Origin of the sequence: Gottfriedia acidiceleris (assembly GCF_023115465.1) — a bacterium.
In the GTDB taxonomy this organism is placed as follows: domain Bacteria; phylum Bacillota; class Bacilli; order Bacillales; family Bacillaceae_G; genus Gottfriedia; species Gottfriedia acidiceleris_B.
On sequence record NZ_CP096034.1, the window covers coordinates 4439797 to 4555139 of the forward strand.

Here is a 115343-nt window from a genome sequence, read left to right on the forward strand (position 1 = left end):
ACTAATACAACAAATGCCAACGTTTTATTCGGTTTTATATAGACTGATGATAAAGTAGCGGTGCTAGATATGCTGGCCCTTGAGGCTACTCGCGCCATAAATGAAAAAACAAATACAATTGCTAAATTGAACCAAAATATAGTCATACTAATATCCTTCCAAAAAACAAAACCTCATTTTAGGCAGCTTTTGTTTTTGTCGTAATATAAATATATAAAGTTATCCCAAATGGAATCGCTAAGATAGTTAAACCTTTTTTTGGCGTCTCGTCTAAAAAACTCCAGTTTCTACTCATAATACTACTTGAAACATAATGAATGGCTTGTCTGAATTTAAACAATTGACTTGCAAAGGGCAATTTCATCATTTCTTTTCGATAGAAAGCAAACCCATTCGGATTTTTAATATATTGACTTAACATATTTAACGATGATCCATCTGCAAGGTACTCTACATAGCATAAAATTTCATTCATTAACAGCATTTCGTATTGTTTATCAAGCATATGATATTTGTATGCTAGACCAACATACCGTTCATTATTAAATAGTGGATATGGAAATTCTTTTGTTAACTCTGTCCGATAGACAAGCTTTTTATCACCAGTTACGCCAAATTTATTATATAAATCAAATAATCTAGACTGTTTTCTATTAACCGGCAACTTTGTACCAATAATTTTTCCATCGGAATATGCATCTAGCCCAATAATTCCACTCACATTATCGTTACCAAATTGATTCCAGTACTCAATAATTTTTTCAACCGCTTCTAAAGGCATATAATCATCTGAATCAATACAGACATTAAGTTCTGTGATAATTTTCTGGTAAGCGGTATTATGGGCACCATGCATTCCTTGGTTTTTCTGCCAATAATACATAATTTCAATTTTGTTTTCTTCGATCCAACCTTCAACTAATTCTTTAGTATTGTCAGTTGAACCATCGTCAATAATTAACCAGATAAATTCTTTACATGTTTGATTCTTTAAACTCTCGTAACATTTGTGAAGGCAGTATGCTCGATTAAATGTTGGAGTAAATACAGTTAACTTCTTCATATCCTACCTCCCTAACGAGATATATGTCTTTTGGGTATTCTCCGCTGTTTTGCGAATATCATATCCATTTTGGCTCAATGTACTCTCTGCATTTCCTCTATTAAAGTTTCTTTTTGCTTCTTTTAAGATTTTCTCAACCCATTTTTCACTGTCATTTAAAGAACAGTATTTAATTAGTCCCATCTCCATATCCACTTCTGTTGTAATCGCATCTGAAATAATACAAGGTAAACCTGCACCTTGTGCTTCTATTAACGTTACAGGTAAACCTTCATGCAAAGATGGGAAAACAAATACATCCATTGCCTGTAAAAGTTTATGAATATCATCTCTAATACCAAGTAACTTTACATTTTTCTCTATTTGAAGTTCTTTTATTTTCGATTCTATTTTTGCTTGAAGTGAACCTCCTCCAACTAAGATTAGAACTGCATTCGGCAATTTTTTTAATAGTGAAGCAAAAATATCTAGTAAAAAAAGATGATTTTTTTGTTGATTAAATCTTCCAACATGGCCAAGTACGAATGCTTTGTCTGAGATATTTAACTGATTCCTAATTTGTTTTCTTAAAATTAATGAAAATTGAAACCTCTCACTTTCAATTCCATTTTTTAGGATTAGTGATTCATTTGAACGTTTAGTAAATAACCACCTACTTGCTGATTCCGAACAAGCAAAAAAATGGGTAGCATTAGGCTCAATGTATTTACCTGCATACCATTTATAAACCTGGGAAGCCAATCCACCTTCACTTTTTGTATTATGACTGTGGGCAATTCTCGTTGGTACATTCGCTTTTTTTGCTGCTCTTAAAACTAATCCACTCATTTTATCCATATGAGAATGGACGATTTTATAAGTAGGATTTAGTCTAAAAAACTTATCTAGTTTTCTTATATAACCTAAATGACCAACGTCCGTTACATATGGAATTCTATGAATCTTTCCACCCATGGCAATTATTTCAGAGTCATATGCTCCCTCTTTACATGTTAAAAAATCGAACTGTATTTTCGATCGATCAACATTACGATATAAATTCATTATGAATGTTTCCGCGCCACCTCTGTTCATATTAACAACGGTATGTAAGATTCTTAAAGGGTCGCCCACATTGTATCCTCCGTTTCGTTCATATAGCTCTTATATACCTCACTTTTTTCCAATATTACTTTATCAATGCTATATTTTCTCATAATGATCTTTCTACTATTAGACCCCAGCCTCTCTTTGAGACCCTTTCTTTCGGCAAGATCTTTTATAGCACTTGAGAAACCAGTGAAGTCATTACTCTTAACAAGCCATCCGTTTTTGTTATTAGTTACAAGCTCTCTATGCCCCCGGTTATCTACCGCTATTATTGGTAAGCCACAAGACATTGCCTCCATTATATTGACCGGCAAACCTTCACGTAGACTAGATCCAACTGCAACGTCACATATAGGTAGAATGTCTTTAATATCTTTTCTAAAACCTAAAAAGTATACCATATGGGAAATTCCGAGTTGATTTGCTAACTGTTTACATTCATTAAGTAATGCACCATCACCAGCAAGTAGAAGTTTTACATTCGACAATTCATCTTTTATTAAGGCCAATGAATTTAGTAGAAATTGTTGATTTTTATTTTTATTAAATTCTGCTGCATAAAAAAGTAAAAAGTCATCTGGTTGATATCCAAATGACTCTCTTGCTACTTTTTTGTTTAATTCATCAATTGGCTTAAAATCCTCTGTATCTATTCCAACTCCATGAATATGTACGATTTTTTTAACATTAAAACTTCTATTTGATAGCTCATAATCTTCCTTATTAATTGTAATTAAACAATCTGATAGGGGAGCCATGAATTTTTCAATTGGATAATATAATAGCCAGTTTAATATAGGGGCACCCTTACAAAAATGAAACCCGTGCGCAGTATAGATTAATTTTGTTGTGCCTCTAACCCTGGACTTACGAGCCGCAAGGCGAGTAAGTATTCCCCCCATAGGTGTATGACAATGTATGATCTCATAATTATTTTCATTTATTATATTTTTAAGGTCTTTTAGTGCCCTTACATTTTTAAAATTAAAAGGCGATCTTTGGATAGGTAAATTAAACTTTTTGTCCACATAATAAATATTGTTTTCGCCATGAGCAGCTATATGTACTTCCCAGCCATTATCCTTGAACCACTTTATATATGGCATATGAAATGCCGTAAAATGATAATCCACAGTTGCACAAAAGAGCACCTTTTTTTTCATTTTTTTCACCTATCAACATTATTTTCTAATCATTCGATCCGCTAATTAATTCTTTTTTCATTAGTTCCGTTAAATAATCTAGAATATTATTTCTCAGGTCCTCTCTTTTAAGAGCAAACTCAAGAGTAGTTTTAATAAAACCTAATTTTTCGCCTACATCGTATCGTGTTCCTTCAAAATCATAAGCATAGACTGCTTCTTGTTTGTTAAGTTCAGCAATTGCATCAGTCAGTTGAATTTCATTTCCAGCCCCTGGCTTCTGATTACTTAAAATATCAAATATTCTCGGCGTTAGTATATAACGGCCTAAAATCGCTAAATTTGAAGGAGCTTCCTCTTGCTTTGGTTTTTCTACCAAACTTTGAACATTATAAAAATGGTTATCTATTAAACTCCCGTCAACAATTCCGTATCTAGAAACATCGGCTTCATTCACAGTTTGTACACCTAATATAGAAGCATTATATCGATTAAATTGCCCAATCATCTGCTTTAAACATGGTGTATCAGCTTGAACAATATCGTCACCCAATAACACTGCAAATGGCTCATCACCTATAAATTTGCGTGCACACCAAATTGCATGACCTAGGCCCCTTGGTTCCTTTTGACGTATATAATGAATATCTACCATCTTTGATGATTTCTGAACTTCTGATAATAAATCAAATTTACCTTTTTCTAATAGGTTTTGTTCTAATTCAAATGAATTATCAAAATGATCTTCAATCGCTCTTTTTCCTTTTCCGGTTACAATAATAATATCCTCTATTCCTGATTCAATAGCCTCTTCAACTATATACTGAATAGTAGGTTTATCTACAATTGGCAACATCTCTTTTGGCATTGCTTTTGTTGCTGGAAGAAATCTAGTTCCCAATCCAGCAGCAGGTATTATAGCTTTTTTTATTTTCATTTTTTTCTCCCTTAATTTAAAATTGGCATTGTAGCATTCGTTTGAGAATTAACCCTATTATTAGCCAAATTCAATAATCTTTCTCTAAGCTCATCCTTCTCTAAGTCTGAAAAGTTATCAATTATTTCATGTATTTCACTTATGCACAGATCTGTCGTTTTTCCAATATAAATTTTCGGATAAATTTGTTCTTCATGAATTTCTTCTTCTTTTAACAATTCCTCAAATAGCTTCTCTCCCGGTCTCATTCCTGAGAATTCAATCTCTATATCATCAAGTGAATTACCTGATAATAAAATTAAATTTCTAGCAAGATCTACTATTTTTACCGGCTCACCCATGTCTAATACGAAGATTTCGCCACCTTTTGCTAATGCCCCTGCTTGTATTACTAGCCTAGATGCTTCAGGAATTGTCATAAAATAACGAACCATATCTGGGTGAGTAACAGTGACAGGTCCTCCATTTTCTATTTGCTTTTTAAATAGTGGGATAACACTCCCTCTACTACCTAGCACATTTCCAAATCGAACTGCTACAAATTTTGTATCACTATTTTTATCCAAATCTTGAATAATCATCTCTGCAAGTTTTTTTGTTGAACCCATTACACTTGTTGGATTGACAGCTTTATCAGTTGAAATCATGACAAATGTTTTTACACAATGCCAGCTAGCTGCTTTTGCGACATTCATAGTACCAATTATATTATTTTTAATTGCTGCCTCCGGATTTCGCTCCATTAAAGGTACGTGCTTGTGTGCTGCTGCATGGTAGACAACATCCGGACTATATTGTTCCATAATTAACATCATTTTCTTTTCGTCTTGTAAATCTGCAATCTCTGTAATAAATTCAATACTAGAATCCTTAAAACTATTCTTTAATTCCATTTCAATTGAATAAATACTATTTTCACCATGACCAAGTAAAATTAATTGTTTCGGATTAAAGTTAGAAATTTGTCGCGATATTTCCGAACCGATTGATCCTCCCGCCCCTGTAACTAATACAACATTATTTGTAATCGATTCAGAAATACTGCCCATATCCATTACAACAGGATCCCTTCCTAATAAGTCCTCTACTTGAACATCACGGAATTGATTGACTGAAACTTTACCAGTAATTAAATCTTCTAACATAGGTAGTATTTTAGTACTAGCATTTGTTTTAGAGCATTCTTGAAAAATAATATTTAACTCCTTTTTACGTAAAGAAGGAATTGCAATAATAATATTTTCAATTGAATACTTATTTACAACACTTTCAATTTTTTCAACCCCTCCTAAGACGGGAATACCCAATATATCTAAATGATGTTTTTTTACATTATCATCTATAAAAGCAACAGGATGGAGATGACTATTATTGTCGTTACTCTTTAAAAGTTGTCTCGCAACCATAGTGCCAGCTGCGCCAGCACCAATAATTAAAGTTCTCTTCTTAATAATATTTCTTCTAACAAATGAATCTCGATATAACCTCCAAGTAAACCTTGAACCACCTATTAATAACATATGAAGTAACCAAGCGACCGCAAATAATCTGAAATACGTTTTTTGCATAATCATTTGCTGAATAATTAATGATGTGAGTATTGAAGACGTTACAATATTAAAGATAATAATGATTTCACCTATACTTGCATATTCCCATGCCTTTTTATAAAGTTTAAAAATGAATGAAAAAATATGATGGCTTAATAAAAGAAAAAGTGAACTTATAAAAACGGGTTTAATAAATATATCAATTGTTGCGTTTACCAAAAATTGACTAATAAAAATGGATGTGAGTACAATACATGAATCAATAATTATAAATAGAGATAATCTTTGCCTAAAAGTCACTTGAATGCTCCTCTCATAAACCATCTTACGTTATATAATTCAAGCCTTTTTCTTCCATCGTCTTTTATTTTATTATTTGGTAACCAATTAGCTTCACTTAGCCGTTCAAATTGTTGAATGAATCTAATTTTATTCTTTAGTGTTTTAGGTGGCCTATCCTTATTTTTCATATTCACATCTCCATCTGTAGTAATAAAGTGCTTATTTTTGCACTCTATATAAAAAGCACATAAATAAACACTTTATATAAAAAAAGGGCATTCAACCCACCCTCACATCACACTCTTGACGACTTGCGTCTAAGGTATATTTCAACCCACAGCATGATCGAGTGCCTACATTGATAAAGGAAAGTAGACATCACCTAAACTATTCTATTACCTATTGTTCTTAATTAAGAACCAAATAGTAAAATTTTACTTACTTTTCATTTAAAATTGCTCCAATTAATCTTCCATGTGATAGCTCAATTACTCTACTAGCCTCACTCGTTTTCTCTATTTCAGTTTTTCCACGGTTAAGCACTAGAACTACACCATCACATTGATTTGCAAGCACCCTTGTCTCTGTATAATCTAATATTGATGGCGAATCAATTAGTACAATATCATAAGAGGTAATCAATTTTTTAAATAACTCTTTAACTGCTGAATTCGCCAAAAGTTCTACAGGATTAAAATTAATTGTGCCACTAGTCAATACATCCAAATTTTCAAAGTCAGTGCTTGTTACTACATCTTTAAGCTCCAAACGGTTTGTTAACAAATCTGTTAATCCAACATTGTTTTGTAGTTTAAAAATTTTATGGATTGAAGCTTCCCTTAAATTAGCATCTATCAATAAGATTTTTTCTTTCTGCTGAGCCATCGATACAGCTAAATTAGCGCTAATTGTTGAATTTCCTTCACCTTTACCAGTTGAAGTAATTAAGAGGATCTTATTCTTTGTTTCCTCAGTTAAAAAATGTAAATTTGTACGTATTGTTCGAAATTGGTCAGATATAATTGAATTTGGATTTGTAAACGTCACTAGATTTCTATTTTTAAAGGCTGTGTTTTGTGTTCTTTTATTAAATATCAACATTCTCACCTTCATTTTTTAATAATTTATATTTCTTTTTCTCACTTAGTAACTTTTTCTTATTCATATTTGGAACAATGCCAATTACAGGTACCCCTAAGATTTCTTCCACTTCGCTTCGTCTTTTAATTGTTTGATCTAATGAGTCTAGTAAAAATATTAATGCGATACTAATTACAATTCCCATCACAAATGCCAAAATAATAACCTTATTACTCTGTTGATTAATTGGCATTGAAGCTACCTCTGCTGGAGTTAATAATTGTACATTTTTAAAATTTAATAGATTACTAACTTCATCTTTAAATGACTTCGCAGTTTCATTCGCAATATTTGTAGCAATAGTTGGATCGGTATCTTGCACTGTAATACTAAAAATAGTTGAATCGCCTATTCTTGCCACATTTAATTTTTTTGCTAAAGTATCTTTAGAAATATTAAGTTGTAAATTATTAATTACTTTTTTCAAAACAGTTGGATCATTAATCATAACCGCTAACGTACTTAAGTCATCCTTTGTATTAAGCATTATTCTCGTAGATGACTCATACATAGGAACATAATTGTTATAAAATTTCTGATATAGGTAACCTGCTGATGTAGTTAAAATAGTAAAAACAATAATAATCCAAAATCTGCTTTTAATTACATCAAAATATTCTTTTATATCAATTTCCTTAGGCCTTACACTATTCATCCATTCACCTTCATTTTTTAGTATTTTTTACTGATATAAAACATGACTAAACATTCTATATAACGAACAACATTTTAATAAATTATCAAAATATTATGTACACATATAATTATGCATAATAAGTACTGTTATGATTAAATAAAGTCTGAAAATTAGGGTAATTATGAACTTAATTTTAATTCTTTATAATGAACTAGTCAATAATATTTTCGCTCCAATTTATACCTATTTTACTATACTATAATGATAGTAGATTCTAGTAAATTAATTATAAACTCCTAGTAAATTTATTGTTAATAAAGTATATTCTGTACTAAACATAAGAACTAAGCTGTTCTTTTAAACGAACGATTTCAATACTTAATTACTAGGAAAAATTTTTTAAATAATCTTTCTTTACTTACTAGATAGTTTCACCATCTTTTATACTTTATCTTAATTAGTACAAGCAATTTGGACTGAAATAAATATACTACTCCTATAAATATACTAATTTAGAAGGAGTGTCATGTTATTTGGCAATTAGTAGTCCAAAGATTAATAGTTTACCTGTTGTAACAAGTATAAATGCAAACTCCTATACCGTAAGTGGTAGCGGGATTGCAAATGCTACTATTTATTTAACGTTTAAAGATCCGAATAAAAATACGATTTCTACTTCCGTCAAAGCAAATTTAAGCGGTACCTTTTCTACAAAATTAAATCTCACAACTCTAAAAGATGGCCAGTTAAACTTGGAAGCTTACCAAAAGGACACAAAAGGTAATACAAGTGGAAAGGTTAATAAGACTGTTTTAAAAGACACCATTGGACCAACGATTCTTTTAAGTGTCTCGAATGTTACATTACAAAATCAAAGTGCGTACCCAGTAGCTGGAAAAGTGGAAGCAAACCAAAAAGTAACAGTAACTGTTAGTGATGGTATTCATAGTCCACTATCTATAGTAACTACATCTGATACAATTGGCAATTTTTCAGTGATATTTAATATGAGTTCTTTGAATAATGGAAGTATTACAATCACAGCTGTCTCGAATGACCAATATGGCAATCAATCTACAAGTTCCTCAGTTGTCACAAAAGATACTACGGTTATTTCTCCTCCGGGAGGAGTATATGAACTTACTTCCCAAGAAAGAACTAAATGGGGTATTTATAATGATAATTCTCATCCTATTGAAACAACGAATGGGTTTAACCAGGCACTACAGTGGGCAACTAGCAACGGGTACACTACCTTTCATGTATTAGGTGGAACGTACTTAATAGCTAAGGGCGTAGAAGATAGAGATAAAAATGCTCAAATTAATATGGTAAGTAATATGACATTTTTAATGGATAACGATACAGTACTTCAAAAGGAAACAAATAAATGGGAACAATACGCTATTATTTCGCTCAGTAAAGACATTGTGAATGTGACTATAAAAGGTGGTACCTTGAAGGGTGACCGATATACTCACGATTACACTTATGTTGGTCCATATACTTCAGGTACACATGAGTGGGGATTTGGAATCATAACAGAGGGGGCAAGTAATGTCACTATTGATGGTGTTAATTTTACAGATTTTACCGGTGATGGTGTTCAAGCTGGTGGTACAACAGTCACAGGCGAGTGGATTGATTCAGCTAACCTAGAATTAGGTGGATTAGATGCAAATGGAAATCCTATTAGTCAATCAGGTAAAATTCGCACTAAACCTTATACCCTAAGTGATCCATCGTATCAAAATCCTCATTTTAGAAATATTATGATGTGGAATCCTGATGGAGTAACCGGAAAATACGATTTATATTATTACCGCTCAGATGGAAGTTTAGTTAAAACTGATAAAGATCAAGATTTCAATTCATCTTTTGGATATTCTAAGATTCCAGATGACGCAGTTAAATGGCGTGCTGTTTTTAATGCTACTAGTACAGCGAATGTTGGTGTTCAAATGATGTCTGTTGCAGTTACGGAAAACTTACTGATACAAAATTGCAATATAGGCTATAACCGTAGACAAGGCATCAGTTTAGTAGGCACAGATGGCGTCAAAATATTAAATAATAAAATTCACGATATAGGTGGAGTCGCTCCTGGAAGTGGAGTTGATTTAGAGCCTGGATTTTACCCGGGTATAAATACTGAGATAAGTGGAAATGAATTTTTAAATAATAAAATTCATATGGTACTCTCTTATGGGGGGCATGCAATAGCAAATAATAACTACTTTGGTCCTGATGCTGCTTTTGCTTCAACTAGCTGGGGTGGCGTTTCTGCTTCTAATAATACCTTTGACAATTCTTCATTTGTAAGTTCTGACGGTTCTTCTAATATTACTTTTACAAATAACAAACTAACAAAAAGTGGAGCAGTTTTTGACGGTGGAGAAAATATAATTGTAGATGGTCTTGTTGGTGTAGATTCAGATATCAGCTTTACTCAGACTGTTGAAAACGGCATAAACGCATCCAATATTTCTCTTACATCCTCTGGACAGGATTCAGAATTGCATGGTTTTGCAATATGGGGAGACAAGCCAATAACGTTGAATACTATTTATCTAGAAGGAAACAATGGTCTAAGTGGAAATGGACTCGCTTCAAATGTATACTCGAATGTTACATTTAATAATACTACTGAATCTCGATTAGCTTCTGGAAACTATACCAATCTAATTGTTACAAATGGAAAGATAAATTTCTATCCTGGAAAAGTAACTATTAACCAGGGGCAGTTTAAAAATAGTACTGTTATCCTTGATAACGACAATGGATATCCAAATGTTACTATATCAAGTTCAACATTCAACTTTGATAAATCCGTATCTGGTAACATTATTTTAGTAAATAATGCAACAAGTTTTGCTTTTCTTAACAATACAATAAATGATAGTATTACAACTTCTGCGGATCATCCAATAATTCAGATCGGCCGTGATGCATGGAAAGATTCTCCTACTCAAGTTAAAGGAGCAGTAATTAAAGGAAACAAAATAACATCCAAAATAAAAAGGGTTGGAATTGACACAACTAACGGTGGCATCGGTGCGCCTACTTATGATATTGAAGACAACACATTAATTAATAATACACTTGCATTAACATCTAAAGATATTAATAAAAACAATACAGTCACTTAAAAGAAACAGTTGAAAGAGTACGAGCTAAGCCACGCAATAAGTTCGTTAATAATTTAGTAAAATCCAACTACCATTCATTTAAGTTATATAAATATACAAAAATATTCATTCTATCGATTACACATATTACTTCGTACACATTTTAAAACTTCTTATAAGTAAGTTCCAGTTATGCATAGGTTGTTGAATCTATAATGGTCTAATCAATTTGTTTATACGGATTGATTAGGCTACATATAAAATCTATTATTAGAAACATAATTATTTAACAAATGTATTTGCATTTCATGACCTAATCGTTAAATAGTCTGTTATAAACTGTTATAATTCCTAGTACTTTAGGGGATTCTACTTATATCTTATTTTGAAAGGAAGCTACTAAATGGAACAAACTCTTTATGAAAAATATGGTGGAGAAGAAACAGTTGGAAAAGTAGTTGATTATTTTTACGATAAATTAGTACTAAAAGATGAAACAGTTAATCATTTCTTTGAAAAAACGGATATGGACAAGCAACGCCGTCATCAAACAAAATTTATTAGTTTCGCTTTAGGTGGACCTAACCAGTATACTGGTAAATCCATGTCAAAAGCTCATGAAGGAATGAATCTTCAACCTGAACATTTTAATGCAATTGCTACCCATCTCCATGATGCATTAGCTCACTTTGGGGTTAGCGAGTCAGACATTGATCAAGCCTTAACGAAGGTAGAATCACTAAGAGATGACATACAATATAAATAAATAAATTTAAAAAGCTATTACCAATAATAAGGGTAGTAGCTTTTTAAAATTTTCTCTATATTATTTCCAAAAAGCACCCTCAAACTCAACCAAATCGTGATATGGGTACAAAGGTTTCAATAATCTTGCTTTTGTCCATAAATCTGTTGTTTTTTCTAAAGCAGTTAAAGACGTTTTATAATTCTCATCAACTGTAATATATTTTACATTACCGAGATGCTTGAGTGAGTACCCAGTTATTTGTTTAAAGAAGGTTTTATTAGCATAGTCTAATGGATCACCATTTACAATATAATTTGTGAATAGCGGTTTAAAAGTTGTTTGGACTTTTTGTGACTTTGCATGAAGTTTTTTCGAACCATCATCTAATAGTACACCTAATGAGTTAAATGTAACGCCCTGTACAAATAGATGATTTTTCAATTTTTTATCATTTTTAAGCTGATAACCTACAAATTGAGCCAAATAACCCCCAAAGGAATGACCAGTAACATATACACTTGAATGCTTGTTCTCTTTTTTATTTAATATTGAAGTAACCCAGTCATATGCTTGCTGAGCTTGTTGATCTACGACAACTGGTGAACCATTCTCAGGAGTTTCAAATTCAACTAATCTTTGATAAATATCTTGCAAATTTATTTTTTTTAATCCACTGAAAGCAAATAGTAAACTATTATTTTTATTGTTTTTTAATGCTATTGCAGAAAATCCAATATTACCAGATGTAATGGAAACAAGCCTATAATCACTAAGATTCTTATGAACTTGAGTAAGTAATGGATTAGCAATTCCTTTATGTTCTCTTAAGCTTTTGCCTATTTCTTTACTTAGAAAAGCTTCATAAGAAAGCTCAGATGCTGCTAATAATACGCCAACGGGAAGCTTCTCTAGCTCTCTTTGCTCTTGTTGGCTACATCCGGTGGTCGTTGTAAAAAAAGTAAGTACTGTAACGATAAAAATAACTACACGAAAATTCATTAGTAACCTAACCTCCTTTCGACAGTCTCTTTCTTCATATTATGTCCACGACCATATGACATGTTCATCTTTTCCCCAAAAAAGTAAAAAAATATACATAAAATTATTGACAATTTTATTTTACAAATGTTATCATATAAATTTTGTTATTTCATTTATTAATGTTATACTTAAGTTATAAGAATTTTCGGAGGTGGGTACATTGTTCAAAATTGGCGATCAAATTATTTACCCAATGCAGGGAGCTGCAGTAATTGATTCCATCGAAGAGAAAGTTATACAAGGTGTAACACAACAGTATTACATTATCAACATACCATCCAGCAATTTAAAATTGATGGTCCCTCAAGGGAATGTGTCAAACACGAAAATTCGTTTAGTCGAAGACAATGAACATTTAAGTAATGTATTAGATGACTTTTCAAATGGTCTTCCTGACGATTCCTTATCTTGGAAACAAAAGTATGATTTAAACATGAAAAAATTAAAGTCTGGCGAATTACTCGCTGGTGCTCAAGTTGTACGTGATCTAACACTTCAAAGTAGGGAGAAACCTTTAAATCCTAGTGAAAGAGAAATGCTAGACATGGCAAAACGCATGTTTGTTGGTGAACTTAGCTTAATTAAAGGCATATCGCAGCTTGAAGCAACCGAATTAATTGATTCTGCATTAAAATAAAGATTTGTTTAAGAAAAGGAGCTTACTTAAGCTCTTTTTTTTGTTGATTTTGAACTTATTAGTTACTTTCATGAATACCTAGGTGGACCAATTGATTAAAATAAGGTATGAATAAAAGATACACTCACCTTTTGTTTTGTTTGGTAAAACTTATTATTGTATTTACTCCGTTTTTAAACCACCATTTTTAGTTGATTTAATAAAATTATAATAGAAAAACTGGCAGGTGTTTGCAGTTTTAGTAATTTTTTTAGGCTTGCTTTATTTAAATTTTTTATTTAGGTCACTTTTCCAAATAAAATAAAAAAAGACTGCTAACAAAAATGCTAGCAGCCTTTTATTCACTCATAAGTGAAAATTATAATTTAACTACGTTTTCAGCTTGAGCGCCACGGTTACCTTGAGTGATCTCAAAGCTTACTTTTTGGCCTTCTTCAAGAGATTTGAAACCATCACCTTGGATAGCTGAGAAATGTACGAATACATCGTCTCCACCTTCAACTGCGATAAATCCGAAACCTTTTTCTGCGTTAAACCATTTAACTGTACCTGTGTTCATTGTACGAACCTCCATTTATTCCTGTTTTTTTACACTTAATGAGTATTGTTAAGAGAAAATACACACATTAGAACAGGATGAAAATTCGTCCCTTTTAACACATGAATTGAATTAACCAATATATTAAGTATATATTTATAATAACACAAAATGAATTAAAAAACAAATTGCGCATGAAGAATAATTAAATTTAGTAATTTAAATGTAAAATAAAACCTTTTTTACTTTTCGTTAGCAAGTATTAAACCAACTGGTAAGTTCTTCTTCATAATACTACTAAAGTAACTATTTGGTACTGGTTTGTTCCCTACATAAGGAGAAATTTCAATTGTAAATCCAGGTCGTTTTTTTGCAGCAACATACCAGTCTTTATATCCACCGCCTCCACCTTTTGCGGGAGCGACTAAACTATAGCCTGTTTGTTTAGATAATTTGGTAGCAATTGCCTTATCTCTAGCCATTTGAGTTCCTGATTGGTTATAATGCCAGAAAATTATATTTCCTGATGAGTGGTATGCAGCTGTATTTTTGAATGAATGTTTATTAGTGAAATCATATAAAGCTTTAGCTTCTGGTTCACTTAGAGCCTTCGTACCTTTATAGTTATCAGGGCCAGGCTTTGACTTATTACCAGAAATTGTATTCCACCCAGCTGGATATTGACGATTTAAATCTACGCCACGTACATTTGCCTTCCAAGCTTTAAAATTCTTACTACCATTATTTAATTTAATGACCTGATTTGGATTTTTTGCACTACTCGCACCTTTTTGTACAAGCATTACGCCATCAGGATTAACCATAGGTACAAAATAAATAGACGTTTGTGATAATGATTTTCTTACATCAAAACCAGAAATTTTTGTATTTTTTTCATACGCACTAGCATATTGATCAAGCATTTCCATTATGACATTTGTTGTCATATGCTCACGTGCATGATGCGAACCGTTTATACTAATTTCAGATTTACCAGTCCCTAGCTTAATCGCATATAAATTTCTACCATCAACCGATTTACCGATTGTTTCAACTTTAGTAAATCCAGGATACCAAGCATTTAGTTCTTGTAAATCTGCTTTCAACTCGTCATATGAATAGTCACCATTTGGGTCAACGTAGTTATAAGTTTTTAACGATATATCCGCTTTAGGAATTAGCCCCTTAAGTCCTCCAATTTTAACGACATAATAAGAGGAATAGGCTGAATCAATTACTATTTTTTGTTTAGCAGGTACGTTAACCATTGTTGGTTTTGGATCACGCGGGAAGACAATTTTAGTATTTCGTACTGCAACACCCGCTGTAATTTTAACAGGCTGGGTCACGATACTGATTACAGGTAATGTCTCATTTGGCAAAGGAATTGTTTTATTTTTATCAATATAAGCAGTTTGATTAGAAAATTGGATCATTAAATATTGATCCTTCTCACCTATTTTACTAAAAACCGTATTTGTTTTAACTGTTCCCCTATTCACTAATTTACCATTTTCATTTAATAATAACGGTGTGTCATTTGTTACTTTAAAGACTTTCGCCGTTGGATAGATTTCCCATGGAGTAGCATTACGGACTGCACTTTTTAAAATAGTCCCCGCATTCCCATTGTAAGTAACATAGTAAAGGTCATTCTCCTCTTTATCTACTTTTAACTTAACGTTGGCTGGTATTGTTATTGTAGTAGTTGTAGTACCAGTTGCTTCACTAGTTGTTCCTTCACTTGTTGTGCCACCAGTTGTTCCTTCACTTGTTGTGCCACCAGTTGTTCCTTCACTTGTTGTGCCACCAGTTGTTCCTTCACTTGTTGTGCCACCGGTTGTTCCTTCACTTGTTGTGCTACCGGTTGTTCCTTCACTTGTTGTGCCACCGGTTGTTCCTTCACTTGTTGTGCCACCGGTTGTTCCTTCACTTGTTGTGCCACCGGTTGTTCCTTCACTTGTTGTGCCACCGGTTGTTCCTTCACTTGTTGTGCCACCGGTTGTTCCTTCACTTGTTGTGCCACCGGTTGTTCCTTCAGTTCCAGAACTCTGAATAGTCAATTCTGTAGGTTTTAGCGTTACAACCCATTTGTCTGCACTCGCTTTTGTTGTTGATTCTGCAAATACATCTTTAAACATACTAAACATAAGTACTAAAACAATTAAACTAATATAACCTTTCTTCAATCCCTTCACCTCTCTAGTTAATCAAATAAATGTATGTAATTGTTTTTTACACGTAACAGACGAAAAGCTCCCCATTCAGGGAGCTTATTTTACTATATTAATATTTTATTATATTAGTATTTTCATTGCATATTAAAATTGTATTACACACTTAACCATTCTTATTACGTTTTTTACTTTAAATAAGGTATGTTTTTATCGATTTTAGTTGAAACTATGAGGATTTTACATATAAGTGCGATTTAATTTATGAATATATTTGAATTGATGGTATTTATTTGCGATTTTCATTTTTTATTTGCGTTCCTATAATTTTTATTATGATTTTCACTATTTTTTTGCGATTCCCGAATTTTATTTGCTCCCGGAACTAAATTGCGATTTATACTTTTTATTTTCATTTCCGAATTTAATTACCCTTCACCCAAATGTTTATTACAACTTAATAGTAACAATCTTTATCAACTTTCAATTTTTCCCTTTTCGGCTATGTGTATCGTATTTGTTTAGGGTATAATTACCAATAAGAATGTTTCGAGTAAGGAGGCATCGAATGCTTCAGCGTGATTTAAGTAAAGATATTATTTATGAACTTTCATATTCACTTTTTTCAAAGCTCTCTCCTCAAAATACGAGGGACACAGAGCTTGTTGAAACTGGCCTGCAATTGTATCGACTAGGTCAAGTATATAATGTTTCGGTTCGTGAAGGTCGCCTAGTTGGTGTTGTCGAAGAAGGAGATCAAATTCATTTACCAATTCTACATATTGAAAACCATGATCAAAATGGGTGTGATTGCTACGAAGCTCCTCCATGCCAACATCAAATTGCACTTCTTTGCTATGCTGCCGCTTCATTTTCTTTAGTCGGAGATATTATGAGGAAGTTTAAGCAGTCTTCTTTAAAAAGTATCCCGAATATCATGACTGGTCGCCAATTGTTAGATCAAATGAGTATGTTTGAGCAGGATCGACCGAAAGAGACCGTGGAGTTATTTGAGAAAAAGTATAAGGAGTATATAGAACAGCAAAGAACGTCATTTTACCAAGATGTTTATTTTGTTTATCCATTATATGAACGGTTTTATCATGGATTATTGAATCAACAACCACGTCAAGAAAAGGAAAAGCTACAATATCAGTTACTTGCGTCTATTTTTACAATGAATAAAATGGTCGGACAAATCGAAATTCAAAGTACAGTTTACGACAATGCGCATTTACCGCGCGAAATGACAATGCTAGAAAATCAAATTGACGCAGTAAGTAGACAATTACATAATTTAACTGGGGGTTCGGTGTCTACTCAGTACGAAGAAGTTCTTCGTGAGCAGTTACAGGCTCTTTTATTAGAAAGAAATCTTTGTATAGTTCCTCGTTATAACTCTTTTCGTCATGTATATAAAGAGCTATTAAATAGTCCAAAGATTTTATATAAGGATTTAGAAACATTATCAAAGGTTGAGGACAACTATTATGCAGATTTAGGAAAAGCTCATCTATATTATTTATTAAAAGAAGATGAAGCAATGCTGTCCATTATAAAGCAATATAGCAATAATGAACGTACTCTCTATTGCTTTACCTACTGGATAGAAAGTCTTCGAAAAAACAATGAAACAGATCGGCTAACATTATTTTTGCCATTGTATTACGAGATGGTTTTACACTTTTTAAAAATTGGCGATGATGAATATGCAAAAACTACTTTTGCGAAACATTTCCTTACTAATTATGAGTACAATAGTTTTTACACTAATGAAACGGCCGGGCTAGAAGTAGTTTATCAAGCATTACTTCCATATAGTGTGATGCAGTACACTGATTATTTAATGCATAATCGAGATTACAAGCGATGGGTTGAGCTGCAAATGCACTTATATTCTTACAATCCTGATTACATTGATAAACATGACCTTCAGGAAGTACATAAGTACTCACCTCAATCTGTATTACCTATATACCATCACTTGGTTCTTTATTACATTGAATTAAAAGGCCGAGCAAACTATAAAATAGCAGTTCGATATTTGAAAAAACTAAGAACAAATTATAAAAAATTAAAGCGCATGAATGAGTGGGAAGATTATATTCAGTATGTTGAATCTCAATTTATTCGTTTACGTGCACTTCAAGAGGAATTAAAGAAAGGAAAATTAGTCAATGAAGCGACTAGCAAATCTTAGTATTGCCGTAAAATGGGTTGAGCGAAAAGGCTTACTCCTTTATGGAATGCAAAGTCACGGTGTCATTTTACCGGTAACCGCATGGAAGCATCTAGTGTTTCAATGGCATGAACCTTCATATTATGGGACATTATTGCAGCCGACCCGAGTCGGACAGATTGAAGGAATTCTTTTAACTCCAATCGAAGCACTTACTTTTTTTAGAGAACATCAAGAAAACTCTTTAGTTGAGATTACTTATTTAGATGAAGCAAATGAGTTTCATTCGGTAATCTCACGTCTATACGATGATTTTAACGAGGGCCACGTTTCACCAAGTTTTGCTCATTATCAGACTGGCGATGAGCTATGGAAAATTGATGGGTTTGAACAATTAGAACCAACTTTACAGGAATTGGTTTCTTCTGCAATTAAACAGCAGTTTGAAATAGAAACTTTACAGTCTAAACGCTGGGATATTGCTAGGGGCTTGTATCACAATCCAAGTTATATAAAACAACAACTCACACATAGTATTGATGAAGACGATTGGCATGTGAAAATAGGGCTAAGAGACGATGATGTTCCATTTTCAATTCGATTAGTACTTGAAGAGCCAATGAGTGAGCATGATGACTGGAATTTACGTACATATTTAATTGATGAGCGAAAAACAATAAAACCTTATGAATATAACGGACATGAATCGTTACATAAAAAGCATTCTTCTTATGCTGAGTATTTAGATCGAACGTTCCAAGGAGTAGGATTATTAGCACCAAACTTAATCGATGACCATAAGCCAAAAGAAGTTTTAAGTGAACAAGAAGCTTGGACATTTTTAACAGAGGATAGTGAAAAAGTACTTTCCGCAAATATTCAGGTTCTTTTACCAAGCTGGTGGCAAGCTCTAAAACAAAATAAGATGACATTAAAAGCAAGTGTTAAAGGTAAACCTGCTGGAAATTCATTTTTCAATATGGAAACATTAGTTGACTTCAACTGGCGAATTTCTACAAATGGAATGGAGCTTTCAGAACAACAATTCCAACAATTCGTTGAAAATCAAAGACGTCTAATTCAATTTAACGGTCAGTGGATTGCACTTGACCCTGCTTTTATTGCACGTATGAAGAAAATGATGGCAAAGGCTGAAAAGCAAGGGCTTAGATTTCACGAAGTTCTTCAACATGAGCTACTACAGGGAACTGAAAAACCTGAGGACGATAACTCACCTTTTGCAGAAGTTGAAATTGAAGTAGATGATGTATTCCGAGAATTAACTAAACGATTAACATCCATTTCAGAAGTTCCCGAGCTTAATGTTCCTAATGGTCTACAAGCAACATTACGAGCATATCAGCAAAAAGGATTCGAATGGTTAGTTCATTTGAAAAATATGGGATTTGGCGCTCTGCTTGCTGACGATATGGGGCTTGGAAAAACAATTCAATCGATCTCTTATTTAGCTTACCGTAAAGAAAACGAAGAAAAACGAGGAGCATCATTGATTGTCTGCCCTACTTCTGTTATTAACAATTGGAAACGAGAAATTGAATTATTTTATCCTGATTTAACTGTTCATGTTCACTATGGAGGTAGCCGTTTAAAAGGTGAAGACTTATTTTCAATAATGAGAGATGTCGATATTGTCATCACCTCCTATGCTTTAAGCGTGTTAGATTATGAAGACCTAAAGCAATATGTCTGGAAAAGTATCATTCTTGATGAAGCTCAAAATATAAAAAATCCAACGACAAAGCAGTCTCGCGCAGTTCGCGGGTTAAAAGCTGAGCACCGTATTGCTCTTACTGGTACCCCAATGGAAAACCGCTTAACGGAGCTTTGGACAATTTTTGATTTTATAAATAGAGGATATCTTGGTTCACTAAACCGTTTCGTTAGCAATTATGTAAACCCTATTGAAAAAGACCGAGATGAAGAAAAAATAAATGCTGTTCATCGATTAATTTCACCTTTCTTACTAAGACGAACTAAGCAAGACGAAGATGTTGCTTTAAATCTTCCACCAAAACAAGAACAAAAGATGCTTTGCCCGTTATCTGTTGAACAAGCCGCATTATACGAGCAAGTTGTTCAAGACACCCTAAAACAGATCGATACATTAACTGGTATCCAACGGCGAGGCCGTATTTTATGGATGCTAAATAAATTGAAACAAATCTGTGACCACCCTTCTTTATTCTTGAAGGAATCACAGCTTGTTGAATTCGAAGAGAGATCAAGTAAAGTTGAACGACTATTCGAATTAATAGACCCAATCCTTGAACAGAGCGAAAGCTGCCTAATCTTTACTCAGTATGTGAGAATGGGTGATATGCTTAAAGAGGCAATTCAAGCAAAATTTGGTGAAGAAGTATTATTCTTAAACGGTAGTGTTCCTAAAACTGCCCGTGATAATATGATTTCTCGCTTCCAAAACGGCGATGTAAAAGTGTTTATTCTTTCACTCAAAGCTGGTGGAACAGGATTAAACTTAACAGCTGCAAATCACGTAATGCACTTTGACCGTTGGTGGAATCCAGCAGTTGAAAATCAAGCGACCGACCGAGCATACAGAATTGGTCAAACGAAATTCGTTCAAGTCCATAAATTTGTAACGATCGGAACGCTAGAAGAAAAAATTGATGAAATGCTACAACGGAAACAATCACTTAACGATACAATCATAACGAGCGAACAGTGGATTACAGAATTATCTATGGATGAGCTTGTTGAGTTGTTAAGTGTTTAATATGAAGGAAAAATGGGATTATTGTATAGAGATAATCCCATTTTCTATTAATAGGAGGTTTTAATATGGGCACAAATACTGGAATGAACGTAATAGTCAAAAACCATGATGAAAATTGGAAAAACTTATTTCAAATAGAAGCTAACCGTATACATGAAATCTTAAAAGATGAACTTATTGAAATTCATCACATTGGTAGTACATCAGTTCCAAATTTAAAGGCTAAACCGATTATCGATATGTTACCAGTCGTTAAAAACATAGAAAATATAGACAAGTATAATGATCAACTGGCTGAAATTGGCTATGAGGGACTAGGTGAGTTCGGTCTTCCAGGTAGAAGATACTTCCGAAAAGGTGGAGAGAATCGTACCCACCAAATGCATATGTATCAGTTTGATAACGAAAAAGAAATTGAGCGTCATATTGCAGTTCCTGCTTATTTAAGAGCACATGAAGATGAGATGAAAGCTTATGGAGAATTAAAAGCGCAGCTTGCTGAAAAATTTCCAAATGATATTTATGGATATATGGACGGAAAAGATACTTTTGTGAAGGATTTAGAGCGAAAGGCAATTGAATGGAGAAAAACGAATAAATAACATATTGAATTAATAAAAAATTTTTTATTTGGCTGCAATTTGCCGAGTAATGCCAATGCTTTGCCTGGTGTATTATTCAGACCTTTATAATTACTTAATGAAAGAAGCCTAATTTCAAAAAAATAGGCTTCTTTTTTATTCACTCTATTTACTTAAGTGCAAATGTAAGTTCAGCTTCACAAGCTATTTGTCCGTCAACTGTTGCGACTGCTTTACCTTTACCAATCGGTCCACGCATTTTCACTAGTTCAACCTCTAGTCTCAGTTGATCACCTGGTACTACTTGTCTTTTAAAGCGGCAATTATCTATACCAGCAAATAATGCTAGTTTACCTTTATTTTGTTCAAGACTTAACGCGGCAACTCCTCCAACTTGTGCTAAAGCTTCTACAATTAGTACTCCTGGCATTACAGGATAGTCAGGGAAATGACCATTAAAAAACTCTTCGTTAGCTGTTACATTTTTAATACCAACTGCACGTTTACCTTCTTCGTGCTCGATGATGCGATCTACTAATAAAAATGGGTAACGATGCGGAAGAATTTCTTTAATTGCTTTAATATCTAACATTTTATGTAGTCCTCCTAATTTGTAAAGATTCATTATGTTAATAAAAAAGAAGCAAGTCTTAAGACCAGCTTCTATGCGCTATAAATATAATACTATCTTATTTTGTAAGTTAACGCAAACCAATAATGACCGCTCATTTGCTTACTAATATTACTCCAATTACTCTATAAGAGCTAAAACGGTAAGTTTCTTAATCAATTAAACCAATATTTATATATTATATTTACAGAAAATTTATAAAAGTTTGAAATTTTGTAAAGTATTTGACAGACGAAAGAAACCGATTTTTTTATCATTGAGTTAGAACAAGAAAGAGATGCTGCTCTTCAGGACAAAAGTGTGTATCGCCCATTTTGTTTCTCAATAAATCCTTTTTCACATAGTTCATTCATTACATAGGATACGCTTACACGTGATGAACCAACTACATAAGCTAGTTCTTGGTGAGTGAATGGGATCGTAATTGTTATACCCTTAGGTGTTTCCTTACCATATAAGGATGCTAATTGGCGCAACATTGTTAAGACACGCTCTCCTACATCTGAGAAACTCATCAACCTTGTTTGGAGAAGTAGAGCTGATTCTTTATTACTTAGCGATCTTAGCGTTTTAAGAATGAGTTCTGGCTCACTCAAAACGATATCGCGAAATGTTGATTTTGGAATTCGAAGAACACGTGCGATTGACGAGGTAGAAGCGTTATATCCATATGCTTCATCTGCCCATACGTTTGATTCTCCAATTAGATTACCAGAGCCTACGATATATAAATGGCGCTCAGCTCCATTAGGTGATAACAAGTAAATACGAATTCGCCCTTCAAGGACGAGATAAACAAATGGATGATTTTCATCTTGTTGGAATAATACGACCTCACGTGAGAATGACAGTTCTTTACCTACTTTAAGAAAAGGTGCTGCTATCCATTCTCCTTGTTCAAACCATAAGGATTGATGATTCATATGTCACCTCAAATTAATTATGTACCAAATAATGAAAACGCTATCAAAACAGTGAAAGGATGAAATTTAATATGACTAACCCATTTTTAGAAAAGCGTTCTCTTTTTCCGACCTTATCTGAAACAGTTCATTTATCAAGTTGTTCCCAAAGTGCAATCTCATCACCGGTGAAGAAAAGTATTCAATCTTACCTTACAAGTTGGACCGAAAAAGGTATGGACTGGGAAGGTTGGATGGACAAAGTATATGAAGCAAAAGTCGCCTTTGCTACTTTAATAAATGCTTCTCCTGATGAGATTGCTGTGTTATCTAGCGTATCTGATGCCGCTTCATCATTTGCAGCGTCATTAGATTTTACTGGAAATCGAAATAAAGTTGTTACAACAGATATCGATTTCCCATGCATTGGTCACGTTTGGCTATCACAAGTACCACGTGGCGCAAACGTCACGTTTTTAAATGAAAACCTTCATCAAATTCATATCGAACAATATGAAAAGGCAGTGGATTCAAAAACACTTATTACATCTGTCCCACATGTGTCTTATTATAATGGGTTTATTCAGGATATCAAAGCTATATCAAACATTACCAAAGCGAATGGATCACTACTATTTGTCGATGCCTATCAATCTGCTGGAAGTGTTCCAATCGATGTAAAGGAAATGGGAGTCGATGCACTCGCAACAGGTGCACAAAAGTTTTTACTTGGCATACCTGGGATTAGCTTTATATATATAAGAAAAGAATTAGCAGATTCTCTCCACCCCCCAACGACTGGTTGGTTTAGTCGGGTAAATCCATTTGCTTTTGATCAGCATCATCTTGATTATGCAGAAGGGACTAGGAGATTCGATACAGGAACTCCAATGATGATAAATGCTTATGCAGCTGAAGCAGGAATTTCTTTATTAAATCAAATTGGCGTTTCATCTATTCAGGATTATCTATCTTACTTATCTACTGTTGCAATTGAAACAGCGCATTCATTCGGATTGACTATTGTTAGCCCAACAGACTTATCAATAAAAGGTAGTAACACTGCTATTCGAGTGGAACAAGCTAATGTCGTTGAGCAATACTTAAAAGCAAAAAAAATAATCGTCTCTGCCCGAAATGACGTTTTACGTGTAGCTCCTCATTTCTACAATACAGATGATGAAGTTGTACGCGCGATTGAGGAAATTGCTTATGCAATTAGGAAATGCTAACAAAAAACTATATTTTAAAAAATCAATTCTAGTAATTGTCGGAACAATTTTGGTCGCACTTACCTATTACTTTTTCCAGGTGCCAAATGGAATTGTAGCTCCTGGACTTGGTGGTATCTGTATGTTGATAGTTAAATTTTTACCTTTTCCATTAGGGATTCTTTACTTTTTATTAAACATACCACTATTTTTAATTGGATACCGAGCAGTTGGTGTACCATTTGCATTGCTTAGTTTACTCGGAATGTGTAGTTTATCATTCTTCTTAACTCTCTTCTCCTCACTACCAGGCCCGAATCTTCCGTTAATAGGATGTATACTCAGTGGGATTTTGTCAGGAATGGGGATTGGGATTGTGATTCTAGCAGGTGGTACAACTGGAGGTCTTGATATAGCAAGTGTAGTAATCAATAAAGAATTCCCGAATTTTTCTATTGGAAAAACGATGATGGTTATAAATGGAGTTGTCCTTTTGAGTTCCTTAATCGGAGAAGGATTACAGCGAACTTTCCTCACGTTTTTTAGTATGCTGATTGCCGGAAAAAGTGTTGATTGGACGTTATCTTATAGAAAAAATTCAAGAAAGGTGGCGAAACAATATGAATGAAAACAAAACTGTAATTGAACGAGAAGGAGGACTAAGTCGTTCACTAAGTAGTAGACAGCTGACCATGATTGGAATTGGTGGCGCAATTGGTACCGGTTTATTTATGGGAAGTGGCATTGCAATTGGATACGCTGGACCTGGGGTTATTCTAAGTTATATTATTGCTGCATTCATAGCAGTCATAATGATGTTTAGTTTATCTGAAATGGCAGTTGTGCACCCGACAGCCGGTTCATTCGGTACTTATGCAGAGATGTATTTAAATCCTTGGGCAGGTTTCCTTATTCGCTACACATATTGGGCGGCACAAGTAATCGCAATTGGTGGAGAAGCTGTTGCGGTTGGACTGTACATGCAGTATTGGTTCCCAAGTATTCCCGTTTGGTTATGGACACTTGGATTTGGTATTGCTTTAGTCCTTGTGAACAGCAGGTCTGTTTCCAACTTTGGTCAAATCGAGTATTGGTTTGCAATGATTAAAGTCGTTGCTATTGTACTGTTCATAGTTTTTGGTGTTTCGCTCCTATTTGGAATTGGACATTCACACTCTGTTGGTTTCCACCATTATACCGATCAGCACGGGTTCCTACCTAATGGATTTAAAGGTGTTTGGATGGCTGTACTTATGGCAATCTTTAGTTTTTATGGTGTAGAGATTGTCGCTGTAACAGCAGGGGAATCTAAAGATCCAAAAAAAGCTATTCCTAAAGCAATGAAGAGCATGGTCCTACGTTTGTTTTTATTCTATATTCTATCATTAGGAATCATCGTTGCTGTTATCCCTTGGATGCAAGCAGGTGCCCATGAGGTTTCTGGATCACCGTTTGTAAAAGTCTTTGAGAGTTCTGGTGTTAGATATGCGGCCGGCATTATGAATTTTGTTATCTTAACCGCTGCACTATCCAGTATGAATACTAATTTATACTTAACATCACGTATGTTATTCTCCTTATCTCGTGGAGATTATGCTCCAAAATCATTCGGTATATTATCTAAAAATGGTACGCCAGTAACCGCAATTTTCATTTCAAGTGCAGGTGTATTAATCGCAACTGTATTGTCTATGTACTACCCAGATACATTTAACAAATTATTTGGTATCTCAATCTTTGGTGGTATTTTAGTATGGCTTATGATTTTAATTAGTCATCTTCGTTTTAGAAAAACCGTTCACCTTCATTATAACGAGCCATTACCAGTTAAAGCACCGCTCTTTCCATTTCTTCAATGGATCGGAATACTACTACTTAGTGGTATCTTAATAACAATGGCATTTTCACCGGATTGGAACTCAGCTTGGAAAATTGGTGTTCCGTGGGTCATATTAGTATCAATTGGCTACTGGATCCAAAAAAATCGCAAATCAATTTTATACAAACATAATTCAAATAATAAATCTGCACTTTAATTTATTAACTCAAATTTTTTTAAAGATTGTTAGAAAAACAAAAAGACAGGTATAAAAGAGGAAATCGCCTTTTATCTCTGTCTCTTTTTATTCTATTTATTGATTTAACGATTTCTCAACCTTTACAGTTTTAATAGACTAAGCGCTAATAAACTTAGGCAGTACATTAGCTCCGTTATCGTAGCATTGTATGGCTGACTTGAGAATTTTCTTAATATGTAGAACATAAATGCTGTCTTCCCTACTATGGAACCAAGCTGAGAAGTAAAATTCGCTAGAAATAACCATAAAAAATTTTTGTTTAATTTTCAGATAAAGACTCGTAAGATTTTTTTGAAGTTTCCCTAACTTTTCGTATAATCACTGCCATCATATACCAAAATAATCGTAATCAGTTATTTTAAATGGGGTGCGGGAATTGAAGGTGTTTTGGGTATTTCTATGTTTATTTATTCTAGAGATGTGCTTATTGGAAGGGATCGACTTATATAATGGGGATGAATTTCCTCACTTACTAACGAATATAAAGCTTAGCAAAACCGAACTAGTAGGTGAAGATTATGTATTAATTTTCTTTTTTACCGTACCATTCGGCATTGCCAAAATCGTCCTATCGTATATGAAAAAACTAAAAAAGAAACGAAATCAAGAACAAAATCAAAATACTTCTAATTAAATCGAAAGAGAATGCAGTTAGAGCTTCTAAGCTGCATTCTCTTTTATTTTTGTTTTTGCTTTTTTTTGGATAACTGCAATGACTAACAGAACAGTAGGAATAATGATTTGTAAAGGTATATGTAAATAGTAAGGCACAATGTCGAACCCCTCTTTATAGTGCTCTAAATAGTCAGGTGCCATCCATACGGAACAAATTACTATGATGACTGCAATTGGATATGTAAGTGTATCCGATTTTTTCACTTTAAATAAATCTGCCGCTCCTATAATCGCACAAAAGAAAAAAACCGTTATCTTAATAAATCCCCCTACAGCAATTACAATGACAATAATTGAATCGAGTCTTTGAATAAAATCAGCAATATTGATATAACTAATTGCTGTTAAGATAGGATAAGTTGCTCTAACCACCGTATTTGCTCCTAAAATACAAATATTAAGCATTGTTACTAAAGTTAAAAGCAGTCCTGCAAACATTAATCCAGGAATACCGACCTTCCATGCATAATCGGGTTTCTTTAAATAAGGTAAAAGCATAGTGAATACAACCATTTCACCAAATGGAAATGTAACCGTTAAAGGGTAAGCCTCTTTTATTACCGTTTTCCAACCGGTCTCTAGTACAGGTCTTAAATTATCAGTTTTTATTATGCCTGCAATTACTTCAAAACCAATTATTGATACGATTATCATGATGATTACGATAAACAAAAACTCACATATTCTACCGAATACTTCAAAGCCTTTAAAGACCGCATACATACATAAAAACATAAATAAAATACCAATTGAAATAAGAGAGGACGCGTTGTAAAGTGTAATCACTAGTAATTCTTCAAAGTCTCTAAGAACTCGTGCTCCTATATAAATAAAATAGAGAATATAAACCAATGCTAGAAATTTGCCTGCAAACTTCCCTAAAATAGATTGAACATATCTCGTAAATGGTAACTCAGGATACAGGTCAAATAATTTGATGTAAACACAAAATAGTAAGCATCCAGTAACCAAAGCAATTAAAACACTAATCCAAGCATCCTGCATTGCACCAGATGCAAGTCCTACTAATGTAGCGCTCCCCATTTCAAATAAAAATATAATACTAAAGTATTGGTAGGCACCTATTGATAATTTTCGATTCATTAGCATTCCCTTCTTTTCTAAAATGGATAAGCTTTTTTTCTCATACCTACATTATTTATTTGAACATCAACATTAACTTTCACTTTTGCTTTTTGAAATTGGTCATTCCAATTTTTCTCATATTTTTTAAAAACTTTTGGTTCCGATAAATGTAGTTTTTCTCCAAAACCAAAAATATCTGCCCCATAACCTTGTGCTTCTTTAATCCCTTTTTCAATTGTTTCCTTTACTGCTTTCTCACTTAATAATTCATATTTTTCAAGTGTTTTTGCTTGGTCGAAATTGTCATTACAAAGTACTTCATCAATAATAGCAATAGCTTTTACATTTATGCTAATACTTGGTATCTTATTTTTCATTTTAATCTTCGTGTCGGTTTTCAAACGGGTAATCTCCATCGAATCATATTCTTTTTTGCTGCATTTTATTTGTATATTCGTTTCCTTTATAGCATTATCAACTATTTGAACCGATTTTGCAGGAGGACCATCTAACCATCCAACTAACTTTCCTTTTTTAATAACCCCTAGTCCTTCAATCTTGTTATAGGATGATTTAACACTTGAAAAATTATCAAGCGTTTCAGATTTCTCAGTTTCATTTTCTAAAATTGCACCATTAACGACCGGTTCTCTACCACTACTTGAAAGGGCTGCTATTACTTGACGCATTTGTATTTCTTGATTTTCTCCTAGTAGTGAAGACGTATTCTTAATTTTTCCTACGATTGATTTAGCCGGTAATTTATCAAGAGCAGGTAAGTTATTCATTACTTTATAAACACTGTCGTTCCTTGCAATAATGACCGGAATGTTAACACGTATTTTGGAATCCCTCTCAAATACGTCAAATATATAATTTAATGATTTTTTTTTTGCTAAGTTTTCACCAATGACAACGAGTGCTACGTGAGAATATATATTTGAACGAGAAACACTTTTTGTAATATTTCGCGCCGCTTCTGAAATCGTTCTACCTTTTTGTTCTAGAGAAATAACTGGTGTACCTATTGAACCAGTTATACTTGCAATTGCACTCGGATTAATGATTTGAAGGACCATATTGTATTGATTATCTTTCGGTAAATAATCGACACCCATGGCTACCACGATTGATACACTGTTTAATTCTTTATAATTAGAACAACTCACCAAAAGTAAACTTGTAATAAGAATTAAGATTATACATTTTCTTTTCATACTTATTCTCCAGTACTTTGTTCTTTAACCGTTTTTGGATTTCCTTGACTAGGTACAACTAAAATTGTATCTTTTTGACTTTTTATACGAAATGGTGCAAATGGTGCGAAATATGGTTCTCCAAAAGATCGTAAGCTACACATATGTAATAATATAATTAAACCACCAATCAAAATTCCAAATAAACCAATGTAAGCTGCTGCTAATAATAATATAAACCTAAGAATCCTTGCGGCAATTGACATATTATAATAAGGGATCGTAAAGCTAGCAATCGCTGTAATCGATACGATGATTACCATTGACGCAGATACAAACCCTGCTTGTACAGCTGCTTGCCCTAAGATTAAGGCTCCAACGATTGAAAGCGCCTGACCAACCGCTCTTGGCATTCGAATTCCAGCTTCACGTAATACTTCAAAAATTAGTTCCATACCAAGAGCTTCAACAATTGCTGGCAAAGGTACACCTTCACGTTGGGCAGCCAAACTTACTAATAATACAGTTGGAATTACAGCCTGATGAAATGAAGTAATTGCAATGAAAATGCCAGGTGCAAATAAGGCAGTCCAAAAGGACATATAACGCAGCAATCTTAAAAAAGTACCAATATATGAGCTTTGATAATAATCCTCAGGAGATTGAAAAAACTGTGTAAATGTAGCTGGTAAAATTAAGACAAAAGGTGTACCAGCTGTGAAAATAGCCACACGACCTTCCAGTAAGTTACCTACTACAGCATCGGGTCTTTCTGAGTTAATCATTGTAGGAAAAATAGTTTTTTGATCGTTCTGAATATAGTTTTCAATATAGCTGGATTCTAGGATTTCATCTGCATTAATAGCCTCTAAACGATATTTTACTTCCCTTAACAGCTCTTCATCTACAACACCTTTTATATACATTATTTCTACGTCTGTTCTCGTTACTTCACCTATTTTCATTGACTCTATTCGTAGCGCTGGGTGCTGGATTCTATTACGAATCAGAGAAGTATTAGTACGTAAGCTCTCTGTGAAGCTATCCTTTGGTCCTCTGATTACAGTTTGCGTTGAAGGCTCTGATATACTTCTAGATTGGACCATTTTTGTACATGCAACTAAGAAGTTACTATCATGATCTAAAAGAACAACGGTATCTCCAATCAGTAATGCCGATAAGAGATTTGTATAGCTTGATTGTGATTTTAAACTCGAAACAGCTATTACGCTTTTTAACCCATTCTCTAAATCTGTTAATGACAGCGTTGTTTCTTTTTCCGAATTAATTTTAACGATTTTATTAATGATTCCATCATTTACTAATTTCTCATTTGAAATTCCGTCAATATGGATCACAGCAAAAGAATACTGCATACCTTCCCCAAGTGTTTCATGACGAATCACAAGGTCGGAGCTATCTCCAAAATCATCTTTTATTCTTTTTATATTTTCTAAAATGTCCTTACTTAAAGAGCGCGATATGTTATTTTGAAAGGGAATTTTTTTATTTGTAGCTGCACTATTGGTTTCTTTGTAGTTAAACACTTTTTTCACCGCCCCATAATCATGGCTTATTATTCTTATACTTTTTCCAAAATATTTCATTTAATGTATTGTTTTCTAAGTGATTTATTTTGCACACAAAAAAAAGGCTGTCTCATGAGACACCCCGCTTCACTTTTGCTATAAAAAATTTTTTCCACTAGTTTGCTCAATCTTTAAAAATGCCGTGTCTTATGTATGCAACTTTAGAGTCCAACTCTATATTTATTTACTAATAAGCTGTGGGATTGGATTCACTGGCTTTCGACCGATTGAGTAATAGTGGATGTTCTTTTTTTGCATTTTAGTTAATTCAAAACAGTTACGTCCATCAATTACTAACGGAAGCTTCATTAAATCCTCATACAATTGGACATTAGTTTCTACGATTTCTCTCCATTCTGTCAAAATTAGTGTAGCCTCTTTATCACGAATAGTTTCCTTTACATTTATTGAATAATTTATAGAATCTCCGAATACTTTTCTTAATTCAGGTAAGGCATACGGATCATATACTGTTATTTTAGTACCTTCACTGATGAACTGATTAATTAAATCGATAGAAGGTGCATGTCGAATATCATTTGTATTTGGTTTAAAGCTAACTCCTAATATTGCAATTTCTTTATTTTTTAAATCCCCAAAAATAGATTTTGTTAATTCAAAAAGTTTTAATTTCTGTTGATTATTAATTGTAATAACAGATTTTAATAGTTTTAAATCTACACCTACTAGCTCAGCCTCTTTTACTAAAGCAGTCGTATCCTTTGGGAAACAAGATCCGCCATATCCAATTCCAGCTTTTAAAAATTTTGAACCAATTCGGTGGTCTAGCCCGATACCATGAGCAACATGATCAACATTAGCATCCAGTTTTTCACAGATCATGGCAATTTCATTAATAAAACTTATTTTAGTAGCTAAAAATGCATTAGATGCATACTTAATCATTTCGGCACTTCTTGCATCTGTTGTATAAATAGCCGTATTAAATGGTTTATATAATTCCTTTACCAATTCAGTTGCACTTTGACTTTCGGAACCAATGACAATTCGATCACCATTAAATAGATCGTATAGTGCAGAACCTTCCCTTAAAAATTCAGGATTTGATACAATATCAATCGTTAAATGGCGAGGGGCATTTTCTAACATTATTCTCTGAACTGCCTCATTCGTTCCAACTGGAACAGTGCTTTTAATAACAACTGTTAGATTTTTTTTAGCATTGATTGCAATCTCTTTCGCAACATTTTTTAAATAGTGCAAATTTGCTGTTCCATCTGGAAGTTCTGGTGTACCGACCGCAATAAATATGATATCTGCATGGCTATAAGCTTCTTTGAAATTTGTTGTAAACTCAATTTTATTAAGGAAAATATTTTCTAATAATGACTCTTTCAAACCCGGTTCAAAAATAGGACAAATTCCCTTTTGCAGTAATTGAATTTTTTCAACATCAATATCAACACACGTTACATTATAACCAACTGAAGCAAATGAAACTCCTGTAGTAAGACCAACATACCCCGTACCAGCAACAACTATATGCGTCATAGTTCATCTCCATCCTATACAATTAATCAGTAAAGATAAAAAAATCTTTAACACTGCCTAAAGTAATAAAATTTACTTTTAATTGCAAAGTCAGTTTTGATCTCAATAGGTCTACTGCTTTTTAAATAGATTAGATAACGATCCCATCAACCTTTTTCCGATTTTCTTTAGATAAAGTCCGTTAAACTAGAGGAGCGTTTTACATAATTTTAAGATGTTAGAGTTTTAAGTATTAAATCATATGTACTTTTCACCTTGATAATCCATGTTTTACAATTACTTAATTTAACCTTTAAATGGAGCGTTTTAAACTTTGATACTCTCCTTTTCTCTTTTCCAACTTTAACTACCTTCTTGTTCATCTTAACTTTACAAAACCTAAACAATTTTCTTACAAAGATAACTGCTCCTAATAAATTCAAAACAAAAAAATCCCAAGCACTATATGCTTGAGATTTCAGTGTGTATTCAAGCTACATAGCTTGAGATTTTTATTTTAAGTAACGACTTGGAATTTTATCAATATTTTCTAACATTATTCCAGTACCTACTGCAACACATTGCATTGGATCTTCAGCGATGAAAACAGGTACTTTTAATTCTTCAGCAAGTAAAATATCTATTCCATGAAGTAATGCTCCGCCACCAGTAAGAATAACTCCACGATCAATAATATCAGCTGATAATTCAGGTGGTGTACGCTCTAATACTGTTTTTGCAGCTTGTACGATTAAGTAAACTGGTTCACTTAATGCTCTTTGAATTTCATCAGATTGTACAGTAATTGTGCGAGGTAATCCAGTTACCATATCACGTCCACGAATATCGATTGATTCATTTCTTGCGCCAGGGAAAACAGTACCTACTTCAATTTTAATTTGCTCTGCAGTACGCTCTCCAATTAGCAGTTTGTATTCACGTTTGATATAGTTTAAAATCTCCATATCAAACTTGTCCCCTGCCATTTTAATTGAAGAGGCGGTGACGATATCTCCCATCGATAAAACAGCGACATCGGTTGTCCCACCGCCAATATCAATTACCATGTTACCACTTGGTTGGAATATATCCATTCCAGCACCGATTGCAGCAACCTTTGGCTCTTCTTCAAGATAAACTTGTTTACCGCCACTCTTTTCAGCAGCTTCACGAATTGCTTTTTGTTCAACAGATGTGATGTTTGTTGGACAACAAATCAAAATACGCGGCTTTGACATGAATCCCTTTACATCTAATTTATTTATAAAATGACGTAGCATTGCTTCAGTAATATCAAAGTCAGCAATTACACCGTCTTTAAGTGGACGAATTGCTACGATATTACCAGGTGTACGACCTACCATGCGGCTTGCTTCTTCCCCTACTGCTAATACTTTACCGCTACTACGCTCTATTGCAACTACAGAAGGTTCGTTTAATACGATTCCCTTACCTTTAACATGTATTAAGACATTGGCTGTACCAAGATCTATTCCGATATCCTTAGAAAACATTCCTTTTGGCTCCTCCTTATTCACTATACTCATGAGCAGTTCCCCGAATACGTTCCATACCAAAATATAATTTTACCATAAAGAACTACTTTTAGTAATTAATATTTGTGAACAGGAGGTTAAATATTTCTAATTTTGTTTTCAAGGCTCAGAAACCCTATTTAGTCACTTTCTCAACGTCTTCTTTTTGATACTTTTGCTTTGTAGCCTCTCCACCGCGTAAGTGACGAATTGATTTGTGATAATCCAAAATTTCCTTTACTTCATTTGCCAAATCTGGATTGATTTCCGGTAGGCGTTCTGTTAAATCTTTGTGAACTGTACTTTTTGACACTCCAAACTCTTTAGCAATTACGCGAACTGTTTTCTTCGTCTCCACGATATATTTCCCAATCTTGATCGTTCTCTCTTTGATGTAATCGTGCACACTACTCTCCTCCTCTAAATGGATGTGAGAAGCGTGAAATGAGACTCGTTTTGACTGACTAAGCTGCTCTTTTTCCTGCTCTGACTGACCTGCTGAGGTACATTTATTTTGACTAGGTAGAAAATCCACGATTCCTCACCTCAAACACCTCTTTGATGGGTTTATAACATTGTATTAGCAAAGGTGTCTAACTATGCACAATTATCAGAAAAAAACAAGTGCCCAACACATATGGGGTATGATTCCCACGTGTTAGGCACTTTGTGAATTGCTTAATTATTATTGTTGAATTTTATTTCCATCTGAATCAGTATTAGAAGAACCTTCTTGATTGTCATCTGATACATTACCAGAAGTATTCATTGTATTAGATTCTTTTGTTTCACTTTTTGAATTTTCAGAACTAATAATTGATGAAACATCTTGTCCTTGGTATTTCTCTGGATTAATTGCTACACCATCTTTACGTAATTCATAATGAACATGAATGCCATTTTCTTTGCCAATTAAAGCTGTTCCAGCTGTTCCAAGAACTTGTCCTTGTGAAACTTTTGTTCCTGGCTCAACACTTACAGATTTTAAGCTTTGGTAATATGAAACTAATCCGTTACCACTTTCTACTACAACTACATAACCTAACTCAGCATCTTTTTGAGCTTTTGTTACAGTACCACTAAGAGCTGCGGTTACATCAAATTCTTTTCCACTTTTATCAACTAAATCCATACCAGTGTTGATCGTGAAAGTATTATTATCCATTTGGATTAATGATGCTTGTTGCTCATCTTTTGAAGCAGAGTCATCATAATAATGACTTTTAACTTGAACTGTCGCATCCTTCGAAACAGGATAAGTTAATTTTTCTTCTGGCTGTGAAGCTGGAATTGCTTCTGGCTCTCTCGTATCAACTGTAGTTCCAGTTTTTGTTGGAGTTGGAGCATTACTGTATTGATACCATAACGCACCTGTCAAAATAACTGCTGCACTCACTAAATAAATTGCTGGTACTACCCAACGCTTTCTTAACATTTTAATAACCTTTTGAGAAGTTTTTTTGTTTTGTTCCTCTCTCATCCTTATCACCTCTGCCATCATTGTCAACAGATTTCTGGAATTATATACGCAATTTAGAAAATTTTAGTTCGACAAAATTCTTACTTTTCCACACAATTTCAAACTAATTCACATTAATCCACAAAAAACTAGAAAAATATTAACAAATGAAAGCGATTTATCCACAATTCCACAAGGTTTATACACAATATTTGTGGATAAGTTAATAAACCTCATTATAAAGTTAATAAAATATTTTTCTTGCATTTTTCTTTTTTACAAAATATAATCACACTACAAGCTTGTACGATGTATTAAATACTTAAACTTAAAAATTATTTCAGTGATTATATATTTTTTTGCGATGATGAAGAAGAGTAGATTATATGAAAGTTTCAGAGAGCTGACGGTTGGTGCAAGTCAGTACGGACATATTTTTGAATGGGCTTCTGAGCACCCAAACCGAACCATTTATTTATGCAGTAGGCTTTGGCGGACGTCTCACCGATAAAAGAGACAGGTATTCAAACTCATGTTTCGATACTGCTTTTTGTCACAAGGTAGTTCAATTCATTTGTTTTGATACTGCAAAGTGAGTCTAAACGTTTTTAGACTAATTAAGGTGGCACCACGGGAGTCCTCGTCCTTTTTATAAGGCGGGGACTCTTTTTTTGTACCCAAAAATAAGGAGAGAAAAAATAAAATGATATTTACTAAGAAAACCTTTATAGCAATTACTTTATTATTCACATTGGCACTAGCAGGTTGTGGACAACAATCAAATCAGGCAGCTTCGAAGACTAATGATCACACGTTACATTTAATGGATACTTCAGATATTGTAAGTCTTGATAGTTCTCTAGCTTTAGATGGACCATCATTAAATGCACTTAATAGTGTAATGGAAGGTCTTTATATGCCAAATGAAAAAGGAGAATACGTTCCCGCTGCTGCATTGTCACACAAAGTTAGTACGGACGGTAAAGTTTATACATTTACTTTAAGGGATACTAACTATTCAAATGGAGATCCAGTAACAGCAAAAGATTTTGTTTTTGCAATGAAACGAGCAGTTGATCCAAATACTAAAGCTCAGTTCGCATACGATTTATATGATATTGAAAACGCAAAAGAAATTAACCAAGGAAAGTTACCTGTGGATAAACTCGGGGTAACTGCACTAGATGATAAAACATTACAAATTAAACTTGAACGCCCTATTCCATATTTCATTCAACTGACTAGTTTACCGATGTTCTTCCCGTTAAATGAAAAATTCGTTAAGGAACAAGGTAGCAAATATGGTTTAGAAGCAAATACAACTTTATATAATGGTCCATACGTTGTAAGTAAATGGGATCATGAAGTTGGATTCACAATGACAAAAAATCCACAATACTATGATAAAAGGAATGTCCATGTAAATAAAATTGACGTTAAAATCATGAAAGAAACAACAACTGCCGTTAATCTCTATGAAACAGGTGAACTTGATCAAGCGATTATAGATTCTAATGTTATCGATCGTTATAAGGGGAATAAGGAACTAAACAAACTAGCTATGCCAATTGTCTCTTACATCAGCTTTAACCAAAAAAATACATTTTTAGCAAATCTAAAAGTACGTAAGGCAATCGCAAATGGCTTTAATAAAGAGGACATTAGTACAACGATACTAAACGATGGTTCGATTCCTACTGATCGAATTATTCCTAAAGGTTTAGTAAAAAACTCTAAAGGCGTCGACTTTGTTAGGTCAACCTCTCATCCTTCTACAGTAAGTTTAGAGGAGGCTAAATCACTGTTTAAAGAAGCTTTATCTGAAAGTGGTAAGTCAAAAGCTACAATTTCATTACTAGTAAGTGATAGCAATACATCACGTAAAATTGGTGAATATTTAAAATCACAATTAGAAACGAATTTAAAAGGTCTAACAGTTAATATTGTCGTACAACCTGCACAACAAAAATTCGAATTGCGTCAGCAAGGAAACTATGATCTCTCTCTAGATACATGGGGTGCAGATTATCCAGATCCAACGACTTATTTAGAGTTATTTACATCTAAATCGGCTTTAAATGTATTAAATTATAAAAATGCTAAATATGACGATTTTGTTCAAAAAGCAAATACAATCAGCTTACAAAACGAAACAGAACGTACTCAGCTCCTTCATAATGCTGAAGACCTTTTACTAGATGATGCTGCGATTGCTCCAGTTTATCAAGCTGGCTATGTATACTTGCAAAAATCAAATGTAAAAAACATAAAGGTACGTCCATTTGTTGGATATTTTTATTATAAATTTGCTCAAAAGCAGTAAGGGCTAAGAAAAGAAATGGATTGTAGGATTATAAGGAGCTGAAATGATTGCAGAAATAATATGTTATTTATGCAATTAAATTTCTTAATTTCCAAAATAAAATACTTTATTAAATCAAAAAACACTCTAAACGGACGAATCTTAGTTCGATTTAGAGTGTCTTTTATGTTATATTCTTCTTTTCATAAAAAACCGATCTTAGGGGTTAAACAAAAAAAACAGACCTTAATAAGGTCTGTCCAGAGTTAAAACTACACAAAATTTGAGTTACAGTCCGAACTCTCAAAGCTTCTTTAATAGGTCATAATCCTTCTTACTAAGCTTCTTTATGTTGATTCCCTTATAATAATACTTAACGATCTCATCGTATGTTTTTCCTTGCTTAGCAAGCTCATTTGCACCGTATTGACTCATACCTACTCCATGACCAAAACCTTTTGTTGTAATGATGATTTCATTACCTGAACGCTCCCATGAAAAATCTGTAGAACGTAGGTTTAGTTTTTCTCTAATTTCTTTACCTGAGAGAGTTTTTTTACCAAACGCCACTTGTTCTACACGTTTACCTTGTGTTCTCATCGTGACTTTCCCTATGTCTGACTTATTAATTTTTACATTAAGTTTCTTTTCGAAATCACTTATTGTAAATGATTTTTTTGATACATAGTTTGGAGCAACGGAATCCCAAGGACTCGGTACGCTTTTTAAATATGGTACACTATTTTTCCAATATTCTTCGGAGTTTTCTGTGTATCCATTGCTTGTGGAGAAGAATGAAGCAGTTATAGGTTGTCCATTGTATGTTAATATTTGTCCTTCAGTGGCTTTTACAGCTTTTTCAATTTTAGCTATATTTTTATCATATTCAGCGCCATATCTTCTCTTCAGGTCATCGCGATCCTGAAAGACTTGAAAATTAACAGAATCATCAACAATTCCACCCTCATCAAGTGGTTTTCCTTCTTTCAATCGTTTGATGATAAATGTTCTTGCACTTAAACTTTGTGCTTTTAGTGCTTCTGTTTCAAATTTGGCTGGCATTTCTGATGCTACTACTCCTAGTACGTATTCCTCGATTGGTAGTTTTTCAACTTTTTGAGTTTTTGTTCTAAATACTTCAATACTTAGATTGTCATTTTTGTTCGCTGCTGCGACTTGGTTTGCTTTTTTCTGTAGTTGATCAACCAATCTACCATCTGTGTGGCTATGAAATGGTAGAACAAGCAATGTAGGGATAAGAATAACGACTGAGCAAGTAGTTAATCCTGCAGTGATTAATGTTTTAAATGACTTCATATTTTCCTCCTATCCATTTCAAAACAACTTTAAATGACAATTTTCAACTAATTGCCGTTTCTAAAGATAATTTATGTACATGGACAAGCATTTAGAACAAATAATAGATTGAATTCAAATTAGATTCTTTTTACAAATTGTATTTTTTTTTATTATTTTTAGAATATTTTATAAGGTTTCTGCCTATAACTGATAGTAGAAAGTTGCATGAAAATGCAAAAATGCCCGACTCTATGTGGGGTAACACAAAGTGCCAGGCATTTGAATTAGTTTTTAGTTTACGCTTGTAAATCTTTTAGTGTTTCTTCCTCTACAGCTGTGCTTGGTTCGTTTACACGTTCAATGTCCGCTCCAAGTGCAGCAAGCTTTTCATGGAAATTTACATAACCACGATCTAAATGTTTTAATTCAGTAACACGAGTATATCCATCAACAACAAGACCAGCAAGGATAAGTGATGCAGCAGCACGTAAATCCGTAGCAGCTACTTCTGCTCCTTGAAGATCATTCGGTCCATGAATAATAGTTGATCGACCTTCAATTTTAATATTTGCATTCATGCGACGGAATTCTTCCACGTGCATAAAACGATTTTCGAATACTGTTTCAGTAATCATGCCTGTTCCATTAGCTTTTAATAGAAGTGCCATCATTTGTGATTGCATATCTGTTGGGAAGCCTGGGTGAGGCATCGTTTTGATGTCTACAGGTTTTAAATTGTCTGTACCAATTACTCGAAGACCTTCTTCCTCTTCAATAATTGTTACTCCCATTTCACGCATTTTCGCTACAACTGAGCTTAAATGTTCTGGAACTGCATTTTCAATTAATACGTTTCCATTCGTGATTGCTGCTGCTACCATAAATGTTCCAGCTTCAATACGGTCTGGAATAATGTGATGAGTTGTACCAAATAATGTTGGTACACCTTCAATTCGAATAGTGCCTGTTCCAGCTCCACGAACTTTACCACCCATTGCATTAATGAAATTTGCTAAGTCAACAATTTCAGGTTCTTTTGCAGCATTTTCAAGAATTGTTGTTCCTTCTGCAAGTGAAGCTGCAGACATAATATTTTCTGTTGCACCTACGCTTGGGAAATCTAAATAGATTTTTGCCCCTTTTAAACGACCGTTTGATTTTGCTTCTACAAAACCATTACCAACCGTAATTTGAGCTCCCATTGCTTCAAATCCTTTTAAGTGCTGTTCAATTGGTCTAGATCCAATCGCACATCCACCTGGTAACGCTACACGTGCATGACCATTTCTAGCTAAAAGTGGTCCCATTACAAGAATAGATGCTCGCATTTTACGAACATATTCAAATGGCGCTTCAACATGTAAATCCTTTGAAGCATCAACTGTTACTGTATTATTTTTGAACCCAACTTCTGTATTTAAATTACGAAGAACTTCGTTAATCGTGTATACGTCAGATAGAGTTGGTACGTCATGAATTATATTTTTTCCTTCACTAGCTAGTAGCGCTGCAGCAAGAACTGGTAAGACAGCATTTTTTGCACCCTCTACACGAACTGTGCCTTGAAGCTGTTTCCCGCCACGGACAATGATTTTATCCAAACTTTTCCCCTCCGTGTCCTAAAATAGATCTATCAATATTCTACTGTTATAATCGGTGTGCCAATAATAATTGTCGTTGATTTATCAACATTGTTTTCACGAATTGCAATTTGTAAATTAATTTTTTTGCCATTTGCAACCAGAGCGTCATTCCACTGTTCAGTATATGCTGAAACAGAGACGAATGCCCCTTCTTTTATTTCTTCAATTTTTGTTGCTTTAAAAGTCCCCAAAAAATCATTTTTTATACCCTGCAAAACACCTTCAAGTTTACCACCCATTGTCCCCTTTATACAAGTAAAAAAAGTAGGTTCTTTACTAAAAATATTTTCCAATGAGTTCTTTATAAGTTTATTCGTTTCTTTTTCAGCATGCTGGTCCCATTTAGTCCCACTAAGCTCATAAATTACATAGCTGCTGTTATTGCCAGTAGATGTAACAACGATTCTTTCTGTGACCAAATTATGGTTAAACGTACCAATTATTTTATTACCATTGTCTGCTTTCGTCCACTTAAAATTTTTAAAATCGTCTTTATATTTACTGATTATTTTGGACACCGAAGTATTCATTTTAGCTTCTCTTGCGTATAAATTCCAACTTGTAACCGAAATGTCTTTTTTATTTAATACGTCTGCAAAACGGTTCAATTGGCCTACACCTGTATCAGCCATACCGATTTTACCCCAATTAAAAAATAATGCAGAAGCAAAAGTAATCGTAATTAAAAATAAGTACATAGTTTTTTTCATATATAATCCCCTCTCTTACTTCCATTTTTCACAGGTAGAGAGGGGTTTATACGATACATCGTAACATACTTTTTGACAAATTATTTCAATAAATATGTGATGTTTTTTGTATATTGAAGATAGTCTAAGAAAAAACTACTTACAGCAGAAGAAATTGTAATCGTTAATAGCACCATAAAAAGTCGAATTTGGGCGACATGGCCTTTTTTCATAATACTCTCCCACTTAATTGCTGTTAAAGCCCACCAAGTTAAAATAATGAAAAATAAATGGACAATTATTGCTAATAAAGCTTCTGTCCCAACTAAAGCTTCCATTTTTTACGTCCTCTTTCCGCTCGATTTTTATAGAAAAACCTTTTAGAATGCCTATTTGCTTTTTTTGCCTATGTTTTCTTGATGCAAGCAAGTTCAAACAGTCTAAAAACCTAATTTTATACTTTCTCTACAAATTAAAAAGTGTAGGAATCACCCTACACTTTTAGTTTAAATATATTTTACGCCATAAAGAAGTCTTTCACAATGTCTAGCTTATGAAATATATCTAATGCTAAAGATGGTTTAATACCCAATACAATTGTTAAAACGGCACAAACCAATACAACGAATAGATGTGTCTTAGGAAGTACGACTTTACGCTCTTCACTACTTCTAAAGAAAATAGTTTGAAGGATGCCGAAATAGTAAAAATAAGATACTACTGTAGTTAAAAGTAGAATGCCACCTAATACAAAATATCCTTTAACTTGGACGAAAGCCCCCAAGAAAATATTTAACTTTCCTATAAACCCTGCAGTTAATGGAATACCTGCTAGCGATAAAACAAATATTGTCATGGTAATCGCTAAAAATGGATTTGTTTTAATTAGCCCTGCAAATGATGATAATGAGTCAGATCCCCTTTGTTGTTGTACATTGTAGACAATTGTTAAAATACCGATTGTCATGAATGTATAAGCTAATAAATAGAACCAGATTCCCTCAAACATGAATGGTGAAATACTTACAAATGCAACTAGAACATAACCTCCGTGTGCAATACCCGAGTATGCAAGTATACGCTTTAGACTGTTTTGTTTTAAAGCAATCGTATTACCAATAATCATCGATAACGCGGCCAATGTAGCAACAACTGGTTGCATTACTTCAAATACAGATTTTTGTTCCTTCATCAATAATGCACCCGTGAAAATTGCTAAGAAGATGCGAAGTACGATAATAAACCCGCCTGTTTTTGAAACTGTTGCTAAGAATGCTGTTACAGGAGTTGGAGCACCTTCATATACATCTGGCGCCCACATATGGAACGGAACAGACGCTAGTTTAAATGATAATCCAACAAACACTAGCACAAATGCTAGGATCATTAGAAATTCATTACTGCTTGGAATTCCTTGTTGAAGTGCCACATTCATTTCAGTAATGTTTGTTGTACCTGTTAAGCCATAAGTATAGCTTAGTCCGAATAATGTAATTGCAGTTGAAATACCACCGTTAATTACATACTTAAGTGCTGCCTCAGAAGAGCCTTCTCTTCTCTTTTGAATGCCAACTAGAATATAAGATGAAATCGAAAGTAACTCTAATCCAACAAATAATGTGATTAAATCACTACTTGAAGCCATATACATTGCTCCAATTAACGCTGTAATAAACAATGTGTAGTATTCTGAGCGCTCTGTAATTGATTTATCTCCAAGAGCAAGTAATAAAACTAAGATTGCTCCGATTAATAAAATAGTTTTAAAGAGAAGCCCAAATGAATCAAGTTTAAACGACCCCGCTAGTAGACTTATTGGTTTATGTGAATAAAGTGTGATTAACCATACTAGTGATCCAACAACGCTTAGTAAACCAACCCATCCGACTATTTTACGACTCGCATTTTTAGGTAGTAAGAGTTCAAGAGTTAATAGAAGAAGCGCAGCAGCGACTAGAATAATCTCAGGACCCATTGTTCCCCATTGAAATTCAGATAATGCTTTCCAAGTCATCTTCTATACACCTCTAATCCCTTGAATGATAAAATCCACTGATGACACAATCATATCATTTACGAAAGCTGGGTATACACCAAGCAGGACAATCGCAAATACTAAAATAACTGAAGCGATTGCTTCGCGTTTTGACAAATCAGTGAATGATGAAATAAATTCACTAGTTTTACCGAAGCTTAATTGTAAAATTGCTCTTAAAATATAAGCTGCAGTTAAGATGATTCCTAACGTCCCTACTGTTGCAATTGCTTTATGAGATTGGAAAAGGCCAACAAATGATAGCCATTCTCCTACGAACCCTGATAGACCTGGTAAACCTAACGATGCCATACCGCCAAAAAGTAATAAGCCAGCAAGTCTTGGAGCTGATTTTGAAAGACCAGAAATACGGTCAAAACTAGTAGTATCACCTCGATTTTCTAACATGCCAACTATTAAAAATAGAAGTGCTGCAATTAAACCGTGAGATACTGATTGTAAAATTGCTCCTTGGATTCCAGCGCTATTCATTGCTGCTAATCCAATAATAACAATCCCCATATGTGAGAAACTTGAATATGCCAATACAGAACGTAATTCCTTTTGGATTAAAGCAATATAAGCTCCGTAAAGTAAATTAATTACACCAATTATCGCAAGAGCAACCGACATTTTTTCAAATTGCTCTGGGAAAACACCTAAAGCAAAACGAATTAAACCGTAAGTTCCAATTTTTAACAGGATACCAGCGTGAATGATTACTACAGCAGGGTTTGCTTGAGTATGAACATTCACCATCCATCGGTGGAACGGGAATAATGGTAGTTTGATTGCAAATGCAATTAATAAACAAATTAATAGAACCATTTTTAAATGCTCTGAAATTGGACTAACAGTTTGTTGTCCTGCTGGAATGATGTTTGCTAAAACTTCATAATTTGTTGTGCCTGTGCGAGCAAATAGGACAGCAATAACAAATAATAAGAATGCAGATCCTAATCCGTTATAAATTAAGAACTGGTATCCAGCACGTTCACTATCAAATCGGCCCCATTTACCAATTAAGAAGAACATTGGAACTAACGTTAATTCAAAGAATAAGAAGAATAATACTAAGTTCTGAGCTGCAAATACACCAAACATTCCTACTTGTAAAATAAATAGTAGTTGATAAAAGCCTTTTGAACCTTTATTAATAGAGAAACCTGCTATTACAGCGATTAATGAGATAATACCAGTAAGTAAAATCATCACTAATGATAGACCGTCTACTCCAAGCTCAAACTTAACTTGAAACAATCTAGTTGATCCAGCGAAAAACTTTCCAAATGAAAACCAATCATATGAAATATTCCAATCTTTTAAACTAGAATGGTTTTGACCTGCTATATAAGCTAGTATAGTAACTGCAAATGATAAAACCGAAGTCAATAATGCCCAAAGCTTATAAGAATTCTTTGGAGCAAAAGAAACTAGTAATAATCCCAATAAAGGTGAGAAAACAACCCATAATAAGAAATGAGACATCATAAGTTGTACCCCCCTGTCACAACGATTGCTAATAAGATTAGTGCAAGACCAAGTATTGTGATAAATCCATAAGTTTGAACTTGACCACTTTGCAGCCTTGAACCAATTCCACCGACACTACTTACAATTCCTTTTACTAGAACTGCAAGCCCTTCAATTACAAAACGCTCAATTGCAAACATTACATGTCCGATTGCAAACATACCTTTTACGATTGAACTGTTATATAATTCATCAATATAGTATTTATTAAGAAGAATCTCATAGAATAATCCATTTTCTTCTTGTTTAGTTTGCTTCAATTTTCTTCCATACATATTGTAAGCAAGCGTAATACCAGCTAAAGAAACAAGCGTTGCTACGATCATAATCCAATATGGCTCATGATTATGCTCAGCAATTGTAAATGGAGCTCCATCTAATAAAAACTCATTTAAGTGACGACCAAAGAATGGTGTATTAATATAACCTGCAAATATAGCAAGGATCCCTAATAAAGACATTGGTAGAACCATTGACATTGGTGACTCATGAGCACCTTTTGTCTTCTCTTCTCCAGTGAAAACTAAGAAATATAAACGGAACATATAGAAGGAAGTAAAGAATGCTGCAATTAAAGCTACTACGAATAAAGCGTAGTTTCCCTTTTCCCAAGTTGCAGCTAAAATCTCATCCTTACTAAAGAAACCAGATAGTAATGGTACACCTGTTATAGCTAATGTACCGATTAAGAATAGTGTAGATGTCCATTTCATTTTCTGACGTAATCCACCCATTTTAAAGATATCTTGAGTGTGCACGGCATGAATAACACTACCTGCTGCTAAGAATAACAATGCTTTAAAAAACGCATGAGTTGTTAAGTGAAAAATACTTGCTGTATAACCACCTACACCTAATGCAAGCATCATATAACCCAATTGACTGACTGTAGAGTATGCTAGTACTCGCTTAATATCTCTTTGCACAAGTCCAATACTCGCTGCAAAGATTGCTGTAAATCCTCCGACAATCGCAACTACCGTTAAAGCAGTTCCACTAGCAATAAAGATAGGATAAGTCGTTGCTACTAAGTAAACACCGGCAGCTACCATTGTTGCTGCGTGAATTAATGCAGAAACAGGTGTTGGACCTTCCATCGCATCAGGAAGCCATGTATGAAGTGGGAACTGACCTGATTTACCCATTGCTCCTACGAAAATTAGAATCGCAATAAGTGTTAACGTACCAGTACTCACTTGTCCACCTTGGATTACATTGAAAATTTGATCGAAATCAAAGCTCTTTGTTTTCCAAAATAATAGTACCATCCCGATAAATAAACCAACGTCCCCTATTCTCGTCATAATGAACGCTTTTTTAGCCGCGGCTTTTGCTTCCTCTTTATAAAAGTAGAAACCAACAAGTAAAAATGAACCTAAACCTACTAACTCCCAGAATACATAAAGTTGTAGAATGCTAGGTGAAATGACAAGTGCTAACATCGCAAATGTAAATAACCCTAAGTATGCGAAAAACACTGTAATTCTGTCATCCTCTTCCATATATGCTGTTGAATAAATATGTACTAATGTACTAACAAACGTAACGATTACTAACATTAACGAATTTAGTGCATTTACTACATATCCAACGTGAATATCGATATTCCCAATTGTTAACCAAGTGTATAGTTTCTGCACTGTATCCCCTTGTAGACGGTCAAATAAGACGAACAAGGAGATGATGAATGAGATTCCTGTTAAAGTTGCTCCTAAAATCCCACTACCTTTCTTTCCTTTTGTACCAGCTAATAGTAGGATTAGAAAGGAAATTAGCGGAAGTACCGGAACAAGCCAAGCATACTGCATCATCAAATTCCACCTCCTATTTATCTTTTCAATGAATCAGCTTCATCGATATTAACTGTCTGACGATGACGATACCATGCGATTAAAATTGCCACGCCCACTGCAGCCTCAGCAGCTGCAACTGAAATCGTAAATAATGAAAAAATTTGTCCTGTTAACGAAGGTGCTACACCAAGCTTACTAAATGCCACTAAATTAATATTTGCAGCATTTAACATTAACTCAATACAAATTAACACAATTACTGTGTTTCGTTTTGTTAATGCACCATATAATCCGATACAAAATAAAATTAGCGCTAAAAGAAGATAAGCATTAATTGGAACTGAACTCATTCCTTCGTACCCTCCTCTTTTGAATCATCTGATTTTGCTAAAATGATCGCACCTACTAAAGCAATAAGCAATAATACAGACATTACTTCAAATGGCACGATATGATTTGTAAATAGTTGTAATCCAATATTTTTCGTATTATTTGTTGCTAAATCAACATCTGATGCATCGATTGAAAGTCCGTTTACTCCTAAAAACATAACGACTCCAAATGCAACAACACCGATTAACGCAGCAATATTTCTCCAATTTCTTTTTGGCTTTTCACTTTCAATATCATGTTTCGTTAACATAATTCCAAAAATCATTAAGATTGTTACTGCACCTGAGTAAATAAGAATTTGAACAACAGCTACGAATTCGGCTGATAGAAGGACATAAATCCCTGCAATACTTATGAATGTTAAAACAAGTGAAAGCATCATATGCATAACTTTCGTTGAGTTTAACATCATAACGCCACCTAAAATGGCTGATAAAGAAAGAAGAAAGAAAGCAACTACGAAACCACTCATGCTTTATTCTCCTTTCGAATGTTTTGATCGTTTTCATCAAGCCATTGAAGGTCTTTAAACAATTCATCACGTGAATATTCAGCAAGTTCAAAGTTATTTGTCATAATAATCGCTTCTGTAGGACAAACTTCTGTACATAAATCACATAGAATACAAATTTCGAAATTTATATCGTATGTGTCGATAATTTTTCCTTTTTTCGTAGGATCAGGATGTTTTTTTCCAGTTAATGTAATACAGTCTGTTGGACAGATTGCTGAACATTGATTACAAACAATACATTTTTCTGGATAAAACTTTTGAATACCACGAAAACGATCTGGTAACGGAATCGGCTGATTTGGATAATCATACGTCACTTTCTCGCGCGTTAAATTTTGAAGAGTATATTTTAATCCTTTTACTAACCCAATCATGACTCACACCCCTTTAGATTGGTCTATTTGTTTAGAAGAACAAGCTTTTTACTAATGCAGTTATTAAAATATTAGCTAATGAAACTGGTAATAATACCTTCCATCCGAACTCCATTAATTGGTCAGCACGTAAACGTGGGAACGTTACACGGAACCAAATTAATAAATATAAAATTACACTAAATTTTAATGAGAACCATACAGCTCCGGGAATAAAATCTAGACCCGCAATTGGCTTCCACCCGCCTAAAAATAGAATCGTAATTAACGAACACATTGCAAAAAAGTAAACATACTCAGAAAGCATAAAAAATGCCCAACGGAATCCTGAAAACTCTGTATGATAACCTGCTACAAGTTCTGACTCAGCCTCTGGTAAGTCAAAAGGTGTACGGTTTAATTCAGCTACAGCTGCAATTAAGAAAACGATAAAAGCAATCGGCTGAGTTACAATGAACCATACATTCTCCTGTGCATTAACAATATCATTTAAATTTAAGCTTCCAGTTAATAAAATAACACCTAATACGCTCATTACTAACGGAATTTCATATGAAATCATTTGTGCTGCTGCACGCATACCACCAATAAGTGAGTACTTATTATTTGAAGCCCAACCCGCTGTGACAACCCCAACTGTTGTTAATCCTGAAACAGCAATATAGTAAAGCAATCCAACACCTATATCAGCAAACTGTAAGTTCTCCGTGAAAGGTAGAGTTGCTAATACCATAAACGCTGGTGCAAATGCGATGATCGGTGCAAGTATAAATAATGGTTTATCTGCCGCTTTCGGAATTGTATCTTCTTTTAAAAGTAGTTTTAATACGTCAGCAACAGTTTGAAGTAAACCATAGCGTCCACCAACTTGGTTAGGTCCAATACGCCCTTGCATGAAACCCATTACTTTACGTTCTGATAGGATTCCAAATGTTACAAAACCTAAAACTACAAATAGAAAAATAACGCCTAAGCCTAAATAGATGAGAAAATTTATCCAAGACGGTGTACTTTGTAGAAGATTTTCGATCATTATCCATCTACCTCCCCAAGCACAATATCAATACCACCTAAAATAGTAATTAAGTTTGCGATGTTTTCACCTTTTAATAACTTTGGAAGAATTTGCAGGTTATAAAAAGATGGTCGTCTAAACTTCAAACGATACGGCTCTTTTTTGCCATCACTTGCAATATAGCAACCGATTTCTCCACGCGGTGACTCAATTCTTACGTATCCTTCACCTTTAGGAGCTTTGATGATTTTAGGAACTTTTGCTAAAATATCACCTTCAGCAGGGAATTGTTCAACAGCTTGTTCTAAAATCTTTAATGATTCTTCAATTTCTAGCATTCTACACATATATCGATCCCATGCATCGCCAACTGTTCCCACTGGGACATCGAAATCAAAACGATCGTATATAGAATATGGAGCATCTTTTCGTAGATCATATTTAACACCAGTACAACGAAGATTTGCACCACTTAATGAAAAATTAATTGCATCTTCTTGTGAATATGCACCAATACCTTTTACACGATTAATAAAGATTTCATTACCTGAAACTAAATCGTGATATCCTTTTAATTGCTCTCTCATATAAGGAATAAACTCTTTTACTTTTTCAATCCAACCTTCAGGAGCATCCCACTTTACCCCACCAACACGCATGTAGTTAAAAGTCAATCTCGCTCCACAAAGTTCGTTTAATAGATTGATAATCATTTCACGCTCGCGGAAAGCATAAAGGAACGGACTCACTGCCCCAATATCTAGAAGGTTTGTACCCCACCAAACTAAATGACTAGCAATACGCCCTAATTCCATTGAAATAACGCGTAAATACTCTGCGCGATCTGGAACTTTAATATCCATCATTGTTTCAACAGCATGGCAGATAACATAGTTATTTGTCATTGCTGATAGATAATCCATACGGTCTGTATATGGAATAATCTGTGTATATTGAAGATTTTCAGCGATTTTCTCTGTACCACGGTGTAGATAACCGATGACAGGTGTCGCCTCCTTAATGATCTCTCCATCAATCTTTAACACAAGACGAAATACACCGTGTGTACTTGGATGCTGAGGTCCGACATTTAATAGCATTTCTTCCGTACGAATCATGGCTTATCCTACACCCCCTCGTCAAATTGAACGTAATCTTTTCTTAGTGGATAGCCAACCCAATTATCTGGCAGTAAGATCCGCTCCAATTTTGGATGACCTTCAAACTGAATACCAAGTAAGTCGTAAGTCTCACGCTCTGGCCAGTTTGCACCTTCCCATATTGGAGTAATACTATCAACAATAGGTTGTTGACGGTCTGCTCTTACTTTTAAAGCGATTCCATGGTTACGTTTATATGAATATATGTAAGAGTAAACTTCCATGTACTCAACAAAATCAGTTCCATGTAATCCAGATAAATAAGTAAATTGTAGCTGTTCATTATTCTTTAAGAACTGCGCTACTTTAAAATAAGCATCCCTTTTAATTGTAAAAGTTGGATCATGTTTAGAAAGCGTATTTATAGTTGCTTCCTCAATAACATCCGCTCCAAACTCTTTTTCAATTAATGACTTTACTTCATCTAACAATGGTTGATTGTGAGAAGGCTTCACTTCTTCAACTGCAGCCTCTTTACCAGCATCTGTTTTACCTTTCGCTTTTGCCGCTGCTGCTGCTTTTGCCTTCGCAACTGCAATTGCCTTCGCTTTTGCTTTTGCCGCTTCATCGTCTGAACCAGCAGTTGCTGTGCCTTCTCCACCCGCTGCTTTTTGTTTTGCCAATGCCGCTGCCTTTGCTTTTGCTGCTGCTACTGCTTTTGCCTTCGCCGCTGCAATTGCTTTCGCTTTTTCATCTTCTGCACCATCTGCTGAAGCTTCTCCACCTTCTGCTGCTTTTTGCTTCGCTAACGCCGCTGCCTTTGCTTTTGCTGCCGCTACTGCTTTTGCCTTCGCCTCTGCTAAGGCCTTCGCCTTATCATCTTCAGTAGTCGCCTCTTGCTCTTCTGCATGAGCCTGTTCGCCTGATTCCGCTGCTTTTTGTTTTGCAATTACTGCTGCCTTTGCTTTTGCTGCCGCTACTGCTTTTGCCTTCGCTGCTGCTAAAGCCTTTGCCTTATCATCATCAGAAGTTGTCTCTGGCTCTTCTGCTTGAGCCTGTTCACTTGCTTCTGCTGCTTTCTGTTTTGCGATTGCTGCCGCCTTTGCCTTCGCCGCTGCTACTGCTTTTGCTTTCGCTAGTGCAAGTGCTTTCGCTTTTTCATCTTCTGAAGCTGGTTCCTCTTGTTTATCATCATTTTCAACAGTAGGCTCCTCAACTACAGGAACTTCTTCTTTTTGGACTTCAGTATTTTTTGCAACTTCCTTTTCTGCCTTCAACTGTTCCATTTTACGTCGAGCCGCTTCTTTAGCCCTCTCAGCTGCTTCTTTCTTTAACTGTTCTTTTGACTTATCTTCACTCACTTATTCGTCACCTGCTTTCCAGTTTTAGCTTCGTAACGAATCTTTTCTTTCAATTTGTTAATACCATAAATTAATGCTGCTGGATTCGGAGGGCATCCAGGGATATACACATCTACTGGAACAATCTGGTCCACTCCTTTAACAACTGCATACGAGTTAACATATGGACCACCAGCAGTCGCACATGAGCCCATCGCAATTACCCATTTTGGTTCTGGCATTTGATCGTAAAGGCGTTTAACAATTGGCGCCATCTTTTTCGTTACAGTTCCTGAAACAATCATACAGTCAGATTGACGAGGAGAAGTACGGAAAAATGATCCAAATCGGTCTAAGTCATAATGAGATGAACCTACACCCATCATTTCGATTGCACAACAAGCTAACCCGAATGTTAATGGCCATAACGAGTTACTTCTTGCCCATGCCTTCACTTCTTCCAGAGTCGTAAAAAAAATATTCTTTTGGAGTTCTTCCATTTCAGCAACAGAAATTCCATCTAACTTCATAACCATTTCAACACCTTCTTCTTCCAAGCATAAATAAGTCCAAGCAGTAGCATAAGAATAAAAATAATCATCTCTACAAAAGCAAAAAGCCCTAATTGATCATATGCAACAGCCCACGGATATAAGAAAACAGTTTCAACATCAAAAATAACGAATAATAGCGCAAAAATGTAATATCCAGCGTGGAAACGAACCTTCGCATCATGAAATGGTTCAATACCACTTTCATAGGTCGTTGCTTTTGCTTCAGTTGGTACATTCGGTCTTAAAATTTTACCTATTACTGAGAGTGCGACAACTGGAAGCGCAATTCCTATAACTAGAAACACAACTACGATCACATAATTATTTAAATAAGCATTCACGAAACTTGTCCCTCCTCTAACTAAAGAGCTCTACATTATATACTTATTATAAATATAATGTATTTTTCATTAATTTTTACTATTCAGTTTTGTAATCGTATTCATTATAACAAATGTGACAAAAACGTGTCGATATTTATTGCCATTAATCAAAAAATTGAATAATATAGTTGGAAAATAAATTCTAATATTCTTACATTATCATATATCTATGTCGTTCTAATAAATTTCTAATATTTCAATTGTCATTACCAGTTATTAAAATTGTATATCAGTATAAGAGTTATCCACAAATCCACAGAAAGTTATTCACAATTCCCACAAATTAAAAAATAGTGATAATTGTCGAAAAAAAACCAGTTCAACACATGAACTGGCCTTATTTTAAGATGCAATCGTTTTTGAAGACTGCTTATTTTGATTTTTAGTTTTAGACTGTGCAAACTTTCTACTTTTTGTACTTCCCATAAAGAATGAAAGTACTAATGCAATACCAGACAGTGCAGTTGCAAAGATAAATGCATCATTGATTCCATTTATAGATGCTAATTTAGACGCCTGACTATAAAGCGTAGTAACTGCTAAAGCTCCACCTTGAGAAGGGGTTACTCCAGCTGCACCAGCTAACTGTGCGCCTGTTTGGTGAACCCAATCCATAATGAACGGATTCGTTGACGTTACTTCATTTGAGAAGTCTGCCATGTGATTAGTCGTTTGAGTCGTCATAATTGTAACAAGGACTGCTGTACCTACCGAACCTGCAACTTGTCTTAGTGTATTTTGAGTTGCAGTACCATGCGAAATCATCTTAAGTGGTAATTTATTTAACCCAGCAGTCATAATTGGCATCATAATAAATGACATACCGAATGAACGTAAAGTATAGAAAAACATAATTTTTAAATATGGTGTATCAATAGACAATTTAGTGAACTCATACGTTGTAAATGTCATAATAAGTAAACCAAAAATCGCTAAAGGACGGATACCATATTTATCGAACAATTTACCCGTAATTGGTCCGAGCGCACCCATTATTAAAGAACCAGGAAGTAATAATAATCCTGCTTTAATTGGTGTAAACCCACGAATGTTTTGTAAATAAAGAGGTAGTAAAATCATCCCACCGTATAAAGCAGTCGTAACGATTAAGTTAATTAATAATGTGTAAGTAAATGAAAAAGATTTAAATACTTTTAAATTTATTAATGGTTGTTTAGCAGTTAATTCTCTCCACACAAATAAACCTAAGCTGATACATGCAATTACTAAAGAAAGAACTACTTCAGTGCTACCCCAACCTTTATTACCAGCTTCACTGAATCCATATAATAAACTTCCGAATCCAAGTGACGAGCTTATTACTCCCCAAATATCCAAAGTTGGAAATGAACGTTTACGTGAAATATGAAACCAAGCATTAGACAAAATAATTGAAATGACACCTAACACAGCCATTCCATAAAATAAGAAATGCCATGAATAATCTTGTACTACATACCCAGTTATTGTTGGACCAATAGCTGGTGCCAGGATCATTGCAATCCCCATTAATCCCATTGCTGCCCCACGCTTTTCAGGCGGGAAGATCGTCATAAAGATATTCATACCAAGCGGCATTAAAATACCAGCCCCGACAGCTTGAACTACGCGACCTGCCATCATAACTGGGAAGTTTCCTGATAAAGCACAAATGATTGAACCGATTGTAAAGGCAATCATCGAAAAGATAAATAATTTTCGATAGGTAAATGTATCAACTAAGTAAGCACTGACCGGAATTAAAATACCATTCACTAGCATAAAACCAGTAGATAACCATTGTGCAGTTGAAGTAGTTACATTAAAATCTGCCATTAACTTCGGTAAAGCAACATTTATTAATGTCTGATTTAAAATAGACACGAACATCCCTAGTAATAGTACTGTCAAAACTTTTCCCATGCTAAAGCTCTGTTTTTCACTTGACTCTGATGGAATTGATTTCTTTTGAATTTCTTCAGTTGTTTCTATTTTATTTGGTTCTTCCGATTGGACCATTTCTTCTCTTTTATTTTTTTTTAGGTCATTTTCTTTATTTTTTAATACGATACGATTAATAACAAAGAAAACAATTAAGCAAAACCCTCCATATGCAATAATCATTCCTGTAGACATTGAAATTCCTCCTTACTTATGGATACGAACAGAAACATTCATTCCTGGAACAATTTCAAATGACTTATTATGATCTAAAGCAATTCTTACAGGTACAACCTGCTCAACTTTCGTATAGTTTGCATTAGAGTTTCCAGAAGGTAATAAACTAAATGTATTTGCAGTTGTTAATCCAACAAATTCCACAGTACCTGTTAAAGTAGTATCTGGATATGCGTCAACATACACATCAACCTCTTGACCTTTTTTCACATCTTCTACTTCAGTTTCTTTAATATTCGCAGTAACCCAAAGATTATCTAAGTTATATGCATAACCAAGAGTTGAACCTGTTCCAACTAATTGATCTTTAATCGCATTTGCTTGAACAATCGTAGCATTTGTTGGTACTGAAACTGATACTTCATGTGCAGTATCTCCAGCTGTTTGAGGCGCAGTTAAAACTTTCCCGATTGATTCATTTGGTGAAAATGTCTTTCCGAATGTACCTGACCATGACTCAAGCTTACCAGCAGCAGGAGATGAAATAACAATTTGTTGCCCATCTATTTTTGCATTATCCGTTTTTATATAATTTGTTGTTTGATCATAATAGTAATAACCAGCAAATCCACCAGCAACTAATATGATTAAAGTAATTATGTTAACAAACACCATTTTCTTCATGTTCCCCATAAATAAAATTCCTCCTTAATTTTTAATCGTTTCTCTATATAGGTAACAAAAGTAAAGCAACACATTGTCGTTTTACTTCTCATAGTTTTTAATTATAATTGATTTATAAACGTACTCAACCGTTAATAATTAAAAATTTGTTGTTTAAGCAACACTACTGTTATTAACTGTTTAATTTCTTAAAGTTATTTAATAAAGGAGTTTTAAAATGAGCATAAAAAATAATCTCGACCCTCGTGTCATTCGAACTAGACAACTTTTACAAGATGCATTAATTACGCTACTATCAGATAAAGAATTCGAAGCGATCAGTGTACAAGATATAACTAAAAAAGCAAATGTTAACAGAGCAACCTTTTATAGCCATTACGAAGACAAATACCAAATGGTCCGCCAAATCGTTAGAGAAAAACTAGTTGATTTGGATAGCGCCATGAAAAATGTAGATTTTAGTAAATATGACGGAAACACAAACTCACTCGATGAAATGGCCTTAAAATCCTATTTCCATCTATTCGAACATATCGAAAAAAACAGTTACTTCTACAAGGTCCTCCTAAAAAGACAAGGACCAAATATATTTAGAAGAAGACTTTACGAAGTATTATCAACAACGTTCGAAAAAGGCATTGCATTCATACAACCAAAAAAGAGTAAATACCTTGTTCCAGGTGACCTACTAGTAAGTTATTTATCAGGTGCAACTCTCAGCGTAATTTCATTTTGGGTTGAAAATGACATGCCATACACAAAAAAACACATGGCAGAATACCTTTTAAAAATCTCAAGAAATGGTGTTTTAACAACAGCGGGATTGGAATTAAACTAAAAAGAGGATTGCTGTGACAGCTCGTATAAATAGTGTATTTTGTCTTTTTTTGTTCCTGATGATGGTAGGTTTAGTTTGGGTAGGAGTCTAGAAGCGTTGTACATAGAGGGTATATGGAGAAAATCTCTAACTTGTTTATTGTTTATCGAGTTTCCAATTAACAAAAAGTAATCAACTAAAGCATTATTATGTGCTACTTTTGAAACATAAAAGCATTACTTGCAAATCCAGTTCCCTTTATCTCGAACCATTGAAAACTGATGACAATTAATGCAAATTACACCAGTTAGTAGTTCATTTTTACCAATATTGTACTTATCTAATATATTTCGATCTAAAAGCTGATGTTGCTTTATTAACAGTTTAGCTAATCTCCTTATTTCTTTTTGCGTATAAAAAGATGTGCCTTTTTTATTTGCATTTTCTCGTATATTTAATTGCAGTTTTCTAAATTTTAATTGTAGTTTTACAAAATTTAATTACAGTAGCCAGAATTTATTTGCACTTTCATTAATTTAATTAGCCGTTTTACAATTTTTAATTGAAGTTTCTTCGATTTTATTTGCACCTACAGTTTATTTGCTACTATTTAAATTTATTTGCACGCTCAATCTGTTTAATTGCACCTTCTTAACTTTTTATTCCACCTACCTAGACTTTAGACTTTAATTGTCATAACTTGTCTATTCATCACTCATATAATTTTATTTGCATATTCAATCTGTTTTTTTGCACCTGCATAATACATAATTACAGTAACTTCTATTTTTTATTGCATCTACTCTAAAGTTAATTGCACCCATCAGTTTACTAATCGCCCACCAAACAAAAAAAGAGCCCCAAAAAAGGGCTCTTTTTTTAATTACTTAAATTGTGCTACGTTTAAACGGTTCATTGCTTTGTGTAAAGCAAGTTCAGCACGTTTGATATCTGTGTCAGGTCGTCTTTCTTGTAGACGTTTTTCTGCACGTTTTTTTGCTTCTACTGCACGCTCAACATCGATTTCAGTTGATGCTTCAGCAGATTGAGCCAATATTGTAACGGCTTCAGGTCGAATTTCAATGAATCCTCCACTAACTGCAACGTAATCTGTTCCAGCTGGTGATTTAATTTTAACAGGTGCTGTTGCTAACGGTGCCACAGTTGAAATGTGTCCTGGTAAAATACCTAGCTCACCACTAGTTGCTTTCGTGCTAACGAATTCTGTTTCGCCTTCATAAGCCGGTCCATTAGGAGTGACGATACTGACTTTCATTGTCTTCATAGTGAACTCCTCCTGTCTAGCTTCGTGAGCTAATCAAGTTCATTCAAATAGAATGATGAACAAGCCTTTCGATTAGACAATTATTATACTAATGTTTTTGCTTTTTCTACTACTTCTTCAATGCGTCCAACTAAACGGAATGCATCTTCAGGAAGAGTATCATATTTACCTTCTAAGATCTCTTTGAATCCACTAACAGTTTCTTTAACTGGTACGTAAGAACCTTTTTGTCCTGTGAATTGCTCCGCAACGTGGAAGTTTTGAGATAAGAAGAATTGAATACGACGAGCACGAGCTACGACTAATTTATCTTCTTCTGATAACTCATCCATACCTAAGATTGCGATGATATCTTGAAGTTCTCTATAACGTTGTAAAGTTGATTGTACTTGACGAGCTACTTCATAGTGCTCTTCACCAACGATTTCAGGATTTAATGCACGAGATGTAGACGCTAATGGATCTACCGCTGGGTAAATACCCATCTCAGATAAACGACGCTCTAAGTTTGTTGTTGCATCTAAGTGAGCGAACGCTGTAGCTGGTGCTGGATCCGTATAGTCATCGGCAGGAACGTAAATCGCTTGAATCGAAGTTACAGAACCTTTGTTTGTTGAAGTGATACGCTCTTGTAATTGACCCATTTCAGTAGCAAGAGTTGGTTGGTAACCTACCGCAGAAGGCATACGACCTAATAGGGCAGAAACCTCAGAACCTGCTTGAGTGAAACGGAAGATGTTATCGATAAAGAATAACACGTCTTGTCCTTGCTCATCACGGAAATATTCAGCCATTGTTAAACCAGTTAAGGCAACACGTTGACGTGCACCAGGTGGTTCGTTCATTTGTCCGAATACCATCGCTGTTTTCTTGATAACGCCAGAGTCGCTCATTTCGTGGTATAAGTCGTTACCTTCACGAGTACGCTCACCTACACCAGCGAATACTGAGATACCGCCGTGTTCTTGTGCGATGTTGTTAATTAATTCTTGAATTAGTACAGTTTTACCTACACCCGCACCACCGAATAGACCGATTTTACCACCTTTGATGTAAGGAGCTAATAAGTCTACTACTTTGATACCAGTTTCAAGGATTTCTACTTTTGTAGTTAATTCTTCAAATTTAGGTGCTTGACGGTGAATTGGGTCACGACGTACGTCTTCTCCAAGTTCTTCGTCTAAGTCAATGTTGTCACCTAATACATTGAATACGCGTCCTAATGTAGCGTCACCAACTGGAACCGAAATTGGTTTACCTGTGTTAACTGCTTCCATTCCGCGTACTAATCCATCAGTTGAAGCCATTGCAACTGTACGAACAGTATCGTCACCTAAGTGAAGAGCAACTTCTAATGTTAAATCAATGTTTACTTCGTTTGCGTCGCCCGCTTCTTTACGAACACGTAACGCATTATATATTTGTGGTAATTGGCCGTTTTCGAACTTTACGTCTACAACCGGACCTAATACCTGAGTAATAATACCATTGCTCATCGCTTTTCCTCCTAGCATTGTTTCATTAAAAGCCGATCAATTTATATAGCCGTTGTAAGCAGATTAGCCAAGTGCTGCTGCTCCACCGACGATTTCAGTAATTTCTTGTGTAATTGCTGCTTGACGCGCACGGTTATAGTGAAGAGTAAGCTTACTAATAACTTCTTTTGCATTATCAGTTGCACTTTTCATCGCTGTCATACGTGAAGCGTGTTCACTAGCTTTACTGTCTAATAATGCACCAAAGATTAAGCTTTCTGCATATTGAGGCAGTAAAACTTCTAAGATTTCATCATCAGATGGTTCAAATTCGTAATTAGTTGTTGCCTTACCTGTGTCAATATCTGTTAAAGGTAATAGCTTTTTCTCAGTAACTTCTTGAGAAATCTTACTTACGAAATGATTATATGATAAGTAAAGCTCATCAAAAATGCCGTCTGTATACATTTGAACTGTACGATTAGCAAATTTTTGAATATCATCGAATGAAGGTTGATCTGGAATTCCAAGAACCTCTTCAACGATTGGATAACCTAAACGCTTAAAGTAGTCACGTCCAACTCGACCTAGTACAATAATTGCAAATTCATCATTCGATTTATGACGCTCTTTAATTGTATTAGTTACCGCACGTAATACGTTACTATTAAATGCACCCGCTAAACCACGGTCAGAAGTGATGACAATGTAACCAGTCTTTTTAACTGGACGAGTTACTAGCATCGGATGTCTACTGTTTACACCTTTTGCCACGCTACCAACTACCTCTTGCATTTTTTCCATGTAAGGAACGAATTGCTTAGAGTTTTGCTCAGCACGGTTTAATTTCGCAGCAGAAACCATCTCCATTGCTTTTGTGATTTGGCTTGTCTTTTTTGTTGAATTAATTTTTGTTTTTATATCGCGTAATGATGCCACAGGTTTTCACCACCTTTTGGTAAACAGTTAAATGAAGGACGAGCTAGAGCCCGATCCTTCAAATCCAGATATTTAAATCGCCTTCTTATTTAGAAGCAATAAAGTTCTTTTTAAAGCTTGTGATTGCAGCGTCAAGGTCAGCTTCGTTTGGTAATTTACCAGTATCACGAATCGCATCTAATAAACCTTTTGCGTTAGCGTCCATCCAAGCTAACATTTCTTCTTCAAAACGAGTAATGTCTTCAACTGCTACGCTGTCCAAGTGACCACGTGTTAATGCATATAAAGATGTTACTTGTTTTTCTACTTTTAATGGTTTGTGTAAACCTTGTTTAAGGATTTCAACTGTACGAGCACCACGGTTAAGTTTAGCTTGAGTTGCTTTATCTAAGTCTGAACCGAACGCAGCAAATGCTTCTAGCTCACGGAATGACGCTAAGTCAAGACGTAGCGTACCTGCTACTGATTTCATCGCCTTAGTTTGCGCTGAACCACCAACACGTGATACAGAAAGACCTGCATTAATCGCTGGACGTACGCCAGAGAAGAATAAGTCAGACTGTAAGAAGATTTGTCCGTCAGTAATCGAGATTACGTTTGTTGGAATATAAGCTGAGATATCACCAGCTTGTGTTTCAATGAATGGTAATGCAGTTAATGAACCGCCACCTAACTCATCATTTAACTTAGCTGCACGCTCTAATAAGCGAGAGTGTAAGTAGAATACATCCCCTGGATATGCTTCACGACCTGGAGGACGTTTTAATAATAGTGAAAGCTCACGGTAAGCTACCGCTTGTTTTGATAAATCATCGTATACTACTAATACGTGTTTACCATTGTACATAAACTCTTCACCCATTGTTACACCAGCGAAAGGAGCTAAATATAACATTGGAGCTGGAGATGAAGCAGGTGCAGTTACAACGATTGTGTAATCTAATGCGCCATGCTTACGTAAAGTTTCAACAAGTCCACGAACTGTTGATTCTTTTTGACCAATTGCAACATAGATACAGATCATGTTTTGGTCAGCTTGGTTAAGGATTGTATCGATTGCTACAGCTGTTTTACCAGTTTGACGGTCACCGATGATTAACTCACGTTGTCCACGTCCGATTGGTACAAGAGCGTCGATCGCTTTGATACCTGTTTGTAATGGCTCATGTACTGATTTACGTGCCATTACGCCTGGAGCAGCGTTTTCAATTGGACGAGATTTAGTTGTTTCGATTGGGCCTAATCCATCAACTGGTAGACCTAATGAGTTTACTACACGTCCTACTAATGCTTCACCAACTGGAACTTGCATGATGCGTCCAGTACGACGAACTTCGTCGCCTTCTTTAATGCCTGTGTAAGGTCCTAAGATGATAATACCTACGTTGTTTTCTTCTAAGTTTTGTGCTAGTCCCATAACGCCGTTAGAGAACTCAACTAGCTCTCCAGACATACATTGGTCAAGACCATGAGCACGAGCGATACCGTCACCAACTTGGATAACTGTACCAACATCACTAACTTCTATTTCAGTTTGGTAATTTTCGATTTGCTTTTTAATCAGCGCACTGATTTCTTCAGCTTTGATGCTCATGCATTTCACCCCTATCTACAAACTATTTTGCGATTAATTCACGTTCAATTCGAACAAGTTTATTTTTTAAACTGCCGTCAAAAATACGGTTTCCTACACGAACTTTATAACCACCGATTAAAGATGGATCAATTTCGTTTTTCAAACGTATTGAGTTTTTACCTAATTTAGAAGCGAATAACGCTCCAATTTTATCTAGTTCTTCCGAAGACATTGCCGTTACAGAGTAAACTGTTGCATCTGCAATATTACGAGTTTCATTCGCAATTTTTACATATTCAGTTACTAAGTTAGAAATAGTGCTCATTCGCCCACGATCAACTAATAAGCATACTAGATTTAATACCGTTTCAGAGATTGAAGCAAACGTGTCATTTAAGACAGACTTTTTGCTTTCTTTTGTGATACCAGGGTGTTGTAAAAACTTATTTAATTCTAAGTTTCCTACATACTCCTTTTTCACTACTTGTAAGTCATGTTCAACAGTTTCTACTAAATTTTGTTCAGTTGCTAATTCAAAAAGAGCGTTTGCGTAGCGTTTTGCAACTAATTCGTTACTCATTTAGCTTCGCCTACTTCTTTAAGATATTGATCAAAAATAGCAGATTGGTCTTCAGACTTCACTTCTTTTTCAAGTACTTTAGAAGCAATTAATACAGATAATGAAGCAACTTGTTGTTGAACTGATTGTACTGCAAGCTCTTTCTCACGAGTAATTTCACGTTTAGCGCTTTCTTTCAAGTTTTCAGCTTCTGCTTTTGCTGCGGCAACGATTTCTTCACGTTGTACATCAGCTTGCTTTCTAGCTTTCTCAAGAAGCTCACGAGCTTCAGTTCGAGCAGCAACTAACTCTTGCTTTTGCTCTTCAACTAGTTTCATTGCATCAGCGTTGTTTTTCTCAGCTGAATCTAATTGATTAGCGATGTGATCTTCACGTTGTTTCATAATTCCCATTACTGGTCCTAAAGCATACTTTTTCAGAAGAGCAAGTAAAATCAGGAATATTACTAATTGATACACGACATTGCCCCAAGGTACACCAGAAACATGCCCTGCTTCAGCTAATACGAATAGTGATCCGTTTAACACAAGCTTTCACTCCCTTCAAGGGTTTCATTTAATTATTTTTTTATAACATAGCCCTAATCTCTTACCGACCTGGACTTAACTTTCAAAAGGAATCCTTCAAACACTTAGTGTCATAAAGGAATGGCGAAGTAAATGTGAACACAAACCTCGCCATTTTTTAATAATTTGTATAATCTTAAGCTTTACCAAATGCCATGAATGCGATAACTACTGCGATGATTGGAAGTGCCTCAACTAATGCAACCCCGATGAACATTAAAGTTTGAAGAGTTGAACGTAATTCTGGTTGACGAGCAACACCTTCTACTGTACGTGATACAATTAAACCGTTACCAATACCTGCACCTAGTGCACCTAAACCTATTGCGATTGCCGCTGCGATTAAAGCCATTTTAAATTTCCTCCTTCTTATAAATAAGAAATATATTTTTTATAATAATTTTTAACTAACTACTTAATGAGCAGATTAATGCTCGTCCGCCACTTTATGTGACAAGTAAACCATTGTTAACATTACGAAGATAAACGCTTGGATTGAACCTACGAATACAGAGAAACCTTGCCATACTAGCATTGGTATTGCTGCTGCGATTGTCCAAAGGATACCTTCTCCTGCACTTGTTGCATAAGCATGTGTTCCCATAGTTGCAAGTAATCCTAGTAAGATCTCACCCGCAAAAATGTTTCCATAAAGACGAAGACCTAGCGTTAATGTGTTTGCTAATTCCTCAATAATCTTTAGTGGAAATAAGAATCCCATTGGCTGGAAAAATCCTTTTCCATAAGCCTTAAAGCCTCTCATTTTAATACCATAATAATGTGATAAACCAACAATAAAGATTGCTAATGATAACGTAATAACTGGGTCAGATGTAGGTGATTTCCAAACAGACTTTCCATCGACTGAAATATCGAAAGGAAGACCTAACATATTTGATACAAATATGTACATCAGCAATGTCACACCTAATGTAAGGAAGCGACCACCAGTTTCCCAATCCATTGTACTTCCAATAATGTTTTTAACGAAATCAACAACCCATTCTAAAAAGTTTTGCTTACCTGTTGGGCGTAATAGCAGACTTCTTGAACATGTAACTGCGATGATAAAAACGATTACTGCAGCAATGGTAGTCATCAGAACATTTGTTAACGTAAAACCTAAACCAAGAAAATGATAATTATAAGTGCCGTGTTCCAATTTATTCACCTCTCTTCCTTGCAAAAGACGTTTGTTGTAATGCAAAATGTATCATAATGACAAGATGTCCTGTCATTAGTCCCGCAGTTAGTGCCGGTATGCTCACAAAATTTTCATACCGAAGCGCGATGACCATAGCTAGAGCCACCGCTGAAAGACAAATTACAGTACCTAAAGATCGAACTTTTTGTTGCTTTAAAACTCGGTCAAAAAAGGTATTTATCTTTCTGTGTAGAATCCATATACAATAAAAGCTAGTTACTGTTCCGAGAATATAGCCTGTGAATATTGTTTTATAGTCGGTAAATGCCCAACCTAAAACAGCTAAAGCAATGATATACAACATATCTCGTGTGAATCGTCTAAAATTATCTTTTTGCATGTAACTAGTCCCCTGGTGTGAATTGCTTAACTAATTTAAGCGTGCCGTAGATTCCAGTAAATAATCCTAACAGTAAAAAGATGATCATAAATACTGGTACTGGCCAATTAAAAAATGAATCAATCCATCTTCCTAAAAAGATGCCTATGAGAATAGAACCGACAAGCTGAGCTAGAATGGAAGACATGAGTGCCATTGCTTTAAGAGGATGTTGATTGTTGTTTTTCATACAAAATCCCTCCATGTCAATTTTCATTCTCGAAAAAATTGCCAAAAGTCTTATCATGGTTAATTCTACAACAAATATTTGCTAAAATCTCTAAACATTGAAAACGTTCACAAATTGTTCACAAAACGTTCAAAAAATTTTAATAACATAGTATTTACATACAATGAAAACCCTTTTAAACATTCATGTTAAGCATACAATATGTTACAAAAATGTGTCAATTACCTAAATTAAAAAACTATTAAAAATTACTTACCAATTTTTAGTCTTCAACATAAATTTTAGCGACGTTGACGTAAGATTCCGTTGCACTTTCATATTGTTTACGTTTATAAAAGATCACAAACTTATAAATTCCACTTTTAGGAAAGTCTTTTAAAACTAATTCCTTTTTGATAATTCCCCTTTTACTATTCTCCTGTTCATCAATGACACCCAACAAACGGAATGTTTCTGATTCAAAAACAGCGATTTTGTATTCCTCAACCTTACTTGGTAAATAAAGTTCATATTTATAGCGATTTTTACCTTTTACTCTACCAAAGTGAAATCCCATTACTGACGGAAAGTTCGGTTCTCCTTGTAGTAATAAAAACGGCATTCTTAGATTTTCATCATCATTTGTACTAAACGTAATTGCTCCATCATAAAATCCATCTCTTAATACTTTCGTATCAACTGTTGCTGTAAGATTAATCTTTTTGCTAGTGTGCGCTGGAATTGTAAAAGGCTTAGGTAATACCCATTGTATTCCAGTCGCTGGCTGATTATTTATAGCTGTAACTTGTTTTGGCATATTTGATTTATTAGATATTTTTACGACAAAATCTTTCTTAACTTGTAAATCTGTTTTTCTCGTTACTCCTAAAGATAAAGACGTCGGGAATAATGTTGTCTCAGTCTCTAGTGCTTTTTCAATATCTAATCTTCCAGCACCTTGTTCGTACGCATGATACATCTTTTTATTATTCTTATATAATGGTATTGCTGTATTGACTAGCACACTTTTTAAATCTTCCATACTCCAATCTGGGTGCAATTGTTTTACTAGAGCAGCTGCTCCAGCAACGTGTGGACTTGCCATACTCGTTCCTTGAAGTGCTAAATATCCACCAGGAATTGTACTTTTTATTTGTACACCTGGAGCTAATAAATCCGGCTTCATTTGCCAAGTACCTGTTACTGGTCCTCTAGAACTGAAATCGGCTAGAATATCAACCTTCTTTTCATGTCCAGTTTTAGCTTCCACTTTATTTTTTTCAATGATTTTCTTGATCATTAAGCCTTCTTTTCTTGAAATAGTCGCAGCTGGAACAGTAAATTTACCTTTAATTTGTCCGATGAAATTTCCATCAATATTATTAAAGACAATAACAGCTTTAGCACCAGCATCTTGAGCATTTTTTACTTTATCAGTGAATGTGATTTTTCCCCTTTCAATCAAGACAATTTTGTTTTTTACTCTTTTTAAATCACGCTTTTCCCCATATTTCTTAAACACAAATCGCCCATTTAAACTTTTACTCCATTTAGCAGATCCGATCATTGGACTAATAATGGTCTCTTTATTTTTCACATGTATAGATGGGAAGAGGACAGGCGGATAGCTCGCACCAACTGTTAAAGCTTTTGATGCAGTTGCGGGAGAACCGACAGTCCAAAGACCTGGTCCAGAGTTTCCTGCAGCCGTAATTGCTAGTACACCCTTCTCTACTGCCTTATCTAACGCAATACTTGTCGGCCAGTCTGGTCCATTGACATCATTACCTAGTGATAAATTAATAATATCTACTTTATCCTTTACTGCTCGCTCAATTGCAGCCATAACAGTTTCAGATGTACCAACACCACCAGGTCCAAGAGCACGGTATGCATAGATTGTTGCCTTAGGCGCAACGCCTTTTCTTTTTCCATTAGCCGCTATTACACCAGCTACATGAGTACCATGAAACGTACTCTTTTCTTCAAGTTTAGTTTCCATAGGGTCTTTATCTAAATCAATCGTATCGTAACCGCCACCATAATTTGATTTCAAATCAGGATGTCTGTAATCTACACCAGTATCGATTACTCCTACCTTAACGCCTTCACCCGTAATCTTTCTTCCTCTTTGATCCTTATATAATTGAGCTTCATCTGCTCCAATAAAAGGGATGCTATCTTCTAAATGAGCTCTATAAGTTGTAACAAAATGCATATCCTTTACTAACGGCATTTTAGCTAACTGTGATAACTCTTCAAGAGAACCCGATACTGAAAAACCATAGTACGTCTCAGTGTATTGTTGCCTTACGGTTACATTTGGGAAACGTTCACCAATATATTTTATGGCCTGTGTAATCATTCCATCTTTAATCGAAATTAAAGCTACCTGTTTTTGTTGTACATGTGCATTTACATAAACATCTTTAAATGGAAATAGTAAAAAAACTAGACAAATAATTATTTTAAGAAAGTAATTTTTCATTCAATGCAGGTTCTCCTTTATATAAGATATTTTCTTTTTAGCTTTCTCACTAATCGTTCATTCATGTATAAAAAGGTAATTTTCTCTAGAACCTACAAAGTTTTCAAAATAAAAAAAGACTAACTCTAGGTAAAGCATTGAGCTTCCCTAAGAAGTTAGTCTTTTTGTATAATCATTAATTTTTTAATTCAGGTTGATTAAACAACTGGAATTTTTTATTTGTAACATACGCTTTAACTTCATGGATAACAAAATACAATATTGATGCTCCTAAAACTACGATCCATGCATTTGAAATGACTGTCTCCTGCCAAATCCCTAAAAGCATAAAAAATGCAGGAAGAGTAATGGTAGTCCAAGATTGAATCATTGCAACGATACCTGTGTATCGTTCTATTTTCTTACCTAATACTAGACCAGCAAAGAATAGATACCATAAATATGCCCACATAACCCATAATAGTCCGTTAACAACATCGTGAATAATCGCAAAGTTCACGAAAGCCCAAAGTACAGACATGATGGATACCCAAAGTGAAAACCATCCTAAGCCAGTTCCATTAAAACCTTTAAGATTTGTAAATCCATTATATAAATAAGTAATACCAAAAAAGAAAATACTTGCCGTATTAAATAATTCCCACTTACCAGCACCTAAATGCATTAATAAGTAAATAGGAAAAACGATTTGTAATGTACCAACAAATAAGTTTAATAATGCTGCACTTTTAGCATTGGCTTTATTTAATAAAACAAGACTATTTAAAAACAGAGTTGCACCAGATAAAAGTAAACCTACAGCTCCCATAGTGACTTGTTAAAAAGAAAATTGTTAAAAATTCACTTTTTAACTCAACCCTCCTACTTTAAGATTAGAAAAAAAATACAAGCGCCTGATCTAAATCAAACGCTTGGATTAAATTATTTTAAAACGATCCCTACGATAATTGCCGTTAATACACTTACTAATGTTGCACCAAATAATAATTTTAAACCAAAACGAGCGACAACATTTCCTTGTTTTTCATGTAAACCTTTAACCGCACCTGCAATAATACCAATTGATGAGAAGTTAGCAAATGACACTAGGAATACTGATACAATTCCTAACGTACGAGTTGAGAAATGTTTACCTTCTTTTGCTAAATCCATCATTGCAACGAACTCATTTGAAACAAGTTTTGTTGCCATAATACTACCTGCGTCAACTGCTTCTTTAAATGGTACACCCATAATGAATGCAAATGGAGCAAATACATAACCTAAAATCCCTTGGAATGAGATTCCAAAAATCATATCAAAAATATTATTAATTCCACCGATTAATGCAACAAATCCTATTAACATCGCTGCAACGATGATTGCTACTTTAAAACCATCTAAAATATACTCACCTAGCATCTCGAAGAATGTTTGTTTTTCTTCTTCTTGTACTGTTAAGATATCCTCTTCAGCTGAAACAGTGTAAGGATTGATAATTGATGAAATAATAAATCCGCCAAATAAGTTTAAGACAATTGCTGTTACTACATATTTTGGTTCAACCATTGTCATATATGCACCTACGATTGACATAGATACTGTTGACATTGCTGATGCACAAAGTGTATATAAACGATTTTTTGGTAAATGACCTAATTGTTTTTTTACTGAAATGAAAACTTCAGATTGTCCTAAAATTGCAGAAGCTACTGCATTGTAAGACTCTAATTTACCCATACCATTGATTTTGCTTAAAATTAACCCGATGTATTTAATAACAAACGGTAATATCTTTGTATATTGTAAGATACCAATTAAAGCAGAAATGAATACGATTGGTAATAATACACCTGTGAAGAAGGGAAATGCACCTTCATTTGCCATTCCGCCAAATACGAAATTAACCCCTTCAGCAGCATATTCTAATAACTTTCCAAATCCGTTTGAAATTCCTTTAATTAATACTAAACCAACTTCTGTATTTAATAATAAGAATGCTAATATGATTTGAACAACGACCATAATTACTACTGGACGGTATTTAATGTTTTTACGATCACTACTAGCGATGAAAGCAAGACCGAAAACAACTAGTAGTCCAATAAGAGCAATAATATATTTCATGTTTCTCCCCCGAAAATCCAATAAATTTTTTATTTAATATATAAGCGCTTTCAAAACGAACACAACTTTTATTTGTTGGATGTCAGACATCATATAGACGTTAGATGTCAGACAAGGATTAACCTTGTAAATCTTTTGAACTGAATGATCCAGGAAGTAACTCCTTAACAGTTGTTTCAGCGATGTCACCTTTTAAGTTGGTCAAGTATACTTTTGTATTTTCATCACTAAATTCTGCGATAACTTGTCTACACGCACCACATGGTGAAATTGGCCCTTCAGTATCCCCTACTATTGCGATTGATTCGATTTTTGCTGAACCATTACCCGCAGCTATCGCACTAAATATAGCAGTTCTTTCTGCACAATTAGTTAGTCCATAAGAAGCATTTTCAACGTTACAACCTGTGTAGACTGTTTGGTTATTCAATAAAATTGCTGCACCTACTTTAAACTTTGAGTAAGGAGCGTATGCGTTTTCACGAGCCTTTAAAGCTTCGTTGATTAATGATTTTGTATTTGTATTCATATTTATATCACCCTTTAACGAATTGTTAGGTAATTCTTTATTAAAGTGTGTGAGTTTTGTCTTCGCTTTACCATATTACCAACGTAATAGCTAAAGAGCAATAACTCACTCACTTTTTTTTATTTTAAAATTATTTTGAATTTAATAAGCTGTGTTAGCTTCTTCACCTTGAACAATTTTAACACCTGAACTTGTTCCGATACGGTTTGCACCAGCAGCTACTACATTTTCAACATCTTTTAAGTTACGAACACCGCCAGAAGCTTTAACGCCTACGTTTTCTCCAACAGTTTTACGCATTAATGCAACGTCTTCTACAGTTGCTCCACCAGTTGAAAATCCTGTTGATGTTTTTACAAAGTCTGCACCAGCTTTAACTGATAATTTACATGCTCTAACTTTTTCTTCATCAGTTAAAAGACAAGTCTCAATAATTACTTTTACTAAAGCTTTACCTTTAGCAGCTTCAACAACTGCACGTACATCTCTTTCAACTAATTCGTCATTTTTTTCTTTTAATGCAGAAATATTGATAACCATATCAACTTCCTCAGCACCATTTTCAATTGCGTTAGTAGTTTCGAATGCTTTTACTTCAGGAGTGTTTGCTCCTAGAGGGAAACCAATTACCGTACAAACCTTTACAGAAGAATCCTTTAATAATTCACTTGCATAAGATACCCAAGTAGGATTGATACAAACTGATGCAAAGCTAAACTCTTTTGCTTCTTCAGCTAGTTTTGCAATTTCTTCTCTTTTTGCGTCAGCTCGTAATAATGTGTGATCTACTAATTTTGCGTAATTCATATTTAGTCGCTCCCTTAATGGTTTTATTATAAAAAATGTTTATTTATTGAGTTATCTTAAATATGTCTATACTATAACATCGCTATGAAATTTTGTAAAACACAAATTGAACTTATGTTCAAGGTTATTTTTTCCTATTAAATAAAAAAAAGGGCTGTCTCATAAGTCAGCTCAACTGACACAAAAGACACGTCCCTTTTAATTGTAAAAATATCTAATTTTTGGGGTACTCACTATGGGGAAACCCTTTTTTAAGAGCTCTAGAGAACATGAAGTATGAAAGTAGCAAAGTCTTTTAATTACTTAATCTTCCACTTGCTTATTCCTGCTCTAGCAATCTTTTTGCAGTAAATTGATCAGTTATTAATATGTTTGCATATTTACCCATTAAAGCTCCGTGAATAGCGTTTATTTTTCTTTCTCCACCTGCGACTAAAATTGACTTTTCTTTACTTCTAAGCTCATCTAACTCAATTCCAATCGTTCGTCGATTGAGAATTTCAGAATAAATATTTCCTTCTTTATCAAAAAAGCGTGAGCAAATGTCTCCAACAGCATATGTTTGTAAATCCGTCTCTTCCTTCTCGTTTAAGTAGCCAACTCTAAATAACAGGGCATCTTTTTTAACAGTTCCTACAGTAAAAATTGCGATATTTGATTGTTTTCCCAAATCGATTAATCGACCAATATGGCGATCTTCCTCGACCATTTGTTTTACTTGTGGATTATCAAATATAACTGGTAGTGGTAAATATCTTGGAACGGTGTTAAATGCTTCGGCAAACAAATTAACCGTTTCAGATGCATAAGTATTCGTTTTAGAGTAACTTACTCCACCGTTTAGCTGAATTACTTCTACACCCTTTACTTGTTTATTACTTAACTTCGTTGCAATATGATACATCGTTGTTCCCCAAGTTACTCCTACAATATCACCATCATGGACTAAATCTACTAACACATCCGCAGCTTTTTTAGTAATTGTTTGCAATACTTCATTGTAGTCATCAATTGGTGAATAGCAAACCTCAACAGATTGTAAATTATATTTCTTCTTTAACCCTCGGGCTAAATCTTGATTGCCTTCTAGGGGGTCAATAATTTCAATACGGACATATCCCAATTCCTTTGCTTGTTGAAGTAACCTAGATACAGTTGGACGAGAGATTCCTAATTGTGTTGCGATCTCTTGTTGACTAAAGTCAGAATCATAGTATAGTCTTGCTGCATCTATTATTAACCTTTGTTTTTCGAGTGACATTCCCTAATCCCCTTTAACTTACCAATCCTTATTTCACGTTCAAATTTTTAATTATTATACCCCTTTTAATTTAAAGAAAACTCGTCGACTGATGAGCCTTTTAGACGAAGGCAGAGGCGTAGTTGCACTTATACTTAATTGCTATATTTGGCAGAATTTCGAGTAAGCTAACGAGTTGCCAATTTATACTTCCAAAATGTGAAAAAAGCTCTCCTATGCTAGGAAAGCTTTAAAAATGTAATTACTTTGTACCGAATAAACGATCTCCAGCGTCGCCAAGCCCAGGAACAATATAACCATGATCGTTTAATTTTTCATCTAGGGCAGCTATGTAAATGTCCACATCTGGGTGTGCTTTTTGTAAAACTTCAACACCTTCTGGAGCTGCAATTAAGCACATAAATTTAATATTTTTAGCGCCTCGTGTTTTTAATGAGTTGATTGCTTCAACTGCAGATCCACCTGTCGCAAGCATTGGATCAATCACAATGAAGTCACGCTCTTCTACATCTGTAGGAAGTTTAACATAATATTCAACCGGTTTTAAAGTCTCAGGATCGCGGTATAATCCAACATGTCCGACTTTAGCTGCAGGAACTAATTGAAGGAACCCATCAACCATTCCTAAACCTGCACGTAAAATTGGTACAATGCCTAATTTTTTACCAGCAATAACTTTCGCCTTTGCAGTTGCTACTGGTGTTTGAATTTCAACTTCCTGTAATGGTAGATCTCGTGTGATTTCAAATGCCATTAAGCCCGCAACCTCATCAACTAGTGCACGAAATTCTTTTGTTCCAGTGTCTTTTCTACGAATTAAAGAAACTTTATGCTGAATTAACGGATGATCAAAAACGTATACTTTACTCACTTTTTTCGCTCCTTGCAAATACTTATTAATTTATTATTCTTAAAAAGAATACCGAAAGCGGTTAAATAATTCAAGCCACATCATACAATCGCTTGAATTAATTTAGCTCTTTTTTACAATCAAACTTCAATATTTCCTTTTTTTACTAATCTAACTACTATTTTGACCCATTTTGAATAAAAAACTCCTCTTCCTCATTATTAAAAGTCAGAGAAGTTTTATCTTACACGCAAAGAGAGAACCTATTGGTTCCCTCTTTGGTGTGTATAGTTAAGATGCTTTACTTAAATTATGATCTGATACTTTTGGAGTAAAAGAATTTTTTCTATTAAAAAACTTGCGAATATAATAATCTAATCCGATACGTCCTGCATTTGAACCAGCAATTATAATAAATATTCCTAATAATACCATTTGTGGATTAGTGCTAGTTGTACCACTAAACATAAATGCGAAGTTCATCATTAAACCAAAGAACATTGCTGTTTTTGTAAAACATCCAAGAATAAGTCCAAGTCCGATTGCGAATTCTCCAATAGGTACTATAAAGTTAAATAAATCGATGTTTGGTATTGCAAAGTTTGTAAGGAAGTCTGCCCACCAGCCTTGAACTGCTGGATGTTCACCTGTGGCGCTTTTAACTGCAAACCCTAAAAATCCTGAAGCATCGAATCCGCCAGCTGATAACTTACCCCAACCTGCATGGATCCACTCATATCCTAAATAAAGACGAATAATAGTTAAGAAACCAGATGCAATTTTATTAGTTCTTAAAAAATTAATAAACATAATTTTTTGCCTCCGTTTAAAAATTTTTAATTGCTGTTTACATGAGTTATTGTACTTTATTTAAACTAACAAATGTGAAGTTTTTCACAAGTTTAAATGAACTTTTTGTGAACTTCATCACAAAATAAAAAAATAAAGCTATCTTTAGTAAGACTGCACCTTCAATGTTGAAAATACAGTTCTAAAGATAGCTTACTTTATACTTTATTTATTAAAATGTAGGGTATAATTCGTATTTGCTAGATAAAGCATTAACTCGATTACGAGATGCTTCTAGTACTTCTTGATTTTCGTGGTTTTTTAATGTTTCAGCAATGATTGATGCAATTTCATCCATATCCTCTAAAGTAAATCCTCTTGAAGTTACAGCAGCAGTACCGATACGGATACCACTTGTTACAAATGGACTTGCTGGATCAAATGGAATTGTATTTTTGTTACATGTAATACCAACCTCATCTAATACGTGCTCAGCCACTTTACCAGTTAACTCTAATGAACGAACATCAATTAAAATTAAGTGATTATCTGTGCCACCTGATACTAAGTTTAAGCCGTGAGATTTTAAGCCTTCTGCTAAACGAGCAGCGTTATCGATGATCGCTTGTGCATACTTTTTAAAATCTTCTTGTAACGCTTCACCAAATGATACAGCTTTTGCTGCAATTACGTGCATTAATGGTCCACCTTGAATTCCAGGGAAGATTGATTTATCAATCGCTTTTGCGAATTCTTCTTTACATAAAATCATACCACCGCGTGGTCCACGTAATGTTTTATGAGTAGTTGTTGTAACAAAATCAGCATATGGAACTGGATTTTGATGAAGACCTGTTGCTACTAAACCAGCGATATGTGCCATATCAACCATTAAGTAAGCTCCAACTTCATCTGCAATTTCTCTGAATTTTTTAAAGTCAATTGCTCTTGGATAAGCACTTGCACCAGCTACAATTAATTTAGGCTTATGAGCTTTAGCTTTTTCTAATACATCTTCATAGTTAATTACTTGAGTTTCTGGATCTACTCCATACTCAACGAAGTTATACTGTACTCCACTGAAGTTTACTGGACTTCCGTGAGTTAAATGACCACCATGTGATAAATTCATACCTAATACTGTATCACCATGTTTTAAAATAGTGAAATAAACTGCCATATTCGCTTGAGCACCTGAATGAGGTTGAACATTTACGTGTTCTGCTCCGAAAATTTCTTTTGCACGGTCTCTTGCAATGTTTTCTGTGATATCAACATATTCACAACCGCCATAGTATCGTTTGCTTGGATATCCTTCAGCATATTTATTTGTTAATACTGAACCTTGGGCTTCCATTACTGCTTCGCTTACAAAGTTTTCAGAAGCAATTAACTCGATTTTAGTACGTTGTCTACCTAACTCTAACTGTATTGCCTCATACAATGATGGATCTTGCTTTTTTAAATTTTCCACAGTTATATCCCCCTTTTTGTAAAACACGAACATTACTAGTATAAATTTACTATATTATTCGATAAAACGACCGAATTCCTTTCTATTTTACCATGTTTTGCATTAAAAATGAAAGATATATCTTTCAACTTACTAACATTTAATTATTCTATAATAATATAAAACGCTTTATTTCAAGTCTTCGTCTATTGAGTATAATGCACGTGCTCCACCAATTAACTTTGGACGAGTCTTTGCCGCCGTTATATGAGCTTGTCCAACTTGTTTAATACTCGTTCTTAAGGGAACTGCTACGTGCTTTAAATGCATCCCGATTAAAGTATCACCAATATCAATCCCTGCATCTGCTTTAATGTGTTCAACAATTACAGCATCATCTAAATGTCTAAATGCGAATGAAGCAAGAGCTCCTCCTGCAGTTCGAACTGGTATCACAGTTACCTCGTCGAGTTGTAAACTTTTTGCCGTCTTTCTTTGAACAACTAATGCTCTGTTCAAATGTTCACAGCATTGAAAGGCTAATTGTACTCCTGTTTCATCTTGAAAAGCCTTAATCTCATTAAATAAAACTTCCGCTACTTCTATTGTTCCTGAAGTTCCAATTCTTTGTCCGCTAACCTCACTAGTGCTACATCCAATGACTAAAACATGGTCACTTGTAAAATTCACATGATCATTTAGCTCGTTTAATAATGATTTTATTTGCTCGGCAACTAACCTTAACTCTTCATTCATATGTTTTACTCCTTTCGACTCATTATTAAAGAAGCCGATAATCTTCACATTATGTTTTGGATTAACGGCTTCTCGTTTAGATTTTATAATTGATGATTTTTTTCGTAGTCTTTAATTTTATTTACTCGATTTTCATGTCGACCGCCTTCAAACTCAGTCGTTAACCATATTTTCGCAATGTCTCTTGCCAGACCAGGTCCAATTACTCGTTCCCCCATAGCTAGAATGTTTGTATCATTATGTTCACGAGTTGCTTTTGCACTGAAAGTATCATGTACTAATGCACATCGAATTCCTTCAACTTTATTTGCGGCAATTGACATACCAATTCCTGTCCCACAAATTAATATTCCACGATCTACTTCTCCATTTGCAACTTTTTGTGCAACTGGGAATGCATAATCTGGGTAGTCTACAGATGTACCACACTCACAGCCATAATCTTCGTATTCAATACCCATTTCATCCATTAAATTCATGATTTCTTGACGAATATTTAATCCACCGTGATCAGATGCTATTGCTACTTTCATTAGATAACCCCCGTATTGATCTCTTTGATTCAATTTTCTTTTGTATTGAATTAACTTCAATTTCTATCTTACACTATTATGTTCAGATTTAGGGCATCTAATTAACATCCAATTACTGATTAAATTAATATTCGTTTTGTTTCCGTACAATCTGTTTTATCAACTCTTCTAATTCACCCAAAGTATTCTCATATGTTGTTAATGACCCTCCATAAGGGTCAGAAATATCTTTAGCTTGACCGTTTATATATTCATAAAACGTAAAGATTCTATCTTTATATTGAGGAAACCTAGAAACTAACATTTGTTTATGGCTCAATGTCATTGATAAGACTTTCGAAGACCATTCCAAAAGATCTTCATTTACTTGCTGCGAGGAATGGTTTGTTTCAATCCCTTTATTTTTTAGTGCCAATATTGCATTTTGGGAAGCAGGGTCGCCTGGCATTGCAAATACTCCAGCAGACTTGACCTGATAGAACTTATTACCATGATGTCTTAATAGTGCTTCTGCCATTGGGCTTCTACATGTATTTCCGGTACAAACAAATAATATATTTTCCATCTTAATACCTCACCCTCATTTATCTGAACGTTTTATTTTATCTATTTTACTAAAAAATAAAAGGATGGGGCAATTGTCTCCAATTTTCTCCATCCTTAGCTCTTATTCACCATATGTATCTTTTAAGAAAAAAATAGTAGTTTTATGCCGAAAATCAATAAGAATGAACCACCTAATAGTTCTCCAAATTTACCAAGTTCCTGTTCTACTCTTCTTCCTAATAGTAATCCAGCCCAAGTTAAAATTGTACTGATTATACCAAATAATAAAATGGTTAGCCATGTTTTAGCACCGAATGTTCCTAAGCTAATACCAACCGAAAAGCTGTCCACACTTACACTAAATGCAAAAAGAAGTAAACCAACTCCTGTCGGTGAATATTTATTTTCTTCTTTTCCAAATAAAGTTGCATAAATCATGTGAAAACCTATTCCCATTAATAAAAATCCGCCGAGTAATACAGCAAATCGTCCCAGATTTTCGGATAACTCATATCCAATGATCATTCCTAATAAGGGCATTATTACATGAAACAGTCCGATTACAATGCCGATATTAATGATCTGTTTAAATTTTAGTTGTATAACTCCCATTCCTAACCCAACTGAGAATGCATCTAAACCTAGCGCAGATCCCATAATAGTTAATGTAATTAGTTCATTGATTAATGAGCTACTCATGCTTCCCCCCCTAGGACTTGCTATTAAAAGATATGCACGTCCTACAAATGATATGAGGGAAATAAATAAAATTTAATCTTAAATTTTGGGCATGACCTATTACCAAATTTTCGTAAGGAGGTTAGTGAGGTTGATTTCCACTACTGGATGCTCGCTTTCCATGGGCCGAGATTCTTTAGCCTCCTCAATTTGTAGGTCATCTAAATTTTATTGATATGATAAAACTGCTCAAAAATATTAACATTCAAAATCATTAGAACATCAAAAAATGAATTATATGATCAATAAAGTTCACTTAATATAAGTTTGACCATTTTATAGTTCAACACTCTGTAATAACCGAATGTCCACAAGCTTTCCACAGACGATTCATAATGGCAATTCCAATTCCTTCATAAGGGAAAGTTTCGCAATAGATGATATCAACATGTTCTTCATTAAATTGGCGAATACAATCATATAATGCAGCCGCTACGGTTGATAAGTCACTACGTTTACCACATGTAAGAACAACATCTGCAGCATCATATTTCGATGAATTTTCTTCCGTTGTTAATATCCCTACTCTTTTTCCCTCTGTTTTGGAATTGTGTATAAGTTTGTGCATAAACTCAATACTTCCATTTACAAGGTGCATTTGAGCATCTGGTGCATAATGTTTATATTTCATCCCAGGTGATTTTGGTGCTTCATTTTCCTTCATTGTTGCTGGATCTACTTCAACCGTAGGAATGATTTCCTTTATCATTTCTGGTGTAATACTACCGGGCCTTAATATTGTAAAAATATCTTGAGAACAGTCAATCACTGTCGATTCCACTCCGACTCCTGTACTACCACCATCTACAATCCCTACAATTCGTCCATTTAAATCTTCAAATACATGCTTAGCAGAAGTTGGACTAGGCTTGCCTGAAGTATTTGCACTTGGTGCTGCTATTGGCAAATTACAAGCTTCAATTAACGCTAGAGCAACTGGATGATCAGGCATTCTTATTCCAACAGTGGATAACCCTGCCGTTACATATTTTGAAACATGTTTTTTACTTTTTAAAATTAATGTTAATGGTCCTGGCCAAAAAGCATCCATTAGTTTTTTTGCATCTAATGGAATTTCTTCAACTAAATTATCTAACTGTTCTTTGTTAGCAATATGTACAATAAGGGGATTATCACTTGGTCTACCTTTTGCTTGGAAGATTCGTTGGACCGCTTCATCTGAAAGAGCATTTGCTCCTAAGCCATAAACTGTTTCTGTTGGAAAAGCGACAACTTGTCCTAACTGTAAATTTTTTGCTGCATCCACAATCTGTGGGTAAACTTCTTCTTTATTCACAGGATTATCCACATACCATATTTTCGTTTCCATACGTAGCACCTCTCTCTAGAGTGAATAATAGTGTATATTTTACAAATTTAGACATTATCCAAAGAATGAAAAGCAAGTTTTATCCACAAATTGTGGATAAAACTTGCTAATTTGTGGATAACTTTGTGTATAGTTCTTTTTGATAAACTAATACTTCTTCATTCGTAATCGTAGTTTGGTAATGCTTCATTTCTTTAATACTGTTTGAAACATTTTCCTGTTCGACTTGCCCAAAACCTAATAAAAGGAATAAGTCTTGAACTACATGCTGTCTTGTTAATAAATATACTTTACTAATCATTTCATCTTTTAGTTTTTCAAGAACACTTTGTAAAAAGAGTACCATATGCTGTGAGTAAATGGTAGGTGCAACTACTAGTGATCTTAATAACGCTTCTTCTCCATCTTGTTCATATCCTATAACAGCTTGTGCTTTCCCAAACTCATCTTCCATTATGAAAAAAGATTCTTGTTGCTCCTCAAGTCCGTTTGTAGATAATCCTGCTTGTCCCAAGAATGAAAAAATTGTTTCAAAATCTTCCTGAATCGCTGAACGTATTTTCATAAAAAAACCTCCCTAGTATGCTTGTAATACTTTATGCACATAGGGAGATTGCTAGAACTAAAATAATTGCTTTAACATTTGTACAAAGAAGCTCTCTACCTTAATCTCATCTTTTGGTTCTTCACCAGGTAGAGTGGAAGCCACAACCGCATCTTCACTGCTCTTTACCTCAGTATCATCCTGGATAGATGATTCATTGTTTTGTTTTGTTGCAATATTAGCATCATCATCGCTTAAACGTAATGCTTCTTGTTTTTTAAACTCTCTTTTTGGTTCATTTTCGATTTTTGTTTCATGATCAACCTTTTGTTGCGATTGTAGTGACTCTTTACTTAAAGTTGCATCACCGTTTGAAAAATCTAGGAAACATAATGGTGGAAACAATACGCACCACCAGTTTGCCCCTTGACCTGCACCAAGTTTAATTAAAACCGCTTCGTAATCACCAGCAGGATATAAGAAACTACCATATAATTTTGTAGGGAATTTAACTTTTTTAGAGTAAGTAATTGAAAATGATTGATTTGAGCCTTCTTCTTTAATAACACGTGCAACTGTTTTTTGTAAGTCTGGAATATGACTTTTAATCACCTTTTGTCCCTCTTCAAAAGTTGTTAAATCTTTTACCCAAGTATTAATTTGAGCATTAACTTCATCTCGAACTTTACGTTTAAGAGCTTGATCTTCACTAGAATCGCTATTTGCTAGAATTCGTAGTCGTACAGCTTTCTTAGGAATTACGACCATTTCATTACCTTTTGCATTTGTATCTCGAAGTGGCATTAACACTGATGAACTAATCAATAATATGATAAATAAAGATATAATTTTATATGTTATTTTTGTTTTATTTTTAGTTTTCATTCTCTCCACCATCCCTCTAGGAACAGTGTAGACAATTTGATTATTTCTTAAACACTAGTATTCTATTTTTTTTAATCGATTCTTTATTAGATTTGATAGTAAATGAAGATTTCCAATTTAGGGTACTCGTTTTCTAAAAGCTTTCTTTATTTCCAAGTGATCTTTCAAATCTTTTTTCTCTAACAGTTTATCTGCTTTTTAATATAATCCATATACAACGAAACAATATCTATATTTGATACTGTATATAAAGTTCTACTTCCTACTACGTCTTCAATTTCATTTAGAATTAGTTGGTTATTGGCATCAAACATGAAGTCAATTCCTACAAAGTCGAAATCAAAGTGATCTACTATTTTCTGAATAATTTCTTTTTCATTTTGGGAAAGTTCGTAAAGCATTGCACCTCCGCCAAGGGAAAAATTCGCTCGAAAGTCTTTTTCTGAATATCTTAAAACAGCTGCAACAATTTCTTTACCGATAATGAAAACTCTTAAATCCTTACCTAATTGCTCTGCAACGTTTTGAATTAATAATTCATCAAAATTTGAGTTTTGCACAATCTCCAGTAGCTCTTCTTGATTATTTATAAAATATACTTCATTTCCGCCTCTTCCTGTGCAATTCTTAAGCACACAAGGGAATTGGACTGTATCAAAGGATTTTATCATTGTATTTTTTTTATAATAAAATGTGTCTAGCATTGGAATACCTAGATTAGAAAGCTTCTGATGTGTTAGAAACTTGTGATTGGCCATTGTTGAAATCGCCAGGTTATTAAATGTTCTAATTCCCATTTCTTCAAAGTGAGAAGATAATATTTGTGATATGGATCTCATGATCACAAAGGCCGGTTTGCTTAATTCTTTACCTTGATCGTAAAGTATATTAACACCATTTCGAATACCTATTACAATATCTTCTGTATACAGTAACTTTAACTCAAATCCATTTTCCAATGCTCCGCTTACTAGCCAGTCGATATACGTTCTGTTTCTTTCTGCATCTGCCTCGGAATAGATTAGCCAACCAATCATACGTTTTTCTCCAAGTCCTCAATAATATAATCAATAATATATTTCGTCGTATCCACGTCTGTACATAGATAAATATTTTTGAAATGTGCGTTTGAGTTAACTTCACATATATATGTTTTACCATCTTCTCCAAACAATAAGTCAATCCCTGCAAAATCTGCTCCTAATATTTCAGAGCATTTAAGTGCTAAATTGATTTGGTCTTCTGTCGGCTCATACTTATACATCTTTCCACCATTTGTAACATTTGCCCGAAAATCTGATTCTGATTTTCTTAACACTGCTGTTACTACTTGTTTACCTACTACTTGGATGCGAATATCAGTCCCTCTGCTTGATTCTATAAACTCTTGATAAATATGCGGTTTGTGCTTTAGTTCGTCTACCTTCTTAAAAAAATCTTCTCTATTCTCAACTAAATAAACTTGTCTACCGAATGAACCGAATGACTCTTTTATTATTAAAGGAAAGCCTAATTCCTGTATAACTTCATCGTAAAAATCATAGTTTGTTAAATCACAATTAGGGAATAACAGCGGAGCCGTAATTGTTTTTGGCATAGGTATATCGAAGTTGGATAATGCCTGAAAAGTTAAAGCCTTATCATCACAGACTTCAATCGTTCTTGCAGAATTATATAATTTTAGCCCCATATTTTCTAAATGCCTTGCTAAATGAACATCCTTGTCCCAAAAGATTACAAAATCAGGTTTTTCATTGGCGAATTTTCCTTTTAAAACCGATTGACCTTTTTCGATTACTGGGATTAGTTCATAATGTTTAACTAAAGAAACATCTATTCCTTTTGCGATTGCTGTATCTTGTAACCATTCGAATAGTTCAGTAAATTTTGTAGCTGTAATATGACCATTAAATACAATCCAACCTTTAAACTTTTTCATTGTATCTATCTTCTTTCGTAATGATTTTTGTTTTTTCTTGATTGAAATTTTCCTCATCTTTTACAACTTTAACACAAAAAAAAGAATCGTAATACATGGACTTTTGCTAGTCAACATCATTACGATTCACTATTTAAATTAGCCATTTATCATATAAACCATACGGTCTTTGCCATTTATATCGAAAACGACTTCAACGTTTGAATTCGGGTAAGCTTTCCTTAATATGTCTGCAACCTGTTCACCTTGATTGACACCTACTTCAAATGCAACCAGTGATTTTTCTTTTAATACTTTAGGTAAGTCATCTGCAAAACGACGGTAAAAATCTAGACCATCTTCGCCACCTACTAACGCACGGTATGGCTCGTGATCCTTAACTACTTCATCTAAACTCAACCAATCTTCATGCGGAATATACGGCGGATTTGATACAACAATATCAACTGTCTTGTTTTCTTCAATAAAGTAATTCAGTAAATCATTGTGTATAAAGTGGACGTTTGCCTTTAACTCGTGTGCATTCCGTTTAGCAACTTGAATAGATTCTTCTGCAATATCAACTGTATGAACTATTAGTTGGTTATTTTCAAGCGCAAGTGAGATGGCAATCGCCCCACTACCTGTTCCAACATCTACTAGTTCAAGTTGTTCTGTATTTTTCCAATGCTTTTGAATACGATGTAGTACACCTTCCACTAACTCCTCTGTTTCTGGTCTTGGAATTAGTACTTCTTCATTAACGAAGAACTTTCGGCCATAAAAGTATTCATATCCTATTAAATATTGGATTGGTTGCCCATCTATGTGCTTATGAACCAATTCTTTAAACTGTATCCAATGATTCTCTTTTAAATCTTCTCTCATATTTAGCAATAATTCTGTTCGATTGTAGTCCAAAATATGTTTTAATACAATTTCACCCACATTTTCATCACGACCGTGTTCTTGTAAAAAAGAAGAAGCCCATTTTAGGGCTTCATATATCTTTTTTGTCATTATTGACTTTGTTCCATGCGTTTTGCTTGATCATCCATAATTAACGCATTAATAATCTCGTCGATTTTACCTTCAACAATTTGATCAAGCTTTTGAATTGTTAATCCAATACGGTGGTCAGTTACACGGTTTTGTGGGTAGTTATAAGTACGGATACGTTCAGAACGGTCACCTGTACCTACAGCTTGTTTACGATTTTGATCGTATTCTGCTTGTACTTCTCTTTGGAATTTATCATAAACCCTAGCGCGAAGAACCTTCATCGCTTTTTCTTTATTCTTAATTTGTGATTTTTCATCCTGACATGATACAACAGTATTTGTTGGAATATGAGTTAAACGCACTGCAGACATCGTAGTATTTACTGATTGACCACCAGGACCACTAGAAGCAAATGTATCTACACGAATATCTTTTTCATGAATTTCAATTTCAACTTCTTCAGCTTCTGGTAAAACTGCTACAGTTGCAGTTGAAGTATGAATTCGTCCACCTGATTCTGTTTCAGGAACACGTTGAACACGGTGTGCTCCATTTTCAAATTTTAGTTTTGAGTATGCGCCTTTACCATTGATCATAAAGATAATCTCTTTAAAGCCACCTAGCTCTGTATAGTTACCTTCAATGATTTCTGTTTTCCATCCGTTAACCTCAGCAAAACGGCTGTACATACGATATAACGTAGCAGCAAATAATGCAGCTTCGTCTCCGCCCGCAGCACCACGAATCTCAACGATAACGTTTTTATCATCGTTAGGATCTTTTGGAATTAAAAGGATTTTTAAACGTTCTTCTAGATCCTTTGATTCGTTTTCCAAATCATTTAATTCTTCTTTAACCATTTCGCGCATATCAGCATCAAGTTTCTCTTCAAGCATAGCTTTTGCATCTTTAATTTGCTCTTTAACTGATTTGTATTGACGGTATACATCAACTGTTTCTTGTATGTCTGATTGTTCTTTTGAGTATTCACGTAACTTTTTTGAATCGTTTATAATTTCCGGGTCACTAAGTAAATCGTTTAATCTATCATAGCGATCCTCTACAGCTTGTAATCGATCAAACATAATTTTCACCTCGACATTTTGGTCTTAACTATATATCGAAAGAAGCGATTCTAAATCGCTTCTTTAATTCTAATTTATTGTCCAGTTCCGAAAGCTAGCTCTTCGATCATATTCCATTCTGAGCTGGGCGAGCTTTCTCCACATTTCTTAGTATATGGTCTTAGTAGCTAATTTTCAACCTACTGTAAAATTAATCATTCTGACTTTGAAGTGCTGGTTGAATTGATTTCGTTGGTACTTCGTGACAGTGACGACATCTTGGTTCGTACGATTCAGATGCACCTACTAAAATAATAGGGTCTTCAAATAAAGCTGGTTTACCATTTATTAATCTTTGAGTTCTACTTGCAGGTGATCCGCATGAAGCGCAAACTGCGTTTAATTTTGTTACATGTTCTGCAATTGATAATATTTCAGGCACTTTACCAAAAGGTAAGCCTCTAAAATCCTGGTCTAAACCTGCACAAATTACACGTTTCCCAGAGTTAGCAAGTTGTTGAACTACCATAACTATTTCATCGTCAAAGAATTGAATCTCGTCAATTGCAACTACTTCAACTTCTTCTGTAACGTATTTAAGAATATGTGATGAGTGTGTTACTGCATAAGCAGGTACTTTCATTCCTGTGTGAGACACCACTTCTACTTCACTGTATCGATTATCAATTGATGGCTTGAATGTCACACAACTTTGCTTAGCAAACTGTGTACGACGAACACGGCGAATTAGTTCCTCTGATTTTCCAGAAAACATACTTCCGCAAATCATTTCAATCCAACCGTTTTTTTTCATCATAAAGAACATTATGTGTCTCACCTTTCTATTTCAGTACAAAGACTATTTTATTATTTATTTTAAACGCCGGTTCATTCAGCAGTAATTATAATTCGTGTAAGTATCTTTTAGTATTTATATAAAAATTCACTAAATTGAATTAGACTTATATGTTATTTGACTATAAATGCGTAAAAAAAGCAGGCAAAGTAGCAATAACTCGCCTGCTTTTCATCAATATTACTTAAGGCCGTATTTTTTGTTGAAACGTTCAACACGTCCTGCAGCGTTAGCAAATTTCTGACGTCCAGTGTAGAATGGGTGAGAATCAGAAGAAACCTCAACTTTGATTAGAGGGTAAGTTTCGCCATCTTCCCATTCGATTGTTTCGTTAGAATATTTTGTTGATCCGCTTAAGAATTTGAAACCAGTGTTAATATCCATAAACACTACTTTCTTGTAATTAGGATGAATATTCGCTTTCATGTCTTTCATCTCCTTCCGCCCTGAAATCCTTGAAATCAGAGTTATAAGAAACCATGTGTATACCACATAATTTACATTTCACATACAAATGAAATTATAGCAACTAACCCGGGAGAATGCAACCCACTATTTCTCTTTCAGATTGCTTATATCTTCCAACTATTTATTTGAGACTGGCGTTTTTCTACTTTCTTCAGTCATTGTATTGAAGAAATCTTCATTTGTTTTCGTTTGACGAAGCATTCTGAAATAACGTTCAACAAAGTCTGGAATATCTGACATTGTTTTTCGCATTAACCATAGCTTGTCCAGATGATCTTTTGGTATTAATAGATCTTCTTTACGTGTTCCAGAACGACGAATGTCAATTGCTGGGAAGATACGGCGTTCAGCTAATGAACGATCTAAGTGAAGTTCCATATTACCGGTACCTTTGAATTCCTCATAAATAACATCATCCATACGGGAGCCAGTGTCGATTAGAGCTGTTGCTAAAATCGTTAAACTTCCACCTTCTTCGATATTACGTGCAGCACCGAAGAATCGTTTTGGTCTATGGAATGCAGCAGGATCAATACCACCTGATAACGTACGACCACTTGGTGGAATAACTAAATTATACGCACGAGCAAGCCTAGTAATACTATCCATTAAAATAATTACATCTTTCTTGTGCTCTACTAGTCTCATAGCGCGCTCTAAAACTAATTCAGCAACCTTTATATGACTATCAGGAGTTTCGTCGAAAGTCGAACTTACAACATCTCCTTTTACAGAACGTTCAATGTCCGTTACCTCTTCTGGTCGCTCATCAATTAGTAATACAATTAGTTCAGCTTCTGGGTGATTTGTTGTGATGCTATTTGCAATTTCTTTTAATAACTCTGTCTTACCGGCTTTTGGAGGGGCAACAATTAAACCACGTTGACCAAATCCTACTGGGGCGATCATATCAATAATTCTTGTAGAAAACTTAGCAGGAGATGTTTCAAGCTTCATTTGTCTATTTGGATATAATGCAGTTAATCCCGGGAAGTGAACACGTTCTTTAGCATTCTCAGGATCGTCTCCATTGACTGCTTCTACTTGAAGTAGACCAAAGTATCTTTCATTTTCCTTCGGTGGACGTACTTTTCCAGAAACCTTATCACCATTTCGCATATCAAAACGACGAATTTGAGATGCAGAAATATAAATATCTTCTGAACTCGGTGAATAATTAATTGGACGTAAGAATCCATATCCTTCTGAAGGGATAATTTCTAGTACACCTTCCATGAACATTAATCCATCTTTTTCCGCTTGCGCTTTAAGGATTGCAAAAATAAGTTCTTTTTTCGTTAATTTGCTGTAATACGAAATTTTCATTACTTTTGCGTGTTCATACAAATCTTTTAATTTCATGTTTTCTAATGCAGAGATTGTTAAACTCATATAACACCACTCTTTACTTTTATTCGTTCAAATTAGGGTTTTCTTAATTCGGAAGGTTATTTAGAAGGTTTTTTGAAGGAAACTTACATAAAGTATTACTCTTTAGTGTAACCTTTTCCCCTAAAAATATTCTAAGTAATTAGAATTAATAGGTTTACTATCTATTGAGATTATAATTCGAAAGAGTTTTTTATGCCAACTATTTTTCGACTAAACTATTTAATGACTCTTCCCCTTGGTAAATAAAGGAAAGAGTCATTATTCTACTAAATTAATATCTAGATTCCGATTTCGTTAACATAGAATTTTGATTCATTATTAACCCTCATCAAAACCAAGATTTTAAGCTGTTTGATTATTTAATAACTAGGTTTGGTTTTTTGTTTAGGCTGTGACGTCCATCTACAAAACGAACAGTTCCTGATTTAGCACGCATAACTAAGGATTGCGTAGAACCTACATTCCCTTTGTATTGTACACCTTTTAGTAATTCTCCATCAGTTACACCAGTTGCAGCAAAAATTGCGTCGTCACCCTTAACTAAATCGTCCATATATAATACACGGTTTGGATCTTCAATACCCATGCGTTTGCAACGTTCGATCTCTTCTTCATTTTGAGGTAATAACTTTCCTTGAAGTTCTCCACCTAAGCATTTTAAAGCAACTGCAGCGATTACTCCTTCTGGCGCACCACCGCTTCCAAATAAAATATCAACACCTGTGTGATCAAAAGCTGTGTTAATTGCACCCGCAACATCACCATCGTTAATTAGCTTAATTCGAGCACCTGCTGAGCGAATTTCTTCAATTAACTTCGCATGACGTTCTCTATTTAATACTGTTGCAACAACTTCATTAATATTTTTTCCTTTTGCTTTTGCTACAGCTGTTAAGTTGTCAAGAACAGATGCATTAATATCAACTTTACCAACAGCTTCAGGTCCAACTGCAAGTTTCTCCATGTACATATCAGGAGCATGCAATAAATTGCCATGGTCTGCAATTGCAATAACTGCTAAAGCATTCCATCCACCAGATGCCACGATATTTGTACCTTCAAGTGGGTCAACTGCTACGTCCACTCTTGGACCATATCCATTACCAAGTTTCTCACCGATATAAAGCATTGGAGCCTCGTCCATTTCGCCTTCTCCAATTACAACTGTTCCCTTCATAGGAATCGTATCAAATACGTCACGCATTGCTGTTGTAGCAGCATCATCTGCTTCATCCTTTTTACCTAAACCCATCCATTTTGCAGATGCTAGTGCCGCTGCCTCAGTAACACGTACTAACTCCATTGATAAACTTCTTTCCATTCAAAACTCCCCCTTTGATGTAAATGAAAACTATCTAATTATGTTATGAGTATGTAAACACCCAATCTTACGCATTTTTTAATTGTTCAACTTCTTGCTTAGTTAGCTGAACACGCCAAACATTAGCTCCTAATCCTAAAAGCTTTTCAACTAAATCCTCATACCCTCTGTCAACATGCTCTAATCCAGTTAGCTCTGTTTTACCTTCTGCAATTAAGCCTGCTATAACTAAAGCTGCCCCAGCACGTAAATCACTTGCTTTTACACGGCCGCCTTGTAACTGTGTAGGACCGGAAATTATAGCCGTACTACCTTCGACTTTAATCGTTGCACTCATTCTTCTAAGCTCATCAATATGCTTAAATCTTGCACCGTAAATTGTATCAGTAATAACGGCTGTCCCATTTCCCTTAGTTAGCAGCACAGAAAACGGCTGCTGTAAGTCAGTTGGAAACCCTGGATAAACTAAAGTTTTGATATCTACTGATTTTAATTCTTTATTTGATCCTGAAACGATAATTTGATCGTCATTCGTATCAATATCTATATTCATTTCTCTCATTTTCGCAATAAGTGATTCCAAATGGTGTGGAATAACATTATCAACAATAACCTTGTCCCCTTCTTGCACTGTTGCAGCAGCTAATATTGCATAAGTTCCTGCTTCAATTCGATCAGGGATAATTGTATGTGTGCAACCAGATAGTGATTCTACTCCATCAATTCGAATTACATCAGTACCAGCACCTTTAATTTTAGCACCCATACTTGTTAATAAAGTAGCTACATCGACAATCTCAGGCTCTTTTGCAGCGTTTTCAATAACAGTTCTACCATTTGCTAAAACCGCCGCTAACATGATATTAATCGTTGCACCAACACTCACTACATCTAAGTATATACGTGCACCTTTTAGTTCTTCTGCTCTTAAATAGATTGCACCTTGCTCATTTGTTACTTTTGCACCTAATGCTTCAAAACCTTTTATATGTTGATCAATAGGTCTTGGTCCAAGGTAACAGCCCCCTGGCAAGCCTATAACCGCCTGCTTAAATCTACCTAACATTGCACCCATTAAATAATAAGACGCTCGTAATTTTTTTACCTTCCCACTTGGAAGTGGCATTGCAACCATATTTGTTGGATCAATCATTATTTTTTCATCAGATACTTCTACTTGACCACCTATTTCCTCTAAAAGGTCACATAGTGTTTGAACATCTGAAATAGAAGGTACTCCTTCAAGTGTTACAGGTGAGCTTGCTAAGATAGTTGCTGGGATTAAAGCCACTGCACTATTTTTGGCACCGCTAACACGAATTGTCCCTTTTAAAGGTATACCGCCTTCTAATACAAGCTTTTCCATAGTAAACTCCCTTCTAAATGAGCAGAAGAAAATAGTAGAGAAGTAAAGTTTTTAAACTTCTCAACTGTCGAATAGTTTCTACCTATTTTCTCCAAAATTCTACTTCTCTAATCTTAGTTTATACGAGAGCCACAGTCTAATATAAAGACTTTTGCTTCTGATTGGTTAATGAAACGATCTTGAATTTCAATAAAAATTCAGTAAAACCCTTACATAAATTTTGATTAGTTAATAAAGTAGAAATAGATATTTGGTAAATTCTTAATTAGACCTATACTAATTCTAATCATTATTAGCTTATATCTTCAAGTCTAAATGAAAAAACCATAAAATTTATTGCTAAAAATGGCTTTGTTAAACAAGAAAACCGTCTAAACATAATTTAGACGGCTTAATTTATTATAATATACCATATTTCAAGCTAAAAAACTTAAAATATTACGCTTTGTTGCTAGTACCGAACTCACGGATTTTGCCAGCTACTGTTGCGATAATTGCTTCGCGACCTGGTCCAAGAACTTTGCGTGGATCGTATTGTTTTTGATCATTTGCAACAAATTCACGAACAGCTTTATTGAAAGCAATTTGGTTCTCAGTGTTTACGTTAATTTTTGCAGTTCCACGAGCGATTGCTTTTTGAATTTGTTCAGTTGGGATTCCAGTTCCACCGTGTAACACTAATGGTACATTCGTCTCGTTACCGATTTGTTCCATTTCGTCGAAACCTAATTTCGGTTCACCTTTGTATGGTCCATGAACAGAACCTAAAGCTGGAGCTAAGCAATCAATGCCAGTACGCTCAACTAGTTCTTTACACTCTGCTGGGTCAGCATAAATAATGTCTCCAACAACGTGATCTTCTTGTCCACCAACAGTTCCTAATTCAGCTTCAACAGATACACCATGAGAGTGAGCGTAGTCTACAACTTTTTTAGTTGTTTCAACGTTTTGTTCAAATGGATCGTGAGAAGCATCAATCATAACTGAAGTAAATCCAGCGTCAATTGCAGCTTTACATGCTTCGAAGCTTGAACCGTGGTCAAGATGAATTGCTACAGGTACAGTAATTTTTAAATCAATTAATAAACCTTCTACCATCTTTACAACAGTATTAAATCCACCCATGTATTTAGCTGCACCTTCAGAAACACCAAGAATTACAGGTGATTGTTCTTTTTCAGCTGCAGTAAGAATAGCAAAAGTCCATTCTAAGTTATTAATATTGTATTGACCAACAGCGTATTTACCTTCTTTTGCTTTATTAAGCATTTCAGTCATAGATACTAAAGGCATTTAAAGCCCTCCTTATATACTCTTTTATGAAAATTAATCTGCACCCATAATTTTACTAACAAGAATATAATGCTACAAATTGTTCTTTATTATGTAAATTATAAGGTATTTATATCACAACATAAGAATACAAAAAATGAAATGAAAACACAACAAATATCATCAAATGTTCGTATTATCGTAACATTTTAGACAATTAATCAATATTTTAATCGGTTTTATCCGTTATTTCCGAAAACGCTTTCAATTAATGGGTAAAAAATAAAAGCAGATGGTCCGCTACCCATCTGCTATTTTACTGCTGAGATTGTGGTTGTGAAGTATGTTCTCTAACAACCTTTTTAATTTCATCAATATCAAATGGTTTTGGAAAATATTGTAGTGCTCCTAATTTTTTAGCTTCTTCAATAATATCGAGTTCACCATAAGCCGTCATCAAAATTACTTTAATATCTTTATTAATTTCTTTGATTCGCTTTAGAATCTCCACTCCGTCCATACCTGGTATTTTCATATCAAGAATAACTAAATCGGGACAATCCTTTACTACAATATCAATTGCTTGAAAACCATTAGCTGCCTGAAATACCTCATAGCCTTCTTTTTTGAAAATTTCGTGTAAAAGCAAACGAATTCCATACTGATCGTCTACTATAAGTAATTTACTTCCCAAAAATAGTACCACCTTTCTAAAGCAGATAACCTTGCTTAAAAAAATACAAATTCCCCTAAATTTTACATTCTACTTAAAAACCCTTTTTCCTGCATTCGTTTGAAAAATTTACAAAAAATTACTTTTTTAAATTTTTTTGTATCTATCTAAATTACAGTATAATGGTTAGACCATACTTTTATAAGAGGGAGTATCATTTAATGTTAAAAATTTTTTCGACACAATTGAATGGAGTTTTCCAAAAAATAGTTAAACAAGAGGAAGTATTTGAAGATGCTTCACGCTTCCTAGCACAGGCAGTTATTGGCGAAGGATGTGTTTTTGTTCATGGTACAAAAGAATTTGCTGGTATTGTTTCAGAAATAACTGATGGTGCAGAACAAAACGACTCAATTAAACCTTTGTTGATTAACGGCGAAATCCAGTCATTATCTCCTGTAGATCGAGTACTTTTATTTACAAGACAGACGGATGATCAAGAAGCTATTCTTCTTGCTAAGAAACTATCAGAATCAAGCATTGGATTAGTGATCGTCTCTACTACGATCAATGAAGAAGACCATTTATCAGAACTAGCTGATGTATTTATTAACTATGAATTAACTAGAAAACTTGTTCCAACTGATGAGGGAGACCGAATCTGTTTACCTACCCTACTTACAGGATTATTTATTTATCACTGTCTACTACTTACAATGAGTGAAATCCTATCAGATTTTGACTGAAAAATAATTCTAAAATAACAAAAACACCCAACATGATGTTAATAAAATCTGTTGGGTGTTTTTTATTTCCTTAACCTCGGTTTTGTAGTGATGCTCCTACAAAATCTCTGAATAATGGTTGTGGTCTATTTGGACGAGAAATAAACTCTGGGTGGAATTGAGAAGCTACAAACCATGGATGATTTGGCAACTCAATAATTTCGACTAAACGACCATCTGGGCTAGTACCTGAGAAGATAAATCCTTCTTGTTCCATTTGTTGACGGTATTCATTATTGAACTCATAACGATGACGATGACGTTCGTAAACAACTTCTTCTCCGTAAGCTTCGTATGCTTTTGAACCTTCAACTAATTTACATGGATATAAACCTAAACGTAATGTACCACCTAAATCTTCTACATCTTTTTGTTCTGGTAATAAATCGATAATTGGATAGTTAGTAGTAGGATCGATTTCAGCTGAGTGAGCACCTTTCAAGCCTAAAACATTTCTAGCATATTCAATTGACGCAATTTGCATACCTAGACAAATTCCTAAGAATGGTACGTTATTTTCACGAGCAAATTGTGAAGTTAAGATTTTGCCTTCAACACCACGGTCTCCGAATCCACCTGGTACAAGAATTCCGTCTACATCGCTTAAAAGTTCGTTTACATTAGCTGATGTAACTTCTTCTGCATTAATCCATTTAATTTCAATTTCGCTATCAAAAGCATATCCTGCGTGTTTTAATGCCTCTGCTACTGAAATATAAGCATCTTGTAATTCTACATATTTACCAACAAGAGCAATTTTTGTTGATTTAGTTAAGTTTTTAACTTTGTCTACTAAAGAAATCCACTCTGTCATATCTGCTTCATTTGTTTGTAGTTTTAAATGATTACATGCGATACTGTCTAATCCTTGTGCTTGTAATGCTAATGGGATTTCGTAAAGAGTATCTGCATCTACACATTCGATTACATCTTTAGCATCTACATCACAGAATTGAGCAATTTTATCTTTCATTTCCTGTGGTACAGATGTTTCTGAACGTAATACAATCACATTTGGTTGAATACCAATGCTACGAAGTTCTTTTACACTATGTTGAGTTGGTTTTGTTTTTAACTCACCAGCAGCTTTAATATAAGGCAGAAGTGTACAGTGAACATACATTACGTTGTCACGACCTACATCGCCTTTAATTTGACGAATAGCTTCGATAAAAGGTAATGACTCGATATCACCAACTGTTCCACCGATCTCAGTGATAACAACATCAGCATTCGTTTCGCGACCTGCACGGAATACTTTATCCTTAATCTCATTTGTAATGTGTGGGATAACTTGTACAGTTCCTCCTAAGTAATCTCCACGACGTTCTTTTTGTAATACCGTAGAATAAACTTTACCACATGTAACATTATTGAATTTTGTAACGTTAATATCAACAAATCTTTCATAATGACCTAAGTCTAAGTCCGTTTCTGCACCGTCATCTGTTACGAAAACTTCACCATGTTGGTATGGACTCATTGTTCCAGGATCTAAGTTAATGTACGGATCGAACTTTTGAATTGTTACATTTAATCCTCTGTTTTTTAGTAGTCGCCCTAAAGATGCTGCAACAATCCCTTTACCAAGAGAAGAAACTACGCCACCTGTTACAAAAATATACTTTGTCATAATTGAGCCCCTTTCATTTTTAGCATTCGTATTTTATTTTTCCTTACAAAAAATTACAAAGCTAAACCTTTATAAAAAATTATTTAATAACATTTTGTATGCATGCTTTATTGTCATCCAAAATTGGGTTTTTTCATGCAAATTTTTAACACTTGAATCTAAAGGAACCATTTCATTTATTGTTTCATTACATTAAGTATTTGTAAAAAAACAAAGACGCCCCCTATTTAAAATAGGGAGCGTCAAAATATATTTCGTTCTTTTTAAAGAGCCCAATAAGAATTCTACTCATTCAGTAGTTAAAAGTCAAGAACTTATAGTTCTTCTTCCTCTTCAAATTCATCTAATTCTTCTTCTTCATCTTCTAGCTCTAAATCTTCATCATCTATTTCAAGGTCTTCATCATCTTCATCGATTTCTTCGTCATCAAACTCATCAGTTTCATCATCATCAACTAGATCTTCATCTAACTCGTCTAAATCAAGTTCTTCCTCTTCAAAATCATCATCTTCAGTTACGTCATAATCTTCGAACTCATCGTCTTCTTCCAATTGTTTACGTTTCTTCTTAGGTTTTGCAACAGGTAATACTTCTTCTTCTGCTTGATCGTATGGGTACCAAGCACGTAATCCCCAACGATTTTCACCTAAACATACGAAACGGCCATCAATATTTAATTCTGTATAAAACTGAGGAAGTTTTTCTAATAGTGCCTCTCTAGTTACACCTAAAACTGTTGCCATTTGGTCAACTAAATCGTAAAAAGAAATAGGTTCCTTTGTTTCAGAAAAAGTTTCATATGCTAATTCAATAAGCGATAATTCTTTTAATTGCTCTTCCGAGTATTGCTTTAAACTCAAGGTAAGCACTCCTTTAAAAATAATATTTTAACCATAATTTAATAATATTATGTATAAATTTTACTAGTTAGCTATAAAATACATATCTTTCATTATAAACAAAACTAAGTTAAATATGCTAGCACCTTGTCTATATTTTTCAATATTAGATTATTTTTTTGCGAAAATAGTAAAATGAGCGTCTAAAAGACGCCCATTCTACCTAACCCAAGTAACATGCCCCTTTTGCTGCCTTAAAACAGGACAATCGGCTTTTTACAATTCTTTTTACATATTTCTACGGTATTGTCCGCCTACTTCATATAATGCTTGAGTGATTTGTCCTAAACTAGCAACGCGAACAGTATTCATTAGCTCTTCGAATAAATTGCCATTCTGACGGGCAACTTGTTTTAATTGTTCTAGAGCAACTTGTGCTTCTGATTTATGTTTCACTTGGAATTGTTCTACATGATCAATTTGCGATTGTTTTTCTTCGTAGCTTGATCTAGCGATTTCCATTGTATTGATTGATTCCATTTGTTCGTTAGGATTGATGTAAGAGTTTACTCCTATAATTGGAAGTTCACCATTATGTTTAAGTGTTTCATAATAAAGTGACTCTTCTTGAATTTTGCCACGTTGATATTGAAGCTCCATCGCACCTAATACGCCACCACGATCACTGATTCTCTCAAACTCTTTTAAGACTGCTTCTTCTACTAAGTCTGTTAGTTGCTCAATGATAAATGATCCTTGGATTGGATTTTCATTCTTCGATAGACCATTTTCTTTTTGAATAATAAGCTGAATCGCCATTGCTCGACGTACAGATTCCTCCGTAGGAGTTGTAACAGCTTCATCATATGCATTTGTATGAAGTGAATTACAGTTATCATATAAAGCCAGTAACGCTTGTAACGTAGTACGAATATCATTAAATGCCATCTCTTGAGCATGTAATGAGCGACCTGATGTTTGAACATGGTATTTAAGTTTTTGGCTACGTTCAGATGCACCATATTTTTCTTTCATAGTAACAGCCCAAATTCTTCTCGCTACACGTCCTATTACGGAGTACTCAGCATCAAGTCCATTACTAAAGAAGAACGATAAATTATGGGCAAAATCATCAATTTTCATGCCTCGACTTAAATAATATTCAACGTAAGTGAATCCGTTAGATAAAGTGAATGCAAGTTGTGAAATCGGATTTGCTCCGGCTTCAGCAATATGGTATCCAGAAATTGAAACTGAATAATAATTACGAACATTATTATCAATAAAATACTGCTGAATATCGCCCATCATTTTTAAAGCGAATTCTGTTGAGAAAATACATGTATTTTGCCCTTGATCCTCTTTTAAAATATCAGCTTGAACAGTACCACGAACTTTTTGTAAAGTTATTCGCTTTATTTCAGTAAATTCTTCAACTGTTAAAATACGGCCTAATTCTTTTTCTTTGATTTCAACTTGTTGATGGATAGCAGTATTTAAGAACATAGCTAAAATAATTGGTGCTGGACCATTAATTGTCATAGAAACAGATGTTGAAGGACTACATAAATCAAAACCATTGTAAAGCTCAATCATATTTTCTAAAGTACATACATTAACTCCACTCTCACCTATTTTCCCAAAAATATCAGGACGGATTGCTGGGTCTTCTCCGTATAGAGTTACTGAATCAAATGCTGTACTTAAACGTTTAGCTGGGTCATTCTCACATAAATAGTGGAATCGTTTATTCGTTCTGCTTGGAGGTCCCTCACCAGCAAATTGTCTCTTCGGATCTTCATCTTGACGCTTGAATGGGAATACTCCAGCTGTAAACGGGAAATATCCAGGTACGTTTTCCTTCGCAACCCATCTTAATAAATCTCCATAATCTCGATAGGTAGGTACAGATACTTTCGGTATTTTTGTACCCGATAAAGTTGTAGTTGTTAACTCAACTTTAATTTCTTTATCTCTAATTTTTTGAATTAGTTGATCTTGTGAATAAGCTTCTTTAATCAATTTAAAATGATTTAGAGCTTGTTTTGTAGATGGAGCAAGAGATTCTTCAAATTTATTTTTCAAATCTACTAATGTATGCTTTGCATCTTCAATATTTTGTGACTCTATTTCAGACAATGTTCCTTCAATTTGATAAAGCTTTGAAGCTTTTGCTGCCTCAATTTCAGTATTTTCGTGATAGTTTCTTACCGTTTCTGCAATTTCTCTTAAATAAAAACGACGATTACTTGGAATAATGACATGTTGTTTCTCAACATTCCCCGGCTTAATATATGTCGTGGTCCACTCATTTGTAGTGTGTTTTTCAATTGATTTTGTTAAAGCTAAAAATAAATTATTAGTTCCTGCATCGTTGAACTGACTTGCTATTGTTCCGTATACAGGCATTGTAGCGATATCATCATGGAAAAGATGGCGACTACGTTGATATTGTTTTTGAACAAGACGTAATGCATCTTCTGATCCTTGACGTTCAAATTTATTAATTGCAATCAAATCTGCAAAGTCAATCATATCAATTTTTTCTAATTGAGAAGGTGCTCCAAATTCACTTGTCATAACATACAGATGAATATCACTGTACTGAGTAATTGCAGCATCACCTTGACCGATACCACTTGTCTCAACAAAAATAACGTCAAAATCAGCTGATTTTAAGATTGAAATAGTATCCTCTAATGCATTTGAGATTTCAGATTGACTATCTCGAGTAGCTAAACTTCGCATATACACATTTGGATGGTGAATTGAATTCATTCGAATACGATCACCTAATAGTGCCCCACCTGTTTTACGTTTTGTTGGATCAATTGAAACAATACCAATTGTTTTTTCTGGAAACTCTTGAATAAAACGGCGTACTAGCTCATCTGTTAATGAACTCTTACCCGCTCCACCAGTACCTGTCATACCAATTACTACACTTTTACTAGTTTCTGATTTTTCTAATGTTGCGGCCATCTCTAAGCTTGAATCTAGAGATCCTTTATTTTCAGCTAAAGTAATAAATCTAGCAATTTCTTTATGATTTGTAGCAGATAGTTTTTGAACGTTTTCTAAGTCCTTCAAAGGTGGAAGAAAATCTGTGCTTTGTAACATATGATTAATCATTCCTTGAAGTCCCATTATACGGCCATCTTCAGGAGAATAGATTTTAGTGATTCCGTATTCTTCTAATTCCTCTTGTTCTTTAGGCAAAATTACGCCACCGCCACCACCAAATAGCTTAATGTGAGAAGCGCCTCTTTCTTGAAGCAAGTCGTACATATATTTAAAGTACTCCATATGTCCACCTTGGTAGGAAGAAATTGAAATACCTTGTACATCCTCTTGAATTGCTGCGTTAATAATTTCTTCAACAGAGCGGTTATGCCCTAAATGAATAACTTCAACACCATTTTCTTGCAATAATCTTCTAATCATATTGATTGACACGTCATGGCCATCAAATAAGCTTGATGCAGTAACGAAACGAATCTTGTGCTTAGCTTGATACTTTTCTACCATACTAATCATCCCCCAGAATTATAATTGCCTTTTTTTGTAAAAGAAAACTTGGTAAAGGGCTATCCATATTCCTTGTACCAAGTTATCCTAATCATTCGTAATGCTAAAGAAGAATAAATATTCTTTTTTATAGCATTCTTGAGATTACTAGTTTTTGAATTTCTTGTGTTCCTTCATAGATTTGAGTGATTTTAGCATCTCGCATAAAGCGTTCTACCGGATAATCCTTCGTATATCCATAGCCACCGAAAACTTGTACTGCCTCTGTTGTAACTTTCATCGCAGTATCTCCTGCAAGTAATTTAGACATAGCAGATTCCTTACCATATGGAAGTCCATTAGATTCTAACCATGCAGCTTGATAAGTTAATAGACGAGAAGCTTCGATACTTGTAGCCATATCTGCAAGTTTAAATGAGACACCTTGTTGAGCAATAATTGGTTTACCAAATTGAACACGCTCTTTAGCATAATCAACTGACGCATCTAAAGCACCTTGTGCAATACCAACTGCTTGAGCAGCGATTCCATTTCTACCACCATCAAGAGTTTGCATCGCAACTTTAAATCCTTTACCTTCTTCACCTAATAGGTTTTCAGCTGGGATACGGCATTCTTCAAAAATAATTTCAGTTGTTGGCGATGAACGAATACCTAATTTACTTTCTTTCTTACCAACTGAAAAACCTGGTGTATCACTTTCAACGATAAATGCAGAAACTCCGTGTTTATTTGTAGGATCAGTCACGGCAAATACTACGTAAATTTCCGCTTCTCCACCATTAGTAATAAATATTTTTGAACCATTTAATATATATTCATTTCCTTCTTTTCTAGCAGTCGTTCTCATACCACCAGCATCTGACCCAGACCCTGGTTCAGTTAATCCATAAGCACCGATTTTTGTTCCTTGTGCTAACGGTTTTAAGAATTTTTGTTTTTGTTCTTCAGTACCAAATTTAAATATCGGCCAACTAGCTAATGAAGTGTGAGCTGATAAAGTTACACCCGTTGAAGCGCAAACTCTAGAAAGCTCTTCAACCGCGATAACGTAAGCTAAATAATCGCTACCGATTCCACCATATTCCTCTGGGAATGGAATACCTGTTAATCCCAACTCAGCCATTTGATCAAAAATTGAACGGTCAAATTTTTCATGCTCATCACGCTCAGCAGCTGACGGAGCAACCTCATTTCTAGCAAAATCTCTTACCATTTTACGAATCATTTCATGTTCTTCACTTAAACGAAATTGCATAGATCATTTCCCCCGATTTTTGCTAGGACAAGGATCACAGTCAAATAAGAGGTTTTAATTAAAGATAATTATTTTATATCCTATTCCCCTTAACTTAATTGCTCCCTTATCACTGCCATGTTGTTTTTGTCGATTTTTGTAAGCGTTAACAAAAAATTTTGTACTTTAACTAAAAAGATAGTCTACTTCGTATATTATTAGACAAAAATCTGAAAATTCCTGTTATTTTTTGTAGAAAAATTTTTACGTCTATAAGGAAGGAAAAACAAGGTCAAGTTAATAGGCAAAAATAGAAAAGCAAAAAAAATAACAGCTTAAGGTAGGCAGTACTTGGACAGAAGGAAATATTCCCTCTATACCATTCCTGCTCTTCCCATACCCTGCTATTTTTGCTTTTCTTCTTATCGCACCTCTACTAAGACTGCGTCTCCTTGACCACCGCCGCTGCAGATTGCAGCAATACCTAAGCCGCCACCTCTTGCTTTAAGTGCATTAATTAATGAAACGATGATTCTTGCACCGCTTGCTCCAATTGGATGTCCTAGAGCAATAGCTCCACCATTTACATTTATTTTTTCTAAAGGTATATCTGCAATTTTCGAACTTGCTAAAACGACTGCTGCGAATGCTTCGTTAATTTCAAATAAATCAATATCTGAAATCTTTTTATTTGTTTTTTGTAATAATTTTTGAATGACATACCCCGGAGTTCTTGGGAAGTCCTTAGCTTCTACAGCCATTGATTCTGTTGCAACAATTGTAGCTAATGGTAGATAGCCATTTAATTTTGCATCTTCCTCACTCATTAATAAAAGAGCTGCAGCACCGTCATTTAGTCCAGGAGCATTTCCAGCTGTGATTGTTCCATCACGATCAAATGCTGGCGATAGCTTAGCTAATTTTTCAATAGTAGTATCCTCTCTTGGACACTCATCTACTTCAATTTTTGTTACGACTCCTTTTTTGCCAACCGACTCAATCGTTACGATTTCTTCTTTAAATTTCCCTGTTTTAATCGATTCAACTGCAAGTTGATGACTACGAAGTGCCCACTCATCTTGTTGCTCACGAGATATGTTTTCGATTTTAGCAACTTCACTTCCATATGTACCCATATGAACGCCAGTAAATGAACAAGTTAAACCATCCACTAGAAGACCATCTTTTAACTCTGTATTCCCCATTTTATTTCCCCATCTTAATGAGGTTTGATAAAAAGGTGTATTACTCATAGATTCCATTCCGCCTGCAACTATACGGTTACTTTCACCAGATCGAATCAATAAATCAGAAAGCATAACACTACGCATACCAGATGCGCACACTTTATTTATTGTTTCTGATCTAGTTTCCCAAGGTAATCCTGCATTACGAAGTGCCTGTCTTGAAGGTAATTGTCCTTGGCCACCTTGTAAAACAGTTCCCATTATTACATCATCGATTGTTTCTAACGGATGGTTAACACGGCTCAAAGTTTCTTTAATAGCAAAACCACCTAATTGGGCAGCACTAAAGCCCTTTAATGCGCCTCCAAAACGGCCTAAAGGTGTACGAACTGCACTTACTATAACTGTTTTAGTCATCCCACTTTCCCCCTAAAAATTTTATCTATTTCTCCTTTATAATAAGATCCTATAATTAATCAATTCACTAAATAAAAGGCAGTTTAAAACGTTGCCAGGCAGTCTGAAAGGTGTACAAGTTGCACACCTTTCATTGCTATTTTATGAAGATTGAAAAGTTATAGAACTTTTATGAAGCTTGGTTTTGTTTATCACCAAAAATTGATAACTCTAAAAGCTCTGCTATATCTAGTGTTTTCACATTTTCTTCGACCTCTTTTGCTTTTGTTCCATCTGATAGCATTGTTAAGCAATAAGGACAACCTGTTCCAATTACATTTGGACTAACTGCAAGTGCTTGTTCAGTACGTGTTACATTAATACGATTACCAACATGCTCTTCCATCCACATTAATCCTCCGCCCGCTCCACAGCACATACCTGTTTCACGTTTACGCTCCATTTCAACCAGTTTGACACCAGGTATTGCACGAAGTATATCCCTAGGAGCTTCATAAACTTCATTGTATCGACCTAAATAGCATGAATCATGGTAAGTAATCACTTCATTTACTTGATGAACCGGCTTTAACTTACCTTCTTTAACCAGTTGAGATAATAATTCTGTATGATGATAAACTTCTATTGATAAACCAAAATCAGGATATTCATTTTTAAATGTGTTATAAGCATGCGGATCAATTGTTACTAATTTGCTGACTCCCGCTTTTTCAATTTCAGCGATATTATTACTTGCTAACTCTTGGAATAAGAATTCTTGACCTAATCGTCTAGGTGTATCGCCAGAATTTTTCTCCTTATTTCCTAAAATTGCAAACTTAATTCCAGCTTCATTCATTAGTTTCGCAAATGCTAATGCTATTTTTTGGCTACGGTTATCATATGAACCCATTGCACCAACCCAGAATAAGTACTCAATTTCTTCTCCAGCTTTCTGAGCTTCTTTTACTGTAGGGATATGGATACTTTCATCAAGTTCTCTCCAGTTTTCACGATCTTTACGATTTAATCCCCATGGGTTTCCTTGACGTTCGATATTTGTCATTGCACGTTGAGCATCAGGTTGCATCTTACCTTCTGTTAAAACTAAATAACGACGTAAATCAATTACTTTTTCAACATGCTCATTCATTACTGGACATTGATCTTCACAGTTACGACAAGTTGTACATGCCCAAATCTCTTCTTCAGTAATTACGTCACCAATTAAACTTGGACTATATTCCAATGTTGCTGCTGATTCTTGTTTTCCTTGTGATGCAAATGCTAATTGATTTCCTTTTGTTTTAGAAAAGGCAACTGTTGGAACCCAAGGTGCACGGGACGTTACAACAGCCCCTGTTTCAGTTAAATGGTCACGAAGTTTTAAAATTAAATCCATCGGTGACAGCATTTTTCCAGTTGCAGTAGCTGGACATACATTAGTACAACGACCACATTCAACACAAGCATATAAGTCAATTAACTGTGATTGACGGAAGTCGCTAATTTTCCCAACACCAAATGTCTCTTGTGTCTCATCTTCAAAATCTATTTTTTCTAATTTTCCTGCTTTCGTTAAACGATTAAAATAAACGTTCGCTGGACCAGCAAGTAAATGTGCGTGTTTTGATTGAGGTACATATACTAAGAACGTTAAAAGTGAAATTAAGTGAGTCCACCAAGCAACATAAAATAATGAAATTGATAAAGGCTTACTAATTCCGTTAAAAATTGTTGCAATTAATGATGCAATTGGTTCGTGAAAGCTCGTTGCTTCACCATGCCAAATGATTCCCATACCATTACCAAATAGTGTTGATAGCATTAATAAACCAATAAAAATAAGAACTAAACCGCTTTTCCAACCTCTTTTTAGTCGAACTAACTTTTCAATATATCGTCGATGGAAGGCCCACACAACTGCCACCAATATTAGTAGCGCAATGATTTCTTCAAAAAATGTAAATGCACCATACAAAGGTCCAAGAGGTAAATGAGCGCTAGGAACAAGACCTCTTATAATAAAATCTAAAGCCCCTGCTTGAACTAAAATGAATCCATAAAAGAATAACAAATGAATAAATCCACTTTTCTTATCCTTCAATAGCTTTTTTTGTCCAAAAACATTGACCCAAATTTTTCGGAAACGTTCTTTCAAATTTCTTTCAAATTCTTCTTTTTTACCTAATTTGATGTAGGCAAGTCTTGTTTGAATCAGGTAAATGAATAAATAAATTGCATAAACTGTAATTGCCACAAACCCTAGTGCGTTCAAATACAAAAGTGCATGATTCATGATGTATTCCTCCCCCAATTTTCCCGGCTATAAAGAAAACGCTTACTGTTTAAAAATTTATAACCATAATAATATTCAGAAAATATATAATTTAATTATATTATGAATGACTATTCAGTCAAATACTTTTTCATATTAAATTAGCTCTTTTTCATATTCTTCAATGGATATGGTCATACTATCAACACGTAAAAGGTAAAGGAGTTTAATTATATGATTCTTTGTATTTGCTTAATTGCTCTACTCTTTCTTATACTCCTTGCTAGCTTAGATCTTTATTTTGGCTATAAAGCCTTTCATAAATATGATAAAACTTGTCCATTTAAAAAAAGAAATAGTGAAACAATGTTAATAACAGATGGTAATGATTTGTACAAGCATCTTCTAGACGACATAACAGAAGCAAGTAGTAGCATTTCTATGCTTTTTTATATTGTTCGAAATGATGATACATCCGAAAAATTTTTATCATTACTTGAAAAAAAAGCTCAGCAAGGATTACAGGTACGCCTTCTTGTTGATTGGATTGGAAGCTTTAGGCTTAAGCGTAAAAGAATAAAAAAACTAAAAGAAAATGGCGTGGAAGTACTTTTTAATCGGAGAACTGGATTTCCATATACTCTCTATCGGTTTCAACATCGTAACCATCGTAAGATTACAGTAATCGATCAAAAAACCGGTTATTTTGGTGGTTTTAATATTGGCAAAGAATATATTGGCTTTGATGAAGACTTAGGTTATTGGAGAGACTATCATATTCGAATGACAGGTGAAGGTGTAAAAGATTTACACATTCAATTTTTAATAGACTGGGTTAGAAGTGGCGGAGAATCCTTTACGTTAATTAATGATGATGAATTAGCAAAAGGAAAAATCGAGCATCACTTCTATTCCTCAGACTTTGTACGCATTGAGAACCTATATAAAGATTTAATAGATCAAGCAAAAAAACATATTTACATCGGTACACCTTATTTTATTCCAACAAAAAAATTGATGAACTCACTTCTTGCCGCTCTTAAACGAGGCGTCCGCATAAGTGTAATGATCCCAGAAAAAGAAGACCACAGACTAGTTAAAGAAGCGAGTTTTCCACATCTCCTTTTAATTTTAGAAGGTGGCGGGGAAGTTTTTCATTATCAGAAAGGGTTCTTTCATGCCAAAGTACTTCTCATCGATGATCATTTCTGTGATGTAGGATCCGTTAACTTTGATCGTAGAAGTCTTTGCATAAATGATGAATGGAGCTGCATTTTTTCAAGCGAGTCTTTCATTTTGAAGATTAAAGAAATATTTACAAAGGATTTAGAACGCTCAAAAACTTATCCTATTGGGCATTATAAAAATACAAATTTCCTATGGAAGTGTCGCAAGCTTTTATCTAAGCTTCTTTCTCCATTAATGTAGTCCTTTGTACATATACAAAAACCAAGGTAGAGGTGAACAAAATATGATTATTCGATTTGGATATGTATCACATGCATTATCGTTATATAATTGTTCACCTGCAAAAACTCTTACGTTTACACGTTATAAAGCCCTTGATCGAGACGAGCGTTTACAGAAATTAATTTATGTTACATCTCAAAATATCGAAAATACGTTTAGAGCACTTCATTATAATGTAGGACAACAAATTCCTTTATACAGAATGTCCTCTTCAATGGTCCCTTTGGCGACTCATCCAGATGTAGAATTCGATTTTATAAATATTTTTCACAAACAATTTAAAGAAATAGGCGATTTTATCAAAAAGCATGAATTAAGAGTTAGTTTTCATCCTAACCAATTCACGCTTTTTACAAGTGATAAAACTCATATTACTGATAATGCTGTGATTGATATGGAGTATCATTACAAAGTTCTTGAAGCAATGGGTATTTCAGACCATAGCGTCATTAATATACATATTGGAGGCGCGTATGGAAATAAAGAGCTCGCTATCCAACGTTTTTATGAAAATATAAAAAAGCTCCCTACTCATATAAAAAAACAAATGACATTAGAAAATGACGATAAAACGTATAATACAAGTGAAACACTAATGGTATGTAAAAACGAAGGTATTCCGCTCGTATTTGACTATCATCATCATATGGCAAATTTATGCGAAGAACCGTTAGAGAAATTATTACCCCTTATATTCTCTACTTGGGAGCATACATATTTGAAACCTAAGATTCATATTTCATCTCCGAAATCTGATAAAGAGTTTAGAGCGCATTCAGATTTAATTGACCTTGATTTTATTAAGCCCTTTTTTGACATCGTCAGATCAATTGGAAAAGATATCGATATAATGATTGAATCGAAAAAAAAGGATTTAGCTCTATTGCAATTAATGGAAGATATAGCGAAATGGAGAGGTTATAAGCGAATAAGTGGTGGTATAATCGAAGTTACTTAAGTTGAGTACCAAAGACATAACAGCAGAAAATAAAGTTGTTAAGAAAACCATTTAAAACCATTAATAGATCACCCTAAAAATGCTAATTTTATCATTATTAAATGTTCATTTAATGTCCGTTTTCTCTATTGACCATTTTATCTTTCAACACGCTGAAAACACTCAGATTATTAATCTGAGTGTTTTTCATTACCGTTTTGCCAACCATTATTGTTCTCATTCTTGTTTTGATTGTTTTTATAATCATTATTGCATCCATGGCAGTCTTCTTTATTTTCATTTCTTCGTTGGTCATTATTACTTGTTTTTAATTCGTGGTCATCTTTATAGTCATTTTTTTTTTTGTCTAGATGCTTTTCATTGTTGTTGGATTGTTTCTTTTGATTTTGATTCGATGATTCATGGTGTACATTTTGATTTTTATGATTCCATTGACGCTGCTTATTTCCCCAGTGCTGATCTTGATGTCTATTGTTCTGAACTTCTTTTGAATGACTATTATTTTTTTCTTTTTCTACTGTAGGTGACTTTAAACTAGAATTATTCTTGTAATTGGTTTCACCTTTTGTCACTTTTGTGGAATTAGATTTAAAACTTTTTTCTTGTTTATTTTGATTTAGACTTTGATTTTGAGTTTTAACCTTTGGCTGATCTAGTTCCTTAGAATTTGGGATATTAAAATGATTATTACTATCTTGAAAATCCATCAATTCATGATTTAGCTCACTTTGTTTATTTTCAAATTCTTTGCTCATCTTACCAGTTAATTTAATTGCTTCATCTGGTTCAATTACTTTAGATTTTTCCATTTCATCAACTAAATCATCCATAACTAAATTTAGGGGTTCATTTTTCCAGTTATCCATTTTGTCGATTACTTGTTTTCCTTGTTCATTATGACCTTTTAATGCAATGACCTTTAACTGTTTGTCCAATATTAAAGATACCTTTGCTTGTGAGTCAAATGTAACCTTTCCTGCTGCCAATGCTTCATTGTTGTTGAAATTTACAAATATAAAAGAAATAAGAATTAATCCACTCGCAATTATGACAGGTATCAATTTAGGTATGCTCAATTTCATTTTTTTATTTAAAATGATTGCATTGTTGGGGAACTGAATTTCTTCACCGATCGAATAGGATGATAATAATTTTTTACACTTTAAGTATTCTCCGTTAGCTGTTAGTACAACTACAGAAGAATGATTAACTTTTAATACAATACCATTATTCATCTTCAGTTCCCCCTTTTTAAATAGTTTTTTAAATAAATATACTCATTGACGCTAATGATACTCATGGCAATTATATACTTTCTATGTTTTTCTAGCGATTTTCGACTTATATTAGCTTTAGTTTCTAGTTCTTTCATCGGTAATTTTTTCTTTTTATATAGAAAAGTTAACATTTCTTCATCAGAAGTAACAAGGTCTACAACTGAAAAAATATGTTCTCTTGTATCTTCATGTTTAGGTGAAACCTCTACTAATGTTTCTAATGAAATTCCAAATTGTTTAAGCATCTCAGTGAAATGAATAATTTCTTCTTTACGATTTATTTCATCAAAGTTTTTTATATAAGAGCTATACACATGGTCATCATACTGTTTATGTATATCATCTGAATCAGTTTGTTCTGAGGTCAACGATTGGTATTTAGATTCCTTGCGAAAGAAATCGATTAATTCTCGTTTAATGATCAATTTAGCAAAAGATAGAAATGAAGCACCTTTTTTATATGAATATAGTTTAATAGCTTCATGAAATGCATTTAAACCGATACTAAATTCATCTTCTTGATTTGTAATATATCTTCCACAAATAGTGGAAACAGTTTTGTTTATAAAGGGAGTATATTGAACTATAAAATCATCTAGTTCTTTTGATGAAGACTGTTGTATTGTTAATACAATATCTTCAATTTTTTCTTTTCTTTTATAAAGTGTCTGAAAAATTGTAAGTAACAAGACCCGATCTCCTTTCAAAAGAGGATTGCTTAGCCATTTAAACTTAAAGGCGCCTCCACTCATTATATAATCAAATGAATGTATGAGGCACCATTTTAATTTAAACAGTTAAACTTAAGCATATCGCATCTTATGAAATGTTTCATATGATTTTATTGAAAGGTTAATGGAAATAATTACTTATTATTTTTACCATGTCCATTTCCATGGTTTACACCTTGGTTATTTGAATTCTCGTTCTTTTTCCACTCTTGCTTTTCATTTCCCTTATGGTTTCCACGATTTTCATGTTCACCTTGATTTCTATGGTTTGTACCATTTTCGTGCTTTACTACGTGTTTTTCTTCATGCTTTACTACATGTTTTTCTTCTTTTTCAACTTTTACTTTTTTAACTTTAACCGGTTTTACTTCTTTTGACTTATGTTCAGGTTTTTGATGTTCTTCCTTAGGCTCTACTGTTACTGGTTTTGTAGCAACTTCAGTAGCGCCATCTTTGTCATCATTTTCACCTTGATCATCTTCATTAACATTTTTCACGTCTGTGTCATTTACGTCTTCAATTTTAGTGATTGTTGTAATAACTTCTGGAGTAGCTGACTGATCAGTAGTTGAATCAGGATATTGAACTGTAATAACTGGTTTTAAAGCAGTTGAATCCTGTTCTGTATGCTTTAAGATTTTCTCTAATCTATCAGAAATTTTGTTAAAGCTCTTTTCAATATTTTTAGCAATCGCAGCTTTTGCTTTTGGATTTTTAACTTGATCTAAAACATTCGCTAAAACAAGTAAATTGTTATTTAAATGGTGTTGAATTTTTGCAATTTCTTTTTGCTCTTTTGTTAATTTTTGTTTTTCATGCTTGTCTGTTTCAACTTTATCTTGATCTTCTTTTTCAGTTTCTTGTTTGTCTGTTTCAGCTTTATCTTGATCTTCTTTTTCAGTTTCTTGTTTGTCTGTTTCGGCTTTATCTTGATCTTCTTTTTCAGTTTCTTGTTTGTCTGTTTCGGCTTTATCTTGATCTTCTTTTTCAGTTTCTTGTTTGTCAGTCTCAACTTTTTCAGTGTCTTCTTTTTCTACTTCAGTTGAATCTCCTGCTGGTTTCGTAGTTACAGTATCTTCTGTTGTTGTTTCTGAAGTCGTTGGCTCAGTAACAGTTGGAAGTTTACCATCCAGTTGGCCTTGAGCAGTGTCCATTTGACTAATAGCTTCTTTTAATGTTTCTTTTGCTAAATCTTCTTTGCCTTCTTTAATTAATTCTCTTGCTTCATGAATGCGCTCTTGTGCAAATTGTGCTAAAAGTTCTGCTTCTTTAACTTTGTCTGTTGTTAGTAAAAGTTGAATTTTTTCTACTGTTGTTTTTACAAAATAGAAGAAATCGCCTTTAACTAATGCAGGTGCTTCTTCCTTTTGGTCAGTTGGTGAAACTGTATCATTTTCAGCAGCAAGTACTGAACTAGAGAATCCTAACTGAGATAATAATAGTGCTGTAGCAGTCGTATGTACTAATAACTTTTTCATTAATTTTTTCCCCTTTGTAAAAGATTTCTTAAATTATTCTCACTATAACTATTCGTAGAAACTTTCATTTTTTAGGGGGTCGTTTTAAAAAAATTTTAAAAAATTAATAAAAAAATGGTGAAACTTGTTTTTTTTCCCTATTTACCGACAAAGTTGCACAAAATAACTTACTAAAAAAATACAAAATAATACTTTGGAAATTTGATTAAGTAAACAAAAAAGTACCATACCCTTAATCAGGGCATGATACTTTTAATTTACTATTTACATTTTTTCTGGTGCAGAAACTCCCACTAAAGCTAATGCATTTTGTAACGTAACTTGAACTGCCTTCATTAAAGCTAGTCTAGCTTTTGACTTTTCAACATTTTCAGCATCTAATACTTTTTCTGCGTTATAGAAGCTGTGGAATGTACCAGCTAATTCAAACACATAGTTTGTAATATGATGCGGAGTACGTTTTGAAGCAGCTAATGAAACCGTTGCTGGGAATTCTCCTAATTTCTTTAATAACTCATATTCTTTTTCAGACGAAACAAGGCTGTAATCAGCTTCTCCATTGTAAACAATACCCATTTCTTCTCCTTGACGAAGAATACTACAAACACGAGCGTGAGCATATTGTGAATAATACACTGGGTTTTCATTTGATGTAGAAACAGCTAAGTCCATATCAAAGTCTAAATGAGAATCACAACCACGCATTGCAAAGAAATAACGAGTTGCATCAGTACCTACTTCTTCCATTAAATCTCGTAACGTTACAGCTTTACCTGTACGTTTACTCATTTTAACTTTTTCACCATCTTGATATAACTGAACCATTTGGATAATTTCTACTTCAAGCGTATCAGCATTATATCCTAATGCTTGAATTGCTGCTTTCATTCGAGGAATATATCCGTGATGGTCAGCCCCAAGAATATCAATTAATTTATCTGCACCACGACTAAGCTTGTCTCGGTGGTAAGCGATATCCGGAGTTAAATAAGTATAAGTGCCATCGCTTTTTATTAGTACACGGTTTTTGTCATCACCATATGTTGTAGAACGGAACCAAGTTGCTCCTTCTTCTTCATATGTTTCACCACGTTGTTTTAAATCATCAAGAGCCTCTAAAACTTTGCCATTTTGATATAATGAAGTTTCTGAATACCATACATCAAATTCTACTCTGAAATTACGTAGGTCTCGTTGTAGTTTTTCCATTTCTAATTTTAACCCGTACTCACGGAAGAACTTGTAACGAGTCTCTTCTGGTTCATTCACATAACGGTCACCGAATTCAGCAGCTAAAGTTTTACCGATCTCAATAATGTCTGAGCCATGATAGCCATCTGCTGGCATTTCTTTATCCATTCCAAGTGCTTGCATATATCGAGCTTCTACCGAAAATGTTAAATTATTAATTTGGTTTCCAGCATCATTAATATAATATTCGCGAGTTACTTCATAACCTGCTTTATCTAAAATATTACATAATGAATCTCCAAATGCAGCTCCACGAGCATGACCTAAATGTAAATCTCCAGTCGGATTTGCCGAAACAAACTCAACTAAAATCTTTTCACCGTTACCAAAGTTTGTTTGGCCATATTCATTTCCCGATTTAATAATCATTGGAATTAAATCAGTAAGGTAACTATTATCCATATAAAAATTGATGAAACCTGGTCCAGCAATTTCTACTTTCTTAATGCTTGCTTTACTTTGATCAAAAGAATTAATTAATTCCTCTGCAATCATTCTAGGAGCCTTTTTAGCTACACGTGCTAATTGCATTGCCATATTTGTTGAAAAATCTCCGTGCGTTTTATCTTTAGGTGATTCTAATACGACTTGTGGTAATTGTTCCTCCGTTGCTAAACCTGCCTTTAATACCGCCGCTTCGATTTCATTTTTCAAACGACTTTTTACTTGTTCTAATGTATTCATATCGTTGCCTCCTTAATTGATACTGTAATGTTATATGACCCAGCATTTTCATCTCCTACGAATAACTTATATCCTAATTGAAGTACTCCTTTTAAAGGTCCTTCAGATACTAGAAATTGTAGTTTTTTTGTATATGCCTTAGTTTGAAATACTCCTAATTCATTTGAGAAAGTACCTTCTGTTGTTTCATTTACTCTGTATTGATGACGCATCATAACTCCGCCATTACGAATAATTGTTACTTCCCCTTTACCTATTTTCATAGTAGCCTTTACTTTTCGGTCCTCGTGATTTTCATCAAATAATAAATAAGAAACATCATCTTTTTTATAGTATAAGCCATTTGCTTGAAAACTGATTTTATCACGCCCGTGCGGATCTTTTATCAAAGTCTCAAAGTCAATTGAGACAGGTATGCCTTGTTGTCCTTTCACTTTTACACGTCCTTTTCTCCCCATGAACGTAACGAATCACATCCAAAAATCATCTTTTCCCATTTTAGCATAATCTAATTAAAAAAATAAAATAGGTAACAAAAAAATTGTGAAAAATATTCATTAAAGTGAACGAAATAATATGGCTATCTAAAAATTAAGGTACTTTCTTATTTCAATAGGACTTTCTTAACATAATATCCGTAGCTTCGTTCAATGATGAATTTCATCCATAAAATATGTGTGAACGGTTTAATGAGAGTTTTTTTCGATAAAATAGGTCATTTTCAATAACAATAATCGGCCATATTTATTTCGACTGACTAAAACTAAAAATGCCGGAACTATTACTCATTGAACCTCATCTAATGTCAATTGTATCAAAACATACTAACAAAATAATCTTGCTGTGAAAGTAGGAGGATTTTTGTTTTCAATTGAAAACTGTTTGTGAGACAATTAAGAACATATGAAGAATAAAAGGAGATTTTATGAAAACAATCGCACAACTATCATCTAGCAAACTATTTTTCATTGGTCTAGGCATTGGAATCATTTCATTATCGAGTATTTTTCTCATTTATTTGTACGCCTTTTTCGTGCCATTCGTTGTTGGACTGATTTTATGGTTCATTTTCAAACGAAAAGCAATCATGTTCGGCAGTTTTACAGCAGCATTAATCGGATTACTTGCACTGATCGGCTTCATCGTTTATCTAATGATGTTCGGTCATTTCGGACCATGAAAACCAGCTCGTAAAGGGCTGGTTTTTGTTTGTTTATAAAAAACAAAAAAAAACCGCTAGGAATACATAATTCCTAGCAGGTTTTCTCCATTTATCGAGAAATACACGATAATATTAGTGTGCAGATTCTGCTTTATCGATATGAATTAAATGTTTTTTATTAATAAACAAGAAAATTACCGATAGTAATACGAAACATCCACCTACATAAAAAGGTACGTGTGGATTATACCATTCAGCAAGTTTACCTGCTAAATATGGTGCAATTGCTCCACCAAGGAAACGTAAAAAGCTATATGCAGCTGATGCTGTTGAACGTTCAACTGGAGCTGCTTGCATTACTGCCGTTGTAATTAATGTATTGTTATTTCCTAAAAATGCACCAGCAATTATTACACAAACAATAATGACACTATTCGTATCTGTTCCAATTCCCATAACGATAAGTGTGATAGCGAAAAGAGTTAACATAGCATACATCGATTTAAGTGTACCAAATTTTTTTTGTAATTTTGGTGCCATAAATACAGATGTAATTGCTAATAAAAGTCCCCATCCTAAGAATACGAATCCTAAACCATGCTCCTTTAATCCCATAAAGAATGGTGAAAATGCTAATAAAGTAAAGAATCCAAAGTTATATAAAAATGCTGTAATACCTAATGTAAATAATGATCTATGTTTAAGTGCACGGAATGGATCAAGGAACGATGTTTTTTTCGTATTTTGTGTGACAGGTGTTTTTGGCATCATAAAGGAAAGAGATAAAAATGCAATTACCATTAAGCAAGCTACACCAAAAAATGGGCCTCTCCAAGAGATTGAACCTAATTCTCCACCTAAAAGTGGGCCAACTGAAATCCCAAGACCAATCGCAGTTTCGTATAAAATAATCGATTGTGCAACACCTGATCTAGATAATGAAACAATAGCAGATAATGCAGTCGCAACGAATAGTGCGTTACCTAGACCCCAACCTCCGCGTAACCATACTAATTCCCATATACTGCTTGAATTTCCTCCAAGACCTGCGAAGACTGCAATAATTAGTATACCTAACAGAAGTGTCCACTTAATTCCAATACGTGAAGAAATAAAACCTGTTATTAACATCGCGAATGCCATTACTAAATTGTAACTTGTAAAAAGAAGCGTTACATCACTTTTAGAAGCATGCATTTTTTCAGCAATTGCTGGTAAAATTGGGTCAACTAATCCAATTCCCATGAATGCAATAATACAAGCAAAACCAACAGCCCAAATAGCTTTTGGCTGATTCAAAAGACCTGACTTTTGATTTACATTTGTCCTTTGATTTTTACTTTTTGCCAAGTTTGACATATTTCATCCATCTCCCATATTATTTATTGTTCTAATGCTTTTTTCACCCTCTGATACATCTCATTCATTTCATCTCGAATGTCGTTCATTTTTTTAAGCTTTTCATCAATCATTTTTAATTGTTGAGCGAGTACTTCTTCAGCTCCTAATAGACTTTTCTTTCTTTCATCTTCATTCATCTTTTCCTTGTTTTCTCTATATTGCAATCGGAATTCTTCAAACGCCTCACTGATTGCCATATACTCCTGAACCTCCTGCAAAGAAAAACCAAGAACATCACGGACATTCATTATTTTCTTTAAACGTTCGATATGAAGATCTGAATAAAGTCGAAATCCTCCTTCACTTCTTTCAGGTGGAGAAATTAAACCAATTTCTTCATAATAACGAATCGATCGCTTTGTTAATCCACATTCTTTCGCTACTTCATCTATCTTGTAGAGCAAATCGATTGCCTCCTTTCGAAATGAATATAACTTTTTTATATCACTTATTTATCTTACTCCTAATGTATCGTTAACGTCAACGTTAACTTTGTACATATTTTTATTTTTATTTTTCTACAAAATTGTTGTTTTACTATAAAAACAGTACAAATAATCATATTTTCGCCCGATTCAAAAAACCCGAAAGATAAATACGGCTTTTGCGCATTTTCTTTCGGGTTCTAAAAAATAACATATAAAATTTTATCTTAAGCCGTTTGCTGTAATTTTCTCATTTTTTTAACTTTATTTTTTCGTTTTAACGCCCACATTGTAATCCCAGTTATCCCCAAACCAAGTGGTGCTATTCCAACTAAGGCATAAATTGTTTTTACGAAAATACCACCAAAAGTTCCTCTATGTAAACTTTCTCGCCAAACAAAGAATTGATCATAGACTGTCTTAGTATTTTTCGAAAAAGTTCCTAAATGCTTTCCAGAAAATTGATCGAAAAATTCGCTTGTATTTCCTTTCCCTTCAGGGTCGTAACTACCATCACTTAATTGGGCTTCAATAACACCTTCTTTTTCCGATGGAAGTCTTAACTTGTATAATTCACCTTCTGGGTGCAATTTATTAATTTGAGCAACTATTGTTTCTAGTCCTATTTGATTTTTACCATTATCAACTGATTTAAGTTCTTCAGGATAATTAGATGTAAATTTCAATTTCAAAGATTCTTCGATATTTTCTTGGAATGGAAATAGCATTCCTGTTATTGCTACAACAAGTAAAAATGGTAATGTAATAACCCCTATGAAATTATGTAATGATAGATTTTTTGCCATTTGACTTTTATTCCATTTAATTTTTAGGCTTTTAATCATTCGTTTAATACCTGGATACCATAAATAAATACCTGAAATAAGAATTATAATAAATGCAATTGCAACGATACCAATAATTGTTTCACCAATATCATCTAATAATAAATGTGTATGTAACTCTTTAACAAAAGAAACGATTGATTTCTCCCTATCAAAATTGCCTAATAATTTGCCATTACTAGGATCAACGTATGCATCAATTTCAGTATGTCCTTTTGACATACTTGCATGATATACGTCTGTTAACTTTGAAGGCACATCCATCCTCGAAATTTGAAAACCTATGTAATGTTCAAGTAAAATCTTTTCTGCTTCATTAATTCCAATATTTCTTTCACTACTTGCAGGCTTAAAATACTGCGGATTTAATACATGTTCAATCTGATTTCCAAACACTAATACACTACCAGTTGCACAAACAGCAATAATAAATAGTCCAAAAACTAAGCTGCACACCAAATGTAGAGTTAAAATAAACTTTCTTACCCCTTTTATCATTTTCTCTTCCCCTTTATTTTGATAATAATAATCGTTCTCAATTATAAAGGTAATGATTATCATTATCAATAACGTTTTTACATTTTTAGTAAATTATTATTTAAGTGACTTTAATTATTTC

105 protein-coding genes and 1 other annotated feature (1 of these 106 running past the window's edge) are annotated in these 115343 nt (G+C 34.2%); of the genes, 16 read left to right on the forward strand and 89 right to left on the reverse strand.

The window, feature by feature from the left end:
- The 9 genes from MY490_RS20925 to MY490_RS20965 all read right to left on the reverse strand — a co-directional run.
- A protein-coding gene (locus tag MY490_RS20925) for an EpsG family protein (RefSeq protein ID WP_248267374.1) crosses the window boundary here: on the reverse strand, positions 1 to 146 show its beginning. The gene continues 943 nt to the left of window position 1, outside the view; 146 of the gene's 1089 nt are visible here — the first part of the coding sequence; its start codon is at positions 144 to 146; its stop codon lies off the left edge, out of view.
- 32 nt (positions 147 to 178) lie between these two features.
- Positions 179 to 1063: a glycosyltransferase family 2 protein gene (locus tag MY490_RS20930; RefSeq protein WP_248267375.1), complete on the reverse strand. Its 885-nt coding sequence runs from the start codon at positions 1061 to 1063 to the stop codon at positions 179 to 181.
- Positions 1064 to 1066: 3 nt separating this feature from the next.
- Positions 1067 to 2176 carry a glycosyltransferase family 1 protein gene (locus tag MY490_RS20935; RefSeq protein WP_248267376.1) on the reverse strand — a complete coding sequence of 370 codons (1110 nt, stop codon included), beginning with the start codon at positions 2174 to 2176 and terminating at the stop codon, positions 1067 to 1069.
- Positions 2161 to 3315 carry a glycosyltransferase family 4 protein gene (locus tag MY490_RS20940; protein WP_248267377.1) on the reverse strand — a complete coding sequence of 385 codons (1155 nt, stop codon included), beginning with the start codon at positions 3313 to 3315 and terminating at the stop codon, positions 2161 to 2163. The genes MY490_RS20935 and MY490_RS20940 overlap by 16 nt, the downstream gene beginning before the upstream one ends.
- Positions 3316 to 3340: 25 nt before the next feature.
- On the reverse strand, positions 3341 to 4231 hold the full coding sequence (gene galU / locus MY490_RS20945; RefSeq protein WP_248267378.1) for a UTP--glucose-1-phosphate uridylyltransferase GalU: 891 nt from the start codon (positions 4229 to 4231) through the stop codon (positions 3341 to 3343).
- Positions 4232 to 4242: 11 nt separating this feature from the next.
- The gene (locus MY490_RS20950; RefSeq protein WP_248267379.1) at positions 4243 to 6081 is read right to left on the reverse strand and encodes a polysaccharide biosynthesis protein; all 1839 of its coding nucleotides are present in this window, start codon (positions 6079 to 6081) and stop codon (positions 4243 to 4245) included.
- Complete coding sequence (locus tag MY490_RS20955) at positions 6078 to 6251, reverse strand: hypothetical protein (protein ID WP_248267380.1); 174 nt, start codon at positions 6249 to 6251, stop codon at positions 6078 to 6080. The genes MY490_RS20950 and MY490_RS20955 overlap by 4 nt, the downstream gene beginning before the upstream one ends.
- 250 nt (positions 6252 to 6501) lie before the next feature.
- A complete protein-coding gene (locus MY490_RS20960) occupies positions 6502 to 7164 on the reverse strand; it encodes a CpsD/CapB family tyrosine-protein kinase (RefSeq protein WP_248267381.1) in 663 nt (220 codons plus the stop codon).
- Positions 7151 to 7858 (reverse strand): YveK family protein, encoded by a 708-nt coding sequence (locus MY490_RS20965; RefSeq protein WP_248267382.1) that lies wholly within the window; start codon positions 7856 to 7858, stop codon positions 7151 to 7153. Before MY490_RS20965 ends, MY490_RS20960 begins: the two co-directional genes overlap by 14 nt.
- A 515-nt stretch (positions 7859 to 8373) precedes the next feature.
- Here MY490_RS20965 and MY490_RS20970 point away from each other — a divergent pair.
- On the forward strand, positions 8374 to 10989 hold the full coding sequence (locus MY490_RS20970; RefSeq protein WP_248267383.1) for an Ig-like domain-containing protein: 2616 nt from the start codon (positions 8374 to 8376) through the stop codon (positions 10987 to 10989).
- Between the two features lie 382 nt (positions 10990 to 11371).
- Positions 11372 to 11734 (forward strand): group I truncated hemoglobin, encoded by a 363-nt coding sequence (locus MY490_RS20975; RefSeq protein WP_248267384.1) that lies wholly within the window; start codon positions 11372 to 11374, stop codon positions 11732 to 11734.
- A 60-nt stretch (positions 11735 to 11794) separates the two neighbouring features.
- On the opposite strand, the gene MY490_RS20980 is transcribed toward MY490_RS20975, so the two are convergent.
- Entirely contained in the window at positions 11795 to 12715 is a 921-nt protein-coding gene (locus MY490_RS20980) for a lipase family protein (RefSeq protein WP_248267385.1), read from the reverse strand.
- 193 nt (positions 12716 to 12908) lie between these two features.
- On the opposite strand from MY490_RS20980, the gene MY490_RS20985 reads away from it, so the two are divergent.
- Complete coding sequence (locus MY490_RS20985) at positions 12909 to 13394, forward strand: CarD family transcriptional regulator (RefSeq protein WP_248267386.1); 486 nt, start codon at positions 12909 to 12911, stop codon at positions 13392 to 13394.
- A 358-nt stretch (positions 13395 to 13752) separates the two neighbouring features.
- Here MY490_RS20985 and cspD read toward each other — a convergent pair whose 3' ends face one another.
- Together cspD and MY490_RS20995 are read right to left on the reverse strand one after the other, a co-directional pair.
- Positions 13753 to 13953: a cold-shock protein CspD gene (cspD, locus tag MY490_RS20990; protein WP_025568675.1), complete on the reverse strand. Its 201-nt coding sequence runs from the start codon at positions 13951 to 13953 to the stop codon at positions 13753 to 13755.
- A 221-nt stretch (positions 13954 to 14174) separates the two neighbouring features.
- Entirely contained in the window at positions 14175 to 16121 is a 1947-nt protein-coding gene (locus tag MY490_RS20995) for a M14 family metallopeptidase (protein ID WP_248267387.1), read from the reverse strand.
- Between the two features lie 553 nt (positions 16122 to 16674).
- Between MY490_RS20995 and MY490_RS21000 the strand changes: the two genes are divergently transcribed.
- The 3 genes from MY490_RS21000 (at position 16675) to MY490_RS21010 (ending at position 21642) form a co-directional block, all read left to right on the forward strand.
- Positions 16675 to 18306, forward strand: coding sequence for a hypothetical protein (locus MY490_RS21000; protein WP_248267388.1), 1632 nt, complete (start codon positions 16675 to 16677; stop codon positions 18304 to 18306).
- Positions 18284 to 21040: a DEAD/DEAH box helicase gene (locus MY490_RS21005; protein ID WP_248267389.1), complete on the forward strand. Its 2757-nt coding sequence runs from the start codon at positions 18284 to 18286 to the stop codon at positions 21038 to 21040. Before MY490_RS21000 ends, MY490_RS21005 begins: the two co-directional genes overlap by 23 nt.
- Before the next feature lie 65 nt (positions 21041 to 21105).
- A complete protein-coding gene (locus MY490_RS21010; RefSeq protein WP_248267390.1) occupies positions 21106 to 21642 on the forward strand; it encodes a GrpB family protein in 537 nt (178 codons plus the stop codon).
- Between the two features lie 148 nt (positions 21643 to 21790).
- Here the strand turns inward: MY490_RS21010 and fabZ are convergent, their stop codons facing one another.
- Both fabZ and MY490_RS21020 read right to left on the reverse strand, forming a co-directional pair.
- A complete protein-coding gene (fabZ, locus tag MY490_RS21015) occupies positions 21791 to 22213 on the reverse strand; it encodes a 3-hydroxyacyl-ACP dehydratase FabZ (protein ID WP_248267391.1) in 423 nt (140 codons plus the stop codon).
- A gap of 326 nt (positions 22214 to 22539) precedes the next feature.
- Positions 22540 to 23175 carry a Crp/Fnr family transcriptional regulator gene (locus MY490_RS21020; RefSeq protein WP_248267392.1) on the reverse strand — a complete coding sequence of 212 codons (636 nt, stop codon included), beginning with the start codon at positions 23173 to 23175 and terminating at the stop codon, positions 22540 to 22542.
- Between the two features lie 71 nt (positions 23176 to 23246).
- On the opposite strand from MY490_RS21020, the gene MY490_RS21025 reads away from it, so the two are divergent.
- The 4 genes from MY490_RS21025 to MY490_RS21040 all read left to right on the forward strand — a co-directional run bounded on the left by MY490_RS21025 (position 23247) and on the right by MY490_RS21040 (position 27077).
- Positions 23247 to 24386: an aminotransferase class V-fold PLP-dependent enzyme gene (locus MY490_RS21025; protein ID WP_248267393.1), complete on the forward strand. Its 1140-nt coding sequence runs from the start codon at positions 23247 to 23249 to the stop codon at positions 24384 to 24386.
- The gene (locus MY490_RS21030) at positions 24367 to 24993 is read left to right on the forward strand and encodes a YitT family protein (RefSeq protein ID WP_248267394.1); all 627 of its coding nucleotides are present in this window, start codon (positions 24367 to 24369) and stop codon (positions 24991 to 24993) included. Before MY490_RS21025 ends, MY490_RS21030 begins: the two co-directional genes overlap by 20 nt.
- Positions 24986 to 26401, forward strand: a complete 1416-nt coding sequence (locus MY490_RS21035) for an amino acid permease (protein WP_248267395.1) — start codon at positions 24986 to 24988, stop codon at positions 26399 to 26401. Before MY490_RS21030 ends, MY490_RS21035 begins: the two co-directional genes overlap by 8 nt.
- A gap of 418 nt (positions 26402 to 26819) precedes the next feature.
- The gene (locus MY490_RS21040; protein WP_248267396.1) at positions 26820 to 27077 is read left to right on the forward strand and encodes a hypothetical protein; all 258 of its coding nucleotides are present in this window, start codon (positions 26820 to 26822) and stop codon (positions 27075 to 27077) included.
- Positions 27078 to 27103: 26 nt separating this feature from the next.
- Here the strand turns inward: MY490_RS21040 and MY490_RS21045 are convergent, their stop codons facing one another.
- From MY490_RS21045 to MY490_RS21075, 7 genes are all read right to left on the reverse strand, one after another.
- Positions 27104 to 28222 (reverse strand): GerAB/ArcD/ProY family transporter, encoded by a 1119-nt coding sequence (locus tag MY490_RS21045; RefSeq protein WP_248267397.1) that lies wholly within the window; start codon positions 28220 to 28222, stop codon positions 27104 to 27106.
- Positions 28223 to 28239: 17 nt separating this feature from the next.
- Positions 28240 to 29421, reverse strand: a complete 1182-nt coding sequence (locus MY490_RS21050; protein WP_248267398.1) for a Ger(x)C family spore germination protein — start codon at positions 29419 to 29421, stop codon at positions 28240 to 28242.
- 2 nt (positions 29422 to 29423) lie between these two features.
- Complete coding sequence (locus MY490_RS21055; RefSeq protein WP_248267399.1) at positions 29424 to 30947, reverse strand: spore germination protein; 1524 nt, start codon at positions 30945 to 30947, stop codon at positions 29424 to 29426.
- A gap of 222 nt (positions 30948 to 31169) precedes the next feature.
- A complete protein-coding gene (locus tag MY490_RS21060; protein WP_248267400.1) occupies positions 31170 to 32501 on the reverse strand; it encodes a UDP-glucose dehydrogenase family protein in 1332 nt (443 codons plus the stop codon).
- A gap of 491 nt (positions 32502 to 32992) precedes the next feature.
- Entirely contained in the window at positions 32993 to 33994 is a 1002-nt protein-coding gene (locus MY490_RS21065; protein ID WP_025569003.1) for a rod shape-determining protein, read from the reverse strand.
- Positions 33995 to 34151: 157 nt separating this feature from the next.
- On the reverse strand, positions 34152 to 34421 hold the full coding sequence (gene spoIIID / locus MY490_RS21070) for a sporulation transcriptional regulator SpoIIID (protein ID WP_025569002.1): 270 nt from the start codon (positions 34419 to 34421) through the stop codon (positions 34152 to 34154).
- A gap of 279 nt (positions 34422 to 34700) precedes the next feature.
- Complete coding sequence (locus MY490_RS21075) at positions 34701 to 35495, reverse strand: stage II sporulation protein SpoIIQ (protein ID WP_248267401.1); 795 nt, start codon at positions 35493 to 35495, stop codon at positions 34701 to 34703.
- Between the two features lie 334 nt (positions 35496 to 35829).
- Positions 35830 to 36125: a binding site (T-box leader), on the forward strand.
- Between the two features lie 52 nt (positions 36126 to 36177).
- Here MY490_RS21075 and MY490_RS21080 point away from each other — a divergent pair.
- The gene (locus MY490_RS21080) at positions 36178 to 37797 is read left to right on the forward strand and encodes a peptide ABC transporter substrate-binding protein (RefSeq protein ID WP_248267402.1); all 1620 of its coding nucleotides are present in this window, start codon (positions 36178 to 36180) and stop codon (positions 37795 to 37797) included.
- Between the two features lie 282 nt (positions 37798 to 38079).
- Here the strand turns inward: MY490_RS21080 and spoIID are convergent, their stop codons facing one another.
- The 17 genes from spoIID to MY490_RS21165 form a co-directional block, all read right to left on the reverse strand.
- Entirely contained in the window at positions 38080 to 39093 is a 1014-nt protein-coding gene (gene spoIID, locus MY490_RS21085) for a stage II sporulation protein D (RefSeq protein ID WP_248267403.1), read from the reverse strand.
- A 278-nt stretch (positions 39094 to 39371) separates the two neighbouring features.
- Complete coding sequence (gene murA, locus MY490_RS21090) at positions 39372 to 40676, reverse strand: UDP-N-acetylglucosamine 1-carboxyvinyltransferase (protein WP_098231079.1); 1305 nt, start codon at positions 40674 to 40676, stop codon at positions 39372 to 39374.
- A 32-nt stretch (positions 40677 to 40708) separates the two neighbouring features.
- Positions 40709 to 41428 carry a YwmB family TATA-box binding protein gene (locus MY490_RS21095; RefSeq protein ID WP_248267404.1) on the reverse strand — a complete coding sequence of 240 codons (720 nt, stop codon included), beginning with the start codon at positions 41426 to 41428 and terminating at the stop codon, positions 40709 to 40711.
- An 80-nt stretch (positions 41429 to 41508) separates the two neighbouring features.
- Positions 41509 to 41745, reverse strand: a complete 237-nt coding sequence (locus tag MY490_RS21100; protein ID WP_025568971.1) for a DUF1146 family protein — start codon at positions 41743 to 41745, stop codon at positions 41509 to 41511.
- A 179-nt stretch (positions 41746 to 41924) separates the two neighbouring features.
- Positions 41925 to 43421 carry an NADH-quinone oxidoreductase subunit NuoN gene (gene nuoN / locus MY490_RS21105; protein WP_248267405.1) on the reverse strand — a complete coding sequence of 499 codons (1497 nt, stop codon included), beginning with the start codon at positions 43419 to 43421 and terminating at the stop codon, positions 41925 to 41927.
- 3 nt (positions 43422 to 43424) lie between these two features.
- Positions 43425 to 44933 (reverse strand): complex I subunit 4 family protein, encoded by a 1509-nt coding sequence (locus MY490_RS21110; RefSeq protein ID WP_248267406.1) that lies wholly within the window; start codon positions 44931 to 44933, stop codon positions 43425 to 43427.
- Complete coding sequence (gene nuoL, locus MY490_RS21115) at positions 44930 to 46786, reverse strand: NADH-quinone oxidoreductase subunit L (protein WP_248267407.1); 1857 nt, start codon at positions 46784 to 46786, stop codon at positions 44930 to 44932. Before nuoL ends, MY490_RS21110 begins: the two co-directional genes overlap by 4 nt.
- 17 nt (positions 46787 to 46803) lie before the next feature.
- Positions 46804 to 47118: an NADH-quinone oxidoreductase subunit NuoK gene (gene nuoK, locus MY490_RS21120; RefSeq protein WP_025568976.1), complete on the reverse strand. Its 315-nt coding sequence runs from the start codon at positions 47116 to 47118 to the stop codon at positions 46804 to 46806.
- Positions 47115 to 47633 carry an NADH-quinone oxidoreductase subunit J gene (locus MY490_RS21125; protein ID WP_248267408.1) on the reverse strand — a complete coding sequence of 173 codons (519 nt, stop codon included), beginning with the start codon at positions 47631 to 47633 and terminating at the stop codon, positions 47115 to 47117. The genes nuoK and MY490_RS21125 overlap by 4 nt, the downstream gene beginning before the upstream one ends.
- Positions 47630 to 48049, reverse strand: coding sequence for an NADH-quinone oxidoreductase subunit NuoI (nuoI, locus tag MY490_RS21130; protein WP_025568978.1), 420 nt, complete (start codon positions 48047 to 48049; stop codon positions 47630 to 47632). The genes MY490_RS21125 and nuoI overlap by 4 nt, the downstream gene beginning before the upstream one ends.
- A 31-nt stretch (positions 48050 to 48080) precedes the next feature.
- Positions 48081 to 49082 carry an NADH-quinone oxidoreductase subunit NuoH gene (gene nuoH / locus MY490_RS21135; RefSeq protein WP_097974912.1) on the reverse strand — a complete coding sequence of 334 codons (1002 nt, stop codon included), beginning with the start codon at positions 49080 to 49082 and terminating at the stop codon, positions 48081 to 48083.
- Entirely contained in the window at positions 49082 to 50182 is a 1101-nt protein-coding gene (locus tag MY490_RS21140; RefSeq protein WP_248267409.1) for an NADH-quinone oxidoreductase subunit D, read from the reverse strand. Before MY490_RS21140 ends, nuoH begins: the two co-directional genes overlap by 1 nt.
- Before the next feature lie 8 nt (positions 50183 to 50190).
- The gene (locus tag MY490_RS21145; RefSeq protein WP_248267410.1) at positions 50191 to 51525 is read right to left on the reverse strand and encodes an NADH-quinone oxidoreductase subunit C; all 1335 of its coding nucleotides are present in this window, start codon (positions 51523 to 51525) and stop codon (positions 50191 to 50193) included.
- Positions 51522 to 52040, reverse strand: coding sequence for a NuoB/complex I 20 kDa subunit family protein (locus MY490_RS21150; RefSeq protein ID WP_056469321.1), 519 nt, complete (start codon positions 52038 to 52040; stop codon positions 51522 to 51524). Before MY490_RS21150 ends, MY490_RS21145 begins: the two co-directional genes overlap by 4 nt.
- Positions 52031 to 52399, reverse strand: a complete 369-nt coding sequence (locus MY490_RS21155; protein ID WP_056469320.1) for an NADH-quinone oxidoreductase subunit A — start codon at positions 52397 to 52399, stop codon at positions 52031 to 52033. The genes MY490_RS21150 and MY490_RS21155 overlap by 10 nt, the downstream gene beginning before the upstream one ends.
- A 384-nt stretch (positions 52400 to 52783) precedes the next feature.
- The gene (locus MY490_RS21160; protein WP_248267411.1) at positions 52784 to 54556 is read right to left on the reverse strand and encodes a DHA2 family efflux MFS transporter permease subunit; all 1773 of its coding nucleotides are present in this window, start codon (positions 54554 to 54556) and stop codon (positions 52784 to 52786) included.
- A 12-nt stretch (positions 54557 to 54568) separates the two neighbouring features.
- Positions 54569 to 55213, reverse strand: a complete 645-nt coding sequence (locus tag MY490_RS21165; RefSeq protein WP_432707099.1) for an HlyD family secretion protein — start codon at positions 55211 to 55213, stop codon at positions 54569 to 54571.
- Positions 55214 to 55439: 226 nt separating this feature from the next.
- Here MY490_RS21165 and MY490_RS21170 point away from each other — a divergent pair, with 226 nt between their 5' ends.
- Positions 55440 to 56060 carry a TetR/AcrR family transcriptional regulator gene (locus MY490_RS21170; protein WP_248267413.1) on the forward strand — a complete coding sequence of 207 codons (621 nt, stop codon included), beginning with the start codon at positions 55440 to 55442 and terminating at the stop codon, positions 56058 to 56060.
- Positions 56061 to 56922: 862 nt separating this feature from the next.
- On the opposite strand, the gene MY490_RS21175 is transcribed toward MY490_RS21170, so the two are convergent.
- From MY490_RS21175 to MY490_RS21355, 37 genes are all read right to left on the reverse strand, one after another.
- Positions 56923 to 57324: a F0F1 ATP synthase subunit epsilon gene (locus tag MY490_RS21175; RefSeq protein ID WP_248267414.1), complete on the reverse strand. Its 402-nt coding sequence runs from the start codon at positions 57322 to 57324 to the stop codon at positions 56923 to 56925.
- A gap of 83 nt (positions 57325 to 57407) precedes the next feature.
- Entirely contained in the window at positions 57408 to 58820 is a 1413-nt protein-coding gene (gene atpD / locus MY490_RS21180; RefSeq protein ID WP_025568604.1) for a F0F1 ATP synthase subunit beta, read from the reverse strand.
- Positions 58821 to 58883: 63 nt separating this feature from the next.
- Positions 58884 to 59738 (reverse strand): F0F1 ATP synthase subunit gamma, encoded by an 855-nt coding sequence (locus MY490_RS21185; RefSeq protein WP_129689698.1) that lies wholly within the window; start codon positions 59736 to 59738, stop codon positions 58884 to 58886.
- Between the two features lie 85 nt (positions 59739 to 59823).
- Entirely contained in the window at positions 59824 to 61332 is a 1509-nt protein-coding gene (gene atpA / locus MY490_RS21190) for a F0F1 ATP synthase subunit alpha (protein WP_248267415.1), read from the reverse strand.
- Between the two features lie 22 nt (positions 61333 to 61354).
- Positions 61355 to 61894, reverse strand: coding sequence for a F0F1 ATP synthase subunit delta (locus tag MY490_RS21195; protein WP_248267416.1), 540 nt, complete (start codon positions 61892 to 61894; stop codon positions 61355 to 61357).
- Entirely contained in the window at positions 61891 to 62421 is a 531-nt protein-coding gene (gene atpF / locus MY490_RS21200; protein ID WP_129689697.1) for a F0F1 ATP synthase subunit B, read from the reverse strand. Before atpF ends, MY490_RS21195 begins: the two co-directional genes overlap by 4 nt.
- Before the next feature lie 175 nt (positions 62422 to 62596).
- The gene (atpE, locus tag MY490_RS21205) at positions 62597 to 62812 is read right to left on the reverse strand and encodes a F0F1 ATP synthase subunit C (protein WP_025568599.1); all 216 of its coding nucleotides are present in this window, start codon (positions 62810 to 62812) and stop codon (positions 62597 to 62599) included.
- A gap of 75 nt (positions 62813 to 62887) precedes the next feature.
- Complete coding sequence (gene atpB, locus MY490_RS21210; protein ID WP_248267417.1) at positions 62888 to 63622, reverse strand: F0F1 ATP synthase subunit A; 735 nt, start codon at positions 63620 to 63622, stop codon at positions 62888 to 62890.
- 1 nt (position 63623) lies between these two features.
- Positions 63624 to 64004 (reverse strand): ATP synthase subunit I, encoded by a 381-nt coding sequence (locus MY490_RS21215; protein ID WP_025568597.1) that lies wholly within the window; start codon positions 64002 to 64004, stop codon positions 63624 to 63626.
- A 4-nt stretch (positions 64005 to 64008) separates the two neighbouring features.
- Positions 64009 to 64233 (reverse strand): AtpZ/AtpI family protein, encoded by a 225-nt coding sequence (locus MY490_RS21220; protein ID WP_025568596.1) that lies wholly within the window; start codon positions 64231 to 64233, stop codon positions 64009 to 64011.
- A 262-nt stretch (positions 64234 to 64495) separates the two neighbouring features.
- Positions 64496 to 66700: a S8 family serine peptidase gene (locus tag MY490_RS21225; protein WP_282439825.1), complete on the reverse strand. Its 2205-nt coding sequence runs from the start codon at positions 66698 to 66700 to the stop codon at positions 64496 to 64498.
- Between the two features lie 175 nt (positions 66701 to 66875).
- Positions 66876 to 67508 carry an AmiS/UreI family transporter gene (locus tag MY490_RS21230; RefSeq protein WP_248267418.1) on the reverse strand — a complete coding sequence of 211 codons (633 nt, stop codon included), beginning with the start codon at positions 67506 to 67508 and terminating at the stop codon, positions 66876 to 66878.
- A gap of 113 nt (positions 67509 to 67621) precedes the next feature.
- Positions 67622 to 68806 (reverse strand): NupC/NupG family nucleoside CNT transporter, encoded by a 1185-nt coding sequence (locus tag MY490_RS21235; RefSeq protein WP_248267419.1) that lies wholly within the window; start codon positions 68804 to 68806, stop codon positions 67622 to 67624.
- Positions 68807 to 68924: 118 nt separating this feature from the next.
- Positions 68925 to 69335, reverse strand: a complete 411-nt coding sequence (locus MY490_RS21240; protein WP_248267420.1) for a cytidine deaminase — start codon at positions 69333 to 69335, stop codon at positions 68925 to 68927.
- Between the two features lie 141 nt (positions 69336 to 69476).
- Positions 69477 to 70142: a deoxyribose-phosphate aldolase gene (gene deoC, locus MY490_RS21245; RefSeq protein WP_248267421.1), complete on the reverse strand. Its 666-nt coding sequence runs from the start codon at positions 70140 to 70142 to the stop codon at positions 69477 to 69479.
- 319 nt (positions 70143 to 70461) lie between these two features.
- Positions 70462 to 71403, reverse strand: coding sequence for a DNA-binding transcriptional repressor DeoR (locus MY490_RS21250; RefSeq protein WP_248267422.1), 942 nt, complete (start codon positions 71401 to 71403; stop codon positions 70462 to 70464).
- A 241-nt stretch (positions 71404 to 71644) separates the two neighbouring features.
- Positions 71645 to 72274 carry a uracil phosphoribosyltransferase gene (gene upp, locus MY490_RS21255; protein ID WP_098233756.1) on the reverse strand — a complete coding sequence of 210 codons (630 nt, stop codon included), beginning with the start codon at positions 72272 to 72274 and terminating at the stop codon, positions 71645 to 71647.
- Positions 72275 to 72544: 270 nt separating this feature from the next.
- Positions 72545 to 73063 carry a DoxX family protein gene (locus MY490_RS21260; RefSeq protein WP_248267423.1) on the reverse strand — a complete coding sequence of 173 codons (519 nt, stop codon included), beginning with the start codon at positions 73061 to 73063 and terminating at the stop codon, positions 72545 to 72547.
- A gap of 211 nt (positions 73064 to 73274) precedes the next feature.
- Positions 73275 to 74516: a serine hydroxymethyltransferase gene (glyA, locus tag MY490_RS21265; RefSeq protein ID WP_248267424.1), complete on the reverse strand. Its 1242-nt coding sequence runs from the start codon at positions 74514 to 74516 to the stop codon at positions 73275 to 73277.
- Between the two features lie 168 nt (positions 74517 to 74684).
- Complete coding sequence (locus MY490_RS21270) at positions 74685 to 75251, reverse strand: TIGR01440 family protein (RefSeq protein WP_248267425.1); 567 nt, start codon at positions 75249 to 75251, stop codon at positions 74685 to 74687.
- An 83-nt stretch (positions 75252 to 75334) separates the two neighbouring features.
- A complete protein-coding gene (gene rpiB / locus MY490_RS21275; RefSeq protein ID WP_025568584.1) occupies positions 75335 to 75784 on the reverse strand; it encodes a ribose 5-phosphate isomerase B in 450 nt (149 codons plus the stop codon).
- A 124-nt stretch (positions 75785 to 75908) separates the two neighbouring features.
- Positions 75909 to 76349 carry a low molecular weight protein arginine phosphatase gene (locus tag MY490_RS21280; RefSeq protein ID WP_248267426.1) on the reverse strand — a complete coding sequence of 147 codons (441 nt, stop codon included), beginning with the start codon at positions 76347 to 76349 and terminating at the stop codon, positions 75909 to 75911.
- Between the two features lie 122 nt (positions 76350 to 76471).
- A complete protein-coding gene (locus MY490_RS21285) occupies positions 76472 to 77029 on the reverse strand; it encodes a manganese efflux pump MntP (RefSeq protein ID WP_097974875.1) in 558 nt (185 codons plus the stop codon).
- 322 nt (positions 77030 to 77351) lie between these two features.
- Positions 77352 to 78398, reverse strand: coding sequence for an L-threonylcarbamoyladenylate synthase (locus MY490_RS21290; RefSeq protein WP_248267427.1), 1047 nt, complete (start codon positions 78396 to 78398; stop codon positions 77352 to 77354).
- 106 nt (positions 78399 to 78504) lie between these two features.
- Positions 78505 to 78963 (reverse strand): GNAT family N-acetyltransferase, encoded by a 459-nt coding sequence (locus MY490_RS21295; RefSeq protein ID WP_248267428.1) that lies wholly within the window; start codon positions 78961 to 78963, stop codon positions 78505 to 78507.
- A gap of 57 nt (positions 78964 to 79020) precedes the next feature.
- Positions 79021 to 79746: a stage II sporulation protein R gene (gene spoIIR / locus MY490_RS21300; RefSeq protein WP_348983801.1), complete on the reverse strand. Its 726-nt coding sequence runs from the start codon at positions 79744 to 79746 to the stop codon at positions 79021 to 79023.
- A gap of 260 nt (positions 79747 to 80006) precedes the next feature.
- Complete coding sequence (locus MY490_RS21305) at positions 80007 to 80864, reverse strand: ATP-grasp domain-containing protein (protein ID WP_248267430.1); 858 nt, start codon at positions 80862 to 80864, stop codon at positions 80007 to 80009.
- Positions 80861 to 81766: an ATP-grasp domain-containing protein gene (locus MY490_RS21310; protein WP_248267431.1), complete on the reverse strand. Its 906-nt coding sequence runs from the start codon at positions 81764 to 81766 to the stop codon at positions 80861 to 80863. The genes MY490_RS21305 and MY490_RS21310 overlap by 4 nt, the downstream gene beginning before the upstream one ends.
- A 138-nt stretch (positions 81767 to 81904) precedes the next feature.
- On the reverse strand, positions 81905 to 82765 hold the full coding sequence (prmC, locus tag MY490_RS21315; protein WP_248267432.1) for a peptide chain release factor N(5)-glutamine methyltransferase: 861 nt from the start codon (positions 82763 to 82765) through the stop codon (positions 81905 to 81907).
- Positions 82765 to 83832 (reverse strand): peptide chain release factor 1, encoded by a 1068-nt coding sequence (gene prfA, locus MY490_RS21320; RefSeq protein WP_141546853.1) that lies wholly within the window; start codon positions 83830 to 83832, stop codon positions 82765 to 82767. The genes prmC and prfA overlap by 1 nt, the downstream gene beginning before the upstream one ends.
- Before the next feature lie 190 nt (positions 83833 to 84022).
- Complete coding sequence (locus MY490_RS21325; protein WP_248267433.1) at positions 84023 to 84637, reverse strand: thymidine kinase; 615 nt, start codon at positions 84635 to 84637, stop codon at positions 84023 to 84025.
- 210 nt (positions 84638 to 84847) lie between these two features.
- Positions 84848 to 85093 carry a type B 50S ribosomal protein L31 gene (locus MY490_RS21330; RefSeq protein ID WP_025671035.1) on the reverse strand — a complete coding sequence of 82 codons (246 nt, stop codon included), beginning with the start codon at positions 85091 to 85093 and terminating at the stop codon, positions 84848 to 84850.
- A gap of 159 nt (positions 85094 to 85252) precedes the next feature.
- On the reverse strand, positions 85253 to 86527 hold the full coding sequence (gene rho / locus MY490_RS21335) for a transcription termination factor Rho (protein ID WP_025671034.1): 1275 nt from the start codon (positions 86525 to 86527) through the stop codon (positions 85253 to 85255).
- A gap of 355 nt (positions 86528 to 86882) precedes the next feature.
- Positions 86883 to 87848 (reverse strand): class II fructose-bisphosphatase, encoded by a 966-nt coding sequence (glpX, locus tag MY490_RS21340; RefSeq protein ID WP_248267434.1) that lies wholly within the window; start codon positions 87846 to 87848, stop codon positions 86883 to 86885.
- A gap of 67 nt (positions 87849 to 87915) precedes the next feature.
- Positions 87916 to 89214, reverse strand: a complete 1299-nt coding sequence (locus MY490_RS21345) for a UDP-N-acetylglucosamine 1-carboxyvinyltransferase (RefSeq protein WP_248267435.1) — start codon at positions 89212 to 89214, stop codon at positions 87916 to 87918.
- Between the two features lie 438 nt (positions 89215 to 89652).
- Positions 89653 to 90507 carry a class II fructose-bisphosphate aldolase gene (locus MY490_RS21350; RefSeq protein ID WP_069033722.1) on the reverse strand — a complete coding sequence of 285 codons (855 nt, stop codon included), beginning with the start codon at positions 90505 to 90507 and terminating at the stop codon, positions 89653 to 89655.
- Between the two features lie 295 nt (positions 90508 to 90802).
- Entirely contained in the window at positions 90803 to 91180 is a 378-nt protein-coding gene (locus MY490_RS21355; RefSeq protein ID WP_025671030.1) for a response regulator, read from the reverse strand.
- Positions 91181 to 91380: 200 nt separating this feature from the next.
- On the opposite strand from MY490_RS21355, the gene MY490_RS21360 reads away from it, so the two are divergent.
- Entirely contained in the window at positions 91381 to 91905 is a 525-nt protein-coding gene (locus MY490_RS21360) for a DUF2529 family protein (protein WP_248267436.1), read from the forward strand.
- A gap of 70 nt (positions 91906 to 91975) precedes the next feature.
- On the opposite strand, the gene MY490_RS21365 is transcribed toward MY490_RS21360, so the two are convergent.
- The 6 genes from MY490_RS21365 to MY490_RS21390 form a co-directional block, all read right to left on the reverse strand.
- Positions 91976 to 93577: a CTP synthase gene (locus MY490_RS21365; protein WP_248267437.1), complete on the reverse strand. Its 1602-nt coding sequence runs from the start codon at positions 93575 to 93577 to the stop codon at positions 91976 to 91978.
- A 314-nt stretch (positions 93578 to 93891) separates the two neighbouring features.
- Positions 93892 to 94437, reverse strand: a complete 546-nt coding sequence (rpoE, locus tag MY490_RS21370) for a DNA-directed RNA polymerase subunit delta (RefSeq protein WP_248267438.1) — start codon at positions 94435 to 94437, stop codon at positions 93892 to 93894.
- A gap of 267 nt (positions 94438 to 94704) precedes the next feature.
- A complete protein-coding gene (gene icmF, locus MY490_RS21375; RefSeq protein WP_248267439.1) occupies positions 94705 to 97944 on the reverse strand; it encodes a fused isobutyryl-CoA mutase/GTPase IcmF in 3240 nt (1079 codons plus the stop codon).
- Positions 97945 to 98071: 127 nt separating this feature from the next.
- Entirely contained in the window at positions 98072 to 99202 is a 1131-nt protein-coding gene (locus MY490_RS21380; protein ID WP_248267440.1) for an acyl-CoA dehydrogenase, read from the reverse strand.
- 401 nt (positions 99203 to 99603) lie between these two features.
- A complete protein-coding gene (locus tag MY490_RS21385) occupies positions 99604 to 100785 on the reverse strand; it encodes an acetyl-CoA C-acetyltransferase (protein WP_248267441.1) in 1182 nt (393 codons plus the stop codon).
- Positions 100786 to 100954: 169 nt separating this feature from the next.
- Positions 100955 to 103063 (reverse strand): (Fe-S)-binding protein, encoded by a 2109-nt coding sequence (locus MY490_RS21390; protein WP_248267442.1) that lies wholly within the window; start codon positions 103061 to 103063, stop codon positions 100955 to 100957.
- Positions 103064 to 103276: 213 nt separating this feature from the next.
- On the opposite strand from MY490_RS21390, the gene cls reads away from it, so the two are divergent.
- Both cls and uvsE read left to right on the forward strand, forming a co-directional pair.
- Complete coding sequence (gene cls, locus MY490_RS21395) at positions 103277 to 104470, forward strand: cardiolipin synthase (RefSeq protein ID WP_248267443.1); 1194 nt, start codon at positions 103277 to 103279, stop codon at positions 104468 to 104470.
- A gap of 43 nt (positions 104471 to 104513) precedes the next feature.
- Positions 104514 to 105470, forward strand: a complete 957-nt coding sequence (gene uvsE, locus MY490_RS21400; protein ID WP_248267444.1) for a UV DNA damage repair endonuclease UvsE — start codon at positions 104514 to 104516, stop codon at positions 105468 to 105470.
- A gap of 170 nt (positions 105471 to 105640) precedes the next feature.
- Here the strand turns inward: uvsE and MY490_RS21405 are convergent, their stop codons facing one another.
- From MY490_RS21405 to MY490_RS21425, 5 genes are all read right to left on the reverse strand, one after another.
- Complete coding sequence (locus tag MY490_RS21405) at positions 105641 to 106705, reverse strand: anti-sigma factor domain-containing protein (RefSeq protein WP_248267445.1); 1065 nt, start codon at positions 106703 to 106705, stop codon at positions 105641 to 105643.
- Positions 106706 to 106707: 2 nt separating this feature from the next.
- Positions 106708 to 107436, reverse strand: a complete 729-nt coding sequence (gene sigI / locus MY490_RS21410) for an RNA polymerase sigma-I factor (protein WP_248267446.1) — start codon at positions 107434 to 107436, stop codon at positions 106708 to 106710.
- Positions 107437 to 107612: 176 nt separating this feature from the next.
- Positions 107613 to 108956, reverse strand: coding sequence for a DUF5667 domain-containing protein (locus MY490_RS21415; RefSeq protein ID WP_248267447.1), 1344 nt, complete (start codon positions 108954 to 108956; stop codon positions 107613 to 107615).
- A 264-nt stretch (positions 108957 to 109220) separates the two neighbouring features.
- Positions 109221 to 110891, reverse strand: a complete 1671-nt coding sequence (gene argS / locus MY490_RS21420; protein ID WP_248267448.1) for an arginine--tRNA ligase — start codon at positions 110889 to 110891, stop codon at positions 109221 to 109223.
- A complete protein-coding gene (locus MY490_RS21425; RefSeq protein WP_165346951.1) occupies positions 110888 to 111325 on the reverse strand; it encodes a YwiB family protein in 438 nt (145 codons plus the stop codon). Before MY490_RS21425 ends, argS begins: the two co-directional genes overlap by 4 nt.
- Positions 111326 to 111816: 491 nt before the next feature.
- Here MY490_RS21425 and MY490_RS21430 point away from each other — a divergent pair, with 491 nt between their 5' ends.
- Positions 111817 to 112071: a hypothetical protein gene (locus MY490_RS21430; protein WP_097974836.1), complete on the forward strand. Its 255-nt coding sequence runs from the start codon at positions 111817 to 111819 to the stop codon at positions 112069 to 112071.
- A gap of 114 nt (positions 112072 to 112185) precedes the next feature.
- Here the strand turns inward: MY490_RS21430 and MY490_RS21435 are convergent, their stop codons facing one another.
- From MY490_RS21435 to MY490_RS21445, 3 genes are all read right to left on the reverse strand, one after another.
- On the reverse strand, positions 112186 to 113412 hold the full coding sequence (locus tag MY490_RS21435) for an MFS transporter (protein ID WP_248267449.1): 1227 nt from the start codon (positions 113410 to 113412) through the stop codon (positions 112186 to 112188).
- A gap of 23 nt (positions 113413 to 113435) precedes the next feature.
- Positions 113436 to 113858 carry a MerR family transcriptional regulator gene (locus tag MY490_RS21440; protein ID WP_248267450.1) on the reverse strand — a complete coding sequence of 141 codons (423 nt, stop codon included), beginning with the start codon at positions 113856 to 113858 and terminating at the stop codon, positions 113436 to 113438.
- A 248-nt stretch (positions 113859 to 114106) separates the two neighbouring features.
- On the reverse strand, positions 114107 to 115222 hold the full coding sequence (locus tag MY490_RS21445) for a PepSY-associated TM helix domain-containing protein (RefSeq protein WP_248267451.1): 1116 nt from the start codon (positions 115220 to 115222) through the stop codon (positions 114107 to 114109).
- Positions 115223 to 115343: the final 121 nt, after the last annotated feature.

Coding starts and splice junctions, on each gene's coding strand:
- prfA (WP_141546853.1), bottom strand. CDS start 83,832: ATGTTTGATCGATTACAAGCTGTAGAGGATCGCTATGATAGATTAAAC.
- MY490_RS21240 (WP_248267420.1), bottom strand. CDS start 69,335: ATGAATACAAATACAAAATCATTAATCAACGAAGCTTTAAAGGCTCGT.
- MY490_RS21075 (WP_248267401.1), bottom strand. CDS start 35,495: ATGAGAGAGGAACAAAACAAAAAAACTTCTCAAAAGGTTATTAAAATG.
- MY490_RS21150 (WP_056469321.1), bottom strand. CDS start 52,040: ATGGTTATGAAGTTAGATGGAATTTCTGTTGCTGAAATGGAAGAACTC.
- MY490_RS20980 (WP_248267385.1), bottom strand. CDS start 12,715: ATGAATTTTCGTGTAGTTATTTTTATCGTTACAGTACTTACTTTTTTT.
- MY490_RS21050 (WP_248267398.1), bottom strand. CDS start 29,421: ATGAAAAGAAAATGTATAATCTTAATTCTTATTACAAGTTTACTTTTG.
- MY490_RS21295 (WP_248267428.1), bottom strand. CDS start 78,963: ATGAAAATACGTTCAGCGATTCAGGAAGATTTTGAAACAATTTTTTCA.
- atpA (WP_248267415.1), bottom strand. CDS start 61,332: ATGAGCATCAAAGCTGAAGAAATCAGTGCGCTGATTAAAAAGCAAATC.
- MY490_RS21285 (WP_097974875.1), bottom strand. CDS start 77,029: ATGAGTAGCTCATTAATCAATGAACTAATTACATTAACTATTATGGGA.
- MY490_RS21225 (WP_282439825.1), bottom strand. CDS start 66,700: ATGAAAAATTACTTTCTTAAAATAATTATTTGTCTAGTTTTTTTACTA.
- atpD (WP_025568604.1), bottom strand. CDS start 58,820: ATGAGCAATGGTATTATTACTCAGGTATTAGGTCCGGTTGTAGACGTA.
- MY490_RS20955 (WP_248267380.1), bottom strand. CDS start 6,251: ATGAAAAATAAGGATAGGCCACCTAAAACACTAAAGAATAAAATTAGA.
- MY490_RS21010 (WP_248267390.1), top strand. CDS start 21,106: ATGGGCACAAATACTGGAATGAACGTAATAGTCAAAAACCATGATGAA.
- nuoK (WP_025568976.1), bottom strand. CDS start 47,118: ATGAGTTCAGTTCCAATTAATGCTTATCTTCTTTTAGCGCTAATTTTA.
- atpE (WP_025568599.1), bottom strand. CDS start 62,812: ATGGCTTTAATCGCAGCGGCAATCGCAATAGGTTTAGGTGCACTAGGT.
- glpX (WP_248267434.1), bottom strand. CDS start 87,848: ATGGAAAGAAGTTTATCAATGGAGTTAGTACGTGTTACTGAGGCAGCG.
- MY490_RS21345 (WP_248267435.1), bottom strand. CDS start 89,214: ATGGAAAAGCTTGTATTAGAAGGCGGTATACCTTTAAAAGGGACAATT.
- nuoH (WP_097974912.1), bottom strand. CDS start 49,082: ATGATCGAAAATCTTCTACAAAGTACACCGTCTTGGATAAATTTTCTC.
- MY490_RS21080 (WP_248267402.1), top strand. CDS start 36,178: ATGATATTTACTAAGAAAACCTTTATAGCAATTACTTTATTATTCACA.
- MY490_RS21095 (WP_248267404.1), bottom strand. CDS start 41,428: ATGAAAAAAACTATGTACTTATTTTTAATTACGATTACTTTTGCTTCT.
- spoIID (WP_248267403.1), bottom strand. CDS start 39,093: ATGAAGTCATTTAAAACATTAATCACTGCAGGATTAACTACTTGCTCA.
- MY490_RS21360 (WP_248267436.1), top strand. CDS start 91,381: ATGTTAAAAATTTTTTCGACACAATTGAATGGAGTTTTCCAAAAAATA.
- MY490_RS21250 (WP_248267422.1), bottom strand. CDS start 71,403: ATGTCACTCGAAAAACAAAGGTTAATAATAGATGCAGCAAGACTATAC.
- MY490_RS21445 (WP_248267451.1), bottom strand. CDS start 115,222: ATGATAAAAGGGGTAAGAAAGTTTATTTTAACTCTACATTTGGTGTGC.
- MY490_RS21215 (WP_025568597.1), bottom strand. CDS start 64,004: ATGCAAAAAGATAATTTTAGACGATTCACACGAGATATGTTGTATATC.
- MY490_RS21435 (WP_248267449.1), bottom strand. CDS start 113,412: ATGTCAAACTTGGCAAAAAGTAAAAATCAAAGGACAAATGTAAATCAA.
- MY490_RS21025 (WP_248267393.1), top strand. CDS start 23,247: ATGACTAACCCATTTTTAGAAAAGCGTTCTCTTTTTCCGACCTTATCT.
- MY490_RS20965 (WP_248267382.1), bottom strand. CDS start 7,858: ATGAATAGTGTAAGGCCTAAGGAAATTGATATAAAAGAATATTTTGAT.
- MY490_RS21065 (WP_025569003.1), bottom strand. CDS start 33,994: ATGTTTTCTAAGGATATCGGAATAGATCTTGGTACAGCCAATGTCTTA.
- nuoN (WP_248267405.1), bottom strand. CDS start 43,421: ATGACTTGGAAAGCATTATCTGAATTTCAATGGGGAACAATGGGTCCT.
- MY490_RS21000 (WP_248267388.1), top strand. CDS start 16,675: ATGCTTCAGCGTGATTTAAGTAAAGATATTATTTATGAACTTTCATAT.
- MY490_RS21365 (WP_248267437.1), bottom strand. CDS start 93,577: ATGACAAAGTATATTTTTGTAACAGGTGGCGTAGTTTCTTCTCTTGGT.
- MY490_RS21170 (WP_248267413.1), top strand. CDS start 55,440: ATGAGCATAAAAAATAATCTCGACCCTCGTGTCATTCGAACTAGACAA.
- MY490_RS21060 (WP_248267400.1), bottom strand. CDS start 32,501: ATGACGCATATAGTTGTTGCTGGTACGGGGTATGTTGGTCTTACTACA.
- MY490_RS21405 (WP_248267445.1), bottom strand. CDS start 106,705: ATGAATAATGGTATTGTATTAAAAGTTAATCATTCTTCTGTAGTTGTA.
- MY490_RS21195 (WP_248267416.1), bottom strand. CDS start 61,894: ATGAGTAACGAATTAGTTGCAAAACGCTACGCAAACGCTCTTTTTGAA.
- rpiB (WP_025568584.1), bottom strand. CDS start 75,784: ATGAAAGTAGCAATAGCATCTGATCACGGTGGATTAAATATTCGTCAA.
- MY490_RS21045 (WP_248267397.1), bottom strand. CDS start 28,222: ATGAATCGAAAATTATCAATAGGTGCCTACCAATACTTTAGTATTATA.
- MY490_RS21390 (WP_248267442.1), bottom strand. CDS start 103,063: ATGAATCATGCACTTTTGTATTTGAACGCACTAGGGTTTGTGGCAATT.
- MY490_RS21350 (WP_069033722.1), bottom strand. CDS start 90,507: ATGCCTTTAGTATCTATGACTGAAATGCTTAATAAAGCAAAAGAAGGT.
- MY490_RS21380 (WP_248267440.1), bottom strand. CDS start 99,202: ATGCAATTTCGTTTAAGTGAAGAACATGAAATGATTCGTAAAATGGTA.
- MY490_RS21290 (WP_248267427.1), bottom strand. CDS start 78,398: ATGGAAACGAAAATATGGTATGTGGATAATCCTGTGAATAAAGAAGAA.
- MY490_RS21310 (WP_248267431.1), bottom strand. CDS start 81,766: ATGAAAAAGTTTAAAGGTTGGATTGTATTTAATGGTCATATTACAGCT.
- MY490_RS21230 (WP_248267418.1), bottom strand. CDS start 67,508: ATGGGAGCTGTAGGTTTACTTTTATCTGGTGCAACTCTGTTTTTAAAT.
- nuoL (WP_248267407.1), bottom strand. CDS start 46,786: ATGATGCAGTATGCTTGGCTTGTTCCGGTACTTCCGCTAATTTCCTTT.
- MY490_RS21160 (WP_248267411.1), bottom strand. CDS start 54,556: ATGTCTACAGGAATGATTATTGCATATGGAGGGTTTTGCTTAATTGTT.
- MY490_RS21165 (WP_432707099.1), bottom strand. CDS start 55,213: ATGGTGTTTGTTAACATAATTACTTTAATCATATTAGTTGCTGGTGGA.
- MY490_RS21100 (WP_025568971.1), bottom strand. CDS start 41,745: ATGGAAGCTTTAGTTGGGACAGAAGCTTTATTAGCAATAATTGTCCAT.
- MY490_RS20960 (WP_248267381.1), bottom strand. CDS start 7,164: ATGTTGATATTTAATAAAAGAACACAAAACACAGCCTTTAAAAATAGA.
- MY490_RS20930 (WP_248267375.1), bottom strand. CDS start 1,063: ATGAAGAAGTTAACTGTATTTACTCCAACATTTAATCGAGCATACTGC.
- MY490_RS21415 (WP_248267447.1), bottom strand. CDS start 108,956: ATGAAAAAGTTATTAGTACATACGACTGCTACAGCACTATTATTATCT.
- MY490_RS21430 (WP_097974836.1), top strand. CDS start 111,817: ATGAAAACAATCGCACAACTATCATCTAGCAAACTATTTTTCATTGGT.
- MY490_RS21035 (WP_248267395.1), top strand. CDS start 24,986: ATGAATGAAAACAAAACTGTAATTGAACGAGAAGGAGGACTAAGTCGT.
- MY490_RS21385 (WP_248267441.1), bottom strand. CDS start 100,785: ATGACTAAAACAGTTATAGTAAGTGCAGTTCGTACACCTTTAGGCCGT.
- MY490_RS21235 (WP_248267419.1), bottom strand. CDS start 68,806: ATGAAATATATTATTGCTCTTATTGGACTACTAGTTGTTTTCGGTCTT.
- uvsE (WP_248267444.1), top strand. CDS start 104,514: ATGATTATTCGATTTGGATATGTATCACATGCATTATCGTTATATAAT.
- MY490_RS21110 (WP_248267406.1), bottom strand. CDS start 44,933: ATGATGTCTCATTTCTTATTATGGGTTGTTTTCTCACCTTTATTGGGA.
- MY490_RS20975 (WP_248267384.1), top strand. CDS start 11,372: ATGGAACAAACTCTTTATGAAAAATATGGTGGAGAAGAAACAGTTGGA.
- MY490_RS21175 (WP_248267414.1), bottom strand. CDS start 57,324: ATGAAGACAATGAAAGTCAGTATCGTCACTCCTAATGGACCGGCTTAT.
- fabZ (WP_248267391.1), bottom strand. CDS start 22,213: ATGTTAGATATTAAAGCAATTAAAGAAATTCTTCCGCATCGTTACCCA.
- MY490_RS21270 (WP_248267425.1), bottom strand. CDS start 75,251: ATGAATGAAGAGTTAAGGTTAGTTGCCGAGCAAATAAAATCATTATTA.
- galU (WP_248267378.1), bottom strand. CDS start 4,231: ATGAAAATAAAAAAAGCTATAATACCTGCTGCTGGATTGGGAACTAGA.
- MY490_RS21280 (WP_248267426.1), bottom strand. CDS start 76,349: ATGGAAAATATATTATTTGTTTGTACCGGAAATACATGTAGAAGCCCA.
- MY490_RS21220 (WP_025568596.1), bottom strand. CDS start 64,233: ATGAAAAACAACAATCAACATCCTCTTAAAGCAATGGCACTCATGTCT.
- argS (WP_248267448.1), bottom strand. CDS start 110,891: ATGAATACATTAGAACAAGTAAAAAGTCGTTTGAAAAATGAAATCGAA.
- cls (WP_248267443.1), top strand. CDS start 103,277: ATGATTCTTTGTATTTGCTTAATTGCTCTACTCTTTCTTATACTCCTT.
- MY490_RS21030 (WP_248267394.1), top strand. CDS start 24,367: ATGCAATTAGGAAATGCTAACAAAAAACTATATTTTAAAAAATCAATT.
- rho (WP_025671034.1), bottom strand. CDS start 86,527: ATGAGTTTAACAATCTCTGCATTAGAAAACATGAAATTAAAAGATTTG.
- MY490_RS21260 (WP_248267423.1), bottom strand. CDS start 73,063: ATGTTTATTAATTTTTTAAGAACTAATAAAATTGCATCTGGTTTCTTA.
- MY490_RS21325 (WP_248267433.1), bottom strand. CDS start 84,637: ATGTTCTTTATGATGAAAAAAAACGGTTGGATTGAAATGATTTGCGGA.
- MY490_RS21305 (WP_248267430.1), bottom strand. CDS start 80,864: ATGATTGGTTGGCTAATCTATTCCGAGGCAGATGCAGAAAGAAACAGA.
- MY490_RS20940 (WP_248267377.1), bottom strand. CDS start 3,315: ATGAAAAAAAAGGTGCTCTTTTGTGCAACTGTGGATTATCATTTTACG.
- spoIIR (WP_348983801.1), bottom strand. CDS start 79,746: ATGCCACTTCGAGATACAAATGCAAAAGGTAATGAAATGGTCGTAATT.
- prmC (WP_248267432.1), bottom strand. CDS start 82,765: ATGACAAAAAAGATATATGAAGCCCTAAAATGGGCTTCTTCTTTTTTA.
- MY490_RS21140 (WP_248267409.1), bottom strand. CDS start 50,182: ATGATTCGTACGGAAGAAATGCTATTAAATGTCGGACCTCAGCATCCA.
- icmF (WP_248267439.1), bottom strand. CDS start 97,944: ATGGTAGAAAAGTATCAAGCTAAGCACAAGATTCGTTTCGTTACTGCA.
- MY490_RS21020 (WP_248267392.1), bottom strand. CDS start 23,175: ATGAATCATCAATCCTTATGGTTTGAACAAGGAGAATGGATAGCAGCA.
- nuoI (WP_025568978.1), bottom strand. CDS start 48,049: ATGATTGGGTTAGTAAAAGGATTAAAATATACTCTTCAAAATTTAACG.
- deoC (WP_248267421.1), bottom strand. CDS start 70,142: ATGAATTACGCAAAATTAGTAGATCACACATTATTACGAGCTGACGCA.
- cspD (WP_025568675.1), bottom strand. CDS start 13,953: ATGAACACAGGTACAGTTAAATGGTTTAACGCAGAAAAAGGTTTCGGA.
- MY490_RS21125 (WP_248267408.1), bottom strand. CDS start 47,633: ATGAGTGGTTTCGTAGTTGCTTTCTTTCTTCTTTCTTTATCAGCCATT.
- MY490_RS21005 (WP_248267389.1), top strand. CDS start 18,284: ATGAAGCGACTAGCAAATCTTAGTATTGCCGTAAAATGGGTTGAGCGA.
- MY490_RS21330 (WP_025671035.1), bottom strand. CDS start 85,093: ATGAAAGCGAATATTCATCCTAATTACAAGAAAGTAGTGTTTATGGAT.